Raw genomic sequence first — 113,809 nt, 5'->3', positions numbered from 1 at the left:
CTCGGCACCCGCGATGGCGCCGAGCAGCGACAGCTCGTTCATGTCGCCGACGTGACCGATGCGGAACACCTTGCCGGCGAGCTTGTTCAGGCCGGCGCCGAGCGCGAGGTTGTAGCGGACATAGGCGTGCTTGATGATCACCGCGCCGTCGATCCCCTCGGGCACCACGATGGTGGTGACCGTGTCGGAGTTCCACTTGGGCTCCTTGGCGCAGGTCTTGAGACCCCAGGCCGCCACGGCCTGGCGGGTCGCCTCGCCGAGCACGTGGTGGCGATGGAAGACGTTCTCGAGACCTTCCTCGTTGAGGCAGGCGAGCGCCTCGCGCAGGCCGTAGAGCAGCGGCAGCGACGGGGTGTAGGGGAAGTAGCCGGCCGGGTTCTGCTTCTGGTGGTCGGCCCAGTCGAAGTAGACGTGCGCGAGGCGGTCGTTCTTGCCCGCGGAGGCTTCCGCCGCCTTGAGGGCCTTGTCGCTGACGCAGATCACGCCGAGGCCGGCGGGCAGCATCAGGCCCTTCTGGGAACCGGCGATGGCGCAGTCGACGCCCCACTCGTCCATCTTGTAGGGCAGCGAGCCGACCGACGACACGCCGTCGACGAACAGCAGGGCCGGGTGGCCGGCCGCGTCGATGGCCTTGCGCACGGCGCCGATATCCGAGGTCACGCCGGTGGCGGTCTCGTTGTGGACGACCATGACGGCCTTGATCTCGTGGTTCTTGTCGGCCCGCAGGGCCTCACCGATCCGCTCGGGATTGGCGCCAGTGCCCCACTCCTCGTCCTGCACGATGACGTCGAGGCCGAGGCGCTCGGCCATGTCGACCCAGAGCAGGCTGAACTGGCCGAAGCGCGAGGTCAGCACCTTGTCGCCGCGCGCCAGGGTGTTGGAGAGAGCCGATTCCCAGATGCCCGTGCCGGAGGACGGGAACAGGAAGATCGTGCCCTTGGTCGAGCCGAACACCGCCTTGGTGTCCTCGAACAGGGGCTTCGTCAGGGCGGGGAAGTCCACCGAACGATGGTCCTCGGACTGCACCACCATCGCGCGCAGGACGCGATCGGGGATGTTCGTCGGGCCAGGAACGAAGAGGTGGTTACGACCCGGCCGTCTCGTTGCCGCCATGATAATGTCTCCGGTTCTCAGGGTTGAGTGCGCGCGGAAGGTGCGACGCGATGGTTCAGTGGCGGAAGGCCTGCCCGATGGGGCCGCCCTTCCGGGTGGGATCGATGACGAGACGTCGGCCCGGTCGGGCCGCCCTCTCGGGTGGGCAGGCTCCTACGCGGTTGCGGATCGGCCGGATACCCGGCCCGCTCCACTTGCCCTCAGGCAATATGCCCGAAGGAATTCGACGGCTTCGTCCTATGGCGGAAACCCCGATCCCATCGGGAGCGAGGCGCCGAGCTGTCGATGGACTGCAGGGCGTTCGAGACCAACGCCGCGATGCGCGGACGCATCGAAACGCGCGGACAACCGTGGACGGGTCCGACGATCTCAAGCCGTTCTCCAGGCCAGGGCGCGCTCGAAGAACCGCGCCACCCCAGGCCGTGCAGGCGCCATGCTGCCCCGTATGTCGCTGCCCTTCTTCACCTCGCAGGGCTCCGGACGCGCGATTTCCCGCGCGGTCCGGTGGGGCACCTTGGAGGGGACTATGCCTTCCTTCGCGCAGGAAGGAAAACCCGAAAAACTTCGCGAAACGTCAAATAATTTTATAGCTTCGAAAGGATTGCGATGCGGTGCCGCACGGTCGGCTTGGGCCTCTGATGGCCAGTCGGCGTCATCAAAGTGATACGGGAATCCGATTTGGCTCGGTCCGATGCAGCAAGGCTCGGAGACCATCATGGGCGAAGATCCGGAGACGACGATCCGCGTCCGAACCCTGTTCCTGTCGGACATGCACCTCGGCACCAAAGGTTGCCAAGCGGCGTTGCTGCTCGAATTCCTGCGCGATTACGATGCCGACGAGATCTACCTCGTTGGCGACATCGTCGATGGCTGGCAGCTCAAATCGGGGTGGTACTGGCCCCAAAGCCACAACGACGTGGTCCAGAAGCTCCTGCGCAAGGTCCGCAAGGGCTCCAACCTCGTCTACGTGCCGGGCAACCACGACGAGTTCCTGCGCGACTACATCGGGATGACCTTCGGGGGTATCGAGGTGGCCGACCAGCGCGTTCACGTGGCGGCGGACGGCAAGCGCTACCTCGTGATCCACGGCGATCAGTTCGACATGGTCGTGCGCCACGCCCGCTGGCTCGCCTATCTCGGCGACGGCGCCTACACGGCGGCCCTGTTCATCAACACCCACCTCAACACCCTCCGCCGGCGCCTCGGCCTCGCCTACTGGTCGCTCTCGGCCTGGGCCAAGCTCCGGGTGAAGAACGCCGTGAACTTCATCGGCAAGTTCGAGGAACTCCTCGCGGCCGAAGCCAAGCGCGTTGGCGCCGACGGGGTGATCTGCGGCCACATCCATCACGCGGCCAACCGCACCATCGGCGGGCTGACCTACCTGAACACCGGCGACTGGGTGGAAAGCTGCACTGCCATCGTCGAGCACTACGACGGCACCATGGAGGTGCTGCACTATCCCAGCCTCGTGCGCGCCCGGGTGTCCCGTGATGAAGCGCGTTCCGGACAGCGGCCCGACGGCGCCCGGGCCGTCGCGTGAGGCTCCTCATTGCCACGGATGCCTGGCACCCGCAGGTCAACGGCGTCGTGCGCTCACTGGAGCACATGGCGGCCGCCGGTGCGACGCTCGGCGTCGAGACGGTGTTCCTCACCCACGAGGACTTCGCCTCGGTGCCCCTGCCGGGCTACCCCGAGATCCGCCTGTCCTGCGCCACGCGCGGGGCCGTGGCCCGGCGCTGGGAAGGGCTACGTCCCACCCACGTCCACATCGCCACGGAGGGCACCGTCGGCTACGCGACGCGGCGCTACTGCCTGAGCCATCGCCGGCCCTTCACGACGAGCTATCACACGCGGTTTCCCGAATACCTCGCGGCGCGTGCGCCCGTGCCGGAATCCTGGAGCTACGCCTGGCTGCGCCGGTTTCACGGCGCGGCCAACGGCACCATGGTCAGCACGCCGTCCCTGGAACAGGATCTGTCCGCGCGGGGCTTCACCAACCTCATGCGCTGGACGCGCGGGGTCGACACCGACCTGTTCCGGCCCAACGTCAGCGACGCTGATCCGCTCGCCGGGCTACCCCGGCCGATCTTCCTGTTCGTCGGGCGCCTGGCCGTCGAGAAGAACGTCGCCGCCTTCCTCAGCCTCGATCTGCCCGGCTCCAAGGTGGTTGTGGGCGACGGGCCGGACCGGGCGCGTCTTTCGGCGCTCGCCCCCGACGCGCATTTCCTCGGCACCCGCACGGGAGCGGCCCTGGCGGCGGTCTATGCCGCCGCCGACGTGTTCGTGTTCCCGAGCCTCACCGATACGTTCGGTATCGTGCTTCTCGAGGCGCTCGCCTGCGGCGTGCCCGTGGCGGCCTACCCGGTCACCGGCCCCCTCGACGTCATCGGCGGTACGGATGCGGGGGTGCTCGACCACGATCTCCGTCGCGCGGCTCTCGCGGCTCTCAACATCCCGCGCGACCGATGCCGGGCGCAGGCCCTGCGCTACACCTGGGCCGAGAGCGCGCGGCAATTCTACGGGAACATCGCCGAGGCCCACGGCACGCCCGGCCCACGCTCACGCCCCGGCCCACGTGGCAACACGGTGGTTCTGGGCACAGGAACCAACGCCCCGGCGTGGTGACTCGGGCGGGTCGGACTGGCAGGGTCAGGCGCCATTCCCGACACCGCGTTCGCTCCGATGCTCCCCTTCGACGCCGCCTTCGCGAAAGACTATCCGGCCGTGATCGGGTGCGACGAGGTCGGGCGCGGGGCGCTGTGCGGACCCGTGGTCGTGGCGGCGGTGTGGTTCGATCCAACAGCGTTCCCGGGCGAAATCCTGGCGGCGCTCGACGATTCGAAGCGCCTGAAGCGGGCCGAGCGCGAGCGCCTCACGCCCCTCATCCGCGCCCACGCCCGGGTGACGCTCGCCGCCGGGTCGCGGGCCCTCGTCGACCGGATCAACGTGCGCGGCGCCACCCTCGACGCCATGGCGCGCGCCGTCCATCGCCTCGGGCTCGACGCCCCGGTACTGGTCGATGGCCGTGACGCGATCCCGGGCGTCGCCCTCTGCCGTCCGGTCATCGGCGGCGACCGCCTCGTGCCGCAGATCGCCGCCGCCTCCATCGTCGCCAAGACCGTGCGGGACGCGGTGATGCGATCGCTCGCCCGGCGCCACCCGGCCTATGGCTGGGACAGCAATGTCGGCTACGGCACCAAGACCCATCTCGCCGGCCTGGCGGCGCTCGGACGCTCGGCGCATCATCGCTGCAGCTTCACTCGCGCCTACGCGCCCGAGACCCGCGCCGACGCGCCCGACTCCGCCCTCAGAACAGCGACAGCTGCGCCGTCGGCCGGGCGAACAGGTCCGTCCTGAGCTTGAGACGCTCCTCGGGGTAGCCGAGGCGGCGCCGGGCGAGGCGCATGCGGCGCACGATGAGGTCGGCGTAGGGGCCGGCCCCGACCATGCGGTGGCCGTACTCCGCATCGTAGGCACGCCCGCCCCGGGCTTGGCGCACCAGGGACATCACGTGGGCGCGGCGCCCCGGATAGTGCTCGGCGAACCAGTCGTCGACGAGGGCGTCGAGTTCGAGCGGCAGGCGCAGCAGCACGTGGCTCGCCTCCCGTGCGCCACGCTCGCGGGCGGCCGCGAGGATCGCCTCGATCTCGTGGTCGTTGAGCGACGGGATCACCGGGGCGGCGATGACCATGACGGGAATTCCCGCCGCGCTCAGGCGTTCGATGGCCTCCAGGCGCTTCGTCGGATGCGGGGCGCGCGGTTCCAGGCGGCGTGCCAACTCGGGATCGAGGGTGGTGACCGACACGGCGACCTTCACGAGATCGTCGCGGGCGAGGTCGGTCAGAAGATCGAGGTCGCGCACCACGAGGTTCGACTTGGTGACGATTCCCACGGGGTGCCGGAACCGCGCGAGCACTTCGAGGACGCCCCGGGTGAGACGGTGCTCGCGCTCGATGGGCTGGTACGGGTCCGTCGCCGTTCCCAGCGCGATGGTGGCCGCCCGGTAGCCCGGCGCCGACAATTCGGCCGTCAGGAGTTTTGCCGCCTCCGGCTTGCGGAACAGCCGCGTCTCGAAATCGAGGCCGGGCGACAGGCCGACATAGGCGTGATTGGGCCGGGCGAAACAGTAGACGCAACCGTGCTCGCAGCCGCGATAGGGGTTGATTGATCGGTCGAAGGAAATGTCGGGGGAGGTGTTGCGGGTAATGATCGTGCGGGCACGCTCCGCCGTCACCTCCGTGCGCAAACGGACCGGAGCATCCATCTCCCAGCCATCGTCGAAGATCTCGCGCCGCGTCGCCTCGAAACGCCCGTCCGGGTTGGCCGTCGCACCGCGCCCGCGCCGGGTGTCGCTCGGGCGCGTCGTAGCGGAGAGGCGACGCGGGACGTCCGATGCATCTTTGTCCGACGGTTCCCGCTCCATAGCCTTCCTTCGCAACACGTCGCCTTGTCGAACATATCATGAACAGAATGAGAAGGCGCTGCACATAATGCGGGCAAAGCATCGTCTGGGTCTCAGGCTCCGCAATCCGGGCAGGAAACCTGGCGGGTGAACGGCTTCAGTCGGCGCGAAAATACGGTATGCGCGAGCATGATCTCCGCTTTGATCCATGTGGCACGGCCGGCCGATCCCGATGCGGTCGACCGTCTCGCCGATACCCTCGGCGCCCTCGTGGCCGGCGTCGCCGCCGGACTCGTCGGCGACGCGGTCATCATCGCACCGAGCCACAGCGCGGCCATGGACACCGTCGCCGAGGCCACGGGGGCCAAGCTCGTCCTGCGCCCACGTGGTGGTTCGGCGTGGTCCGCGGGTGCCAAGGCGGCGCGGCGCGAATGGGTGCTGTGCCTGGAGGCGGGCGACGTGCCGGCGGAGGGCTGGATCCGCATCCTCGACCGCTTCATCGGCACCGCCCGGCCCGACGTGACCCTGGCTCGCCTGCGCCGCCCGCATACGGGCCTGCCGGCCCGCCTCGCCGCCCGGGGCGAGGGCGTCATCGGCGTCGGTGCGCCCCGTCCCGGCGACCTCGTCCGCCGCGAACGCCTGCTCGCCGGCCCGCGCTTCGTGCGACGGGTGACGGTGCGCAGGCTGACGGCCCGCCTCGAGCGCTCGTGAGCGGTCAGGACTCGGCGGCCGCTTCCATCCGCAGGCGCAGGCGCTCGACGTCGTCGTGGTTGCCGGACAGCAGATCGGTGATGTCGCCATCGAGCAGGGCCGCGACATGGCGGCAGTGCGTGCCGTAGCGCCCGGCCATGCAGGTGCAGCGCAGGCGCAGGCCCGTCGCCCGCTCCTCCAGGGTGACGGCGTAGCGGTCGCCGCGCCGGCCCTTCACGGCGAAGCTGAGCGTCTGTACCGGTCGCAGCCCCAAGCCGGTACGGTCCGCCAGCCCCCCCGGAACGGTGCGCGGCGGCATGGCACGATCCGGTCCCTCCGGAACCGTCGTGACCGGCAGCCGGATGGCGCGGGACAAGCCGAAGACATCGGGCGCCCCCGTCCGGCGCACGGCCGCCAGGGCAATCTCGGCGCAGGCATAGGCATCCTCGCCGGCATCGTGATGCTCGAAGCGGATGCCGAGGCGCGCAGCGACCTTGCCGAGCCCGCAGCCTTCCTCCGCCGGAAACACCCGTCGGGCGATCTGGAGGGTGCAGAGGTAGGAGAAAGCCGGCGGGCGCAAGCCGTAGGCGGAAAGCGACGCGCGCAGGACGCCCATGTCGAACCCGGCATTATGGGCGAGCACCAGACCGCTCGCGAGATCGGGCAGGAACTCGGCCATCACCTCGGGAAAGGTCGGCTGGGTCCGCACATCCGCCGGCACGATGCCGTGGACCCGGATGTTGCCGGGCGAGAACCGCAGCTCCGGCGGCCGGATCAGCCGCGATTCGCGCCGCACCACCGCACCGTCCGCGATCCAGGCGAGACCGACGGCGCAGGCGCTGTCGCGCCGCTCGTTGGCAGTTTCGAAGTCGAGGGCCACGATGTTTTGCATGGATGTCCGCGGGTGGCCCGTCTCCTCTACGCTCAGCGAAAATCCACCTCAAGCGCCGGCCACGAGGGCGAGCCAGGCCTCCTCGCTCACGACCTCGACGCCGTGCTTCTCGGCGTCCTTGAGCTTCGAGCCTGCGCCCGGGCCGGCGACCACGAGGTCGGTCTTGGCCGAGACGGAGCCCGAGACCTTGGCGCCGAGGCGCTCGGCCGTGGCCTTGGCCTCGGAGCGGGTCATGCGCTCCAGGGAGCCGGTGAACACCACGGTCTTGCCGGCGAACGCCGTCGCGGCCATGGGCGCGGCCATGGGCTCCGTGGTGACCGCTTCGAGCAGCGCCCGGACGGCCGCGTCGTTGTGCGGCTCGTTGAAGAACGCGATCAGCGAATCCGTGGCGACCGGTCCGATCTCGCCGTCGTCGGCGAAGTGGCGGTAGGCATCGCCGGGGCGCTGGGACGCCGCCCGCGCGATCCCACCGGCAGCGGCATCGGCATCGCCGTAATGGGCGAGCAGGCTCGCGCGCTGGGGCGCGGTGAGGCGGATGCGGCCGGCCGCCTGAACGGGCTCGGCTGTGGCCTCGTCCTCCTCTACCTCGGAGACCTCGCGCGGGTAACCGACCTCCAGCAGGCGGTCCCGGGTCGTCGGACCGATGCGCGAGAGGGAGGAGAGTTCGATCCAGTCCGGTCCGGCCTGGGCCTCGGCGGCAGCGGCGACCCCGGCCATCAGGGCGGCCATATCGGGAAAGCGCTTCGCCAGGGCTTTCGCCGTCGACTCCCCGATATCGGGAATCCCCAGGGCGAACAGGAAGCGGTTGAGCGGCAGGCGGCGACGGTCCTCGACGGCGGCGAGCAGGTTGTGGATCGCCTTGTCCTCCTCCTCGCCCTTCTTCTTCGTCGGCTTCTTCGGCGCCGGCGCGCCCTCGGCCCGGCGCTCGGCGGACAGGGCCTCGCGGCGCGCGACGATGGCGGATTTCAGCTCCTCGAAATCGAGGCGGAACAGGTCGGCCGGCTGCTTGATCACACGAGCCTCGAACAGCACCTCGATGTAGGTTTGCCCGAAGCCTTCGAGATCGAAGCCGTTGCGCGAGACGAAGTGCTTCAGGCGCTCCACTCCTTGCGCCGGGCAGATCAGTCCGCCTGTGCAGCGGCGCACGGCGTCCGGCTTGCCCGTGCGCGGGTTGATCTCGCGGATCGCGCGGCTGTCGCAGGCGGGGCAGAAGTCGGGGAAGACGAAGGGCTTCGAATCCACCGGGCGCTTGTCGAGGACCACATCCATGACCTTGGGGATCACGTCTCCGGCCCGCTGCACCACCACGGTATCGCCGACGCGGATGTCGCGGCCGTCGCGGATCGGCTCGCCGTCACCGCCGACCCCCTGGACGTAGCCCTCGTTGTGCAGCGTCGCGTTCGACACGACGACGCCGCCCACCGTCACCGGACGGAGCTTGGCCAGGGGATTGAGCGAGCCCGTACGACCGACATTGATCTCGATGTCCTCCAAGACCGTGAGCGCCTTCTGGGCGGCGAACTTGTGGGCCAGCGCCCAGCGCGGCGAGCGCGAGACGAAGCCGAGGCGCCGCTGCAGGGCGAGGCTGTCGACCTTGTAGACGACGCCGTCGATATCGTAGCCGAGGTCCGCCCGCTCGGCCTCGATGCCGCGGTAATGGGCGATCATCGCCGCTGCGTCGGTGCAGCGTTCCGTGCGATCGTTGACGGGCAGGCCCCAGCGCCGGAACGCCTGGATCATCCCGTACTGGGTCTCCTCGGGCACGGCCGACATGTCCCCCCAGGCGTAGGCGAAGAACTTGAGCGGCCGCGAGCGGGTGATCTCGGGATCGAGCTGGCGCAGGGAGCCGGCGGCCGCGTTGCGCGGATTGGCGAACAGGGCCTTGCCGGCGGCCTCCTGGCGCGCGTTGATGGCAGCGAAATCCGCGTGCGAGAGGTAGACCTCGCCGCGCACCTCGCAGATCTCCGGCACGTCGTCGCCGGACAGGGTCTCGGGGATGCTGTCCACCACGCGGGCATTGCGCGTCACGTCCTCGCCCGTCTCGCCGTCGCCCCGGGTCGCGGCGGTGACGAGGCGGCCACCCTCGTAGCGGAGCGACAGGGACAGCCCGTCGATCTTCGGCTCGGCGGTGAAGGCCAGCGGCTCGGCTTCCGGCCAATTCAGGAACCGGCGCACCCGGGCGACGAACTCCTCGACCTCCGCCTCCGCGAAGGCGTTGCCGAGCGACAGCATGGGCACGGCATGCCGGACCTTGGCGAATTTTTCGGACGGCTTGGCGCCCACCGACAGGCTCGCCGCCCCCGTACCGGCGAGATCGGGAAACCGAGCCTCGATCTCCTCCAGGCGACGGCGCAGGGCGTCGTACTCGCCGTCCGAGATCTCGGGGGCGTCCTCCTGATGATAGAGCCGGTCGGCCTCGGCGATCTTTTCGGAGAGGGCCGCGTGTTCGTGCTGGGCGCCCTCGGCCGTGAGGCTGTCGAGGGAGTCGGGGGACGGCTTCGATGCGGACATGCGGGCTGCTTTACGACGGGGACCGGCTTTCCCGCCCGGCATACAGCACGGCGCCGGGCGCCGCATCGCCCTGGGGCAACACCGGATCGCGAACCCCGCGTGTGCGACCGCACGTCGCCCACCGTAACTTCGGCCCGCCCCGGCACGTAGATACGGCAGAGACGGCGTCGACCGATCGCCGCATTCGGACACACCATGCCTGCCCTGCCCGCTTTCTCCGCGCCCTGGCGCGACCGCGCCGGCCGCCTCTCCGGCCTCAAGCTCGGCGTCTTCCTGTTTGCCCTGGCACCGGGCCTCTGGCTCGCCGGCGCCTACGCGGCGGACGCGCTCGGCGCCAAGCCGATCACGGCGCTCCTGCACGGCACAGGCGAATGGGCCGTGCGCTTCCTCCTGTTGTCGCTCGCCGTCACGCCCCTGCGGCGGATCGCGAATTTTCCGAAGCTCATCCTGGTGCGGCGGATGCTGGGGCTGACGGTGCTGGCCTACGCGCTGATCCACCTCGGGCTCTACGTGGTCGATCAGAATTTCGTGCTGACGAAGGTCGTCTCCGAGATCGTTTCACGCATCTACCTCACCATCGGCTTCGTCGCGCTGATCGGTCTCGTGGTTCTCGGCGTGACCTCGACGGACGGGATGATCCGGCGCCTCGGCAAGGCGTGGCCGCGCCTGCACAAGGCGGTCTACACCATCGCGGTGCTCGGCTTGGTCCACTACTTCCTCCAGGCCAAGATCGACGTCTCCGACCCGGTGTTCTGGACCGGCGGCTTCCTGCTCCTCATGGGCTGGCGCGCCCTTCAGCGCTTCCGCTGGCCGACCAATCCCCTGACCCTCCTCGGCCTCGCCGTCGTTGTGGCCTTCGTCACCGCCGGGCTGGAAGCGGCATGGTACGGCGTCGCCAGCGGCATCCCGGCCGACCGTGTGCTTCAGGCCAACCTCGCCTTCCCCGACATGATCCGCCCGGCCTGGTGGGTGCTGGCCCTCGGGCTGACCCTGCCGCTCGTAAACGCCGCGCGCCTCGCCTGGGACCGGTACGGCACGGGCAAAGGTCGGAAGACGGGCGCGAAAGCAACTGCGCCCCACGCGGCGCAGGGCCGGCCCCGGGAGGCTGTCGCCGCCCGCTGAACGCGGCTTGCAGCGGCGCCCGGCCTCGCCCAAGAGGTTTTCGCGATGGCCTTTCGGAGGACGCGATGATCAAGACATTCCTGGCGACGGGCGCCGCCTGCCTCCTCGCCGTCGGCGCGGCCCGGGCCGAATGCCCCCGCGCCGAGGTTCCGCCCGCGACGGCGCGGCCGGTCAAGCCCGCTTCTCCCAACAAGCCGGCCTGCCTCGACGCCAAGGGCGGCTGTCCCGGCTGGGAGGCCTACACCTACAATGACGCCATCAAGGCCTACAACGCCCAGATCGCCGTCTATCGCCCCCTGGCCGAAGCCTACGTGAAAGGCCTGAACGCCTACGTGAAGGCCGCCTCCGATTATGCGCAATGCGAGGTGAAGGCGCTCCAGTAGTCCTCGGTCCTCACGTTGCTTGACCCTTACGGGAGAGGGTGCCACAGCCCGGCCGATCCCCTCCCCCAGCCAGACTGGACGGTTTGATGCCCGATTCCCTCGACCTCCTCGTCCTCGGCAACGCCATCGTCGACCTCATCGCCAGGGCCGACGAGGACTTCCTCGCCGCGCAGGGCGTGCCCAAGGGCGCGATGCAGCTCATCGACGAGGCGCGGGCCGAGGCCCTGTACGATGCCATGGGGCCGGCCACCGTCGTCTCGGGGGGCTCCGGCGCCAACACGGCCGTCGGCGCGGCGCTGCTCGGCGCCAAGACCGGCTTCATCGGCAAGGTCCGCGACGACGAGCTCGGCGGCCTCTACGCCCACGACCTCAAGGCCACGGGCGTGCGCTTCGCCGTCCCCGCCGCCACGGACGGTCCGGCGACGGCGCGCTGCTTCATCCTGGTGACGCCCGACGGCGAGCGCACCATGAACACGTATCTTGGCGCCTGCCAGAACCTATCCCCGGCCGATGTGGACGAGGCCACCGTGCGCAGCGCCCGCGTCACCTACCTCGAAGGCTACCTGTGGGACCCGCCGGCCGCCAAGGACGCGTTCCGCAAGGCGGTCCAGATCGCCCACGCCGCCGGCAACGCCGTGGCGCTGACCCTGTCGGACGCGTTCTGCGTCGGCCGCTATCGCGAGGAGTTCCTGGGCCTCATCCGCGACGGCAGCATCGACATCCTGTTCGCCAATATCGGCGAGCTGAAGAGCTTGTACGAGACCGAAGACGCCGAGGTCGCCCTGCGGGCGCTCCGTGACGAGCGCGATGCGCGCGGCAAGCACCTCCTCGGCCTCGTCACCCGCTCGGCCGACGGCGCCATGGTGGTGAAGGGCGGCGAGATCCGAAGCGTCGAAGCCTCCCCGGTCCACGAACTCGTGGACACCACGGGCGCGGGCGACCTGTTCGCCGCTGGCTTCCTCGCCGGCCACGCGCGCGGCCTCGACCACGCCACGAGCGCCCGCCTCGGAGCGCTGGCTGCGGCGGAGGTGATCCAGCACATCGGCGCCCGGCCCCAGCACGACCTCGTGGCGCTGGCCAAAGGCCTGGGCCTGCTCTGAGGCGGGCCCCGCGGGAAAGGCGCTCACGGCCGCAGGAGCACCTTCCCCACGGCCTCGCGCCGCTTGAGGATGCCGAGCGCCTCGGCATAGTCGGCGAGGGGATAGACCCCGTGGACCTTGGCGGTGAGGCGCCCTTCCGCGACCCAGGCCAGAAGCTGTCGCTGGTTCTCCGCGTGCGCCTCGGGCTCGCGCTCGACGAACACGCCCCAGTGCACGCCCTGGATGTCGATGCCCTTGAGGAGGGCGAGGTTGAGCGGGATGCGTGGGATGTCGCCGGCGGCAAACCCGATGACGAGGTAGCGCCCCTTCCAGCCGAGCGAGCGCAGGGCCGGTTCGGCGTAGTCGCCGCCGATGGGATCGTAGATCACGTCGACACCCCGTCCCTCGGTCAGGGCCCGCAGGGCCTCGCGCAGGTTGTCGGCGGCGTAATCCACCTCCAGCGTCGCCCCGTGGGCGCGGGCCACGGCGAGTTTTTCGGCTGATGAGGCGCAGGCGATGACGTGCGCGCCCATGACGGCGCCGAGTTCCACCGCCGCGATGCCGACACCGCCCGATGCGCCCAGCACCGCCAGGGTCTCGCCGGGCTGGAGATTGGCCCGGTCGCGCAGGGCGTGGAGGGACGTGCCGTACGTGATGGTCAGCCCGGCGGCCTGCTCGTCGGAAACCTCACCGGGGATCGGCGTGAGGTGTCGAGTCGAAACGGCGATGCGCTCTCGGCACGTCCCGAACTTCTGGTGGACGATGACGCGGTCACCCACCGCAAAACCCGTCACGTCCGGTCCGAGGTCTTCGATCACGCCGGAAGCCTCGCCGCCCGGCGAAAACGGCAGGTCCGGCTTCACCTGGTAGCGCCCGGCGATGATGAGGGTGTCGAAGAAGTTCAGGGCCGCCAGCGTGATGCGGACCACGGCCTCGCCAGGTCCCGCCACCGGATCGGCGATGTCCTCGAGGGAGAGGTCGTCGGGGCCGCCGAGGCGGGTGCACAGCAAGGCCTTCATCGAAACGCTCCGTCCCGGTTCTGGAGCGGCCATGCACCGGGTGCGCGGACCGGCGCAACTCCTAAAGACGATTCAGGTCCGGGCGTAGGTGCCGGTCAGGCGGCCCTTGGCGAGCACGTGCCCGCGCATCGCTTCGACCACGGCGCTGCGCCCCGGCGAAACGTCGAGGGCGAGCGGTGCGTCGAGGGCGTAGATCTGGAACAGATATTCGTGCGGCCCGTGACCGTTGGGCGGATCGGGCGGCAGCCACTGGTCTTGCAGGAAGCTGTTCTTGCCGAGATCCTGGGACTGGTGCGCCCCACCGGGGCTCGGCAGCGCCCCCTCGGCCAGGGGGCCGGCCTCCGGCATCAAGTTCCAGGCGATGAGGTGGACGAGGGGACGCGGGGTCGGGCTGCCCGCATCCTCGACGATGAGAACGACCCGGACGGTGCCGGGGGGCAGAGTGTCCCAGGCGAGCGGCGGCGAGGTCTTCTCGCCGTCCTCGGTGAATCGGGCGGGGATCGGCGCGCCCTCGGCGAAGGCCGGGCTTGTCAGCCGCACGGTCGCGGGCGTCTCGGCGAACTCGGCGTAATAGGTTGTGGCCTCAAGGCCGGCCTTGAGACCGGACAGGGCCTCGCCGACGGCGTGGGGAATCTTCTCGAGCATGGCGGCCTCCGGGTTCGCCCGGTCAACGGCGGGAGGCCGTCGCGGGTTCAGGCCCGGCGCGCCGCGATCATGTAATTCACCGCCGTGTCGCGGCTCGCCCGCCAGGAGCCGTCCAGCGGGTTGAACACCACCCCGGTCGTGTCGGTGACCGAGAGGCCGCCGGCTTCCACGGCGCCGATGAGTTCGTGGGGTTTCACGAACTTGTCCCAGTCGTGGGTGCCCTTCGGCAGCCAGCCGAGGACGTACTCGGCGCCGACGATGGCCAGGGCGTAGGAGCGCAGCGTCCGGTTGAGGGTGGCCGAGAACAGAAGGCCGCCGGGCTTCACCGCCCGGCAGGCGGTGGCGACGAAGGCCGGCATGTCGACCACGTGCTCCACCACCTCCATGGCGAGGACGATGTCGAACCGCTCATCCCCCGCGACGACGTCCTCGATGGTGCGTGCCCGGTAATCGACGCTGACCCCGGCGGCATCGGCGTGCGCCTGCGCGACCTTGACGTTGGTGGGCGCCGGATCGAGGCCGGTCACCCGGGCGCCGAGCCGCGCCAGGGGCTCGGACAGGACGCCGCCGCCGCAGCCGACATCGACGAGGGTGAGGCCGGCCAGCGGAAACGGCGCCTTCGGGTCTCGGCCGAAATGCCGGCAGGCGGCGTCGCGGATATAGGCCAGCCGCACGGGGTTGAAGCGGTGCAGCACCCGCATGGGGCCAGCCGGGTCCCACCACGTCGCCGCGATGGCCTCGAAGCGGGCGACCTCGTCGCGGTCGATGGAGGAAGAGGTGGGTCCGGTCATCGGGTCCGTCTGATTGGGCGCAAGAGGCGGGGGACAACAGTCCCGGGGATGGGTCACGGCCCAAAGGCCCCGATTGTTGACACGCTCGGGTTGCCCTTGTACCCGCCGAAGCCCTGTCCGGTACAGCCGCGGAGCGACGCGGGCGACCATCGGCCTGCCCGAACCACGGTCCCTTTCCCCGAGAATCAGCGCGGACGCTGCATGCCCCGTTTGGTGATGAAGTTCGGCGGCACGTCCGTCGCCACGGTCGAGCGCATCCGCAACGTGGCGGCCCACGTCGCCCGCGAGGTCGCGGCCGGCTACGAGGTCGCCGTGGTGGTCTCGGCCATGTCGGGCAAGACCAACGAGCTCGTCGCCTGGGTCAAGGACGCGAACGCGATCTACGACGAGGCCGAGTACGACGCCGTGGTGGCGTCGGGCGAACTCGTCACCGCCGGACTGCTGGCCATCGCGCTCCGCAAGGCCGGCATCGCCGCCCGCTCGTGGCAGGGCTGGCAGATCCCGATCCTCACCTCCGACGCCCACGGCTCGGCCCGTATCGAGGGCATCGACGGCGCACGCCTCGATGCCGGGTTCAAGCGCGGCGAGGTTGCGGTCATCGCCGGTTTCCAGGGCATGCACGAGGCAACGGGCCGGGTCACGACCCTCGGCCGGGGCGGCTCCGACACCAGCGCGGTGGCCATCGCGGCCGCCATCGGGGCAGAGCGCTGCGACATCTACACGGACGTTGACGGCGTCTACACCACCGACCCGCGGGTGGTGCAGAAGGCCAAGCGGATGGAGCGCGTGACCTTCGAGGAGATGCTGGAGATGGCCTCGCTGGGCGCCAAGGTGCTCCAGGTCCGCTCCGTCGAGCTCGCCATGGTGCACCGGGTGCCGACCACGGTGCGATCGAGCTTCGACCCGCCGGACAACGCACGCCCCGGAACCCTCATCTGCGACGAGGACGAGACCATGGAACAGCAGATCATCACCGGGATCGCCTTCTCGAAGGATGAGGCGCAGATCACCCTGCGCCAGGTCAAGGACAGCCCCGGCATCGCCGCAGCCATCTTCGGCCCCCTGGCGGACGCCAACATCAACGTCGACATGATCATCCAGACCGTGTCGGGCGATCAGTCCACGACGGACATGACCTTCACGGTCCCGTCGGCCGACTACGACCGTGCCAGAAAAATCCTCGATGCGCAGAGCGGGCTCATCGAGTTCGCCCAGATCGAGGGCGCCACGGACGTGGTCAAGGTGTCGGCCATCGGTGTGGGCATGCGCAGCCACGCGGGCGTCGCCGCCAAGGCGTTCCGGGCGCTCGCCGAGAAGGGCATCAACATTCGGGCGATCACCACGTCCGAGATCAAGTTCTCCGTGTTGATCGACTCCGCCTATACGGAGCTTGCCGTGCGCACGCTCCACTCGCTATACGGCCTCGACCAGGCCTGAACAGGCGCGCTCGCCACGCGCACGAATCTTGCGCGTGATGCCGCGTTAGCCGAAGCCGGATCGAGGAGACCATGCCCGCTGCGCCCGGAGGCCCGCGCCTGCTGCTGCGCCGCCTCCGCGAAGCGATGGCGGAGCCGGTCAGTCCACAGGCACGTCTCGACCGGATCGTTACTCTGATCGCGGCCAACGTCATCGCGGAGGTCTGCTCGGTCTATGTGCTGAGCGACGACAACACCCTTGAACTGTTCGCCACCGAAGGGCTGAACCGCGAGGCGGTTCACCTGACGCGGATGCGTTCGGACGAAGGTCTCGTGGGCCTCATCGCCAAGACCGCGGAGCCGCTCTCGCTCTCCGACGCCCAGTCGCATCCGTCGTTCTCCTATCGGCCGGAGACGGGCGAGGAGGCCTACCACGCGTTCCTCGGCGTGCCGCTGCTCCGCGCGGGCAACACCCTCGGCGTGCTCGTGGTCCAGAACAAGACCTACCGGGTCTATTCCGAGGAGGAGATCGAGGCGCTCCAGACCACCGCCATGGTGCTGGCCGAAATGATCGCGTCGGGCGAACTCCAGGCGCTCGCACCCGGCACCGGGCCCGTGGCGCGGCGCGCCGTGAGCCAGCGCGGCGTGGCGCTGGCCGACGGCATCGGCCTCGGGCACGTGGTGCTGCACGAGCCGCGCATCGTCGTGAAGCAGCTCATCGCCGAGAACGTCGATCGCGAGGTCGAGCGCCTCGAACTCGCCATCGGCGAGGTCCGCTCGGCCATCGACGATCTCGTGGAGCGCGGCGACAGCATCGGCACGGGCGAATCGCGCGAGGTCCTCGAGACCGTACGGATGTTCGCCCACGACAAGGGCTGGCTGCGCCGGATGCGCGAGGCCGTGATTTCGGGCCTGACGGCGGAGGCCGCCGTCGAGCGCGTCCAGTCGGACAACCGCGCCCGGATGATGCGCCAGAGCGACCCGTACCTCCGCGACCGCCTGCACGACCTCGACGACCTCGCCAACCGGCTCCTGCGTACCCTCATCGGCGCCGAGGGCAACGGCAGCCCGCGCGTGCTGCCCGAGAACGCGATCCTCGTCGCCCGCTCCATGGGGCCGGCGGCCTTGCTCGACTACGACCGGACGGCCCTGCGCGGGGTCGTGCTGGAGGAAGGCGGTCCCACCAGTCACATCGCCATCGTGGCCCGGGCGCTCGGTATTCCGGCGGTGGGCGAGATCGCCAACGCCACGGCGCTCTGCGACGCGGGCGACGCCATCATCGTCGACGGCGCCACGGGCGAGATCCAGGTCCGACCCGGCCCGGAGATCGAGGCGGCCTACGGCGAAATGGTGCGTGTGCGCGCCAAGCGGCAGGAGCAGTACCGCGCCCTGCGCGACCTTCCCGCGGTGACCCGCGACGGGGTCGCCATCGGCCTGCAGCTCAATGCCGGACTTCTCATCGACCTCACCCATCTCGCCGAGACGGGGGCCGACGGCATCGGGCTGTTCCGGACCGAGCTGCAGTTCATGGTCGCCCAGCGCATGCCGTCGGCGGCCGAGCAGCAGACGTTGTACGAGGCGGTGTTCGCCGCCACCGGCGACCTGCCGGTGACGATCCGCACCCTCGACATCGGTGGCGACAAGATCCTGCCGTACATGCCGGCGCTGGAGGAAGAGAACCCGGCACTCGGCTGGCGGGCGATCCGCATCGGTCTCGACCGGCCGGCGCTGCTGCGGGTGCAGCTGCGTGCGCTCCTACGAGCCGCAGGCGGGCGGCCCCTCAAGATCATGTTCCCCATGGTGGCGACGGTGGACGAGTTCACCCGCGCCAAGGCCATCGTCGAGCGCGAGAAGGCGCATCTGCGCCGCCACGGGCACCCGCTGCCGAGCGATTGCCGTCTCGGCGTGATGGTCGAGGTGCCCTCGCTCCTGTTCCAGATCGACGAGATCGCGCGGGCCGCCGACTTCCTGTCGGTGGGCTCCAACGACCTGATGCAGTTCCTCTTCGCCGTGGACCGCGAAAATCGCCGGGTCGCCGGCCGCTTCGACACCCTGAGCGTGCCGGCCCTGCGCGCCTTCCGGCTCATCGCCGAACGCGCGGCCGCGGCCGGCTGCCCGGCCACCGTCTGCGGCGAGATCGGCGGTAAGCCCCTGGAGGCCATGGCTCTCATCGGACTCGGCTTCCGGCACCTGTCCATGTCGCCGGCCGCCATCGGCCCGGTGAAGGCCATGGTGCTGGGGCTCGACGTCGCCGCGATCGCCGCCGTCATCGATGCCGAGATGGCTCGCGCCGGAGACGGTGCCACCCTGCGGCCGGCGCTGAGCGCCTTCGCCAAGGCGCACGGCGTTCCTATCTAGCGGGCCTGCACCCGCTGGAACGACCAAGACGCCAACCCGAATCACTGCTGAGAGTACCCCACGGGCGATGACCCCCATTCCCTCCGACCGTCTCGACGCCATCCTGACGCGCCACGACATCGTCACTGCGACCCTCAGCGCTGGCTCGGCCGATTCCGAGACCTTCGTTCAGCTGTCCCGCGAATTGTCGGAGCTGGAGGGCGTCGTCGCGGCGATCCACGCCTACCGGGCCGCCGCCTCCAACCTCGCCGACATCCAGGCGCTCATGGACGAGCCGGGCAGCGATTCCGAGATGCGGGCGCTCGCCGCCGACGAGAAGCCCGAGGCGGAAGCCGGATTGGAGGCGGCGCACCGAGCCCTGCAGCTCATTCTGCTGCCGAAGGACTCGGCCGACGAGAAATCCGCCATCCTCGAAATCCGCGCGGGCACCGGCGGCGACGAGGCGGCCCTGTTCGCCGGCGACCTGTTCCGGATGTACGGCCGCTACGCCGACGCCAAGGGCTGGAAGGTCGAGGTGATCTCCGAGAGCGAGGGCACCGTGGGTGGCTACCGCGAGGTCATCGCCGAAGTGAAGGGCAAGGGCGTGTTCGCCCGCCTCAAGTTCGAGAGCGGCGCCCACCGGGTGCAGCGCGTGCCCGACACGGAGACGCAAGGCCGGATCCACACCTCCGCCGCCACCGTGGCGGTGCTGCCGGAGGCCGAGGAAGTCGATATCGTCATCAACGATGCCGACCTGAAGATCGACACCATGCGGTCCCAGGGCGCCGGCGGCCAGCACGTCAACAAGACGGAATCGGCCATCCGCATCACCCACTTGCCGTCCGGTATCGTGATCTTCGTCCAGGAGGAGCGCTCGCAGCACAAGAACCGCGCGCGGGCGATGTCGCTGCTCCGGTCGAAGCTCTACGATGCCGAGCGTACGGCGAAGGATGCCGTGCGCGCCGCCGACCGCAAGTCTCAGGTCGGCTCGGGCGACCGCTCCGAACGCATCCGCACCTACAACTTCCCGCAGGCGCGGGTGACCGACCACCGCATCAACCTCACCCTCTACAAGCTCGAGGAGGTGTTGGCAGGCGTGGCCCTCGACGAGTTGATCGACGCCCTCGTGACCGAGCATCAGGCCGAACTCCTGGCGGCCGAGGGGATGGCCTGAGCCGGCGATGGCGCTCATCGCTGCCACGCCCCGCGCGGAAGCCCTGCGGCACGTCACCCGGTGCCTCGCGGAAGGCGGAATCGGTGACAACGACGCGCGTTTCCTCGTCCTCGACATCCTCCGCCTCACGGGTACGGAACTCATCCTGGGTGGCTCCGAACCCATCGGCCCCTCCGGCGCGGCCAGCCTTTCCGAGGCTCTCAACCGACGCCTCGCCGGTGAGCCCGTGGCGCGAATCGTCGGCGCCTGGGAGTTCTGGGGTCTGTCCTTCGGGCTGGCTCCCGACACCCTGGTGCCCCGCGCCGACACGGAGACGCTGGTGGAGGCGGCGCTCGCCCGCCATCCCGACCGATCCAGTCCCTTGCGCATCCTCGACCTCGGCACCGGCTCGGGCTGCATCCTCGTGGCTCTCCTGTCCGAGCGGCCCCGCGCCTACGGCATCGGCCTCGACCGTTCGGCGGGGGCCCTGGTCCAGGCGCGCAGGAATGCCAAGGCCAACGGGGTCGGCGATCGGGCCGCCTTCGTCCGCGCCGACTGGAGCGCGGGCCTCACGGGCGCGTTCGATCTCATCGTTTCCAACCCGCCCTACATCCCCGCTGCCATCATCGCGACGCTCGCCGACGAGGTCCGGCTCCACGATCCGGCGGCGGCGCTGGACGGCGGTGCCGACGGCCTCGACGCCTACCGGCGCATCCTGGCCGAGGTGGCGGAGGGGCCGGTGCGGCTGGCAGCCGGTGGAAGCCTCGTGTTCGAGGTCGGCCACGACCAGGCGGCCGCCGTGCGCGCTCTGGGCCGTGAGGTCGGCCTCGCGGAGGGCGGCACCACCCACGATCTCGCCGGGCACGCCCGCGTGGTCGCCTTCATAGAGGCCTGATCACGACTCCTTGCGCAGAATCGGGGTGAACAACCGGGGGTGGCGCGAAAAAATGCTTGTTGCCGCCCCTACGACCGGCTAGGCTCTCAGTCAGATCGAAAAAACGATCCGTCGGGACGGGTCGTGGTAGGAATGGTGCCGACTTCCGGTCCGCGACGTTCCTCGTCGATCTCCCCGCGATCAAGCTGGCGTGCAACGAAACGACGCGCTGGAGCTTGGTCACTTCGAGCCTGAAAACCGAAGAGCGCCTGAACGCGAGCGCGAGCCTCGGTGGACCGGGACAGACGGCAAGCACGGCGTATTCCGATTCCGATCGCGGACCTGACTCACTGGACCACGCGGCACCCTTCACCGGGTCACCATGGCCGAGCCGGACTTCGGCTCAGGACCGCCGGGTCCCGGACCGCCTCACCAGACGCTCCTGTACCAACGAGGGTCAATCGAGACCGATGAGACCAAACCAGAACAGACGGGTGCGCGGTCGCAACCGCCCCAAAGGTCCCAATCCGCTGACGCGCTCCTACGAATCGAACGGTCCCGACGTCAAGATTCGCGGCACGGCCCAGCATATCGCCGACAAGTACGCTCAACTGGCGCGCGACGCCCAGGCGAGCGGCGATCCCGTTGCGGCGGAGAATTATTTCCAGCACGGCGAGCATTATTTCCGCATCATATCCGGCGCGCAGGAGCAGAACCGGCAGCAGGCCGGCGGCTATGCCCGCAACGGGTTCGACGATGACGGCGACGAGGATGGCGGCGACGATCAGGGTGCACCACTCGGCTACGCCGCCCAATCCTACAACGACGATTACAGCGATCCGGGTCAGCAGCCCCAGCCCGCCTACCAGCCGCCGGCCTACGAGGGGCGTCAGGACGGCCAGCGCCATGAGAACACGCGTCAGGATGGCGGGGCCGACAACCGCCAGAACCGCAACGACCGCAACGATCGGCGCGACCGCTTCAACAATCGCAACGAGCGGCCCCAGCGCTTCGACAATCAGCGCCAGGACGGTCCCCGGCAGGATGGCCAACGTCAGGATTACAATCGTCAGGACGCTTCGCGGCAGGATACTCCTCGGCAAGATCCTTCGCGTCAGGACTACCAGCGGCCGGACTACAGCCGTCAGGACCAGCCGCGCCAGGATCGGGATCGCCAGGAACAGCCGCGCCAGGAACAGTCCCGCCAAGAACAACCCCGGCAGGAATACGGACGGCGCAACAACGGGCCGCGGTTCGAGAACAATCGCGGGGGTGAGGCTTCGCAGGAAGTCGCGCGCGACGAGGCTCCGCGTCATGAGCCCGTCAGGCAAGAGACCCATCGGCAGGACGTCAACCGCCAGGAACCGGTTCGCCAGGAGGTATCGCGCCAGGACTTCCAGCCTTCGGAAGCCCGTCGCCCGGCCGACGCGCCGCCGCGGCGGAGCCGGCGCCGCGAGGAGATCGAGCGCGCGCCGGTCGAGGATGTCGCCGGTCTGCCGGCCTTCCTGATGACGCCGCCCCGGCCCGCTCTCGTCGAGCGCCCCGTCGAGGCTCGGGTCACCGAGGAGACCACGCCGCAGGCTCCGGTCCAAACCGGGACCGACGAGGCTTCGGCCGCGCCCAAGCCACGCCGCCGCCGCCGCGCCCGCTTCGAGGGGACGGACGGCGCCGAACCCGGTGTCATGGGCGCCGACGACTCCGCACCCGTCACCGAGTAAGCCGCGCCGCTCTGAGAGCCGCCCCCTCCCCGGGGCGGCTTCTCGCGTTCAGGAGCTGTTGCCGGCCTCCACGGCGGCGTGCCAATCGGCATAGCCGTGAACGCGGTGAACGAGGCGGCGATGGCGTGCGGTCTCGCCGAAGGGCGCGAGGTCCCAGACCCAGGCTCGGTCCGGGGCAGGCAGGGCCACCTCATGGAGGAGGTCGAAGCGGTCGGTCACGCGGCCGTCGCGGTCCTCCTCGATCTGCTCGATGTCCGTGATGAGGCAGACGCGGGCACGGAGACGCGTCAGGTCGTCGATATGCGCCCGGACGATCTGCCGTCCAAGGCTCGATTCCGTCGCCCCGGCTCCGTCGAGGGGCAGAATCGGCAGTTGTGACAGCAGGTTGGCCGAGATCACGAGATCGACCTCGGGGCCGGCGCCGTGGACGAGGACTGCGCCCGGCTCCGTGAGGTCGGCCGTCACCAGGGTGACATTGGGTTTGGTGCGCACAGCCCATCGGGTCGGCCAGGGATGGACGGCGTCGACGAGGCGGACCTCGGCGAAGTACGCCGCCAGGTGATCGAGGGGCACGTCGTCGAGGAGGCCCGAGCCGAGGACGACGACGGTACGGCGCCGCGCCAGTCCCTCGCATGCCCGAGCGATCACGGCGCGCGCCTGTACGAGGTGCGGCGCCCAGGCCACCCGGCACCGACGCGAGCGGGAGAGAAGGAGTATGCTCTCGCGCAGGTAGCCGCGCCGCCGATGTGTCCACGGCACCGGCGTCGTCAGGAAGTGGAACAGGTCGAGCAGCACGTCACCCTCCGGACCCGGCAGGGGGTGAGGCCGGTACGCCGGACCGTCAAGCCACCTTGGCGTTGCCCTGAGCCGCGTTGAAGCGAACGGCGCGTCGTGCCGTGGCGACCGACAGGGCCTGGAAGGCCTCGAAGGCGCCGCGCATCTCCTCGGGCGGCATGCGCCGGCCGGGCCGCGACTGGATCAGGTGCTTGAGGGTCCCCCAGCCGAAATCGACGCTGCGCACGAGGAAGAGCAGCGGGTCGTTGTCGCTGCGTTGGTAGGCCTGAAGTGCTACGGGGGGCGGCACGTGGGCGATGTGGGCGATGGCCAGGAGCGCGTCGTCCACCCGCCCCTGTGCGATGAGAGCGACGACAGCCTTCTCGTCGAGATCGACGTCGCCCGTCGCCCCCGGCTTCGCCGATGGACCGCTAACCCGATGCGATTCCGGCACGGAACGGCGCAGGTCGAGGATCGCACGCAGGACGGCGTCTTTCTGGGCGATCGCCAGCAAGGCGGCGAACCCGGTCTCCGACAGATGCGCGCTCTCGTTTCCGGCGATGCGGCGGAGGGCGGCGGCGGTGGCACGCGTCACCATAATTTCGGTGATCCGCTGGCTCAGGGTCCGCCGGCGTGCGACCGCGTCGAGATGCAGGGGGCCGGCCTCGCCGGCGATCCGCACGAGATCGTCCTCCGCCAGCCGTTCGGACCGGGTGAGGACAGGACCGGCCACGGCGATCGCCGGATCGAAGGCGAGATCGCGTACCACGCGTCGCGGGGCATTGGCGATCTCGGAAATCTCCTCGGCCAGGACGGCTCGGGCCGCGACCTCGACGTTCTGGGCGAGGTGAAGGAGGATCGCATCGAAGGGCTCGACCTCGGTCTCGCCCAATCGCACCGCATGGTCCAGGAACAGGGCCGTGATCCGGCGCAGCATCGCCGCCCGCTGATCGGGTGTTCCGATGGCGACCGCGTGCTCGACATCGAGAATAAGCATCTGGATCATGGTCCGGGAGTATGCCGCGTCGTCGAGCACCCTCGCAGACAGAGGTTTAAAAACCTCCACCGGGAACCGGGAGACAAGCGGTACAGTTGCCTCTGCGCCCTTCCATGAGCCGCATCACGTCACGGAGACATCGTGTCGAATCTCGTTCGCATCCTGCTTGCCATCTTCCTGCCCCCCCTCGCCGTCCTGATGACGGCGGGCATCGGATTGCAGTTCCTGCTCAACATCCTGTTGACGGTTCTCGGCATCGTCCCGGGCATGATCCACGCCCTCTGGATCGTCATGCGCGACCGGTGACGCCGCCGATCGGGGGAGGCAGAGCGTCGATAATTGTGACGCGAACGAGGTGAGCATGAGCACACGCGGCTTCACCGGACGACGGCCATCGGAGGCGACGCGCGAGCGCCTGCCGCCGGGCCAGTACCTCACGCAGGACTTCCCCGTGCTGCAGATCGGCCCGACGCCGCGGGTTGATCGCGAGACGTGGCGCTTCACCCTGCGCGTCGGGTCGCGTCCCCTCAAGAGCTGGACCTGGCAGGATTTCGCCACCCTGCCCCGAACCCGCTGGACCGGCGACATCCATTGCGTCACGAAGTGGTCGAAGTTCGACACGGCATGGGAGGGCGTCAGCATCGACGACCTCCTGGCCGATGCGGGTGTTTCGGCACCGACGGCATTCGCCCTCGCCGAGGGACATGACGATTACACCACCAATGTGCCGTTGGCCGATCTCACGGGAGGCCGGGCCCTGGTGGCGACCCATTACGATGGGGCGCCGATCGCGCCGGACCATGGCGGTCCGGCACGCCTTCTCGTTCCGCACCTCTACCTCTGGAAGAGTGCGAAATGGCTGAAGGGCCTGCGCTTCACCGAGAAGGACGAGGGCGGATTCTGGGAGATGCGCGGCTATCACATGTACGGCGACCCCTGGCGCGAGCAGCGCTTCACCGGTGATTGAGATAGCCCCACTCCCCTGGCTGAGTGCGACCATCGTCGGCATCACGCCGGTGACAAGTCGGGTAAAGAGCTTCCGGCTCGCCGTCGTGTTCGACCGGCCGGCACTCGCTGGACAGCATGTCGATGTGCGCCTGACGGCTCCGGACGGTTACCAGGCGCAGCGCAGCTACTCCATCGCCTCGGCGCCGAGCACCGACGGCACGATCGAGCTCATGGTCGAGGGGTTGGCGCAGGGAGAGGTGTCCGGCTTCTTCGACGGCGTGGCGGAGGTGGGTGACACGATCGAGGTGCGGGGACCCATCGGCGGCGCGTTCGTCTGGCGCGCCGAGGATGGGGGACCTCTCCTTCTCGTCGGGGGCGGCTCGGGCGTGGTGCCCCTGCTGGCGATGCTGCGCCATCGGGCCGAGGCCGCCCCCATGGTACCGGCCCTTCTGCTCTATTCCGTGCGCGACGGGACGGAGGCCATTGCCCGCGACGAGCTGATCCGGCGCGCGCGCGACGAGCCCGGCTTCGACCTCATGCTGAACCTCACCCGGGAGGGCGGCCGGCGCATCGATGCCACGCTCACGGACGAGGCCCTGGCGCGCCTCGGGCGTCCGCGCCACGCCTATCTCTGCGGCGCCAACCCGTTCGTATCGACGGCGTCCGAGCTTCTCGTGGAGGCCGGCCTTTCCCCCGGCACGATCCGGACGGAGCGCTTCGGCGGATGAACGGTCCCTACGGAAACAGTCGATCGGCGACCTCTTCGGCCAGCGACAGGCTCGATGTGAGACCGGGGCTTTCGATGCCGAAGAGATGAACGAGGCCGGCTAGACCGTGCTCCGCCGGTCCGTCGATGACGAAATCCAACGCGGGCTCACCGGGTCCCGTGAGCTTGGGTCGGATGCCGGCATAATCCGGCGTCAGAACCCCATCGGGCAGGCCGGGCCAATAGCGACGGATCGCCCGGGCGAAGGCTTCCGTTCGGCCGGAATCGACCGCGTAATCCTCCGTCTCGACCCATTCGACATCGGGGCCGAAGCGCATGCGCCCGGCGAGATCGAGGGTGAGATGAATTCCGAGGCCGCCCTCGACGGGCGCGGGATAGATCAACCGCGAGAAAGCCGGACGGCCGAGGCAGCCGAAATAGCTGCCCTTGGCCAGGACCCTTCGCGGGATGCGCTCGATGGGATAGCCGGCGACGCGTGCCGCGATGCCTTGGGCGCCGAGGCCGGCGGCATTCACGACGGCGTCGAAGGGAAGTTCGTCTTCGTTCACGATCGCGATCCAGGCGCCGTCGGCTCTGCCAAGGCCGGCCACGGCGCTGTGAAACGCGATGGCCCCGCCGCGATCCTCGAGGTCGCCCTGGAGGGCGAGCATCAGGGCATGGCTGTCGACGATGCCGGTGCCGGGCGCGTGCAGGGCGGCCACGCAGGCGAGATTGGGCTCGAGGGCGCGGGCCTGCGTTCCGTCGATGAGAATGAGGCCTTCGACGCCGTTGGCGGCACCACGCGCATGGATTTTCGCGATGGCCGCACGTTCGGTCTCGTCGGTGGCGACGATGAGCTTGCCACAGGCCCGGTGCGGCACCCCGTGGCTCGCGCAGAACGCGTACAGCATCGCGGCACCGGCGACGCAGTGGCGCGCACGAAGCGATCCCTCTGGATAGTACATCCCGACATGGATCACCTCGGAACTGCGCGCGGAGACGCCTGTACCGATACCGCCCTCGGCCTCCGCCACCACGACGGCATGGCCGCGCCGGGCGAGAGCACGGGCGACGGCAAGGCCGACGACACCGGCTCCAATCACGAGAACGTCGCTCATATCGTGGCTCTCGGGGCTCGCCGAATCACGGGCTGAAGATCAGCACGAGGTAGACGAAGAACACCACGAGATGCACCGCCCCTTCGAGCACGGTGGTGCGCAGCCCCGAGAAGGTCAGGGTGCTGAGGATGAGGGTGACGACGAGCAGCGTCATCTCCGTCGGCGCGAGGCCGAGGACCACGGTCTGGCCCGTGAGGAGGCCGACCGCCAGGACCGCCGGCACCGTGAGGCCGACGGTGGAGGTCGCCGCCCCGAGGCAGAGGTTGATCGCCCGCTGGAGCTCGTTGCGCGCCACCGCCTTGAGGGCACTGATGCCCTCCGGCGTGAACACGATGGCGGCGATGAGCACACCACCCAGTGCCGAAGGAGCTCCTAGCGCCTCGATCCCGTGATCGAGGATGGCGGCCAAGCTCTTCGACAGGAGCACGATGGGCAGGATGTTGGCGATGAGGAGCGCCACGTGCTTCAGGATCGCACCCGTCTCGATCCCGGCCGTCGCCGTATCGGGCTCGGGCGCGACGGTCCCGGGGTTCGACTTCGCCACGCGGCCGCCGTCGTGGATGAAGAAGCTGCTGTGCCGCCCGGTCTGGATCAGCAGAAAGATGCCGTAGAGCGACACGGTGAAGACCGAGAACGAGATCGCCTGCACGGGGGTGAGGGTGCCGCCCATGGTGGAGGTGGTGAAGTTCGGGATGATGAGCGCGATGGTGGTGAGCGGGATGATCACCGACAGGAAGGCCGAGGTACCCTGCAGATTGTAGGATTGCTGGTGGTGGCGCAGGCCGCCGATGAGCAGGCCAAGGCCGACGATGCCGTTGAGCACGATCATCAGCACGGCGAACATCGTGTCGCGTCCGAGCGTCGGTACCGCCTTGGAGGACAGCATCACGGCCGAGACCAGCACCACCTCGATGACGACGATGGAGAGCGTCAGCACCAGGGTGCCGTAGGGCTCGCCGAGGCGGTGGGCGAGTTTCTCGGCCTCGTGGACCACCCCGAACGCCGCCCACAGGATCACGAGGAACAGCCACAGGAACAGGCCGGTGGCCCAGAGCGGCGAACCGAGACCGCCGAGCCAGGCCGGCCCGAACACGAAGAACGCGGCGACGCTCGCCCAAGCCCCCACCAGACGCAACACAGCCGCCATCCTTCATCCTTGTGCCGTCGAGAACCGCGGCGCCGAAAACCGCGCCGCGACGGCACGAGGAGCCGCCGCAACCCGCCTTAAGTGGCACACGGGGACTGAGGACACAGCCGGAAAACGAGACTTAACTGTGCGGGACACCCCCCATGCGTGCGCAGACGTGGCGCACGGACGCGGTTCCGGCTACAACGCCACGTATCCGTAACCGATCGAGGCCGGAGTCACGCATCGAGGGAATCGATTCGCGCCCAGCGCGACCATCCCTCGGCGGATTCTTGCCTGTTTGCCTGCAAGGCTCCTCAGTGCCCTTTCCGACCCTGCCGGCCCCGCTCTCCCGAGCTCTGGCCGCGCGTGACTACGAAGACCCCACACCCGTCCAGAATGCGGTGATCGAAGCGGCTGCACAGGGGCGCGACCTCCTCGTCTCGGCCCAGACCGGCTCCGGCAAGACCGTGGCCTACGGCCTCGCCTTCGCCGAGACGCTGCTCGACGGCGCAGAGCGGTTCGGCCCCGCCGGCGCGCCGCTCGCCCTCGTCATCGCGCCCACCCGTGAACTCGCCCTTCAGGTCGAGCGCGAATTGTCGTGGCTCTACGCCGAGACCGGCGCGCGGGTGATCTCCTGCGTTGGCGGCATGGACCCGCGTCGCGAGCGCAGCCAGCTCCACGACGGCGCTCACATCGTCGTCGGCACGCCTGGCCGGCTGCGCGATCACCTCGAGCGCCGCAACCTCGCGACCCAGGATCTGCGCGCCGTCGTCCTCGACGAGGCTGACGAGATGCTCGACCTCGGCTTCCGGGACGACCTCGAATTTATCCTGTCGGTGACCCCGAAGGACCGGCGCACGCTGCTGTTCTCGGCGACCCTGCCGAAAGCCATCGCGACTCTGGCCGAGCGCTACCAGAACGATGCCCTGCGCATCGCCGTGAAGGGTCAGGAGCGCGGCCACGAGGACATCACCTACCGTGCCGTCCGCGTGGTGCCGCGCGAGCTGGAGCACGTGGTGGTCAACACCCTCCGCTTCACCGATGCGCCGACGGCCATCGTGTTCTGCAACACCCGCAACGCCGTTCGCCACCTCCAGGCCGTGTTGACCGAGCGCGGCTTCCTGGCCGTGGCGTTGTCGGGCGAACTCGGCCAGGGCGAGCGCAATGCCGCCCTCCAGGCGCTTCGCGACGGCCGCGCCAAGGTGTGCGTCGCCACCGATGTCGCCGCCCGCGGCATCGACCTGCCTACCGTCAGTCTGGTGATCCACGCCGACCTGCCGCACGACGCCGAGGTACTGCAACACCGCTCCGGCCGCACGGGCCGCGCCGGCCGCAAGGGCACTTCCGTCCTGCTGATCCCGGCCTCCAAGCGTCGGCGCGCCGAGCAGATGCTGATGATCGCCAAGGTCAACGCCGAGTGGGCAGGGCCGCCCACCGCTGACGAGATCCGCGCCCTCGACGGCGAGCGGATGTGGCAGGACCCGCTGTTCACCGAGGCCCCGGCCGAGGAGGATGTCGCCATGGGCGAGACCCTGCTCGCCCGCCGCACGCCTCAGGAGCTCGCCGCGGCGCTAGCGCGCATCTACCGGGCGCGCCTGCCCGAGCCGGAGGACGTGACCGACCCGGGTGCTGGCCCTGAGCGCAAGGCCCGGCCGGTCTACGATCCCGCCGATACCGCCCGTATCGACGCCGAGGGCCCCTCGGTGTGGTTCCGGCTCAACCTCGGCCGGCGCGACAACGCCGACCCACGCCGCCTGCTGCCGATGCTGACCCGCCGCGGCAATATCGGCCGCCAGGAGATCGGCGCCATCCGGATCTTCGATCGGGAAACCAAGTTCGAAGTGCGCGGCGGCGCGGCCTCGCGCTTCGCCCAGACCTTCGCCAAGAACGGCTCGCCCGAAATTCAGGTGGAAGCGCTCCTCGACGGCGCCGGCAGCGACCAGGAGGCCAGCGGCCCCAAGGGCTTCAAGAGTCCGCGCGGCGCTCGCCACGAACGCGAGATCGGCAAGAAGCCGCGCAGCAGGGCGAAGTCGTAGGAAAGCCCCGGCGAGATCTAAGATCTCGTTGATCGAGCGGAGGTTTCCCCTCCCCTTCACGGGGAGGAGAGGCCGCTGCCCCTATCCCGATCGTGAGCGCGCAGCCGGATGGGGGCGGGATCGCCCTCAGAACTGCTCGGGGAAGCGCTTGACCGCGTTGCCGAAGGCCTCGACGCCCTCGACGAGCTTGCGGCCGACGGGGGCCAGGGACGGCACCTTCATCCCGAACATCTCGGTCTCCTCGACCTCCGGCTCGGAAGCCTGCGCCGGTTGCGCGGCGGCGACCTTCTCGGCGGTGGCGGGCGCCGGCTTGGCGGCAGGCTTCGTCCGCGCCACGACGGGAGCGGCCTTCGGTTTGGGCGCGGCTTCCGAGAGGGCGGGCGCCGGCGGAAGGGCCGCGAAGGTCCCGCCGGTTGTGGTGCGGGCCCGGGTGGTCTCGATGGGCGTCGGGGCGACGAGGGGGGCGGTGCGAGCCTTCTCCACGAGGGCTACGGCAGGGGCGGCCGGCACCGTCGCGGCGTTCTCGATGACGGGCAAACGCGCGGGCTTGGCGGCCGGCGCGACGCTGGCGACTTGAGCCGGCTTCGCCTCCACCGGCGCCGATACGGCCTTGAGCGGCGCGGGATCAGGCACGGCAGCCTCGATCGCGGCAGGCACCGGTACCGGACTGGATGGGCGATGGGACGGCGCCAACGCGGGCACGCCGTCACGCAGATCGGGCCAATCGGCCGAGACCCGACCCATGCGGACCTTGGAGGGAGGCGGCCCGGCGAGGCCCGAGAGCATCGAATAGGCCCCGGCCGACAGGCCGACGAGGCCGACACCGCCCAGAACCGTCATCAGGGCGAGGCGGCCGACGCGCGACGGCGCCTTGGGTGTGCCGGGCGCGCGGCCTTCGACGGGGGCGCGCATCTCGGACGGATCGAGGGCAATCGACATCAGCGTGGAGTCATCCCGAACGCACCCGGCGACCGTTTCCGGCCGCTGACGCGGTGCCGTGTTCGTGAACTGATCCCGACAATGGGGCATGAAGATGTCCGGCAACGTATCGACAGTCGAAGCCCGAGTTTACCCGGTTGATATCTGGAGTAAGCCGCACGCTTTAAGGAGTGGTGTCGCGGATCGTCTTTTCTCCGTCCCGGTACGATGCAAGCACCATCTTGCCCGCCATCTGGCCAATGCCGGGTTCGGGGCCGGCTTCAGCCCGGCACGCGACCTGTGCCGCCACGACCCGGGCGACGGTGCGCGCTGCGCGGTCGGCGCCGCGGGGCATGGCCTCGCCCGCCGCGAGCCGCAATTTGAGGGCGAAGAGGCGGGGGTCTCCCCAACGCGCCAGCACGGCTTGAAAGGCGGCGTGAGCACCCGCATCGAACGGACTCGGCCGTCCCTCCGCGTCGCGGCAGGGATGGGGCGGATGGAGATTGGCGCAAGGGATCAGGCCGGGCGGGATCGGCGCCGTGGCCGCATGGGTCCGGCGGGCTCGCAACACCTGCGGGGCGACGAAGGCGCGCGGCCCGCCCGGGACGGGCACATGGGGGCCGCCGAACACCTCGATCCGCCCGAGCGGCGTTCCCATCACCACATCCGTCCGACGTTCGGCGAGGAGCCGGGGCACCGGACTGTCGGGCGCGAAGGCCGATGTCCCGCAGGCCGCCGACAGGCGGGCGACGAGGTCCGGATCGCGGGTCCGCAATCCGGCCCAACCCTGCGGAATCCCAACGCCGAGGTCGAACAGGAGGGCGTCGCTGTCTTCACGACGGGCGGCGCCGGCGTCCGGTCCCCTCTGTGTGACGACCTCCGGACCCGGCACCAGGGCGCTGGCCGCGGGAAGGCACAGGGCGACGCAATGGCTCCAGCCACCAGCGAACCCGGTCTCGTAGGCGACCATCACGAGTTCGTCGGTGGGGTCGAGGATCAGGGCGCCGCGCGGTGTCAGTCGCCCGAAACGTCCGAGGCGCCCGACCGGCTCACCGACGGCATGGCCGAACGCGGCCACGGCGCCGAACCCGCCGAGGTTCCAATGCGATGTCGGATCGTCGAGGGCCCGCGCGAGATGATCGCGGATCGTTTCACCCGCATCATTCACCGTTCGGGATTCCACCGTGCCCACGGGAGAACCGCGCGCGGCGCGTTCCATCCCGTCGCGACTGAGCTACAAGCGACCGACGTCCTGCCCCGTTTCCCGGCACACCGACCATGATGACGGCCCCCGCCTCGAATCCCCCTGGTTGGGCCACCGCCCCCACGTTGTGGGCGCGTCTGCCGACGCGGACGCGGATGATTCTCCTGGTGCTGGCCATCGATCTCCTGGCGGCACTGCTCTCGTGCGGGGTCATCGTGCTCAACGCGCGTTCGGCCGTCGAGGTCGAGATGAAGGCCGCCCTGGCCAATGTCGAGCTCCTCGTCTCCGATACCATCGATCTCGCGCAATCGGCCTCACCCGAGACCCTGCTCCAGACCTTGCGCCTGCGCGTCCAGGGCCTGCGCCACGTCCGCGTCACCGTCCTCGATGCGTCGGGCGCCGTGGTGCCGGCGCCCTCCCCGCGCCTGCGCCGGGATCAGCACGACCCCCCGCGCTGGTTCGTCGCCTTGATCGCGCCCGCAACACGACAGCACGAGTTGCCGATCGTGGTCCAGGGACGGAGCATTGGCACGGCGCGGATCACCACCCAGCCCCGCGACGAGATCGACGAAGTTTGGGGCTACGCCGTCTCCCTGTCGCTCGCGAGCCTGCTCGTCAGCCTCGGGCTGCTCGCCGCCCTCTACGTGGCGTTCGGCCGGGTCCTGGCACCCCTGACGCAGGTCGCCGACGGCCTGACCCAGCTCGAGCGGCAGGACTACACGGCCCGCCTCGCTCCTCCGGCGTCCCGCGAACTCGCCATCATCGCCGCGCGCTTCAACAGCGTGGCGCAGGCCCTGTCGGAGACCCGAGCGGCCAACGGGCGGCTCAACCGTCAGCTCCTCTCCGCACAGGACGACGAGCGTCGGGCCACGGCACTGGAGCTCCACGACGAATTCGGCCCGTGCCTGTTCGCCCTGGAGGCCAACGCCGCCTCGGTGATCCGCATGGCCGGCGCCGTGGCCGCGCCGGACCGGGCCAAGCTCACCCAGCGCGCCGAGGAGATCAGCACCATCGTCGGCCAAGTGCAGACCCTGAACCGAGATCTCCTCAACCGTCTGCGACCGCACGCCCTGGGGCAGGTTCCCCTGCCCGATTGCCTCGTCTTGCTGTTGCGGGATTTCACCCGACGGCATTCGGGAACGGATTTCGCCGGCGCATTCGACGGACTTGGTTCCGGCTACGGCGACGTCACCGACCTGACGGTGTTCCGTTGTATCCAGGAAAGCATGACCAACGCCGTCCGACATGGGCGGGCGGGGAGAGTCACCGTGGAGGCCCATGAGGAAGCGCATGCACGCCTCGTCATCACCGTGCGCGACGACGGCGGCGGAATCGCCCCCGATCACCGGGTCGGACTCGGTTTGTCGGGGATGCGCGAGCGCGTCGGGGCCCTGGGTGGCACTTTGGTGCTTGACAACGGGTGGCCTGGGACGGTTGTCCGGATCATGATTCCGTTCGGTTCCGAACGGTCCGAGGACACGAGCGCGATCCCCGACGCATGAATGCGATCCCCACCACCCTCACGCGAGCTCCCGTTCTCGTCATCGACGATCACCCGATCGTGCTCCAGGGCTGCCGCCGGGTGCTGGAGGATGCCGGTGTCGAGCGCATCGCCGAGGCGACCACCGTGGTCGCGGCCTACCGCGCCTTCCATCGCCTCAAGCCGTCCATGGTGATCTGCGACCTGACCTTCCAGGGCAGTGGCCTCGCGGGCCTCGCCCTGATCAGGCGGATGCGCGGCGTCGATCCGCAGGTGCGCATCCTCGTGTTCAGCATGCACAACGATCCGGTCATCGTCGCCCGTGCCCTGGAGGCGGGGGCGCTCGGCTACGTTCTCAAGGACCACGCCTCAGGCGAGTTGTTCGAGGCGTTCGACAGGGTGCGCGCCGGACAGGTCTACCTCGACCGGCGCCTGGCTACGGAGGTCGCCATGCTGCGCACCGACCCGCGCCGCACCCCCGAGGCCCAGCTGACTCCGCGCGAGCAGCAGATCCTGGCGCGTCTGGCCCAGGGCAAATCCTACGGCGCCATCGCGAGCGACCTGTCGGTGAGCTACAAGACCGTCACCAATGCCTGCTCGCAGATGCGCCAGAAGCTCGGCGTCCGCACCCTGGCCGAACTCATCCACGTGGCGGTGACGCAGGCCCAGCGGCAGGGGTGAAGCAGGGCTCAGGCGAGCCCGCCCATCGCCCGCACGATCGCCCATTCCTCGTCCGTCACCGGCTGCACGGACAGGCGGGAATTGTTGGCGAGCACCATGGCGGCGAGGCGCGGATCGGCCTTGATCGCCTCCAGTGTGACGGACTGGGGCAAAGCTTCCACGGCGCGCAGGTCCACCATGCCGAAGCGGCCCGTGGGGTCGGACTCGTCCGGGTAATACGGCCGGATCACCTCGACGATCCCGACCACGGCCTTGCCCTCGTTGGAATGGTAGAAGAACCCGAGCTCGCCGACCTCCATGGCCTGGAGGTTCTTCTTGGCGACGTGATTTCGCACGCCGTTCCAGTGGGTGCCGGTTGCCCCGGCCGCGACCTGCTGATCCCACGACCACGTCGCGGGTTCGGACTTGTAGAGCCAATGGGCCATGCGGATCTCCGGGAAACGGCGCGTGGCTTATCATCGAAGAAGCGCGGCCGTCAGTCCCCCGCGAGCGCGCTCGCCCAGTAGCGCAGGCTGCTGGAGTTGATCGGCGCGCCGGCCTCGGCGTTGCGGGCCAGCACGAAGGCGTGGAAGGTGCGGGCCTCCTCCGGCCCCAGGAGATCGCGCAGGGCGTGCAGGATACGGGTGATGCGCAGGTGGTTGTGATCGTGCGTGCGCAGCCAGCCGTCCGTTTCGCGATAGAACCGCATCATGCGGTCGCGCCCCGCGCGCAGGCCCGCGAGGGCCGCTCGGTCGGCCCGAATGGCATCGGCTTCGGCGCGGGTCAGGACGGGGGCGCCCGGTACGGCGAGGCTCGCTTCGTGGAGCGGGAAGCACCATTGGATGAAGTCATGCACGCCCTCGATCCGGGCATTGCCGAACGCCAGGACGTCGGTCAGCCCGCGCCCGGTGTCGTCCTTGCCATCACCGGCGAGGAATGCGTGGAGCGGTCCCGGTTTCATTCGGCTTCGCCCTTCAGCGGGCGCGCCAGGAGGGCGGCGATGACGGTCTCGACGCTGGCCTCCCCCGACACGATGGCGGCAACGGCCTCGGCTACGGGCATCTCGACGGCGCGCGCGCGGGCCAGGGCCACGAGGGCGGCGGCGGTGTAGGCACCCTCGGCGAGCTTGCCGCCGGCGGCATCCTCGGGCGAGGCGCCGGCGCCGAGCGCCAGGCCGAAGGCGAAGTTGCGCGATTGCGGCGAGGAGGCGGTCAGCACGAGGTCGCCGAGGCCCGACAGGCCCATGAGGGTCTCCGGCCGTCCGCCGTAGGCGCGGGCGAAGCGCATGAGCTCGGCGAAGGCCCGGGCGATGAGGGCGGCCCGCGCCGATTCACCCAAGCCGCGTCCGGCGACGATGCCGGATGCGATGGCGAGGACGTTCTTACCCGCGCCGCCGACCTCGACGCCGCGGACGTCGTCCGTATGGTAGACCCGCAGGTTCGGCCCCGACAGGGCGGTGGCGAGGCGCGCGGCGAGGCCCGCATCGGCGGCCGCCAGGGTGACGGCCGTGGGCAGGCCACGGGCGACGTCCGCCGCGAAGCTCGGACCCGACAGGACCGCCACGGGGGCGCCGGGGCCGACGATGTCGGCGGCCACCGCGCTCATGAAAGCGTCGCTGCCGCGCTCGATCCCCTTGGCACAGAGCACGATGTCAGTTCCCGCCTCCCAGGACGGGGCGAGGTTGGCAAGGACCGCGCGCAGGGTCTGGGCCGGGGTGACCATCAGGACCGTGGCGGCCTCGCGCAGGGCGCCCGCATCGGCGGTGGCGCGGATGGCGGCGTGGAGAGGCACGCCGGGAAGGTAGCGCGCGTTCTCGCGGGTCGCTTCCAGGCGGACGGCCGCTCCGGCGTCGCGCAGCCACAGGATCACGGGATGGCCGGCGACGGCCGCCGCGTTGGCGAGCGCCGTCCCCCAGGCGCCGCCGCCGACCACGGCGATAGGTCTGCTCATGGGCGAGCTCTCATGGCTTGCTCCGGTCAGGCGGCGGCGACGGGCTCGGCGAACGGCCAGCGGGCTCGGGCCGGGGCGGTGAGGTCGTCGACGAGGCCGAGGCGCAGGCGTTCGATCCCGGCCCAGGCGATCATCGCGCCGTTGTCGCCGCAGAGCGCCAAGGGCGGCGCCACGAAGGCGAGGCCCGCCTCCCCGGCCTGCGTGGTGAGTGCCCGCCGGATGGCGCCGTTGGCTGCGACGCCACCGGCGGCGACGAGGGCGGTGGGATGCCCGGCCACGTCGGTGAAATCACGCATGGCCACCCGCAGGCGATCGACGATCACATCGACGACGGCCGCCTGGAAGCCGGCGCAGAGGTCGGCGACATCGACGCTCGAGAGAGGCGCGATTTTCTCGGCCTCGATCCGCAGGGCGGTCTTCAGGCCGGACAGGGAGAAATTGGCTTCGCGCCGGCCGAGCATGGGGCGCGGCAGGGCGAAGCGCTCGGGGTCGCCGGACTCGGCCATGCGTTCCACCTCGGGGCCGCCCGGATAACCGAGGCCCAACAGCTTCGCGACCTTGTCGAAGGCCTCGCCGATGGCGTCGTCGATGGTGGTGCCGAGGCGCACGTAGTCGCCGACGCCCTTGACCGCCACGAGTTGGGTGTGGCCGCCCGACGCGAGCAGAAGGAGGTAGGGAAAGCCGATCCCGTCCGTGAGCCGCGCCGTGAGGGCATGGGCCTCGAGATGATTGACGGCGATGAGGGGCTTGCGCGCGACCAACGACAGGGTCTTGGCCGTCACGAGCCCGATGAGCACGCCGCCGATGAGTCCGGGGCCGGCCGCCACCGCGATGCCATCGACATCGGAAAGGCGCAGGCCGGCGCCATCGAGGGCGCGGACGATGAGCCGGTCCAGGACCTCGACATGGGCGCGGGCCGCGATTTCCGGCACCACGCCACCATAGGCCGCGTGCTCGGCGATCTGGCTCAGGACCTCGTTGGAGAGGATGCGCCCGCGCCCCCCCTCGCCCGGGCACACCACGGCGGCGGCGGTCTCGTCGCAGGTCGTTTCGATGCCGAGGACGTTCATGTGGGCAGCACGTTCATGCGGGGCGGGTGATCCGGAATCGCGGGGGACGAAGGCTGCGCACGCCGCGTGACGACAACGCGAAGGAATCACGCGAAGGAACCACCGGCTCCGTCGGCGTGTGGTTTTGACCGGTGCATCCTAGCCGGCCCGGCGGTATCAGGGCAACGACCGGACGAGGTTTGAGTGGAATGCGGATTTGGGTGGCGCGGCCCGAGCCGGGGGCGACGCGGACGGGACGACGCCTCGTGACGCTCGGCCATGCGCCCCTCGTCGCGCCGGTCCTGACGATCCGGCCGACCGGCGCGGCCCTGCCCGCAGGCATCTTCGCCGGCCTGCTGCTCACGAGCGCCAACGGCGTCGTAGCCCTGACGGCGGCCGACCGAGTGCGGTTCGCGGGGATACCGGTCTTCGCCGTGGGGGCCCGGACGTCGGCTCTCGCGCGCCGGGCTGGGCTCGAAGCGGTTTGGGATGCCGGGGGCGACGCCGCTCAACTCTCCGCCCTCGTCCGCGCCGTCCTGCCAGCCGGCAGCCCCCTCGTCCACGTGGCCGGTGCCGAGGGAAAGGCCGAGCCGGCCGCCTCACTACGGTCAGCGGGATATCCGGTCACCACCGTGATCGCCTACGCGGCGGTGCCGGAGCTGGGACTACCGCCGGCCGTCGCGGCGGCCCTGGCGGCCCGTCCGGCGGCCCTCGACGCGGTGCTGCACTACTCACGCCGCAGTGCCGAGACCGCGCAGCTTCTGGCATTGCGAGCCGGCCGAAGCGGAGCCTTCGGCGCGCTCAAGCATTACTGCTTGTCGAGTGACGTGGCCGCCCCGCTGCTGGCTGCCGGAATCGACGCGTGTTTCGTGGCCGAGCGGCCGGACGAGGAGAGCCTTCTCGCGGGTTTGGTGGCGGGAACCTGACGGAAGGGCCTCGCTCAGGCGCGGGCCGTGGTGCTAGGACGAATCGAACAAGCTGGGCTGCGATCGCCGAACCGGTGGGGCACCGAGCCGGTGCAGGCGACGACGGCAGCGTCGGGAAGGGAGCAACGAGCCGTGAAACCACCCAACAGCGACGCCAACCGCCCGGGCCATGTCCCCGGTCCGCGCCCGCCCGAGGCCGGCAAGCCGGATGCGCCGGCCACGACGCCGACTGCCCCCGGTGCCAAGCCGGATGCCACGACTGCCAAACCGGATATCTTCGGTGTGAAACCAGAGGTCGCCAAATCCGCCACTCCGTCGGACGCTACGACGAAGTCCTCCGGAGCGACGACGGCACGACCGGGCGAGCCGAAACCGTCTGAAGCCGCCACGAACCCCGGGGCGTCCAAACTTGCCGAAAGCCCCAAGTCCGAGGGTTCCAAGTCCGAGGGTCCCAAGCCCGAAGGCCCCAAGGCCGTCGAGATCAGTAAGGCTGCGGATGCCAAGCCCGCGGACAGTAAGCTGAACGAGGTAAAGGCCGCCCCCGTGACCTCGACAGACGGCAAGGCTTCCGCGCCGCCGAAGGGGGCCGACCTTTCCAAGGATGCGACGGCAGAGCCCACGAAGATCGATCCGATCAAGGCAGAGGCGGGCAAGAGCGATTTGAACAGAAACGAGTCCTCGAAGCCGGACGCGACCAAGGATACCCCGAAGACGGCGACCTTCCCGAGCGGCGCACCGGGCGCTGCGCGGCCGGCCGGACCGGCGGCGGATGGTCCGATCATCGATCTCAAGGCCAAGCGCCTCCCCGACCCGGCGCCGGCGCAGAAGACGTCCGCCACGGGCGCCGGCATCATGCCGGGTGTCGCGACCAAGCCGGCGGATGCCGGGGTCGGGGAGTCCGCAAAGCCCGTGGACACGAAGTCTGCGGATACCAAGCCGGGCGATCCGAAGACGCCCTCCGGCGGATCGGCGGACAACGCGGCGAGGCCCGCCAATGGAGCCGGCACTACGACGCCGAAGATCACCCCGGTGGCGCCGTCCGCGCGTGGCCCCGGCTTCGGTTCCGTCGCCACCGCCGGTCTCCTCGGCGGCGTCATCGGTGCTGGCCTGCTGTTCGCCGTCGAGCGCGCGGGCGTGCTGCCGCAGGCCGATGACGGACGTCTCGCCGCCCTCGACCAGCGCATCGCGGCGCTCGCGCCGAAGGACGAGGTCGCGCGCCTGTCCCAGCGCGTCGCGTCCAACGAAACTGCGCTCAAGGCGGTGCCGGAGGCCGTGTCGACGGCTCGCGAAGCCCTCCAGAAGGCCAGCGCCGCGCCGGCTCCGAGCGCCGACGGCGCCGCGCCGCAGACGGCTCCCGCTCTGCCGCCGGATCTGGCCGCGCGCCTCGACAGCCTCGACCAGCGCGTCTCCGCACTTCAGGAAGAGCCCGGCCAGCAGGGCGGCGAGGCCCGTATGGCGGTGACACCCGCCAACGGAGACGCCGCACAGGTGGCGGCGCTCGCCGAGCGCCTCAAGGCGGTGGAGACCCAGGTCGCCGCCGCACCCAAGCCTTCCGAGCAGCCAGACCTCACCCCGAAGCTCGCGGCTCTTCAGACCGCGCTCGATGATCGCGCGAAAGCCAATGCCGAGGCGACACAGACCCTCGGCCAAAAGCTGACCGAGGTTCAGCAGGCCCTGGACGCCAAGGTCCAGGCCGCGACCCAGGCGAGCCAGCAGGCGGCGGAGTCCGGCAAGACCCAGGCGGCGGAAGCCGCGAAGGGCATCGAGCGTCAGGTCCAGACCCAGCTTCAGGCGCAGAGCGACAAGATCGCCGGCCTCGACAAGGCGCTCTCCGAGCGCGCCGAGGTCGCCACAGTGCAGGCGGCCCTGCGGGTGGTGTCGGCCGACCGGATCGTCACCGCCCTCAACACCGGGACGCCCTACGCGGACGCGCTCGCGGCCCTGCGCACCTACGAGCCCGGCGATCCGGCCCGGCTCACCGCCGTGGCGGTGTTCGCCGATCGCGGCGCACCGACGGCCCGTACCCTCGCGGCCGAATTTCGCACCGTGGCGGAGAAGATCGCGGCGGGTCGCCGGGCCGCTCAGGTCCGTTCGGTCGCCGAAACCGGTGACTTCGGCCAGAAACTGATGAGCATGGCCGAATCCATCGTGCAGGTCCGCAAGGTCGAGACACCCGCTCCGTCAGCGCAGGGCGCAGCGCCCGCCACCGATCCATTGCCGAAGGTGCAGGATGCCCTCGACCGGGGGGCCATCGCCGAAGCCGCTCAGGTTTTCATCGCCCTGCCGGAGGACATCCGCGTCCAGGCTGGCGAGTTCGGCACGAAACTGAAGTCCCGCGCGGCGGCCGGCGAAGCGGCCCAGGCCCTGCTCTCGGACGCCTTCAAGGGCCTTCCCGTCACGGCCGCTTCGCGGTGAGCGGCGAATGCGTCGCGGCGGAGTTCCCGCCCGAGACTCGCCAACGACTGAATCAATGGGAGCGCCGGCCGCTCCCGTTTCCGGATTACGGCGCCGCCGGTTCGACCGGCGCCACGCCCAGGAGTTTCTGATCCCATGTGGCGCGCTCTCGCCTTCCTGGCCCTCCTCGCCGTCGCCGCCTACGGGGCGACCTGGGTCGCCGACCATCCCGGCTCCGTCACCATTGTGTGGAACGGCTACGAGGTCGCCACCAGTCTCGCCATCGCGCTCATTGGCGTTCTCGTCGCCGCCATCGTGGTCGGCTTCATCTGGGCCATCGTACGGGGTCTCGTCACCCTGCCCGAAGCCCTTGTGCGCGGCTCGCGCGACCGGCGCCGGGCCAAGGGCTATTCCGCGCTCTCGCGCGGCATGGTCGCGGTCGGCTCGGGTGATCCCATGGCCGCGCGGCGCCACGCCAACGATGCCGAACGGCTTCTCGGCGCCGAACCGCTCGCCCTCCTGTTGAAGGCCCAGGCGGCTCAGATCTCCGGCGACCGCGAGGCCGCCGAATCCGCGTTCCAGCGCATGGTCGACGATCCCGAGACGCGGGTGCTCGGCCTGCGCGGCCTGTTCGTCGAGGCGCGTCGCCGCGAGGACGACGTCTCGGCCCGCGCCTATGCGGCCGAGGCCGCGCGCCTGGCCCCGAGCGTCACCTGGGCCAACGAGGCTGTCCTCGAAGCGCAATGCGCCGATGGCGACTGGAGCGGGGCGACGGAGACCGTCGAGCGCCGGGCGTCCCTCGGACTCATCGAGAAGGGGCTTGCCCGGCGCCAGCGTGCCGTGCTCCTCACCGCCGCGGCGCAGGAGCGCGAGGCCGGCGAGCCGGAAGCCGCCACCGAGCGCGTGCTCAGGGCCGTGAAGCTCGCTCCCGACCTCGTGCCGGCGGCGGCCCTGGCCGGACGCCTCCTCGCGCGCCGCGGCGACCTGCGCAAGGCCGCCAAGATCGTCGAGGCTGCGTGGCGCGCCGGGCCGCACCCGGATCTCGCCAAGACCTACATGACCCTGCGCACGGGCGATTCCGTCCGCGACCGTCTCGCCCGCGCCGAGACCCTGGCGCGCCTGTCGTCCTGGCACCCGGAAGCCCGCCTCGCCACGGCGCAGGCGGCCTACGAGGCCCGCGAATTCGCCCAGGCCCGCGAGGCCCTGGCACCGCTGCTGGCCGAGCGCCCGTCCGTGCGAGCCTGCCTCGCCATGGCGCGGCTGGAGGAAGCCGAGCACGGCGCCGGTTCCGGCCGTTCGCGCGAGTGGCTCTCCCGTGCGGCGCATGCCCCGCGCGATCCCCTATGGATCGCCGACGGCGTCGCCTCCGAGCGCTGGGCCCCCGTCTCCCCCATCACCGGGCGCCTCGACGCCTTCGTGTGGAAGACGCCGACGGAGGTCCTGGCAGGGCCGTCCGAGACCCGGCCCGGCGATCCGGAGGCACCGGAAGATGCGGTTCTGCCCACCGCGTCGGCCAAGCTGACGGAGGCTGCCAAACCGACGGAAGCCGCCAAGCCCGCCGAACCTCCGGCCACCATCGCGCTGAACGGCGCGACGCCGGTCGCGACCGCTCCGAGCGCCCCCACGTCCAACCCGATGCCGGCCGGGACCGCGACGCCCGTGGTTCTGCCGATGCCCAAGGCCGTGGACAAGGCGGCCGACAGCGCGGACGGCAAGGCGCGCCGCGCGGTCTGAGGACAGGGCATTCGAGACGGCGGATCACCGGTCGATGCAGGGCCTGTGATCTGCGGGGATGGCGCAGGACGACACGCTTCGGTGCCAGGGGGGCTTAAAGGCTGATTCACGCAAACCCGCTAAGTCCTGGGACAGCGAGTTCTGCGTAATCGAAGTGCCATGCACCCTTCTCTCGACGATGCGCCGGACCTCTCCGGCCTGATCGAACTGTCGCGCCTCGACACGCTCGATCTGAAACCCGTGATCCTGCGGGTGCAGACGGACCTGTTCCTGTCGGCACCGTTCCGCGACCGGAAGATCCTGGAGGCCTTCGAGGCCCTGGCCGGCGGGCTCATCCCCATCGTCGATGACGAGACCGCCGAGATCGTGGCGCGCAAGCTCGCCGCTTTCCCGGAGACGCCGCCCGGCATTCTGGCGATCCTGGCGGCGCGCGGGGGTGCCGTGCGCGATGCCGTAGTGGCCGAAGCCCCCACCCTGACACCTTCGGTGATCGAGGCCGCCCTGTCCGACGGCGCCGACCTCGGCGCCGCCATCGCGGCGCGACCGGATCTCGACCGGAATACCGCCAACGCCCTGTCCGCCCGCGCCGTCGCCGAGGTCGATACGGCGCTCGCGCGCAACACCCACATCGTCCTCGGGGCCGAAGCCCTGGCGCGTCTCGTCGGGCGCGGACGCCGCTCGGCCGATCTCGCCAAGGCGCTCCTCGCCCGCACGGACATGGCGGCGGCAGACCTGTCGCCCCTGTTCCTGTTCGCCGACGAAGCCCGGCGCGACGCCATCGGCGAGGGCATCGCAGCGACGGTCGCCCTGCGGCCTTGCCCGCCGCCGCCACGCGAAGCCGGCGCGATCCTCACCGGCTTCTCGGGGCGTGGCGACATCGCCGGCTTCATCGGGGCGCTCGCCGAGATGCTCGGCCTGCGCCGGGATTTCCTGGCCGCGACGCCGGACCCGCACCTGCGCTACGACCTCCTCACCCTGGCCCTTCGCGCCGCTGGCCTGCACGAGGAGGAGGCGGTCTACGTGTTTCTGACCCTGAACGAGACCGTGGCGCGTTCTGTCGATCGGGTGTTCGATCTGGTCAAGCTGTTCCGCAAGGTCCAGCGGCCCGCCGCGCGCAGCCTGCTCTCCGCCATCCTCGACACCGCCCTGCCGGAGCGCGCGGGCGATGCGCGGGCGCACCAGCCTTACAACGCCCCCGACGCCGCGCGTCCCCGCGTCTCCCCCGCGGCCGCCGAGCGCGCGCCCTCGCGTCCCGCCCTTCCGGGTCGGCTGCGCCAGACTTCCTGAAGACCCTTCACTCGGCCAAATCCAGGAGATGGCGGCCGGCACGGTCGTCGATCTCGATGATCCAGAGGTCGCCGTCGAAGCGTACTTCCTTGCTGATGCGGATTTCGACATCGGCGGGCTCGGCTTCGGGCATCAGCGCGACGAAACGCCGATCCGTATCGCCCTCCGAATCGACGAGGGATTGGGGTGCCGGTCCGTAGAGATCGGCCCGGCCGTCGAGGCGATCGACCTTGACGAAGATCGCCCCCGCTTCCGCCGCGCCGCGCCGCCGCTGGACGGCGGCGATGCCCTCGATGCCGAGACGGCGCAGATGGGCCGAGACCCAGAAATCCGAACGCAGGCGTGCCATGTCCCGCCTATACCCGGATTCTTTCGACAAGAGGATCAGCCCGGCGCCGCGGCGGCGCGGGCGGCGAGTTCGCGCAAGGTGCGGCCGGCGGGCTGGCCCTTCACCGGGAGCTTACGATCGCGCTCGAACCGCTCGATGGCTGCGCGAGTGCCGGTCCCCAGGAGTCCATCCGCCTTGAGGGGACCGTAGCCGAGCTTGACCAGGGCGCGCTGCGCCTTGGCCACGGCGGGATCTGCCTTGGGCGTCACCGAAGCGGTCGTTTCACCCTCGCGGATGATCTCACCGATGGTGTCGCGGGAGACGGGACGCGGTGCCGGCTCGGAGCGGATCAGGGCGACCCGGGGCGCCTCGGCCCGGAAAGCTTCCGGTTTGAGGGCATCCGATTTGAGGGCTTCGGATCGGGGCGCCTCCGCTTTCGGCGACGCGGCCTTACTCGTCTCCCCGGTCCCGGCCTCGGCTTTCGCGGCCTCGATCCGGCGGGCGGGCAGTTTTTCCGCGGTCTGACGCGGCGCGACCTTCGGGAAGATCGGCGCCGGATGGCGACCCATCTGGTAGCCCAGCGCATTCAGGGAAATGAAGGCCGCCGCTCCCACGACCACGACGAAACCGAGCACGTCGCCGGGCCGGTTCACGCACAGGCGGCCGGCCCAGCGCCCGACGGCGGCGAGATCGGCCCGCCATCCCCCCGGCCGCGCTCCGGCGCCGGCGCGCTGGCGCCGGGTCGCGGCATCCGCCCGCGGTCCGCGCGGCTGGGGCGGGACGATGATCTCGCGCTGATCGCGCATGGCGACTCCTTAGAACGCGACCGCCCCATCCACGCACGGGACGCGGATGAGACGGTCAGGAGAAGCGGCCTGGGGCCGCTCGGAGTATTGGCGGGCCGGTCTCATCCGGCGCGTCGCAGGGGCGAACCCCCTTCGGGCACGTAGCTCTCGCGCACGGGCTCCGCGGTCGCATCGAACAGCCCGATGGGCCGGCGGATCGGCGGCACGGGCAGGCGTACCGCATCGGGACCGGCTCCGGGTGCCCGCGAGGCGGTGCGGATCGGGGCCGGCCCGGCGAGATTGGGTTCCGCCCGGCAGGTGACCGGAAGGGTGACGGTGACGCGTGTGCCCTGGCCCTGGACACTTTCGATGGCGATGGCGCCGCCGTGGAGGCCGACGAGTCCCTGGACGACGGAGAGCCCGAGGCCCGTGCCCTCGTGCGAGCGCCGCGTGTCGCTCTGGGCCTGGAAGAACGGATCGCCCACGCGCGGCAGATCGTCGGCACTGATACCGATGCCGGTATCGGTCACGATGAGATCGAGGTGGTTGCCGGCCCGACGGACGGAGACCTCGACCTGTCCGCCGGCGGGCGTGAACTTCACGGCGTTCGACAGCAGGTTGATCATCATCTGCCGACAGGCGCGCAGGTCGGCCGTGCAGGGGATCGCAGCAGCCTCCTCGGGACGAACGAGGACGACACCGGCCTTCACGGCCCTGAGCTGCATCAGGTCGCAGCAGGTCCGTACGAGGGCGTTGAGATCGAAGGTCTCCGGAGCGTAATCGAAATGGCCGCTCTGGATGCGGGACATGTCGAGGAGCGTGTTGACCACGTCGAGGAGGTGCTTCCCCGAATCGCCGATGATCACGGCATATTCCCGGCTGCGCTCCGGGCCGATGGTCATGGCGCCCTCGCCCGCCAGGACCTCGGAGAAGCCGATGATGGCGTTGAGCGGCGTGCGCAGTTCGTGGCTGACCGTGGCGAGGAAGCGGCTCTTGACCTCGTCGGCACGCTCGGCCTCGGCGCGGGCGCGCTCCAGTTCCTCCGCGTGGCGGCGGTGCTCGGTGACGTCGCGGGTCACGGCCACGACGCTCCATCCGGGCGTCTCGGTGCCGGTTACCTGGGCGCCGGACAGGCCCGCGCGGGTTCCGTCGATGCGGTGAGCCCGCATTTCGGCGAAGATGGTGCGCGGCGCGCCTTCGGCCCGTACGGCGGCGGCGTCGAGTTGCAGGCGGAACTGCACCGTGGCGGGGTTCCCGTGGGCGGCGACATCGCTGAGGGTCTGTAGCAGGGCCGGCCGGTCGCCGACATGGACGCGCTCCAGCAGGCCATGGCCGCGCAGGCGGCTCGCCTCGGCCCCGACGAAGCGGGCCGACGACGCGCTGGCCTCGATGACCCGACCGTTGCAATCGTGCCAGGTCACGAGATCGTCGATGGCCGACAGCAGCGTGCGGTCGCGCAGCTCGTTGTCGCGGAGCTTGGCGAGCCAGCGGCCTTCGTGGCGAAAATGCTCGATGGCCTGGGCGGCGATATGGCCGATGGCCGTGATGGCGAAGACCGGCATCGCCAGGGTCCGTGACCATTCCATCAGCACCCCGTTCACGCCGACCGGCGGCAGGAACGCGACGGCGAGTGCCCCGAGGGCCGCGATGATGGCGGCGGCCAGGGTCGCCCGGCGCGAGCCCGAGACCACGGCCTCGAGCGGGATCGCCACGAGCCAGATGGCGGCGGCGGAGTTCGCCCCGCCCGTCATCATGGCGAGGCACACCACGAGGCCGGTGAGCCCGGCCGACGAGATGGCGTGAGCGACCCAGAGAATGCCCGTCCGCGACAGGAGGACGGCGGCGAAGACCGGGAGCATGAGGCTGGCGATGGCAAGGGCTTCGATTCCGCTCGGCACCCCGCGAAGAAGCAGGAAGGGCGGCAGGCCCAGCATCATCAGGAGACCGGTTGCGAGGCGCGAGACGAGGAAGCGTTCGTGACGAAACCGCACGGCGGCATCGTCGATCACCGACTCATGGACGAGACCCGCCAAACGGGTATCGATGAGGGACGCCAGGGCACTGTAGATACGCAATACCGACACGCACAGCGCGGATGGAGGCCACACGGCCCGTCCGACGCCCCTTGGCTCGACTTGAACTCGACTGACCGAACCGTCGCAGAGGCGACTTAAGCGAGTCTTGCGGGGGAGCCCCCGCACGTCTCGGCATGCTTTCCGGAAGGTAACCGGATCATCGGAGACGGGACTTCCTTCGAGCCTTGGTTGAACGATCGCTTCGAAGACGGCCCCAGGCGCGATCCCGGCTTTCGACCGACTCCGACGTCGAGGGTCGCCGTGAAATCGACGCGAATAAAGCACCGTTCACCATCGCGCCCGATCGCGCCGCCGGGCTCATGTCTGCTTTACCGGTGATGTGTGTTGCTGACGTTCACGCTGTTCGGCGCCCCGATACGCACCCTGGACCGATCCATGCTGTTTCTCGTTCGCGCCGCCGTGGTGATCGGGGGCCTCTCCTACCTGGCGATGCACCGAGACCTGGATTCCGTTCCATCCCTGCCAAAAGTGCCAGTCCAAGCACTTGTCAGCCAAACCATGGCCGCGCCGGTTCGGCCAGTCCAAGCGCTCGCCGCCGCCTGGGACGCGATGCCGGCGGACGCGCGCGAACGGATGGTGCGCGACGGAACGGACGCCCTCGTTCGGCACCTCGGCACAACCCGGCCGGTTTCCGCCGATACCTTGGCCGACGCCGACCGGCGCCCGCCCTGGCGGGGCGTCGCGTCGCGATAGAACGATCTCCGCCGATGCATGGTGGACGGCCGGTGGCTTTGCCCCGAGCGTGCCGCTACACCTGGGGGTGCGGCGGCGAGGGCATGATCGGATGTTCGGGTTCGGCATGGAATACGAGGGGCCCGCCTTCTGGCTGCCCCTGATCTGGTCGGCGCTCCTGGCGCTCGCGGTCGCGATGTACGTGGTCATCGACGGATTCGATCTCGGCGTCGGAATCCTGTTCACGGCCGCGCGCAAGGGCAACTGGCGCGACCGGATGATGCTGTCCGTGGCGCCGATCTGGGACGGCAACGAGACTTGGCTCGTGCTCGGCGGCGGCGGCCTGTTCGCGGTGTTCAGCGTCGCCTACGCGATCTTGCTGCCGGCCCTCTACCTGCCGCTGATCCTGATGCTCATCGCCCTGATCTTCCGGGGCGTCGCCTTCGAGTTCCGGTTCAAGGCCGAGCGCTCCCAGCCCCTCTGGGACTACGCCTTCCATTACGGGTCCCTGGTGGCGACCTTCGCGCAGGGGCTGGTGCTGGGCGCCTTCGTGCAGGGCTTCCACGTCGAGGGGCGGGGATTTGCCGGCGGCACCCTCGATTGGCTGACCCCGTTCAGCGTGATGACGGGCATCGGCCTCGTCTGCGGCTACGGCCTGCTCGGCGCCACCTGGTGCGTGATGAAGACCTCGGGTGAACTCGAAATCTGGGCACGGCGCAAGAGCGGGCAGTTCCTCATCGCCACCATCGCCTGCATGGCCGTCGTCAGCGCCTGGGTGCCGTTCCTCGGTCTCGACATCCAGTGGCGCTGGATCTCGTGGCCCAACATCCTCTACGTCACGCCCGTGCCCGCCGTGACGGCACTCGTGGCCTGGAACATCCACCGCACCCTCGCCAACGGCCGCCACGTCGCGCCGTTCCTGCTCACCATCGCGTTGTTCCTGCTCGGATTTCTCGGCCTCGCCATCAGCCTGTTCCCCTACATCGTGCCGCCGCGCCTGACGATCTGGCAGGCCGCCAATGCGGTGAGCGCCCTGCAATTCGCCCTCGTGGGCTACGCCGTCGTCATGCCGCTGACGCTCGCCTACACCGCCTACGCCTACTGGGTGTTCCGGGGGAAGGTGGCCGAGGACATGCAGTCCGGGGGGTATGGCCATTGAGCGACACCACCGGGAAAAGCCGGCGCCTGCTGTGGTTCGTGGCGTTCTATGCCGTGAGCCTCCTGGCTTTCACGGCCCTGGTGTACGTCCTGCGATTCGTCGTACGGGGTTAATCCCGATCACTGGACCCGTTCCGTGATCCACATCGGACCCGGCACGACGATGATGGAACGTCCGGTGGGGATCGCTCAAGCGAGATACGAGCATTTCGTCCGTTTTCTGCGCCTACCGTCTTAAGAAATGCTGCCCCAAAGTATGCCGATCCTAGGGGATCGCGCTTCGTCGGCCGATCGACTGTGACCAAAGAACAGTCCGACGGGTACGAAATCATCGATTCATCTTCTGTCGGTATCGTCAGATCAAGAAGAATCGAGGCGGGAGTTGGTTTGTGTGGGCGCGGCAACGCTTTTCGTTCGCCATCCGTTCGGCTCGGACCTGGATCGCGCTCGGCATCCTGGCACCGTTCGGTATGCTCCTCGTGTCCGCAATCATGCTGCTCGACCTGCGGCGCGATGCCTGGAGCAAGGCCGAACAGACATCGCGGAACCTGCTCCAGGTTCTCGATCGCGACATCGCCCGCAACATCGAGATCATCGACCTCTCCCTCCAGGGTGTCCTCGACAACCTGAAGGCACCGGATGTCATGACCGCCACGCCCGAGCTCAGGCAGCGCATCCTGTTCGATCGCGCCGCGACGGCCCGGGACATGGGCGTGATGCTCGTGCTCGATGAGCATGGGAACAGCATCATCGACGCCGGCGCTCTGCCCGCCCGCAAGGTGAACAACTCCGGGCGCGCGTATTTCAAGGCGCATCGCCAGCGGTCGGACCTTGGACTGCACATCAGTGAGCCGCTCGTCTCGCACCTCATGGGGACCCGCGTCCTCGTGCTGAGTCGGCGCATCGACAAGCCGGACGGGTCCTTCGACGGAGTCGTGTTCGGAACACTCAAGCTGACGTATTTCAGCCGGCTGTTCGAGGATATCGGACTCGGACGCCTGGGCGCGATCAATCTCTACCTGCGCGATGGCACGCGGATCATGCGCTATCCGGCCGATGAGGCAACCATCGGCGTCAGCTTCGCCAAGACTCCGAATTTCAAGCGGTTCCTCGCCGAGGGACGGGGCAGTTTCGTCGGCCGCACTTCAAGCGATGGGATCGAGCGCCACTACACGTTCATGGGTGTCGGCGAGTTTCCGTTGATCCTCACCGTGGCCCTGTCCATCGACGAGGTCGAGGCGGAGTGGCGCGAGAAAGCCCTCGTCATCAGCCTCGTCGTGCTGGTGCTGTGCGGCCTGACCATCGGATTGTCGCTGCTGTTCGGACGGGAGTTGCACCGGCGCGCCGCCACGCAAGCGGAGCTGGCGCTGATGTCCCAGACGGACGTTCTCACCGGATTGTCGAACCGGCGCCACTTCGAGGAGGTGTTCGGTAGATCCTGGGAGCACGCCGCGCGCATCGGCACGCCGCTCTCCCTCCTCGTGGTCGATGCCGATCACTTCAAGCGGTACAACGACCGCTACGGCCATGCGGTCGGCGACGAGGTGCTGGTGGGGCTTGCGAGAAGTCTTGCGGCGAGCGTGCCCCGTCCCGAGGATCTCGTCTGCCGCGTGGGCGGCGAGGAGTTCGTCCTGCTCTTGCCTCACACGAACGCGGCGGGCGCCCTGCGCATCGCCGCGCGGGTACATTTGGAGGTGACCAAGCTCGCAATCGGCCGTGCGGGCATCGGGGCGGGTTCCATCACCGTGAGCATCGGCGTCGCGACTGCCACGCCCGACGCGACCCAAGCGTCGGCCGACCTCTACAGGCGCGCCGATGCGGCACTCTACGAGGCCAAGGCACGCGGGCGAAACCAGACCTGCTGCGCCGCCCAGGATTCTCCGAACCCCCACCAGAAGGCGGCCTACCGGCTGGTCGGCGTCTCCTGATGATCGCGAGCGCGAGGCCGTTGCCGCGCCGACGCCTCAGGCAGATCGAGACGGCGAACACGAGGTCCCGTCGAACGGTCGACGAAGCCCCTACCCCCACAAGTCCGGCGTCGGCGGATGGATCAGGCTACCCTCGAACACCAGGGCGGGATTGCGGTCCCGCGCCAGCAACAGGGGGCCGTCGAGATCGACGTAGTCGGCGTGGTGCGCCAGCAGCATGGCGGGCGCCATGGCCAGCGACGTGCCGACCATGCAGCCGATCATCAGGGAAAAGCCGCGCGCCCGCGCTTCGTGGGCCAGCATCACCGCCTCCGTGAGGCCACCGGCCTTGTCGAGCTTGATGTTGATGGCGTCGTAGCGCCGACTCAGGGCGTCGAGGCCGGCGCGGTCGTGCAGGCTCTCGTCGGCGCAGATCGGGATCGGCCGGACAATGGCGGCGAGGAGTTCGTCCTCCCCCGCCGGCAGGGGCTGCTCGATGAGCTCGACGCCTGCCGCTACGCAGGCCGCGAGGTTGGCCTCGAGGGTCTCGGCCCGCCACGCCTCGTTGGCATCGACGATGAGCCGCGAATCGGGCGCGCCCCGGCGCACGGCGGCGATGCGCTCCGGATCACCCGCCCCGCCAAGCTTCACCTTGAGGAGGGGACGCGCGGACGCCGCGCGGGCGGCGGCCTCCATGCTCTCCGGATCGCCGAGGCTGAGGGTGTAGGCCGTGGTGGCGGTCTGGGGAGCGGTCAGCCCGGCGATTTCCCAGGCGGGGCGGCCGAGCTGCTTGGCCTCGAGATCGAACAGGGCGCAGTCGAGGGCGTTGCGGGCAGCGCCCGGCTTCATGACGGTCAGAAGATCGGTCCGCGAAGCCCCGGCCGCGACGGCATCCGCCTGCGCCAGGATGAGGTCGCGTACGCTCTCCACGGTCTCGCCGTAGCGGGCATAGGGCACGCACTCGCCGCGTCCGACGCGGCCCTCCGCATCCGTTACGGTGGCGAGCACCACCACCGCCTCGGTGCGACTGCCGCGCGCGATGGTGAACGCCCCCGCGATGGGGAAGCGCTCGATGGCCGCCTCGAGCACCCGGTTCATGCGGCGGCTCCAGCCGGAAACTCCGCGACGATCCGGTCGACGATCTCCTCGACGCCAAAGCGCACGGGATCGGTGGCCGACAGACCGTGCTCCCTGGTCAGATCGGCCAGAAGTGTCCGGGCGACGCCCTCCTCCAGGCTCTGGGTATTCACCGCGATCCCCACGGGCCGGATGTCCGGGTTGGTGAGGCGCCCGAGCTGCACCGTAAGGTCGATGACTTGCTGGATCGTCGGCAGAGGATGCTGAACACCGCGCATGGTGGTGCGGCTTGGCTCGTGACAGACGATGAACGCGTCGGCCTGCGCCCCGTGCAGCAGCCCGAGGCTGACGCCGGCGAACGACGGGTGGAACAGGGAGCCCTGCCCTTCGAGGAGGTCCCAATGATCGGGTTCGGCGGCGGGCGCGATCCACTCGACGGCCCCGGAGATGAAGTCGGCCACCACGGCGTCGATGGCGACACCCCGCCCGGAGATGAACACGCCGGTCTGGCCCGTGGCGCGGAAGTCCGCGTCGAGGCCGCGATCCCGCATACCGCGCTCGAGGGCGAGCACCGTGTACTTCTTGCCCACCGAGCAGTCGGTGCCGACGGTGAGCAGCCGCTTGCCGGGGCGCTTCGTGCCCTTGCCGGTGGCGAAGGTCTCGGAGGTGTGGCGCACGTCGTGGAGCTGGCGCCCGTTGGCTTCCGCCGCCTGCGCGATCTCCGGCACGGCGCCGAGGCGCGCGTGGAGCCCGCTGGCGATGTCGAGGCCGGCATTGAGCGCCGCCACGATCTCGGCGACCCAGTGCGCCGGCAATACGCCGCCCGCGTTGGCGACGCCGATCACCATCGTGCGACAGCCCTTCGCCACGGCCTCCGCGAGGGTGAGGTCGGGAATGCCGAGATCGGCGGCGCAGCCGGGCAGCCGCATCTGGCCGACGCACCATTCGGGGCGCCAGTCCTTGATGCCGTAAGCGGTCTTGGCCGCGAGGGTATCGGGCACGTCCCCGAGGAACATCAGGTAGGGCGTCTCGATCTGCATGCTCGTTCATCCCTCGGGCCGCGCCCGGATTTCTCGCCGTGCTCTTCGCTATGCGCGAGGAATCCGGCCCTGCCAAATTCGCTTGCGGCAAAGCAGCATCACCGCCACGGCATCGCTTTCGCGACAGGGTCGGCCCAAGGGGGCGCCAAGGGGACTTGCGATACGGGCCGATGTCGGGTGTGGTCGTTCTTCGACACGGAGAGATGACGCGCGTGAAGATGTACGGCAACTGGCGCTCGGCCGCCGCCTTCCGGGTGCGGATCGCCCTCAACCTCAAGGGTATCCCTTGCGAAGAGACGTTCATTGACCTCGATGCGGGCGACCAGTTCAAGCCCGACTTCCTGGCGATCAACCCGCAGGGCGCGGTCCCGGCTCTCTTCGACGGGGACGGGCCGCCGCTGACCCAGTCGCTCGCCATCCTCGACTATCTCGAGGACGTGCATCCGGCGGTGCCGCTGCTGCCGGCCGATCCGCGCGAACGCGCCCGCGCCCGCTCGCTCGCCCAAGTTGTCGCCTGCGACACCCATCCGCTCTACGTGCCGCGCGTGCGCAACTACCTCATGCAGGCCTACGACATTCCCAAGGACCGGATGATGGGCTTCGTGCGCCACTGGTTCGAGACCGGCCTGAAGACCCTGGAGACCCGCCTCACCCGGGAACCCGGTACCGGGCGCTACGCGCAAGGAGACGCGGTCAGCCACGCCGACCTCTGCCTCGTGAGCCTGTGGGTCGGCACAGGCATCTTCGGCGTCGAGACCGTGTCCTACCCGACGGTCCGGCGCATCGCGGAGGATTGCCTGGCGCAGGACGCCTTCGCGCGGGCCCACCCCCTGCGCCAGCCCGGCGCCCCGGCCTGAGCCGGCGCGGATAATTTTCTTTGGCCTGGCCGGGTCCACCACAAAATAAAAACGTTCTAGGGTGAAGCAGGGCCTTTCGGGTCCCGCCGGGCTTTGGCCGCCACGGCAGCCGCCCCCCGCCAAAACGAGATGCAGGACGACAAGCGCATGGTACCGGGCGAATCCGTGGAAAACCTGCACCGCATCGTGGTCGTCGGCGGCGGCGCCGCGGGCCTTCAGCTGGCGACGAAGCTCGGCGACTCGCTGGGCAAGTCGGGCAAGGCCCACGTCACCCTCGTCGATCGGGCACGCACCCACATCTGGAAGCCGCTGCTCCACGAGGTCGCCGCCGGCAGCCTCGATGTCGGGCACCACGCGGTGGATTATCTCCATCACGCCCACCGCCACCATTTCCGCTACCGCATCGGCCAGATGACCGGCCTCGACCGGGCCGCACGCACGATCCAGCTCGCGGCGAGCCACGATGCGGAAGGGCGCGAGGTCACGCCCGTGCGGGCCATCGGCTACGACACCCTGGTGCTGGCGGTGGGCTCCACCACTAACGATTTCGGCACGCCGGGGGTGAAGGAGAACGCCATCGCCCTCGACACGCAGGACCAGGCGGTGCGGTTCCACCAGCGCCTCGTCAACGGGATGCTGCGCGCCCACACCCAAGTTGGGCCCGTGCGCCCGGGCCAGCTCCACGTCACGGTGATCGGCGCCGGCGCCACGGGCACGGAACTCGCGGCCGAGCTCCACCGCACCACCCGCGACGTCGCCTCCACGGGCCTCGACAAGATCGACCCGGACAAGGATCTCAAGATCACCCTGGTGGAGGCGGCCTCGCGCATCCTGCCGGCGGTGCCCGAGCGCCTGTCGCAGGACGTGGTCCGCCTCCTCGACAAGATCGGCGTCGAGGTCCGTATCAACGCCCGGGTCACGGAGGTCCGGCCCGACGGCGTGCAACTCGCCGATGGCGGCTTCATCCCCTCCGAGCTCGTGGTCTGGGCCGCCGGGGTGAAGGCACCCCCGTTCCTGCACGACATCGGCGGCCTCGAGACCACGCGCAACAACCAGCTGGTGGTGACACCGACCCTTCAGACGACGCGCGACCCGGACATCTTCGCCATCGGCGACTGCGCCTACCTCGTCGAGCAGGGCTCGGCGACGCCGATCCCGCCGCGCGCCCAGGCCGCGCACCAGCAGGCGAGCCACCTCATCAAGCTCATCCCCGCCAAGATGGCCGGCAAGCCGCTCAAGGCCTTCAAGTACCGCGATTTCGGCTCGTTGGTGTCACTGGGCGAGTATTCCACCGTGGGCAGCCTGATGGGCTTCGTGCGCGGCAAGAACATGTTCATTGCCGGGCTGTTCGCCCGGATGATGTACCGCTCGCTGTACAAGATGCACGAGCAGGCCCTGCACGGCACGGTGAAGACCACCCTCGACGCCGTCGCCCGGGCCCTGACCCGCCGTACGGAATCGCGGGTAAAGCTGCACTGATCGGAGCGTTCGCCGAGGCCCTTCCATCTCTCGCTCTTGCGGAGAGGAAGGGTTGCCATCCCGAGGCCGTGCCCCGATCCACCGATTCCGAGACACGCCATGATCGACATCATCCAGGCCCTGCAGCAGCGCAATCCGGCGCTCGGCCCCTACGTGCTGGTGCTGCGCTCCGATTCCCGCGCCCGCGACGCGGCCGATCCCGCCCGCCTCACTCCGGAGGCCGAGACGTGGCTCGCCGAGCAGGCGCCGGGCGCCAAGTTCTCGCAGGAAACCGTGCTGCTGGCGCCCTATCCGGGCGCGATGCCGGCCGATCGCGTGGTCGCCGTGATGGCGTTCGCCGATGCGCGCCAGCTCGCCGCCTTCGCCACCCATTGGACCGCCGATCCGGAGCCGCCCGAGGACGACGAGGCCGTCTGAGCCGCCGCGTCAGAAGTGGCTGAAGGACGCCGCCGCGAAGGTTTTTCGCGCACCGTCCGCCGCTTCGAAGACCGGGGGACCGTCACCGGTGGTCACCGTGCCGATGGGTTTGAGCGGAACCCCGGTGGCCTCTGCCGCGAGGAGGCAGGCATCGAGGCGCGCCGGCGGGATGGCGCACAGGAGCTCGTAATCGTCGCCGCCGGTCAGGACCGTATCCATGAGGGTCGGCGCCTGCGCCACGGCGCGGACGGCGGCCGGGGAGAGCGGCACGTCGGCCACGCGGATGAGGGCGGAGCGCCCCTCCCCCTTCAGCATCTTGGCGAGATCGCCGGCGAGCCCGTCCGAGATGTCCATGGCGGCGCGCGCATGCCGGCGCAGGATCGGCGCGAGGCCGAGGCGGGGACGGGGGTGCCAGTAGCGGTCCACCAGGGCGGCGCAGGTCTCCGGGCCGATGGCGTCGCCCCAATCGGGCAAGGGTGAGCGACGCAGGGGTAGCCCGAGGGCGGCATCGCCGATCGTACCGCTGACGCAGAGCACGTCACCGATCTCGGCCGTCATCCGCCGGACCATGGTGCCGGTGGGCACCTCACCGAGAGCAGTGACGCCGATCGACAAGGGTCCTGCGGCCCGGACGGTGTCTCCGCCGAGAAGCGCGCCCCCGAACGCCGTCAGGGCGTCGCCGAGCCCGACGGCGAAGGCGGCGAGCCAGGCTTCCGTCCAGTCGTCGGGCAGCGCCAGGGTGAGGAGGATACCGCGCGCGGCCGCGCCCTTGGCGGCCAGATCCGAGAAATTCACCCCGACGGCCTTGCGGGCGATGGAGGCCGGCGGATCGTCCGAGAAGAAGTGGACGCCCGCCACGATGGCGTCGGCCGTCAGGACGAGGTCGCAGCCGGGCGTCGGCGTCAGGGTCGCGGCGTCGTCGCGCATCCCGTCCGCGCCGGGGCCGGCCAGCGGCGCGAAGAAGCGCGCGATCAGCCCGTCCTCGGTGGGACGGTCGCCGCTCACGCCCGGCCGGAGCCGGGCAGGCCAGAACCCGGGAGCCCCGCGAATTCCTGGCCCCGGACCTCGCGCGCCACCTTGTCGAGGACGGCATTGACCATTCCGGGCTCGTCGCCACCGTAGAAACTGTGGGCGACATCGACGTATTCGGAGATGGCGGCGCGGGCCGGCACGTCGCGGCGGTGCATGAGCTCGTAGGCCCCGGCACGGAGAATCGCACGCAACACCATCTCGATGCGCTTCAGGGGCCAGCCCTGTGACAAAGCGTTGTCCAGCATCGGGTCGATGGCGCGTTGCTCCTCCACGACACCGCGCAGGAGATCGCGGAAGAAGGCGATCTCGGCGGGGGGATGTTCGACGCCGTCGACGGTCTGGCCGATCCAGAAGGTTTCGAACTCGGCCACCGCCTCGATGACGCCCTTGCCGGAGATCTCCATCTCGTAGAGCGCCTGCACCACGGACAGGCGCGCGCCGCTGCGCTCGATGACTTTGGCCATGGTGCTCAATCCTCTCCGACGGGCGCGGCCGCGGCGGCCCGCTTGAGGGCCAGCACCGCGAGCGCCGCCTCGGCGGCACCGCCGCCCTTGTTCATCTCGGACACGCGGGCGCGGGCGAAGGCCTGCGCTTCCGTCTCCACCGTCAGGATGCCGTTGCCGAGCGGCAGCAACCGGGCGACGGACAGGTCCATCAGGGCGCGGGCGCTCTCGCCGGCGACGATATCGTAATGCCCGGTCTCTCCCCGGATGACGCAGCCCAGGGCCACGGCGGCGTCGTAGGGCTGGCCGGCACGGGCGGCGGCCTCGATGAGGATGGCGATGGCGGCGGGAATCTCGAGGGCGCCCGGCACGGTGACCACGGTGGCCTCGGCCTCGGCGGCGTCCAGCGCCGCCTGCGCTCCGGCGAGCAGTTCGTCGGCGAGTTCGTCGTAGTAGCGCGCCTCGACCACGAGGACGCGTGCACCCCTCACGATGGCGGGCGACGGACGGGATGCGGGTGGGGTCGAAACCATCGAGGGGCCTTATCGAATGCGCGGCGCTTGGGTAGGCTTTTCGTGCTTTTTGGAAGTTGCCGCCCTGGATCGGCCGGGTTGCCCCGGCTCGCGCGCCGAGCGGATGCCGTAGCTGACCCGATCGGAAGGGCCGAGCGATAGACCGAAGGCGCCCGACGGACAAGCCGCGCGACACCTCCGGCCGTTTCAACCGGCGAGCGCCGCCTGGGCTTCCGTGAGGCGCGCGGCGTAGCGGGCGATGAGATCGACCTCGAGGTTGAGGGAATCGCCCTCGCGGCACTGCCCCCAGGTCGTCACCGCCAGGGTGTGGGGGATGAGGAGCACGGAGAAGAGATCGCCCGCCACGGTGTTGACCGTGAGCGAGGTGCCGTCGAGGCAGACCGAGCCCTTCCGGGCGATGAAGCGTGACAGGCCGGGCGGCGCCCGCAGGGTGAAGCGGTCGCTCGGCGCCCATTGCGGATCGCCGCTGCCCCCGGTGACGGATTCGCGGGTGACGATCTCGACGCGGCCGTCGACGTGGCCGGTCACGAGATGGCCGCCGAGTTCGTCACCGATCTTCAACGAGCGTTCGAGGTTGACCCGCGTGCCCGCGACCCAGGTGCCGACGGTGGTCAGCGCCAAGGTCTCGGCGGCGGCGTCGACACTGAACTCGCAGCCACCCGCCACGGAGTTCACCGCCACGGCGGTGAGGCAGGGGCCGGAGCAGGCGATGGAGGCGCCGAGTGCGATGGTGGCCGGATCGTAGGCGGAGCGGATGCGGATACGGCGCAGGCGGTCGTCGCCCGATACGCCAAGGACCACTCCCACATCGGTGACGAGACCGGTGAACATCTATTGACTCCGCTCATACGTGACGGCGCGGTCGGGACCGAAATCACGCGTCTCGACGGGCTTCAGATGGCCCCGCGACAGGCTGGATTCGAGGTGCGGCCCGATGGCCGGAAGACCGGCCGTCCCGAGGGCGGCGGGGCCGGTGATCAAAGTGCAGACATCGACGAGGTCGGCCCGCGCCAGGGCATCGGCGAGGTGGGGGCCGCCCTCGCAGCAGAGCCGGGTCAGGCCGCGTGCGGCCAGGGCCTGCAGGGCGGCGGGAAGGTCGATCCGGCCGGCCGCATCGGCGGCGACGCAGAGAACCTCGACGCCGAAGGACGCGAGCATGCGCTTGGGGTGAGCCGGTGCGTTGCGGGTGGTGATGACGAGGGTGGGAATGTCGCGCGCGCCCCGCACGAGGTGGGTCGAGGGCTGGAGCCGCAGGGTCGAATCGAGGACGACGCGCAGGGGCGAGCGCCCGGACAGGCCGGGCAGGCGCACGGTGAGCGAAGGATCGTCGGCCCGGGCCGTGCCGATGCCGACGAGGATCGCGTCGGCATGGGCCCGCCACAGGTGGACGGCGCCGTCGGCGATGGGGCCGGTGATGCGCAGGCGCTGGTCCGGCGCCCCGGCGGCGAAGCCGTCCCGGGTCCGGGCGAGTTTGAGGTGCAGGCTCGGGCGCCCCTGTGTCGCCCGCGTGACGTGGCCGATGTGATCGCGGGCGGCGATCTCCCGCAGGAGGCCCGTCTCCACGGCGATCCCGGCCTCCCGGAGCAGGGCATGGCCGCGCCCGGCGACGCGGGCATCGGGGTCTTCCAGCGCGGTGACGACGCGGGCGATTCCCGACGCGACGATGGCGTCGGTGCAGGGCGGCGTGCGACCGTGATGCGAACACGGCTCCAGGGTGACGTAGAGGGTAGCGCCGCGCGCGGCCTCCCCCGCCATGGCGAGGGCCTGCGGCTCGGCATGGGGTCGCCCGCCCGCCTGCGTCACACCCTGGCCGACGATGCGGCCGTCGGCCACAACGATGGCGCCGACGGAGGGATTGGGCCAGGTCCGTCCGAGGTTGCGATGACCCAGCGCCAGGGCGAGCCGCATGAAGCGGATGTCGGCCATGCTCATGATCGCGGCCGGGGCTTGGTGCGCAGGGGCGTGACGGTGGATTCGTCGGTGGTCGCAAGCCCGGACGGCGCATCGCTTAAGGTGCCGAGCAGCGCCTTGAAATCGCTGGCCTCTCGGAAATTCTTGTAGACGGAGGCGAAGCGCACATAGGCGACGTCATCGAGGCCCTTCAGACCTTCCATCACCAGTTCGCCGATGGATTCGGTCGTGATTTCGCCCTCTCCGCCGCTCTCGAGCTGGCGGGTGATGCCGCTGACGAGGCGCTCGACCCGCTCGGGGTCGACGGCGCGCTTGCGCAGGGCCACGCCGATGGAGCGCTGGAGCTTGTCGCGGTCGAACGGCACGCGCTTGCCCGAGCGCTTCAGCACCGTGAGTTCGCGCAGCTGTACCCGCTCGAAGGTGGTGAAACGCCCGCCGCAATCCGGGCAGACCCGCCGCCGCCGGATGGCGTCGTCGGTGGGGCGCGAATCCTTCACCTGGGTGTCGGGGCCGCTGCAATAGGGACAGCGCATCGGGCGGACACCTGTGCGGATACGGGAAACGAGGAACGGCCGCGGATCGGGTGATCCACGGCCGTTCTCCTTAGCGTGTTGCGGTGCACGCGTTAAGCGCGAACACCGTTGTGAGCCTTATGCGTAGATCGGGAACCGGTCGGTCAGGGCGTGAACCTTCTGCTTCACGGCCGCCTCGATCTCGGCGTCGCCGGCTTCGCCCTTGGCGACCAGCCCATCGAGCACCGCGACGATGAAGCCGCCGATCTGCTTGAATTCGGCGACGCCGAAGCCGCGTGAGGTGCCGGCCGGGGTGCCAAGGCGAATGCCCGACGTGATGGTCGGCTTGGCCGGATCGAACGGCACACCGTTCTTGTTGCAGGTGATGTCGGCGCGGCTGAGTGCGGCTTCCGCCGCCTTGCCGGTCAGGCCCTTCTTCTGCAGGTCGACGAGCATGAGGTGGTTGTCGGTACCGCCGGACGTGATGTCGTAGCCGCCCGACATCAGGGTGTCGGCGAGCGCCTTGGCGTTCTCGATCACCTGTCGAGCGTAGATCTTGAACTCGGGCTTCAGGGCTTCGCCGAAGGCAACCGCCTTGCCGGCGATGACGTGCATGAGCGGACCGCCCTGGAGGCCGGGGAAGATCGCCGAGTTGAACTTCTTGGCCAGAGCTTCGTCGTTCGTCAGGATCATGCCGCCGCGCGGGCCGCGCAGGGTCTTGTGGGTGGTGGTGGTGGCGACGTGCGCGTGCGGGAATGGCGACGGGTGCACACCGGCGGCGACGAGGCCGGCGAAGTGGGCCATGTCGACGAAGAAGTAGGCGCCGACGGCATCGGCGATCTCACGGAACTTGGCGAAGTCCCAGTGGCGCGGATAGCCGGAGCCGCCCGCGATGATCACCTTCGGCTTGTGCTCGTGGGCGAGCGCCTCGACCTGCTCCATGTCGATGCGCTGATCGTCGCGGCGCACGGTGTAGGAGACCGGCTTGAACCACTTGCCCGAGACGTTCGGGGGCGCGCCATGGGTGAGGTGGCCGCCGGCCGCGAGGTCGAGGCCGAGGAAGGTGTCGCCCGGCTGCATGAGCGCCATGAACACGCCCTGGTTCGCCTGGGAGCCGGAGTTCGGCTGCACGTTGGCGAAGCCGCAATCGAACAGGCGCTTGGCGCGCTCGATGGCGAGGTTCTCGGCGATGTCGACGAACTGACAGCCACCGTAATAGCGACGGCCCGGATAGCCCTCGGCGTACTTGTTGGTGAGGACCGACCCCTGCGCTTCCAGAACCGCTTTGGAGACGATGTTCTCGGAGGCGATCAGCTCGATCTCGTGCTGCTGGCGGCCGAGTTCCTGACCGACGGCGGCGGCCACTTCCGGATCGGCGTCGGCGAGCGACGCATTGAAGAACGAATTCGAGAAGTGCTTGTCGGCAACGGTACCGGCGCTCATGGAAGGCCTCGATTGTTGAACGGGCGAAGGCGTCCGTTATCCGCTGGCGTAAGGCGGGCGGACGCTCGATGGGCATTTTATTACACGGGCGGCGGGATTGGGCCAAGCGCAGCTAATTTGCGGTGTCGTTGGAAAAAATTTGAGTTCTGATCATCCAGGCGCCCGCAGGACGGACAGGCACACTTGCGCGTGCTCACGAATCCCCTCCGGAACGCTCTTGACAGGGCTGGAACATATCATGAACTTACCCAGGGTTGCACGGAGATCCGAGTCACACGCGGCGCATCCGTCCCAGCCCTGTATCCCTGGGGTCCAGTGTCGCGGCCACGCACGTCACTGAGACCAGACGTTCATCGGAGGGTGAGGCTCATGTCCCTGTCGGCTTATGTTCTCAGCACACGCTCCCTCGAAACGATCGGCGAATGGCAGGCCGCCGTCGATGCGCTCGGATTCAAGCTCACCTTCGAAGGCCAGGCCGATGAGCGTATCGAGGACTTGTTCGGCCACCTGCCTGTCGTTTGGCAGGGGCATGAGGCGGGATTCGAGTGCCTGCCCGGTGATGAGGACGCGGCCCAAGACTTCGTTGAAGACGAGGAAGCGGCCCGCCTCGGCGGTCCCTGGACGCAGATTCTGGAGATTTCTTACGTCGGGCTTGCCAATATCGCCGGCGTCGCGATCGCGGGTGCGGTCTATGCCCATGCCACGGGTGGGATTTTCTGGGAGGGTGAGGAGGGCGTGCGGGTCAGTGCCGAGGAAGCAGTGGCGTATGCGCGGAGGATCGAAACGGACATTCTCGCGGCACTGGCGAACGAGAACGCCGAGCAACCCTCTGCCTGAGTGACGCCATGCGGAGCGGAGAATCGGAAACGGCGGGCGCTGAGGCGCCCGCCGTCGATGATCTCCAGTTCCCCAAGCGATTGACTTCGAAGTGTGAGTCTCAGTTCTCCTCGTCGCCAGGCTCGAAGCTCGGCACCTGCTCGGCGCTGGCCACGGGAGTCGGGGCTGAGAGGGTGGACGGCACATTCACGCCGTCGCGCTTGTAGATGTCGTCGCGGAACTGCACCGAGCCGTCGGGGGTCGCCCAGGCGGTGATGTAGGTCCAGTAGACCGGCACGGGGGTGCTGAGGGTGGCATCGACGCGCTTGCCGCTCTCGATGGCCTGCTCGACCTGATCGCGGCCCCAGCCGGGCGTGTCCTTGAGGAGCCAGGTGATGTACTCGCGCACGTTCTGCACGCGCACGCAGCCCGAAGAGATGAAGCGGAAATCGTCGCCGTAGACGCCCTTCGAGTTGGTGTCGTGCATGAACACGCCGTGCGGGTTCGGAATGTTGATCCGCACGATGCCCATGGAATTGAAGTCGGCGCCCGAATCCTGGCGGTAGCGGTAGCGCGTGCCTTCGTCCGAGTTCCAGTTCACCGAGGCCGGCGAGATCTCGGTCTCGCCGGTGAAGATGCGGATCTTGTTCTCGGTGAGGTAGTTCGGGTCCTTCTGCATCTTGGGGATGAGGTCCTTCTTCACGATGGAAGCCGGGACCGTCCAGAACGGGTTGAAATTGATCTGCGTCGCCTTGGTGTTCATGATCGGCGACTGGCGGTCGATCTTGCCGACGCCGGCGGCGTGCAGGGTCACGACCTGGCCGTTCTCCACCGTCTGCACCAGGGCGGCGGGGATGTTGGTGATGACGAAGCGGTTGCCGAGGTTGCCCGCGTAGGAGCGCAGGCGCTGCACGTTGATCTCGAGCTGATGCAGACGGATGTCCGCCGGCACGTTCATGGCCTGCTGCGTCGCCATGCTCATGGCGCCGGTCTGGCTCAGGCCATGCCGGGCCTGGAAGCGCTTCACGCCGGCCGAGACGTAGGAATCGTAGACGCCCGAGCCGCCTGACGCCGAATCGAGATCGCCGGAAATGATCAGACGCTGGCGCACGGCGCTCACCGCCGGACCCTTGGCGCCGATGCGCAGGCGGTCGGCACCCGAGACCGGCTTCCAGCCGCCCCGGTTCACGATGTCCCGGTAGCGCTCGATGGTCTGCTCCGTGGCCGCGATGGTCTGGGGCGACAGGATCGGCGTCGAGGAACGCCGGACCTGCATGGTGGTCGGCGCGGCGTAGTCCTGCGCCCATTCGGCCTGGGCGAAGCTGCCCTGCTCGCGCGCAGACGCCGCGTGACCGACGAGGGCGACGGACGCGGCGAGGGCGAGGCCGAATGACCGGGGATGGAGAGCCTGTTTCAGCATCGGGCGAACTCTGATCTGACGTAGGGTGCGGCGTAGGGCCCCCGGTCTCCGACGCCGAGCGTCGGGTCCGGTCCGCCCCTTGCCGCGAACGTGTCGGGGTGCGGTTAAGAACTCATGGCGTCCGGGCCAGAATATGGCGCCCCCGGATTTTGCTATGACTTCCGCGCGATTGTACCGCCCGGGCCACAGGACGGCGTGGACGTCTGGACCGGGTTCGCGAACGCGACCAGGGCGGGCGATGCTTCTGGGCCACACGGAGGAGACGAGAGGCCTCTTTCTGCGAGGTGTCCTCGCAAAACACTGATGGATCATCGTTTTTTCGGAGGAAGGGGTGCCTGCCGCCCCACCTTGTGATGGCGGCAGGCCGGACGAACTGCGTTCCTTCGGCCTGTTTCCCCACAGACGGGACAGGCGATACGACGCGCCGAAGCGCAGTTCGTCCATGGCGGGGACTTCACGCGGCCTTGCGGCGGCGTGCCCTTGCGCACGCTCGAAATCTGCCCATGGTCGTCGCGCGTCGGGCGCTCCAAATCAGATGCGATCCGCCACCCCACCACCACGGACCCGATCCGATGAACCGCCGCCACCGCACGCTTCTTCGCCTCGCCCTGTCGGCCATGGCCGCCATCGGCTTTGCCGCCCATGCCTGCGCCGGCGAGCCCATCACCGCCGGAAGCCTGCGCATCGAGACGCCGTGGATGCGGGCGACGCCCGGCGGTGCAAAAGTCGCCGGCGGCTACGTCCGCATCACGAACACGGGCACGCAGGCAGACCGGCTCACGGGTGCCGCCATCGCCATCGCGGGCCGGGGCACGATCCATTCCATGACCATGGCGGGCAGCGTCATGAAGATGGCGCCGGTGCCGGAGGGGCTGCCCATCGGGCCGGGCGAGACCATCGAACTGAAGCCGGGCGGACTTCACCTCATGTTCGAGGATCTCAACGCCGCTCCGAAAGTCCACGAACCTGTCTCCGGGACCCTGACCTTCGAGCGGACCGGCGCCGTGCCGGTCACCTTCGCGGTCGCCCCCATCGGCGCGATGAGCCCGGATACGACTGCCCCCGCCGTCCAGGCCCCGCACCATCACCATTGAGGTCATGGCGGAAGAGGGTGCGCCCACCATTGCCTGAGTCTAGACAGCGGGCATGAGCCTCACAGCCGCCGTCGCGCCGCACGCATCGAGCCATCCCGATGTCCATATCGGGCGCGACGGCTGGCTGTTCCTCACGGGGGGCAGCAACGATGTCGAGGCCCAGTACGGCGTGCCGGGCTTTCCACGGGCCAAGCTGTGGCGTTGGCGGCGCATCCTGGAGGAACGGACCCGGCGTTGCGCTCGGCTCGGCATCCGCTACGCCCATGTGGTCGCGCCCGAGAAACTCGCGATCCACAATCACGCGTTCGACGGTCTGACCGTCGATCCCACCCGCGCGCCGGCCCTGCGCCTGGAGCACTGGCTGCGCTTGTCGCCGGCCCATCGCTCCCTCGTCGATCTCGTGCGACCATTCCGGGCGCGCGCCCGCGAGACGGCGCTTTACCGCCGTACGGATACGCACTGGACCTTCGACGGCGGCTGGCTCGCCTACGCGGAGATTTGCCGGCATCTCGGCGTACGCCCGCGCTACGACATCGCCGCGCGCCGCATCGGCATCCCCCGGGTCTATGGCGGCGACCTCGGCGCGAAGTTCGATCCGGTCCGGTGCGAGATCGCCGAGCCGTGCCTGTTCGAGAGCACGGCGCGGCGCGTCTCCGCCAATGCCCTGATCACCGCGTTCGAGGCGGAGGGACGCGGCCGGGACGCGCATATCGGCGCCCACGCGGTCTTCCGCAACGACTCATCCGAGGCCGATCCGCGCCGCCTCGTGCTGTTCGGCGATTCCTACGCCCACCACACGGCCAACGACGCCACCGGCACCCTGACCCCGCTTTTTGCCGATACATTCCGGGAGGTGCACGTCCTCTGGTCCACGAGCATCGACTGGAATACCATCGACCGTGTGCGGCCTGACTTCGTCGTCTCGCAGATCGCGGAGCGCTTCATGATGGAAGTGCCGCAGGCCGGCTTCGATATCGACAAGCTCGCGGCCCTGGCCCTCGCGCGCAAGGGGCTCTGAGATACCAGAACGGCCGGGACAGGGCCCGGCCGCTTCGCGACCGTCGACGATCAGTAGAGGCCGCCGGCCTGAGCTGCGCGGTCGGCGTCGGGTGGAACCGCCGCCGGGGCAGCGTTGCCGGCGGGCGCCGCCACGTAGGCGTCCGGGGGCGCGGTGCCGGGCTTGAAGGCCTCGAGAAGGGTGCCGGCGCCCTCGCCCGAGCCGGCCCGCATGCCCGACGAGGCCGAGACGCGGATGAGCTTGATGCCGGGCGGTACGCGGAACGGCGTCGGCGGCTTGTCCTTCAGGGCTTGCTTCAGGAAGTCGAGGGCGATGGGCGCCGAGAGGCCGCCGCCCGTGGCGCGATCACCGAGCGAGCGCGGCTTGTCGAAGCCGAGATAAACGCCGACGGCAAGATCCGGCGAGAAGCCGACGAACCAAGCGTCCTTGGCGTCGTTGGTGGTGCCGGTCTTGCCGGCCAGCGGCTTGCCGACCTGCTTCAGGATGGTTGCGGTACCGCGCTGGACCACGCCCTCCATGATCGAGACCATTTGGTAGGCCGTGAGCGGGTCGAGGACCTGCTCGGAATCGTCCACGAGCTTGGGCTCGTCCTGGCCGGACCACTTCTCCGCGTCGCAGCCGAGGCACTTGCGGGCATCGTGCTTGTAGATGGTCTCGCCGACCCGGTCCTGGATGCGGTCGATGAGGGTCGGGCGGATGCGCCGGCCGCCATTGGCGAGCATCGAGTAGGCCGTGACCATGCGCATGACCGTGGTCTCGCCGGCCCCGAGCGACATCGGCAGCACCGGCAGCATGTCGTCGTAGACGCCGAAGCGGCGGGCGTACTCGGCGATGAGCGGCATACCCACATCCTTGGCGAGCCGGACCGTCATCAGGTTCTTCGAATGCTCGATGCCGTAGCGAAGCGTGTGCGGGCCGCCGGACTTGCCGTCGTAGTTCGAGGGCGTCCACGCCTCCTGGCCGGGGCCGGCCTCGATGGTGATGGGCGAATCCTGCACGATGGAGGACGGGGTATAGCCGTTGTCCAGCGCCGCCGAATAGACGATGGGCTTGAACGACGAGCCCGGCTGGCGCATCGCCTGCGTCGCCCGGTTGAACTGACTCTCGTCGTACGAGAACCCGCCGACCATGGCGTGGACGCGGCCGGTGTAGGGGTCCATCGCCACGATGGCGCCGGAGACCTCCGGACGCTGGCGCAGGCGATAGGTGCCGCGTCCGCCATCCATGGCCTCGACGTAGACCACGTCGCCGGCGCTGAGAGCGGCGGCCGGCGAGCGGCCGGTCCAGCGCGTACCCTCCGCCGCGATGGTGCCGGTCTCGCGGTCCTTCGAGACCTGGCCTGAGGCCTCACGCCGGGGCTGCAGGCCGATCTGCGCGGCGCCGCCGGTGGTGCTCAGCACCACGGCGAGGCGCCAGGGCTGCACGTCGCCGAGACCCGGCACTTCGGCCACGGCCAGACCCCAGTCGCGGCCGACGAGGTCGACCTTGGCCTGTGCCCCGCGCCAGCCATGGGACTGGTCGTAGCGGATCAGGCCATCGACGAGGGACTTGCGGGCCCAGGCCTGCATCTTCGGGTCGAGGGTCGCGCGCACGGAGAGGCCGCCCTCGTAGAGCTTCTTCTCGCCGTAGCGCTCGGCGATCTCGCGGCGGACCTCTTCGGTGAAATAGTTGGCGTTGGCGGCATTGGCGAAGGCGACGCGCGGGTTGACGCCGAGCGGCATCTTGCGGGCGGCGTCCCCCTCCTCCTTGGTGATGTACCCGTTCTGGGCCATCAGACCGATGATCTCGTTGCGGCGGTCGAGCGCCTTCTGGGTCTGGCGATAAGGGTGGTAGTTGTTCGGCCCCTTCGGCAGGGCGGCGAGGTAGGCCGCCTCGTTGATGGTCAGTTCGTGGACGGACTTGCCGAAATAATCCAGCGCCGCGGCGGCGACGCCGTGCAGGTTGCGCCCGGGCACGATGGTGCCGAGGAAGATCTCGTTGAGGTAGAGTTCGAGGATCTTGTCCTTCGAGTACGCCGCCTCGATCCGGAAGGCGATGAGCGCCTCCTTGGCCTTCCGCTCGAACGTCTGCTCCGGTGACAGAAGGAAGTTCTTGGCGACCTGCTGGGTGATGGTCGAGGCGCCCTGCTTTTTGCCGCTCTTGAAGTTGGTCAGCGCGGCGCGGACCAGGCCCTCGGGATCGACGCCGCCGTGCTTGTAGAAGTTCTTGTCCTCGGCCGAGAGGAAGGCCGCGACGACGATCTTCGGCATGGCCTGGATCGGTAGGTAGAGCCGGCGCTCGGTGGCGTATTCGGCGAGCAGCGAGCCGTCTGCGGCGTGGACGCGGCTCATCACCGGCGGCTCGTAATTGGCGAGGGCCGCGTGGTCCGGCAGGTCCTGGCTGTACTTCCAATAGAAGAACGCCCCGGCGGCCGAGGCGACCACGAACAGCATCGCGCCGATGCTGAACAGGAAGCCGAAGAAACGAAGGACGATGCGCATCCGGGTCCCGTTCGTCGCTGGATCTGCCGCCGTCCGGCACGTCGGCCGAGACCGCTCGCCGCCCCAGGGGGGCGACAGGCATGGAGAAGGGCGGCGTTCGCTTGGGGCTTCCCGCGCGGCCGTTCCCGTCGAACTCGCGACGTCGGTTGGACCGGGGCGCCGTGAGCCCCGGTTTCACTCTCATTCTATGGTGAAACTGGGGCGATTGCCGCCGAACGCCGGGGCGGATTCGGTCGCATCAGCGAGGTCCGGTTGCCGAAGAACGCGTCGATGGCCTTCGCCATCCCGCCCGTGACGTCGGCGCGCCAGGCGTCCGACTGCAGGAGGTCGAGGTCGCGCTTGCTCGACAGGTAGCCGAGTTCGACGAGCACCGAGGGCACGTCGGGCGAGCGCAGGACCATGAACCCGGCCTCGCGGTGGGGTTTCGGGCTCATCTCCATCACCGGGCCGAGCTGGGCCATGAGCCCCTTGGCGAAGCCCGACGAGAAGGTTCGGGTCTCGCGTAAGGTCAGTTCCTGGAGGATGTCGGCGACGTGCCCCGGCCCTTCGTTCGATTCCGTGCCGGCGGCGGCGTCGGCCCGGTTCTCGCGCTCGGCCAGACGCGCCGATTCGGCGTCGGTCGCCTTCTCCGAGCCGGTGTAGATGGTCGCGCCGCGCACCTGCGGGGCGGACTGGATCGAATCGGCGTGGATCGAGACGAACAGGTCGGCCTTGGCCTCGCGGGCGACGCGGACCCGTTCGGACAGGGGCACGAACACGTCGCGGTCGCGGGTCATCCGCACCCGGTAGCGCCCGCCCGATTCGAGGCGCGCGACCAGCGCCTGGGCGAAGCCGAACACGATGTCCTTCTCGAACACGCCGGTGGCCGCGATGGCGCCCGGATCGGTGCCGCCGTGGCCCGCATCGACCATGATGAGGGGGCGGGCATCCGTCGCTTCGGCCTGGGCCGAGGCCTTGCGGGCCTGGGGCGCCGGATCGCTTGCCACGGCGGCGCGACGGAAGCCGTCGCGGTCGCTGCGCTGGAACTCGACGCTGAGGAGCACGGCGCCGTCGCGGGGCCGCGTCACCGTCTCGATCTTGCCCACGGTGGCGGGCTGCGCTAGGTCGACGACGATGCGCGAACGGCCCGGCGCGAACAGGCCGTAGCGAAACGACGACACCACCCCTTCGCGCTTGCGCCCGGTCTCGGCGCCGAGCTGGAAGTTGACCTCGGCCAGATCGATGACGGCACGGTCGGGCCGTTCCATGACGAAGGCGCGGGCGTCGATGGCCTTCGACAGGGTCAGGGTGAGTTTCGTGATGCCGCCGCCGCTGGACAGTTCCGCCGCGATGGCAACGGCGGCCTGCGCACGGACAATCTTGTCTCCATCCTGCGCGCGCACGTCCGGGCCGGCCGCGGAGACGAGGCTCGCCGCAAGGGCAATCGACCGGAGCAGGCGGGAGGATGCGAGCATGAGTCCGGCGTTCCGGTTCCTGTAGGCGTCCGGTTAAGCGATACGGCCGGGATGGTTAACTGTTCCTTGTGCCGCGTCGGCGGTTGGCGCGGGGTTGTGGCCGGAGCGCGACACCCGCGTGGCTCGTGGCGGCGATGCGTTATCGCGGGACGCCCCGCGTTTCCATCTTGCCAAATCCCTGCGACGATCTGTAATGAGCCTGTACCCTTCCCGGTGCCGTGCGGTATGCTCCGCGGCCCGCGGGCGTTTCGAGATCTCACTCGGGCGTCTTCGCCGTCGGTTCCCGCGCCATCCTCGCCGGCGTTTCATGAGCCGGGCAGGTGACGGTTCAGGTTGCGGCCTCTTGGCCCGCGGCATGTCTAGAGAAATCCGTGGCCGGCGGTATCCGGCTCAAAGAGTCTTCGCGAGGTCAGGGAGAGGATGGGAGGACACACAGCATCGGTTGCCGTTGCTCGTGTTCGACGCATGCGCGTTTCGCGTGGCGCCGCAGTCCCGTCGGTCCTGGCCAGGATCAACCCCACGCGCGCCGATCACCGGCGCCCAAAGGCGGTTGACGGCAATCCCTTCCCCACAGCTCTGGCGATCCGCGTTTTCGGATTGTCGCGCGCGTTGACCGTCCGGCCCGATGGGCCGGGACGGGGCGGCACGCCATCGGAGCCGCTCGGTTCGAGGAGAACGACGTCGGCCGCCCTGTCGAAAGTTCGTCATGGCCAACAACAACAAGATGCTCATCGATGCGATGCACCCGGAGGAGACCCGGGTCGTCACGGTCCACGGCTCTAGGGTCGAGGAATTCGACTTCGAGGCCGCCAACCGGCGCCAGCTGCGCGGCAACATCTACCTCGCCAAGGTGACGCGGGTGGAGCCCTCGCTCCAGGCGGCCTTCATCGAGTACGGCGGCAACCGCCACGGCTTCCTCGCCTTCAGCGAGATCCACCCCGACTATTACCAGATCCCGCTCGCCGATCGGCAGGCCCTTCTCGAGGACGAGGCGCGCGACGCCGAGGAGCACCGCGAGCGCGAGGAGCGCAAGCCCCGCCGCCGCTCTCGCGGCCGCCGCGCCGAGGCCGCCTCCGCCAAGACCTCCGAGAGCGTGAGCGTCGAGGATTCGTCCACCGAATCCACTTCGCCGGACGCTCATGCGGAAGCCTCCGCCGTGAGCGCCGGCGAGCAGACTGCGTCCGAAACCAACGAGACCGAAGCCCACGCGGCGCATCCGGCCGAGACGGGCAGCGACGCGTCCGCCGAACTGGCGCAGGCCGAGCACGCCACGGAATCCACCGAGGAGGCCGCCGCCCAGGCGAACGCCACGGAAAGCCCCGCGACCGAGGCCGTTCCAGAGCCGTCCGAGACCGCCGCAGCGCACGTCACGGCCGAGCCCCAAGTCGAGGCCGAGGCCCGCGTCGAGCCGGCCGCCGAGATCGCCCTCGAAGCCGCGCCCATGGGAGGCTCCGCCGAGCCCGTCGCCGCTGCCGTCGCGACGCCCGCCGAGACCGCCGAAGACGAGTCCGACGAGGATGAGTCGGATGAGGACGACGAGGACGAGGACGACGATTCGGACGAAGACGACGACGAGTCCGATGAGGACGACGACGAGGATCACGAGGGCGAGGACGGCGAGCGCGAGCCCAAGATCGCCCAGGTCGGCGGCAACGGCGACGCCCTGGCCGAGATTCCCGAGCGTCCGCGCACCTATCGTCGGCACTACAAGATCCAGGAGGTGATCAAGCGCCGCCAGATCATCCTGGTGCAGGTCGTCAAGGAAGAGCGCGGCACCAAGGGTGCGGCTCTCACCACCTACCTGTCGCTCGCCGGCCGCTACTCCGTGCTGATGCCGAATACGGGTCGGGGCGGCGGCATCTCGCGCAAGATCACCAGCGCCGCCGACCGCAAGCGCCTCAAGGAGGTCGCGCAGGATCTGGAGGTGCCCGAAGGCATGGGTGTCATCCTTCGTACGGCGGGTGCCTCGCGCACCAAGCCGGAGATCAAGCGCGACTTCGAGTACCTCATGCGCCTGTGGGAGAGCGTGCGGGAGCTCACGCTGTCATCGTCCGCCCCAGCGCTCGTCTACGAGGAAGGCTCGCTCATCAAGCGCGCCATCCGCGACCTCTACAACAAGGACATCGACGATATCCTCGTGGCGGGCGACGCGGCCTACCGCGAGGCTCGGGACTTCATGCGCATGCTGATGCCCGGCCAGTCCAAGGTGGTACAGCCCTACCGCGACCCGACGCCGATCTTCGCGCGCCACGGGGTCGAGCAGCAGCTCGACGCCATGTTCTCCACCCACGTCACGCTGAAGTCCGGCGGCTACCTCGTCATCAACCCGACGGAGGCGCTGGTCTCCATCGACGTGAACTCGGGCCGCTCCACCCGCGAGCACGACATCGAGGACACCGCCCTTCGCACCAACATGGAGGCGGCCGAGGAGGTCGCCCGCCAGCTACGCCTGCGCGATCTCGCCGGCCTCGTCGTCATCGACTTCATCGACATGGAGGAGAAGCGCAACAACCGGGCCGTCGAGAAGAAGCTCAACGAGTGCCTGAAGAACGACCGCGCCCGCATCCAGGTCGGCCGGATCTCGCCCTTCGGCCTTCTCGAAATGAGCCGCCAGCGTATCCGCACCGGCATGCTCGAGAGCTCGTCGCTCCCTTGCGTCCATTGCGGCGGCTCGGGCTTCGTGCGCGCCACCGCGTCGGTGGCCCTGCAGATCCTGCGCGCCATCGAGGAATCGCTCCTCAAGAGCGCCTCGCACAACCTCGTCCTGCGCACCCGCACGGAAGCGGCCCTCTATATCCTCAACCAGAAGCGCGGCCACCTGCATGAGTTGGAGGTGCGCTTCGGCGTCACCGTGACCATCGCGGCTGACGAGCGTCTCGCCACCACGGCGGCGTTCCAGCTCGATCGCGGCGAGCCGGCCGTGCGCGCCGAAGGGGCCATCACTGGGGTACGTGCCGTCGCCATCAACCCAGCGATGGAGACCGAGGACGACGAGGAGTTCGAGGACGAGGCTGTCGAGACCGGAGAAGTTGAAGCGGAAGCCGAATCGCAGGGGGCCGAGGTCGAGGAGGCCCGCGAAGGAACGAGCGAAGGCGGGGAAGGCCGCGGCGGACGGCGCCGGCGCCGGCGCCGGCGTGGCGGACGCCAGGAGAACGGCACTCAGGCCGGTGGCGAGGACGAGGGCCGGTCCGATTCCGATGAGGACGAGTCCGACGAGTCCGGATCGACGGCGGCGGGCGAAGAGACGGGTTCCGAGGTCGAGGGCCAGCCCGAAACCGTCGCCGGTGGCGAGGATGACGGCTCCGGCCGTCGCCGTCGCCGGGGGCGCCGCGGTGGTCGCGGTCGCGATCGGGACAATCGCTCGCGCGAGACATCGGGCGAAGCGACCGACAACGAACTCGACGGGACCGAGCCCGAGACGATGGCCGATGCCCCGACGGCCTTCGCCGGCGGCGAAGAGCCGGTGAGCGCCGAGGCCGTGATCGAGGCGACCCGGACGCGGGCCGACCCCGTCGCCGAGGATCTGCCGGTCGCTCCGACGCCCGAGCCGGCGGTGGCACCCGTGTTCGAGCAGACCTCCGGGGCGGCCACCTCGTCGCGCGAGGCCGAGCCGGCGCCCGAGGCGCAGCCCGTGGCTGCTTCGGTTCCGGCGCCCGAGCCCGTCTCCGTGGTGCTGACGCCGTTCGATCCCGACCGGCCCAAGCGCGCCGGCTGGTGGTCCCGCACCAAGGCTGCCCTTTCGGGCGAGTAAGACGGGTCGATCGATACCGCGAAACGAAGAAAGGCCGGATCGGGACATCCCGATCCGGCCTTTCACATTCTGACGACGCTCGAAGACGTCGGGCTTACTTGGCGCCCAGAAGCTCGACGTCGAAGATCAGGGTGGCGTTGGGTGGAATCAGACCGCCGGCGCCGCGCGAGCCGTAGCCCTGGTCGGGCGGGATGATCAGGGTGCGCTTGCCCCCGGTCTTCATGGTGGCGACGCCTGCATCCCAGCCGGCGATGACCTGGCCGGCGCCGAGGGTGAAGCTGAACGGCGTGCCGCGGTCGCGCGAGGAGTCGAATTTCTTCCCGGGCTTGCCGTTGTCGTCGAGCCAGCCGGTGTAATGCACGTTGACCTTCTGGCCGGCCTTCGGCTCGGGTCCGGTGCCGACGACCTCGTCGCGGTACTGGAGCCCGGAAGGCAGGGTGACGGTCTCGGCGGCGGAAGACGCTGTGGTCATGGCGAGAAACAAGGCTCCTGTAAGGGCGAGGGTCGGGCGAAACATACGGCGCTTCCTGTCTGGCGAACCGATCTGAGCCAGTCGCGAGGCACGATGTGGGGCGTCAGCGCCGGCCCATCAACCTCTGCGCCATCGCGCTGTCGGCCAAGCGCCGCTTCGCCTCGACCCTGGCCGCGTGCTCGAACCGGGCGAGGCGCACCCGCCGATCCATCGACACGAGCCCACGGCCGCCCTCGGGAACGGCGATGATCTCCGCTATGGTCTCGCGCTCGGGGTAGAGACTTTCGAGGGCTGATCCGGTGAGGGTCGCCGAGTCGAGGCGTTCGGCGAAGGCACTCTCATGCAGCGCGCGCACGATCTCGGCTTCGAGCACGAGGCCCGGCGCCCCGGCTCGCTCGGCCTCGTCGTAGGTGGTCTTGAGGAGGCACGCGGTGCCCCCGGCCACGAGGGCGAGGCTGACGGCGAGCGGGCGCCCGTCGCGCGCCAGGATATCGGTGCGCGCACTCACCGGGCCGCCCCCTTCCGCGAACACGGCCCGCGCGAAGGCGGCGTGCGTCGCCCGACATGCCATGGCCGTGCCGGCCGCTCCCTTCCAGCCGACCTTCTCCAGGGCGAGGAAGGTCTCGACGGCGGCGGGTAGGGCGTCGCCCGCCGTGGCGGTCTCCAGAGTGAGGAGACCGCCCTCGGACAGGCGGCGCTGGCGCCGGCGGAGATCCTTCAGGCGGGCGCGATGGGGATGGTCGGTGACGAAGGCATCGTGGGATTCGCGCCGGGCGAGAATCGGGCGCGCGAAGGCTTCGACCTCGCCAATCGCCCAGCCATCGGCCTCCATGGCTTCGCACAGGGCCTGTCCGAGGGATGTCTCGGTGGCCAGCAGTGGCCAGCGCCAGGGCCGCCCGCCCGAGGCGGCGCGCAGGCCTGCCACGAGGGCGGCGAGGGTCGCGGACCGATCGGGTCCGTCCGCGACGAGGGGAAGGGTGGCGGTGACGAAGGGCGACAGGAACGGCCTGGCAATGGGGCGACCGAGGTTGCACAGGTCGTAGCCGAGGCGGAACGGCAGAACCGCGCCGAGGCGCGCGCCGGAGCGCACCACCACGATCCGGAGATCGTCGGATGCGAGGCCGGCGGCGCGGTGGGCGGCGAGGACGTGACGGCTGTAGTGCGGATGCGGATCGATGGCCCGGCCGACGAGATCGTCCCAGGCCGCCGCGTCCCGGCCGAGGGCGGCCAGATCGAGCATCGCGAAGGTCGGGGTGGACGAAGGGGCGGGCAGGCGACGCGGAACGGTCATGGCACGGTCCTCCGGAAGGAGCCGAATCGAACCGGCGTGACGAGGCCATGGATCGCGCGGACGGCCAGTGCCATGGCGAGCCCCCGCATGGCGGCGGCGACCGCCATGGCGAGGGCGGCGCCGATCACGCCGTAGGCCGGGATGAGGGTCCAGCAGAGCCCGGCGGCGAGGCCGAGGGTCGCGAGGGTGATGGCCGCGCAGACACCCTCGCCGCCGAGCATGGTCAGGAGATCCTCACCCGGCCCGAACACGCTCGCGGCGATGCTGCCGGCGACGAGGACGGCGAGGATCGGCAGGCTGTCGCGGAAATCGGGGCCGAACAGGCCGAGGAGCAGGGGAGCGGCCACGAGGACGCCGGCCCCGATGACGATGGTGGCCGCCAGGGTCAGGTTGGCCTGCATGCGGACGAGGTCGGTGAGGCCGGCCCGGTCGCCCGCCGCATGGATGGCGGTGAAGCGCTGCGCCGTGGCGGCCGAGGCGGCGAAATGCACGAAGACGACGAATTGCTGGATCCGGGTCGCGGCGAAGTACAACCCCACGGTGGCCGGCGGCATCAACGCGCTGAGGATCACCACATCGACGACGTTGAAGCCCGCGCCGGCCAGATCCGTGAGCGCGATGGGCAGGCAGGCCCGCAGCCAACGGCGCCACCGGTAGGTGCGCGGGCCGGCCGGGCAGACGGTCCGCAGGCGAAGGATCAGCCAACCGGCCTGGAGCCCCACCGCAACGGCGGTCGCGAGGAGGGTGCAGGCCACGGCGACCCAGGCTTCGGCCGGAGCGCCGAACCAGACCGCTGCCACCATCGCCACCATGATCAAACCCTGGCGCAGGAGGTAGGGCGGTGCGATGGCGAGGATCGCCCAATTCTGGCTGCGGGCGACGCCCTCGCAGAAATCCTGAAGGGCGAACAGGGGCAGGATGGCGGCGGCCAGGAGGATCGGCGCGCCGTAGGGCCCGGCGAGCAGGGCGCCCTCCGCCCGCAGGATCAGGAGGCCGGCGGCCGCCAGCAGCAGGGCACCCAGGATCGCGGCGACGGCACCGCCGATGAGAAACCCGCGAACGGCGTCATTCCGGCCCTGGGCCTGTTCGGCCGGCAGGAAGCGGCAGGCCCCCTGCGACAGGCCGAGGGTGGCCGAGTGCCCGAGGATTCCGATCCACACCCAGACGGCGGCGAAGATGCCGTACTCGGTTCCGCCCAGGAGGCGAGCCATCAGAACCTGGGCGATGTAGGCGAACCCCGCCGAGGCGATGCGGATGGCGAACACCTGGAGGGCAGCCCGGGCGGGTCCGGTACGGATAGCGCGCAGACGCCCGACGAGGGGGCCGAGGCTCAACGCACCGATGCGATCCGTCGCCATGCCCATTGTGCTTCCCCGGCTCGACGAAACCGGGTCTAGCGCGTGGGGTCTTGCGGGGCGGTTAAGCGGGGCGGTCAATCACCGGGGGCGATGAGGACCGGCGGCGGCGGCGAGGCCGCCTTCACCGCGGCGTCGCGGGGCGGAACGATCACCGCCGCGGGCGGCTTCGCCGTGCCGGTCACGGCGGGATCGGCCTGCAGCAGCGACAGGGTGATGGCGCGGGTGACGTGCTCGGCCATGCAGCGCAGGCCGAGGTCGTTGAGGCGGAACTGGGAGCCCAGGAGGTGCCCTTCCCCCTTCTGCCCCTGGCTGGAGAGATAGCGCATCGCCTCGTAGCGTTGCACCAGGGGCACGCCCTCACGCAGGGCGACCTCCTGAACCTTGCGCACGAGGGTGTTGTAATACTCGTCGGAGGCGAGGCTTGCGGTGTAGACCGGGGTGACCAGTACGACGTCGATCTCGTGACCCTTGATCCACTGCACGGTCTCGTCGAGGGCGCTGGCGAAGGCCTCCGCGTCCACGCGTGCGAGGGCGTCGTGGGTGCCGACTTGCCAGATCACGAGGTCGGGCTCGACCTCGGCGACCATGTTCCGCAGGCGCTCGGCCGCACCGGACGCGATCTCGCCCTGCATGCCGCGGCTCTCCACCACCACGTCGACGTCGGGCAGGGAGCGTTCCAGGGCGGTCTCCAACTTGACCGGATAGGTCGCCGATGCCCCGAGTCCGGCCGAGGACGAACCGATGGTGAGCACCCGAACCGGCCGTTTCTCCTTCAGGGCGAGCTTGACCGCACCAAGGCGCGCCAGGGTGTAGAGCTTCGAGCCCGGTACCCGGCATTCGGGCGACAGGCTGACGTCGAGGGCCTCGGCTCCGTCGTTGCCAGGCCCGGGCTTCGGGGGCGAGACCACGGTGACCGGGCCCGCCGGAGCGGCCGGATCGGCCGAGGCCGCCAAGCTCGATACGGCGAGTATCAGGCTGGCGGCGAGGAGGGCCGCGGCTTGCGGGAGCGCCATTCGACGAACCATGCGGTGAAACCCAGTGCGATCAGGCCCGACCCTACGACGGAAACATCAACGAAAACACCGCCCCCCGTCCAGAAGCGGACCAGTTGCGCGGCGAGGCTGAGGAGCGATCCGATGGAGAAGACGGCGAGCGAATTGCGGCCGAGGCCGGCGAGGTAGCCGGTCACCGGGCCGAGGCGCGGTGCCAGCACGGCGTAGAGGGTCTGGAAGGCCAGGAGCATCCCGAGGAAGTGGATGAGCCGGGCGGGGGTCAGGTAGGTCTTGTCGAAGGTGAAGAGCAGGCGCGGCTCGGGCACGAGGAGCGGGTCGGGCCGGATTTCGAGGACCGCCAACACGATGCCCGTGACGACGATGGCGATGCCGAGGGGCACGAGGCGCACGGACCACGTCCGCAGCCAGGGCGAGCGCCGGTTCCAGTCCTCGGCGACGAAGCCGAGGACGAGGAGCAGTTGCCAGCATAGGGGATCGAAGAACCAGTCGCCCTCCCCCGGCCAGGATGGCAGGTTCCATGCGAAGACGAGGCTCGCCCCGTACAGGCCGAACGACAGGGCCAGGGCCGCGACGCGGTTCGCCCGGGCGAGCAGGACGAAGACCGGCGCGATCCCAAGCAGCACCACGTAGAGCGGCAGGATGTTGAAGAAGCCGAGTTGGTGCGTCAGCAGCACGAAGCCGACCATGGTCTGGATCGGGTCGGCGAAGAACCCGCCGGCATTGTGCCATTCGAGCAGCAACGGGTTGTCGAGGGCGAGGGCCGTCCCGGCGATCATTCCGAGCGCGAGGGCCATGGTGGTGATCTGCGCCCGGTAGACCTCGATGGTGCGCGACAGCAGCCGCAGCACGGTCTTGAGGCGCGGTTCGGGAGATCCGTCCCGACCCCGCGTGGCGATGCCGATGGACCAGCCGGCGAGAAACACGAACAGCTCGGCGGCATCCGAGATGCCGTACTGCGAGTAGGTGTAGCGCTCGAAGGTGTTGCCCGGAATGTGGTTGACGAAGATCGTGACGAGGGCGAGCCCGCGCCAGAAGTCGATCGCGTTCGGTTCGCGCATCGGAAGATCCGGGCTCCGTCGGCTCGAAGGGGCTTCGCGGGTGGATCGACCCGGACGGACCGCCTCGCGCGGCCAAGGCCGGCCGTGATACGGCGCGCTCGGCCGTCTGCAAAGGCTCGATTGCGCGATGGGGCATATGCTCGCCGTGCGCGGCCGCACCGTACGGGTCCGCAGGTCCGGCCCCGGTCATTCACGATTTCCGGCCCCGGCCATTCACGACACGATGGGCACGACACGATGGGAACGGCTTCGCGGCGCGCCTGTTGCGTTAGGCCAGGGACGACGCTCGACTTTCCATTCCGATCACCTCTCACGCAATCGACCGAGACCCTTTATGCCCGTCGCCATCGATGCCGAGCCGATCCCCACGGGCGTACCGGGACTCGATCACATCCTCAACGGTGGCTTCGCGAGCCAGCGGGCGCATCTCATCGAGGGGTGCCCAGGCGCCGGAAAGACGACGCTCGGCCTCCAGTTCCTCATGGAGGGGGTGAGGTCGGGCGAACGGGCACTCTACATCACCCTGTCGGAAAGCCGACGCGAGCTTTTCTCGGTGGCCGAGCGCCATGGCTGGAGCCTCGACGGCATCGATATCTACGAGCTGGTGCCGCCCGAACTCAGCCTCGACCCGGAATTGCAGCAGAGCCTCGTTCATTCCTCGGATCTCGAACTCGGTGAGACCGTCCGGATGGCGCTGGCCGAGATCGAGCGGGTCAATCCGTCCCGTGTGGTGTTCGACAGCTTGTCAGAGATCCGGCTGCTGTCCCAGGACTCCCTACGCTACCGGCGTCAGGTGCTGGCTCTCAAGAGCTACTTTCTTCTGAACGACGCCACCGTGCTCATGCTCGACGACCTCAGCGCCGAGGCGGACGACCTCAATCTGCACTCCATCAGCCACGCGGTGATCCGCCTGGAGCAGGTGACGCCGGATTACGGCGCCGCCCGGCGCCGCATGCACGTCATCAAGATGCGCGGCACGAAGTACCAGGGTGGCTACCACGACTTCGCCATCCGGAAGGGGGGCCTGCGCGTCTATCCGCGACTCGTGGCGGCCGGGCACCACGCCGCCTTCGCCAGCGAGACCGTCCCCAGCAACGTGGCGGAACTCGACCATATCCTCGGAGGCGGCCTCGACCGAGGCACCACGACCCTGGTGATCGGCCCTTCGGGTGTCGGCAAATCGACGCTGGCGCTCAGCTTCCTCGTCGCGGCCCTCGACCGGGACGAACACGCCCTCCTCCTCTCCTTCGACGAGACCATCGGCATCCTGCTCCGGCGCGCCGCCGGCGTCGGCATGGACCTCGCCGGCCACGTCGAGGACAGGCGCCTGCAGATCGAGCAGATCGACCCCGCCGACGTATCACCGGGGGATTTCGCCGGACGCATTCGCGACGCGGTTGAGGAGAACGGCGCCCGGATCGTCGTCATCGACAGCCTCACGGGCTACATGAGTGCGATGACGGGCGAGCCGGCCCTCGTGCTCCAGATGCACGAACTGGTGACCTACCTGAATCAGCAGGGCGTGGTGACGGTCCTGATCCTCGCGCAGCACGGCATGGTCGGGCGGATGGACTCGCCCGTCGATCTCACCTACGTCAGCGACACCGTGGTGATGCTGCGGTTCTTCGAGGCCGCGGGCCGGGTGCGGCGCGCCCTCTCTGTCCTGAAGAAGCGCACCGGTCCGCACGAAGATACGATCCGAGAATTCCGGATCGACCATGGAGGCTTGCGCGTCGGCGATGCATTGAAGGGGTTCCGCGGGGTGCTGACGGGCGTGCCGACCTTCGACGGCGACCGTCGCGATCTCCTCGACGACCGGACGACCGCCGCATCTGAGTCCCCCGAATCCGGCATTCGAAACCCCGATACGCATGCCGGGCGCTGAATCCATCGTCCTGATCCTGGCGCCCGTCGGGCGCGATGGAAAGGTCGCCGCCGCGATCCTGCGCGAGGTCGGCATCGCGTCGCGGATCGAGACGCGCCTCGCTGATCTCGTCTCCGGTCTCGACGAGGCGGCCTGCGCGGTGATCACCGAGGAGGCGCTCCTGAAATCTGACCGTCGGTCCATTGCCGAATGGGTCGAGCACCAACCGCCGTGGTCGGACTTTCCTTTCGTGCTGCTCAACCTTCGCGGCGCGAGGCCCGACGAGCGCCTGACCGGGCTTCTCGGCAACGTCACCACGCTGGAACGGCCGTTCCACCCCGCGGTCCTCGTCAACGCCGTCCGGTCGGCCCTGCGGGCACGGCGCCGGCAACGGGAGGTGGAGGCCCACCTCGAAGAACGCCAGAAGACACACGAGCGCCAGGCGTTGCTCATCCGGGAGCTGCACCATCGGGTCAAGAACACCCTTGCGACGGTGCAGGGTCTGCTCGGAGCCACGGCGCGCAGCACGAACACCATCGAGACGTTCTACACCTCGTTCTCGGACCGCATCGTCTCGCTCGGCAAGACGCACACGCTGCTCACGGAGGATTACTGGCAGACCGCCCCCCTGCATGAACTCCTGCAGAATGAACTCGGCCCCTACAACGCGGCGGACGGACAGCGCATCGCCCTCGACGGACCAGCCATCGAGCTTGCCGCCGATCTCGCCGTGCCAGCCGGAATGGCGTTTCACGAATTGACGACCAACGCCGCCAAGCACGGGGCCCTGTCGCGCCCGGAGGGCCGGATCACCGTACGGTGGTCGGTGGCGCAGACGGAGGACGGCCGCACGCTCAACCTCGACTGGACGGAGTCGGGGGGGCCGAAGGTCGCCATCCCCGAGCGAAGGGGCTTCGGTTCGACCCTGCTCCAGCGGGTGCTGGCCCAACAATGCAACGCCATCGTCGCCATCGAGTACGACCCGGCGGGCCTGCGCTTCCATCTGGAAGCACCGATGCCGGAGGAGCGGCTGGTGCCGAGCTATTGAGGCGGCACGCCTACTTCACGATTCGATCGAGGCGGTTGTTGATGAAGAAGTACAGCTCCTTCGCGCCGGGCTCCGTGTAGAGCACCTGGACCTCGCGGCCCGAGCGGCCTTCGCCGACCAGAACGTCCGTCGGCGCCTTGCCCTTGAGACGCACCAGATCGCATTCACCGATGCCGGGCTCGATGGTGGACGCGGTCGTGGGTACCGGGCCGGTACAGGTACCGTCGCTGGTCAGAACCGGCCCGGCGAAGGTCGGTGCCGGTGCGGGCCTCGGTGCGGGCGCCGCCACGGGTACCGGCTCGGGCGCGCGCGTCTCCACGCTGGTGCAGGCGGACAGGCCCCATGCGAGGACGACGAGCGCGCCGAGACGCGGCAACGGGCAAGGGGGACGTGGGATCACGGCGTATCCTTGGATCGAGACCGGCCCGCATCGCCGTCCGGTGCCCGCCGCGCTTCCAGCGCCTTCGCGAACAGGCTGGCGGCGTCCCTGTGGAAGGCGGCGCGGGAATCCGGGCGGGAATAGAACATGTGCCCGCCTGGGTACACGGCGAGATCGAGGCGCCCGCCGCCGAAGGCCGGCATCTGATCGATGAGAAGCTTCGAGGCGAAGTACGGCGTCACGAGATCGGTGAAGCCGTGGGCGACGAGCACCCGCAGGTTGCCGTCGAGGGCCAGGACGCCGCGGAGTGCCCCCACCGCCTCCGGCGCCATGCGCCCGCTGCCCCAGGTCCAGCCCCGGTTGACCGCGTTGTTGAGGAGTTCGTAGCGCAGGTCCGGCACCTTCCAGTTCAGGCGTTCCGTGTAGAGGGCGATCATCGCGCTCGTGAGCGGCGCCTGGATGGCCGTGAGCAACGGGTCCTCGAAGCCGGACGACAGCGCCGCCGGATCGGGATCCCAGCCGGTCACACCGGTGTCGTACGCGCTGGCGACGCGGCCGGTGTCGCGGCCGATCTCGCGCTGGACGCCGCTCGCCGAGAGCCGCCCGGCCTGGCGCCGGACGAAAGCGGGATCGAGGCCCGCCAGTGCCCCGACGCGGTCGGCGAGGCGCGCCACGGCGGCGGTGTCGGACGGCCCTTTCAGGAGATCGGCGAGGTAGGGGCCGGTGGCGTAGGCCTCGGCCTCGGCCAGGGTCGCGCGGGTCGGCGTCCCGCCCGACCGCTCGATGGCGGCGGCGGCGAAGGACGGCAGCTTCAGCACGTGGCCCCACGGCGTCGTGCGCGGGGTCTGGAGCCAGGCGAAATCGAGGACCGGCGAGAGCAGGACGAGGCCCGACAGGCCGATTCCGATCTCCTCCTGGAGTTTGCTGGCGATGAGCGGCCCCCGGAACCCGCCATAGCTCTCGCCGACGAAGAATTTCGGCGATGCCATGCGCTCGTTGGTGCGCAGCCAGCGGGCGATGGCCGAGGACAGGACCGAAGCGTCGGCCTCGACGCTCCAGTACTTCTTGCCGTCCCCGTCCGCCGCGCGGCTGTAGCCGCTGCCGACGGGATCGAGGAAGACGAGGTCGGTGAAATCGAGCCAGGTGCCGTCGTTCGGCACCAATCCGATGGGCGCGGACGGGCTGATGCTCGCCCCCTCCACCGGCAGCCGCCACGGGCCAATGGCGCCGATGTTGAGGTAGGCCGAGGCCGCCCCCGGGCCGCCGTTGAGGGCGAAGGTGACGGGGCGCGGTGCCCCCTCCTTGCCCGGCATCGCATAGGCAATGAAGGCGATCTCGGCCTGGAGCTTGCCGGCCTCGTCCACGAGGGGAAGGCTGCCGGCGCGCGCGGTGAACGCCAGTACCCTCCCGTCCGGCAGGGTAACGCTGTGCTCGGTCACGGCGTCGGCGGGGAGCTTGCGCCCTTCCGGCCCCCGTGCCTCGGGGGGCTTTCGGGTCTCCTGCGCCGGGCGCTCGCCGTGGGGCGAGGGCTGGGCGACGAGGGGAGTCGCTGCGAGCAGAACGGCCGCGAGGCCGAGGGCGAAGCGTTGCATGGCGTGTCCTCTGGAGACGGGCATCAGGCCTTCTTCTGCCAGCGGCCGTCCTCGTCCTGCTGCCAGTAGGCGATGGCGTGGCCGGCAGCCTTGGCCTCCTTCCACTGCTCGCGGGCACGCAGGAGCGCGTCCTGATCGGTGCCGTCGAACAGCACGCAGATGCGGGCATACTCGGCGGTGTCCTCCGGCAGGGGCGCCCCCTCGACGAGGAAGCGGATGGCGGCGCCGTTGGGATTGGTGTCCCTGAGGGTCAGGACCACGGGCTGGCCCGCATGGTCCGGGTCGCGGTCGGTGCCGTGGGGCAGGAAGCTGTCGTCGGTGTAGGTCCAGAGCCCATCGTCCAGCGCCTGGAGCCGCTCCTCGCTCGCCGCCTGGATCGCCGCCCGCCAGTCCCGCGCCAGGGAGCGCTCGACGAGGCTCGGCAGGACGCGCTCCAGGGGCTGGTGCTGCAGGTGGTAGAACAGGATCTCGGTCACACGGGAATCCATCAGGGTCGCGGCGAGACCGGATGGCCGGGACCGGATACCACGCCCGGAACACATAGGCCGTCGCCGGGCTTTTGAAAGCCGGCCCGTTTCGTTTCACCCGGCCTCAATGAAATGCGGGACGAACAGGGCCGTGTCGGTGGTGACGGCGCCCGCCCCCTCGCGCACGCAGAGACCGGCCGGCGCATCCCCGATGATCCACGACCCGACGAGGGGGCGCCGCCCTTCGAAATCGGGCAACTCCGCCAGCGCCTGGCGGATGAACCCCTCCGCGCCGTAGGGGCCGCCCGCGTTCGACAGGATTTGGCCGTCCCGCAGGATCAGCACGTTGGCGCCCTCCCGCGAGTACAGGGGTTTTCGCGCGAAGGAATGCGCCAATCGCGCCGTCTCGGGATCGGTCTCGAAATAGGCCGGCAGGAGATTGGGATGCCCCGGCTCGCGGGCATGGAGATGGGCGAGGAGGCCCTTGTTGGACAGGATCGCCTTCCAGGGCGGCTCGAGGAACTGCGTCGGCGTGGCGTGGAGCGCCCTCCCGAACCGATCCGCGAAGGCCCATTCCCAGGGGTAGAGCTTGAACAGGAGCGGGATCGGGTCGCGCCGATCGACGAAGCCGCCATCCGGCCCCAGGCCAATGTCGGCGAGATCGAGGAAGCGGGTGCCAAGCCCGGCCTGGCGCGCGCAATCCTCCAGATACGCCACGGTGCCGCGATCCTCAGGCGCGTCGGCATAGGCGGTGAAGGCCACGTCCCGCCCTGCGCCGATCTGGCGAAACCGCGCGATCAGCCGCTCGTGGACGGTGTTGAACTGGTCGGAGCCCGGCGGCAGGCGCCCCGAGGCCAGCGCCTCCTCGAGCCAGAGCCACTGGAACACGCCGGTCTCGTAGAGGGCGGTGGGGGTATCGGCGTTGTATTCGAGGAGCTTGGCCGGGCCGGTGCCGCCATAGGCGAAGTCGAGGCGGCCGTAGAGGGACGGATCGCCCCGGCGCCAGCTCGCCCGCACCGCGTCCCAGGCGTGTTCGGGGATCGCCAGGGAGGCGAGGATGCGCTCATCCTCCACCGCATCGGCGACGAAGGCGAGGCAGAGAGCGTGAAGTTCGGCGCTCGGCTCTTCGATATCGCGTTCGATCTCCGCGAGGGTGAAGCCGTAGGCGCGGCTCTCATCCCAATAATCCGCGCCGTCGGCCCCGTGGAAGGTGAACCCGTTGGCGCGCGCCGTCGCGCGCCAGTCGGGCCGGGAGCCGAGGGGAACGCGGCGCATCAGCCGCCGCTGCCATGGCTCGACCCACCGCCATGGGCCGAGAAGCCGCGCCCGGTGCTGCCGAACCCGCCGAAGCTGGCGCGCCGCACGGCGGACGAGGCGACGCGGGCACTCGACGACGTGCCACCGGCACTCGTGACGACGCGCCCGCCCCAGCCCGTGCAATACCCGCCGCCCCCACCATGAAATCCCTGCGCCGCCTCGTCGGGGCGGTGGTCGTAGACCGGCTGGGGGGCGAGGTCCTGTTCAGACCGCCGCCCGAGGAGGAAAGCCGCCATGATCGGAACGAATTGGCCCGTGGCGCTGGCGGTGACGATGGCGCCGGTCACGCAATGGTTCGCACCGTGATGGGCCTCGCACGCCGTGAGATTCGGGTAGCGCGGCGCGGATTCCGGGTAGGTGGCCCGTGCCGTGGCGTAGTCGCGCCGGCAATCCGCCTCCGTGCGGACACGACCGGCGGCACAGGCCTCGGGGTTCGGATAGACGAGGACGTCCTCCTCGCGCTGGGATGGATCGACCTGCGTCAGGACGAGGGCGGTGGCGCCGGCGCCCGCCAGCAACACGAGGGTGACGGTCTGCGAGCGTTTCGAACGCTGTGGCGCTGGTTCGGTCTTCGTTGCCATCCCCGATGCGGCGCGACGCGCGCGGTCCTCTCCCGCGCGACCCGATGCCGCGCCACACCGAAGCTAAGCATCGGCCGAGGCCATGAGAAGCGCACCGCTGGGGAAAATCCGCCGGGACGCCCGGCGCGGCATCAGTAGGTCATCGCCGCCGCAGCGACGAGGCCGCCGGCCAGGGAGAACGCGGCGATCAAGAGGGCGGCCGAGATCTCGCCGGCCTCGATCCGCCGCGACAGGTCGGGCAGGATCAACCGCACGGCGAAGTAGATCAGGATCTGCACCACGAGGGCGACGAGGCCCCAGATCACGCAGTCGAGGATCGTCTGCGCGTTGGTGATCGCGGCGGCCAACGGCAGGGTGTAGCCGATGAGGCTCCCGCCGAGCGCCAGGGCGGCGGCGGCGTTGCCGGCGCGGATCAGCGCGATCTCGCGATGCGCCGTCGCCGACAGGTAGACCACGAGGTAGAGCGCGACGAGCCCGGAGGCCGCGGCCATATAGGCGAGAAAGGCGGGCAGCCCCGAGATCGAGACCATCGCCCGCCCCTCAGACCAGCCGGCTCTGGACGATGGCGGCACCCACGAAGCTCTGGAACAGCGGGTGCGGCTCGAACGGACGCGACTTCAGCTCCGGGTGGAACTGCACCCCAATGAACCACGGGTGCCCGACATGCTCGACGGTCTCCGGAAGGAGCCCGTCCGGCGACAGGCCGGAGAAGCGAAGACCTTTGGCCTCGAGCCGCTCGCGATAGGCCATGTTCACCTCGTAGCGGTGGCGGTGGCGCTCGGAAATGGCCGTCGTGCCGTAGATCGCGGCGATCTTGGTGTCGGCGTGCAGGGTGGCGTCGTAGGCACCGAGCCGCATGGTGCCGCCGAGGTCGCCGGCAGCCGCACGCTGCTCCAGTTCGTTGCCGCGTAGCCACTCGGTGAGAAGGCCGACCACGGGCTGCGTGGTCTCGCCGAACTCCGTCGAGTTCGCGTCCGGCACGCCGGCCAGTGACCGCGCCGCCTCGATCACCGCCATCTGCATGCCGAAGCAGATGCCGAAATACGGGATCTTGCGCTCGCGGGCGTAGCGGGCCGCGCGGATCTTCCCTTCCGCGCCGCGCTGGCCGAAGCCGCCGGGCACGAGGATACCGTTGATGCCCTCGAGGAACGGAGCCGGGTCCTCGCGCTCGAACACCTCGGCCTCGATCCATTCGAGGTTGACCTTCACCCGGTGGGCGATGCCGCCATGGGTGAGAGCTTCCGTGAGCGACTTGTAGGCGTCCTTCAGGCCCGTGTACTTGCCGACGATGGCGATGGAGACCTCACCCTCGGGGTTGCGCACGCGCTCCGAGATGGTGTGCCAGCGCGACAGGTCCGGTTCGCCCTTCGGCTCGATTCCGAAATGCGCCAGGACCTCGCGGTCGAGGCCGGCCTCGCGGTAGGACAGGGGCACGTCGTAGATCGAGGCGACATCGCGCGCCTCGATGACGGCGGTCTCGCGCACGTTGCAGAACAGGGCGAGCTTGCGCCGCTCGTCCACCGGAATCGGACGGTCGCAGCGGCACAGCAGCATGTCGGGCTGGATGCCGATGGAGCGCAGCTCCTTGACCGAGTGCTGCGTCGGTTTGGTCTTCAGTTCGCCCGCCGACGGGATGTAGGGCAGCAGGGTGAGATGCACGAACGCGGTGGCGCCGCGCGGCAGTTCCTGACCGAGTTGACGGATCGCCTCGAAGAACGGCAGCCCCTCGATGTCGCCCACCGTGCCGCCGATCTCGACGAGGACGAAATCGAACGCCTCGTTGCCCTCGAGCACGAACGCCTTGATGGCGTTGGTGACGTGCGGGATCACCTGGATGGTGGCGCCGAGGTAATCGCCGCGCCGCTCCTTGGTGATGATGTCGAGGTAGATCCGGCCCGTGGTGATGTTGTCGGCGCGCGTCGCGGCGAGGCCGGTGAAGCGCTCGTAATGGCCGAGATCGAGGTCGGTCTCGGCGCCGTCGTCGGTGACGAAGACCTCGCCGTGCTGCGTCGGGCTCATCGTGCCCGGATCGACGTTGAGATAGGGGTCGAGCTTGCGCAGGCGGACCGTGTGGCCGCGCGCCTGGAGCAGGGCCGCGAGGGCCGCCGATGCGAGACCCTTGCCGAGCGAGGAGACCACGCCGCCGGTGATGAAAACGTACCGCGTCATGGGCCTCGGTCCATAAACAAGGGTGGACGATTCGCCAAACCACAAAAACGCTTATCCCCCGCGCTGCGAGGGCATACGCGGAGTGTCGGCGTACCGGGGGCGTCGATGGTCTCGGGCCCAAGCGTGATCGGGCCGGTAAAGTCCCGGCGACGGACGGCCGAGCGAGTGACGAGCGAGGGCGGTGGTTCGCCGCGATCAGCGCGACTGCGGCGCCTCGGGGGTCGCTGGCGCGGCGGGAGCGGTGGGCGCCGCCGGGGTTGCGGGCGCGGCACCGCCCTGGTTCTGCCGAAGGGTGTCGAGCAGGTTACCCGCATTCGGTTGACCCGCGGGCTGCGAGGTCCCGGCACCGTCCAGGATCGAGCGCGGGGCAGCGCTGCGATGCGACATCACACCGAGGGTCATGCTGGTGGCGAAGAACAGGGCCGCCAGGATCGCGGTGGCCCGGGTCAGGGCGTTGGCCTGTCCGCGCCCGGTCATGAAGCCGGACACGCCGCCGCTGCCGCCACCGCCGAGACCGAGGCCACCCTCGGAGCGCTGGAGCAGCACCACGGCGATGAGGCCGAGGACGACGATGAGGTGAATCGAGATCAGGACGGTCTGCATTGTTTATCCAGGGGCGGCACAATCAAGGCGCACGCGGGAGGGATCGGGCGCGACGCACGCAACCACGTCGGCCGCTTATTTGGCCGGCTGTTACACCAGAAAGCGCGGAAACGCCAATCGACGGTGGGGTCAGCGGGCGTAGGCGTTGACGATCCCCAGGAAGTCGTCGGCGACGAGGCTTGCGCCACCGACGAGGGCGCCGTCGACGTTCTCAACCGCCATGAGTTCGCGGGCGTTTCCGGGCTTGACCGAACCGCCGTAGAGGATGCGGACCTTCGCGGCTTCCGGGCCGATGAGCTGGCCGAGCATCTCGCGCAGGGACGCGTGGACCTCGGCGATGTCGGCCGGCGTCGGGGTCAGGCCGGTGCCGATGGCCCAGACCGGCTCGTAGGCGATGACCGTATCGGCCCCCGTGGCGCCCTTCGGCACGCCGATGGCGAGCTGCGCCCGCACGATGTCGAGGGTGCGGCCCTCCTCGCGCTCGTCCTGAGTCTCCCCGACGCAGATGATGCCGCACAGACCGGCGCGCCGAGCGCCGAGCGCCTTGGCGTGGACGCCGTCGTCGGTCTCGTGGTGGTAGGCCCGTCGCTCGGAATGGCCGACGATGACGTAGGACGCGCCGAGATCGGCCAGCATCTCGGCCGAGATGCTGCCGGTGAAGGCGCCATTGCGCTTGGCGTGGAGATTCTGGCCGCCGATGGCGACGGGCGATCCGTAGACCGCCGCGACGCAGGACGAGATCAGGGTCGAGGGCGGACAGATCAGGACATCGACGTCACAGAGCAGGTCCGGGCTGAGACCGTTGCGCACCGCCTCCACCACGGAGACCGAGCTGCGCAGGCCGTTCATCTTCCAATTGCCCGCGACCAGTGGCCTGCGTCCCGCCTTCGTCATGGATCTCCGCTCCGCCTGTCGTCCCGTCCAGCTTCGCGCCGGCCCTACCAGATCAGCCGGGCGGGGCGCAAACCGACGAGGCCCCGGGCCGGCGGTCTTTGCGATGGCGTGCGGATGGTCTATCGCGGGCGACCTTCAGAGTGGAGCCGGCCCGTCCGCGCGCCATTTTCAAAGACAAGAACCCGGACCTTTCGATGCTGACGAACATGCGCAAGGCGAGCCAGCACTGGCTCGGCAAGATCATCCTCTCCGTGGTGTTCGTCTTCCTCATCGCCGGTGTCGCGATCTTCGGCGTCGAGGAATTCTTTCGCGCAGGGTCGACCAGCACCGTCGCCACCGTCGGCAAGACGCCGATCTCGGCCGAGGCCGTGCGCAGCGCCTATCAGAACCAGCTCCAGCGCTACCAGAGCCAGACCCGCCGCACCCTGACGCCGGATCAGGCCCGGGCGCTCGGCCTCGACCGCCAGGTCCTGGCTCAGCTCGTGAGCGAGGCGTCTCTCGACCAGCAGACCGCGTCCCTCGGCCTCAGCATCCCGGACGCCTCCGTCCTGCGCGCCATCCGCGAGGAGAAGAGCTTCCAGGGCGCCGACGGCAAGTTCGACCCGGCGCTGTTCTTCCAGACCCTGCAGCGCGCCGGCCTGAACGAGGCGACCTTCGTGCGCGAGCAGCGCTCCGTCGCCGCCCGCCTCCAGCTCGCCGAAGCCGTGGCCGCCGACCTTCACGTGCCGGCGGCGCTCCGCGAGGCGGTGCATCGCTACACCACCGAGCGGCGTGCCGTGACGCTCATGATGCTGCCGCCCTCCCTCGTCGGCGAGATCGCGGCTCCCACGGACGAGGCGCTCAAGGCGTATTATGAGGAGAACAAGTACGCGTTTCGGGCGTCCGAGACCCGCGCGGTGAACCTTCTGGTGCTCGATCCGCAGGCCATGGCCAAGCCCGATGCGGTGACTCCGGAGGACATCGCCAAGCGCTACGAGGCCGACCGCGCCAAGTATGGGACGCCGGAGCGCCGCACGATCCAGCAGATCGTGTTTCCCGATGAAGCGTCCGCCGAGGCCGCCCGTAAGAAGCTCGACGCCAACCAGGCGCCCTTCGAGGCCGTCGCCGCCGAGAGCGGCGCGGACGCCAAGAACCTGACGCTGGGCACCCTCACCAAGGCCGAGCTGTTCGACAAGCCCGTGGCCGACGCCGCCTTCGCGCTCGCCAAGGACACCGTCAGCGCCCCCGTGAAGGGCCGGTTCGGCACCGTACTCCTGCGCGTCACCGCCATCGAGCCCGAGACCCTGAAGCCCCTGGCCGACGTCCGGGCCGACATCGCAAAGTCCATTGCGTTGGAGCGCGCGACGAGCGGCATCGAGGCCGCCCACGACGCCATCGAGGACGCCCGCGCCAACACCAAGCCCCTGGCCGAGATCGCCAAGGATCGCGGCCTCACCCTCGTGGCGGTGCCGGCCCTGAACGCCCAGGGCCTCGACGCGGATGGCAATCCCGTGGCGGGAATCCCCGACCGCGAGACCACCGTCGCGGCCCTGTTCCGTTCCGAGGTCGGCGGCGACAACGAGCCCCTGCGTACGAAGTCGGGTGGCTACGTCTGGTACGACATCACCAACATCGACCGCGCTCACGACAAGCCCCTGGAGGCCGTCCGCGACGAGGTCGTGGCCCGCTGGCGCGCCGCCGAGAGCGCACGTCTGCTGACCGCCAAGGCCAAGGAACTGTCCGACCGCCTCGACAAGGGCGAGAGCATGGAGGCCGTGGCGCAGTCCGCAGGCCTCAACGTCGAGACTGTATCCGACATCGCCCGCAATCAGCCCCAGGGCGACCTCACCGCCGACGTGGTCAACCGCATCTTCGCCACCGCCATCGACAAGTCGGCCTCGGCGGAGGCCGGCGAGCGCCGCGCCCTGTTCAAGGTCACGGCCGCCACCATGCCGGCCTACGTGCCCGGCGCGCCGGCCGACGAGGCCATCGCCAAGCGCTTCCAGTCGACGCTGGCCGACGACGTGCTCGGCGAGTACATCGCCGAGGTCCAGAAATCGGTCGGCATCACCGTCAACCAGGCGGCCTTCCGCCGGGCCGTCGGTGGCGGCGAGTATTGATCTGCCGATGACGCACACCCACGACGACGCAGCCTTCACGGAAGCCTACGAGGCGGGGCGCCCGACCCTCCTCAACCTCACCTTGCTGGCCGACCTCGAGACCCCCGTCGCCGCGTTCCTGAAGCTGCGCGCGCGCCATGCCGGGCCGGCCTTCCTGCTCGAATCCGTCGAGGGCGGGGTCGTGCGCGGCCGCTACTCGATGATCGGCCTCGACCCGGATCTCGCGTGGCGCTGCCGCGACGGGCGGCCGGAGATCGCCCGCGACCCCGGCCTCACCGCCTTCGTCGCGGACGATTCGGCCCCGCTCGCGAGCCTGCGCGCCCTCATCGCCGAGAGCGCCATCGGCGTCGAGACCGAGGCCGAGCCCCTGCCGCCCATGGCGGCGGGCCTGTTCGGCTACCTCGGCTACGACATGGTCCGGGCCATGGAGAATCTCGGGGTGCCGAACCCCGATCCCCTCGGCGTGCCCGACGCGATCCTCGTTCGCCCCCGCGTGATGGTGGTGTTCGATTCCGTGCGCGACGTGATCACCGTGGTCGGTCCCGTGCGGCCGGAGCCCGGAATCTCCGCGCGCGCCGCCTACGAGGCCGTCCTCGCTCGCCTCGAACGGGTGGCCGAGGCCCTCGAAGGTCCCCTCCCCGTTGATGCCCGCATCGACCCGCGCGCCATCGCGCCGCCCGAGCCCGTCTCGAACACCACGCCGGCCGAGTATCTCGGCATGGTGGCGCGGGCGAAGGAGTACATCGTCGCCGGGGACGTGTTCCAGGTGGTGCTGTCGCAGCGCTTCGAGGCGCCGTTCACCCTGCCGGCCATCGCGCTCTATCGCTCCCTGCGGCGGACGAATCCGGCCCCGTTCCTGTGCTACCTCGATTTCGAGGCGTTTCAGGTGGTGTGCTCGTCACCCGAGATCCTCGTGCGGGTGCGCGACGCGCGCGTCACCATCCGGCCCATCGCCGGCACGCGGCGGCGCGGTGCGACGCCCGCCGAGGACAAGGCCCTGGCGCAGGAGTTGCTCGCCGACCCGAAGGAGCGCTCCGAACACCTCATGCTGCTCGACCTCGGCCGCAACGATGTCGGCCGCGTCGCCAGGATCGGCTCCGTGACGGTCACGGGTTCGTTCTTCCTCGAATACTACAGTCATGTGATGCACATCGTCTCCAACGTCGAAGGCGACCTCGATCCGCGCCATGACACCCTCGACGCCCTCGCCGCCGGGTTTCCCGCCGGCACGGTCTCGGGCGCGCCCAAGGTCAGGGCCATGGAGATCATCGACGAACTGGAGCGCGAGAAGCGCGGTCCCTACGGCGGTTGCGTCGGCTATTTCGGCGCGCGGGGCGAGATGGACACCTGCATCGTGCTGCGCACGGCCATCGTGAAGGACGGCCGCATGCACGTGCAGGCAGGCGCCGGTATCGTCTACGATTCCGACCCGGCCTCCGAGCAGCAGGAATGCGTCAACAAGGCCAAGGCGCTATTCCGCGCCGCCGAGGATGCGGTGATGTATGCGAGCCGGGCGCGACGGGGGCAGTAGGCGGCGTGGTTGACCGCGCTGCCTCGTGCGGTCAAACCGCCGATCATGGCCAGTGAGCGACCGATGTCCAACGTCCTCGTCATCGACAATTATGACTCGTTCACGTGGAACCTCGTCCACCTGATCGGCCCGCTCTGCGGGTCCATCGAGGTGGTGCGCAACGATTGCATCACCATCGCGGAGATCCGCGAGCGGTCGCCCGATGCCGTGGTGCTGTCGCCGGGGCCGTGCTCGCCCAACGAGGCCGGCATCTGCCTCGACGTGGTGCGCGATCTCTCGGGCGAGATCCCGATCTTCGGCGTCTGCCTCGGGCTCCAGGCCATCGGGCAGGCCTTCGGCGGCGACGTGGTGCGCGCGCCCAGTCCCATGCACGGCAAGGTCTCGTCCATCGAGCACCGGGCTTCGGGGATCTTTCGCGGGCTCAACGGCCCGTTCGACGCGACCCGCTACCATTCCCTCGTGGTCGAGCGCACGAACTGCCCGGAGACGCTGGCCGTCACGGCGGAGGCCGATGGGCTCATCATGGGGTTGCAGCACACAACGCTGCCCGTACACGGGGTGCAGTTCCACCCCGAAAGCATCTTGTCCCATCACGGGTCGCAGATCCTGCGGAATTTCCTCGACATCGCGGCAGCCTGGAACGGATCGCGTGACAAGGGCCGGCCCGGCGTGCATTGAGCGATCGATCAAAGCTGATTGATCTCATTCCAACCGGCCCGTGGATTCGTTCAGGTGGATTCGTTCAAGCCGCTCCTCGCGAAAGTCGCCGCCGGCACGAGCCTCGACCGCGCCGAGGCCCGCCGCGCCTTCGACGATCTGCTCTCGGGTGAGGTGACGCCCGTCCAGGCCAGCGCCTTCCTCATCGCCCTCAAGGTGCGCGGCGAGACGCCCGACGAGATCGTCGGCGCCGTCGAGGCCATGCGGGCGCGGATGCTGCCCGTGGCCGCCGTGCCGGGCGCCATCGATGTCGTCGGCACCGGGGGGGATCACTCGGGCAGCTACAACGTCTCGACCCTGGCGGCGATCGTCACGGCTTCCTGCGGCGTGCCCGTGGCCAAGCACGGCAACCGTGCCGCGACCTCGCGCTCGGGCGCCGCCGACGTCCTGTCGGCGCTCGGCGTCCGCATCGGCCTCGACCCGGCCGGCCTCGCGCGCTGCCTCGCCGAGACCGGCCTGTGCTTCATGTTCGCTCAGACCCATCACGGCGCCATGCGCCACGTGGCGCCCGTGCGGGCCGAACTCCCCACCCGTACGATCTTCAACCTCCTCGGCCCCCTCGCCAATCCTGCCGGGGTCAAGTTCCAGCTCTTCGGCGTCTCGGCCCCCGCCTGGGCCGAGCCCCTGACCCGGGTGCTCGCTGAACTCGGGAGCGAGCGCGTCTGGACCGTGCACGGCTCGGACGGCCTCGACGAGATCACCGTCACCGGCCCCACCGCCGTCGTCGCGTTGGACGGGGGCCACCTGTCCCACCTCACCCTCGATCCGCGCGAGGTGGGCTTGCGCCTCCACACCCTCGACGCCCTGCGCGGCGGCGACCCCGAGCACAACGCCGCCGCCCTGCACGGGGTGCTGGAGGGGGCCCGCAACGCCTATCGCGACATCGGCGTGATCAATGCCGGCGCCGCCCTCGTGGTGGCGGGCGCCGCCGCGACCCTCCGTGAGGGCGTCGTGCGGGCGGAAGACGCCCTCGATTCCGGCGCGGCCCGCGCGACGCTGGCCGCCCTCGTCCACGTTTCGAACGCCTGAAGGCCGTCTCATGTCCGATCCCGCGACCGATGACACGGCCTCCACCGCGCGCACCGACGTGCTCGCCCGAATCGAGGCCTACAAGCGCCGCGAGATCGCGGAGGCCAAGCTGCGGGTGCCGCAGACCAAGCTCGAGAAGCGTGTCGCCGTCATGAGTCCGGCCCGGGGCTTCGCCGACGCCCTCGCGACCCATATCGCGCAAGGTCGCCCGGCCCTCATCGCCGAAGTGAAGAAGGCCTCGCCCTCGAAGGGTTTGATCCGCGCCGATTTCGATTCCGCCACCATCGCGAAAGCCTACGAGACGGGCGGCGCCACCTGTCTCTCGGTGCTCACCGACACGCCCTCGTTTCAGGGCAAGCCGGAGTATCTCACCCAGGCCCGCGATGCCTGCTCATTGCCGGTCCTGCGCAAGGATTTCCTGTTCGAACCCTACCAGGTGTTCGAGGCCCGCGCCTGGGGGGCCGACTGCATCCTCGCCATCATGGCCTGCCTCGACGACGACGAGGCGGAAGCCCTGGTCGAAACCGCGAACGACCTCGGCATGGACGTGCTGGTGGAAGTCCACGACGATGCCGAGCTCGCCCGGGCGATTCCCCTCGGCACGAAGCTCATCGGTATCAACAACCGCAACCTCAAGACCTTCGAGGTCTCGTTCGAGACGGCGATCCGCCTCGGCCACGGCGTGCCGCAGGACCGCATCGCCGTGGCCGAGAGCGGGATCTCGGGCCATGCCGACGTGGTGCGGCTCGGCGAGAACGGCCTGCGCACGGTCCTCGTCGGCGAGAGTCTGATGCGCCAGGACGATGTGGCGGAAGCGACCCGGCACCTGCTCTTCGGCGACGCATGAGGACGGACCCTTGGCCGAACTGACTCATCTCGACGCGGCGGGTGCCGCCAACATGGTCGATGTCTCGGACAAGGCCGCCACCACCCGCACGGCCCGCGCCGTCGGCACCGTGGTGATGCGGCCCGAGACCCTGGCGCTGATCCGCGAGGGCGACGCCAAGAAAGGCGACGTCATCGGCACGGCGCGCCTCGCCGGCATCATGGCGGCCAAGCGCACCCACGAGCTCATTCCGCTCTGCCACCCGCTGCTGATCGCCAAGGTTCGGGTCGATTGTGACGTGGACGAGGCCCTACCGGGTCTTCGGGTCACGGCCGAGGTCAAGGTGCTCGGGCCGACCGGCGTCGAGATGGAAGCGCTCACCGCCGTCTCGGTGGCGTGCCTGACCATCTACGACATGGTGAAGGCCGCCGACCGGGGCATGCGCATCGAGGGCATCCGGCTTCTGGCCAAGGATGGCGGCCGCTCCGGCGCCTATCTGGCGGAGGATGCCGTTTGAGCGGGCCGATCGCCGTCGCGGAAGCCCTGCGCCGGATTCTCGCCGGCATCCCCGACCCCGTCTCGGCCGAATCCGTCGCCATCGCGGAGGCCGCAGGCCGCACGTTGGCCGAGGATGTCCGCGCCACCCGCACCCAGCCCCCCTTCCCCGCCTCGGCCATGGACGGCTACGCCGTGCGCGCCGAGGACATCGCCACGTGTCCGGCCGCGTTGCGCGTCATCGGCACGAGTGCCGCCGGTCATGGCTTCACCGAGACCGTCGGACCGGGCGAGGCCGTGCGTATCTTCACCGGGGCGCCCGTACCCGAGGGCGCAGACGCCATCCTGATCCAGGAAAACGCCGACGCCGCGGACGGCCAAGTCGTCGCCCGCGAGCCCGTGGCGGCCGGCCGCTTCGTGCGCCCGAGCGGCCTCGATTTCCTGGCGGGCGACGTGCTCCTGCGCGCCGGCGACACCCTGGATGCACGCCGCACGGCCCTCGCCGCCGCCGCCGGCCATGCCCGGCTCGAACTGCGCCGGCGCCCGCGTGTGGCGATCCTCGCCACCGGCGACGAGCTCGTGGCGCCCGGCGCGCCGGCGCGCTGGGACCAGATCGTCGCCTCCAACGCCCTCGCGGTCGGTGCCCTCGCCCGCGAGGCCGGGGCGGAAACCGTCGATCTCGGCATTGCCGGCGACACCCTGGACGCCCTCGAAGCGGCCCTCGCGCAGGCCGTTGCGGCCCGTGCCGATATCCTCGTCACCCTCGGCGGCGCGTCGGTGGGTGACCACGACCTCGTGCAATCGGCGCTGACCCGCCAGGGATTGGAGCTCGGGTTCTGGCGCGTCGCGCTCCGCCCCGGCAAGCCGTTGATGCACGGGCGTCTCGGCCCCACCACGGTGATCGGCCTGCCCGGCAATCCGGTCTCGTCCATTGTCTGCGGCCTGCTGTTCGTGGTGCCGGCGATCCGCGCGCTCCTCGGCGACCCACGGGCGGGCGAGGACCGCAGCGAGCCGGCCACACTCGGCCATGCCATGCCGGCAAACGATGGGCGCCAGGACTATATGCGTGCCCGCCTCGACTCGGCACCCGACCGCCTGCCCGTGGTCCACCCGGAGAACCGACAGGATTCTTCCATGCTCTCCGTCCTCGGCCAAGCCGAGGCCCTGTTGATCCGACCGCCCCACGCCGACCCCGCCAGGGCCGGCGATCTCTGCCGCATCCTGCGACTGGACCGGCGCATCCTGTAGACCCGCCCAACTTCGTCGGTCGAACCCGTGCGGGCAATCCCGTTCGGCACGCGAGGGCGCCTCACGAACGCACCCGGACAAACACACCCGGATAGGTGAGCCCGCTTTTGACGGCACAGGCCCACCGTGCTCCGAAATCAGCATGCCCATCCCGGGCGGAACCGATTGAAGTCCAGGGGCTGGCACACGCCCCTTCATGCCGATCAATACGCACGAGAGTGCAACTTTCGGCAGAACCCTTGCGGAACACTCCCGGAACGTCTAGCGTGTTCGCGATTTGTTTCTGCAGCGGTTGCTGCATTCCTCTACCGCGGGGACGGGTGTCGGCATGTTGACGCGCAAGCAGCTGGATCTGCTTCAATTCATTCAGAAGAAAATGAACGAGGGTGGCGTGCCGCCCTCGTTCGACGAGATGAAGGATGCCCTCGACCTGAAGTCGAAATCGGGCATCCATCGCTTGATCACAGCCCTGGAAGAGCGCGGGTTTCTGCGTCGCCTGCCGAACCGCGCGCGGGCGATCGAGGTGATCCGCATGCCGGAGAGCCTGGGTGGGCAGAGCGGTGCCGTGAGAGCGGCGGCGCCCCCGGAGGCGCGCCGCTTCACCCCGAGCGTCGTCGAAGGCGGCAAGGGCAAGGAAGCCGTCGAGCGGATGCCGGCGGCACGCCTGACCACGACGCGGGCGACGGACGGCGAAGGCCGGTCTATCACCATCCCGGTCATGGGCCGCATCGCAGCCGGCACGCCCATCTCGGCGATCCAGGAACAGAGCCATTCCGTCACCCTGTCGCCGGACTTCCTCTCGGGGGGCGAGCACTACGCCCTGGAAGTCCGTGGCGATTCGATGGTGGATGCCGGCATCCTCGACGGCGACCTCGTGGTGATCCGCAAGCAGGACACGGCCAACACCGGCGATATCATCGTTGCCCTCATCGACGACGAGGAGGCGACCCTGAAGCGGCTACGCAGGCGCGGCTCTTCCATCGCCTTGGAAGCGGCCAACCCCGCCTATGAAACCCGTGTTCTCGGTCCGGACCGCGTTCAGATTCAGGGCCGCCTCGTCAGTCTGGTGCGACGCTACTGAAGGTTCTCACCCGAATCTTCGGATGTCGGCCCCGGCTCGTCGACCTCCGGGACCGGGGATGATCTGGGAGCGACGGAGGACGGAACGGTCACCGGCGGCACTGAACGGACCGGACGCCAGGGCACGAGCTCGCCGGGGCGCCGCGCCGTCGTCACGACGGGATCCCCAGTCGCCGGGAGATGAATCACCGCGGCCCCGTGCCCAGCGAGGAACGACCGGTCGAGGATGTGTTTCGCCGCGCAGCCCGGCGGTGCGTCGCGACGGGTGACGAGGATGTCGGCTCGAGCGCAATCCTCACCGAGCGCGCGCTTATCGGTCACGAGGGCCAAGACGCGCCCGTCCGGCAGTCGCGCCGCGCAGCCGAGACGGTCGCAACGGGCCGTCGTCAGGGCCGTGACGGTGCCGGCCCGGCGCCCATCGCCGTCGGCCTTCAGCCACTGTTCCAGCACGAAGGCGGGCGGTCGCCCGAGGGTCGCCAAACGGCCGTCGGCGGCACGGACCGCGATGCCAGCCCCCTCCCGGTCGATGTAGATGTCCGGCCGCGTGGGCGTGGCCGCCAGGGCCACGCCGAGCCCCATGGGCAGGAGACCGAGCCAGCGCAGGCGCGACACCGGCAGGGTGATCAGGACGAAGCCTGCCGCCATCGCCGTGAGGGCACCCGGTCCGAAGGCCGGCACCACGTAGGTCGCGCGATCGAAGCCGGCGATCCAGGTGGAAATGGTGAGCATCCCGCGCACCGCGAGGCCCATGAGCCACCACACCGGCTGATCGAGGGCGAAGGGGTAGGCCAGGATGCCGAGCACCGCCGCCGGCATCACCGCCAGGGACACCAGCGGCAAGGTCAGGGCGTTGCCGACGAGGCCGAAGGGTTGGACCGTTTGGAAATGATAGGTGGCGAACGGCGCCGTGGCGAACTGCGCCACGAGTGTCGTCGCCAGGGTCCCGATGATGGCGGTAGCAACCCAGATGGCAGCGCGACCGAGGCGCCCTGCGCCCTGCCCATGCAGGCCCATGGACCCGATGAGGGGTGCGCAGGCGATGAGGCCCGCAACGGCCCCGAACGACATCTGGAAGCTCGGGCCGAGGAGCCCATCCGGTTCGCGCGCCAGGGCGATGAGGGCCGCGAGCGCGAGGTTGCGCATGCTGAGGGCCGGCCTGTCCACGAGGATCGCGCCGAGCATCACCAGGGTCATGATCAGCGCCCGCTCGGCGGCGATGTCCCAGCCGGAAAACACGCAATAGGCCGTCACGCCCGCCATGGCGCAGGCGGCGGCGATCTTCTTGATCGGCCAGCGCAGGGCCAGGGCCGGGACCAGCGCGAGGAGCGCCCGTACGAGCCAGAACACGACGCCGGCGGCGAGCACCATGTGGAGCCCGGATATTGAAACGACGTGGTAGATTCCGGCGGCGCGCAGGATGTCATTGGTCTCCGCGTTGATGAGCCCGCGCTTGCCCGTGACGAGGGCGGCGGCCACCGCCCCGGCCTGCCCGCCATTGGCATCGGTGATGCGGCGCGTGAGAGCATTGCGGGCGTCGTCGACGGCCGCGGCGAGGCGCAGGAATCGGGGAAGGTCGCCGGCCGGAGGCCGCACCTGGATCGTGCCGACGAGGGAGCCCACCGCCCCGATTCCACGAAAATAGGCATCGCGCGCGAAATCGTAGCCGCCCGGCCGCGCCGCCTCCGGTGGCGGAAGCAGGCGCGCCGTCGCGGCGATGCGGTCGCCGGGCTTCAAAGGCGGCGCCTTCTTGAACGAGACCCGCACCCGGCGCGGACGCTGCTCCGGCGCCAGGGTGCCGAAGCTCTCGACCCGGACGATGAGGCGGGCCCCTTCCTCGCGTTCATCGAGGGCCTCGATGAGGCCGACGAGCGGCGCGATGGTGGTGCGCGCCAGAACCGGGCTCGCCACCTGCGCGACCCGGAACGCGGCGGCGGCGAAGCCGAGGAGGGCGGCGACGAGCCCGAGGACGAGGGCCAGCGCAAGGGGGCGGGCGGCCAGGAGGGGCATCAACGCCGTCAGGAGCGCCGCCGCCAAGAGGGGAGCGGGCAGGATCGGCGGCCCGGATGTCGCGGTCAGGCAGAAGAGGATGCCGAGGCCGAACGCCACGGCGAGCCAGGGAAACAGCCGGCGCTGCGCAACCTCGCGCGCGAACTCGGCAGCGAGACCATCGCGCAGTGCGCCGAGCCACAGGGACGGCGCGGACAGGCGGCCGGCGGCACGCGTCCACACCCCTCCGGCGGCCCGTGCGCCCCCTTGCGCCATCCTGCGACGTCTCCGAGCGTCGACGCCGTGCGGCCCATGAGCGCCGTCGACGCCCGGGGCGACGATTTCTTAACGCCTGCCTTCCCGCATGCTACACGCGCATCCCCGGGCCGGTCGATCCGCCACCGGCCCGCTCCACTTCGGAAGTTCAAGCCAATATCGATGTCGTCAGCCGTCGTCACGCGCTTCGCGCCCTCGCCCACGGGCTATCTCCATATCGGCGGCGCGCGCACCGCCCTGTTCAACTGGCTCTATGCCCGCCGCTTCGGCGGCCGCATGCTCCTGCGCATTGAGGATACGGACCGCGAACGCTCGACGCAGGGGGCCATCGACGCGATCCTCGACGGCATGCGCTGGCTCGGCCTCGATTGGGACGGCGACGTCATCTACCAGTACGCCCGGGCCGATCGGCATCGAGAGGCCGCCGAAAGCCTGCTCGCCTCCGGCCACGCCTATCGTTGCTACGCGACGCCGGACGAACTGACCGCCATGCGCGAGGCGGCGCGGGCGGAGGGCCGGCCCCTGCGCTACGACGGCCGCTGGCGCGACCGTGATCCCGCCGAGGCACCCGCCGGCGTGAAGCCGGTGATCCGCCTGCGCGCGCCCGTCGCGGGCGAGACCGTGATCGAGGACGGCGTGCAGGGCCGCGTCGTCTGGCAGAACAAGGATCTCGACGACCTCGTGCTCCTGCGCTCCGACGGCAACCCGACCTACATGCTCGCCGTGGTGGTCGACGACCACGACATGGGCGTGACCCAGGTGATTCGGGGCGACGATCATCTCACCAACGCGGCGCGCCAGCGCCAGATCTCCGATGCCCTCGGCTGGACGGCACCGGCCATGGCGCACATCCCCCTGATTCACGGGGCGGACGGGGCCAAGCTGTCGAAGCGCCACGGCGCACTCGGCGTCGATGCCTATCGCGACCTCGGCTACCTGCCGGCGGCGCTGCGCAACTACCTCGTGCGTCTCGGCTGGAGCCACGGCGACCAGGAGGTATTCTCCACCGACGAGATGGTGGCGGCCTTCGACCTCGGCGCCATCGGGCGATCACCGGCCCGGTTCGACTTCGCGAAGCTGGAGAATCTCAACGGGCTCTACATCCGGGGCGCGGACGACGCCGACCTCGTCACCGCCATCGAGGGCGTGCTGCCCGCTCTCGGACCGTCGCGCGGCATCGCGACACCCATGGCGTCGGAACTCCGCGAGAAGCTGACGGCGGCGATGCCAGGCCTGAAGGAACGCGCCAAGACCCTCGTCGATCTCCTCGACAGCGCCTACTACCTCACGGCGGCTCGGCCACTGGTCCTCGACGAGAAGGCGACCGGGCTCCTCGGTCCCGATGCGCGGGGGCGCCTCGCCGCAATCCTGCCCACCCTGGAGGCGCTTCCCGAGTGGAGCGTCGCTGGGACGGAAGGGGCCGTGCGCGCCTTCGCCGAGTCGGCGGCGATCAAGCTCGGCCAGATCGCCCAGCCCCTTCGGGCGGCGCTTACGGGGCGAACGACTTCCCCGCCGGTCTTCGATGTGATGGCTGTGCTCGGCCGCGAGGAGTGCCTCGGCCGCCTGCACGATCAGGCATCCGCCGCCTGACGCGCATGGGGCTGCTTTCACCCGAGAAGAACCGATGGGCCGAATGACAATCCGGCCCGGTTCTCGCTTCCGGGCCTCCGTGAGGCGAGCGCTCTGTTGAAGGCGGTCGACCGATCCGCTAACTCGGTGCTCGTGTGAGCAAGTGCAGCATTCGCCGCTCTTGCGCCCCGGAGCCGGGTTGGCGAACCATAGCCACGCGGGCCGGCGCCGCCCCGCTGCCACGAAAGGGTCCAGGTCTCCATGAGCGCCATCAGCACCATCACTGTGGGCGACGCGCAGGTCGAGCTGCCGATCAAGACCGGCACCATCGGCCCCGACGTCATCGATATCGGCAAGCTCTACGCCAAGACCGGCAAGTTCACCTTCGACCCGGGCTTCACCTCCACGGCCTCGTGCGAATCGAAGATCACCTACATCGACGGCGATGCCGGCGTACTGCTCTATCGCGGCTACCCCATCGACCAGATCGCCGAGAGCGGCGACTTCCTCGAAACCTGCTACCTCATGCTGTTCGGCGAATTGCCGACGCCGGCCCAGAAGGCCGATTTCGACTACCGGGTCACGCGCCACACCATGGTGCACGACCAGATGAACCGCTTCTTCCAGGGGTTCCGCCGCGACGCCCACCCCATGGCGATCATGGTTGCCTGCGTCGGCGCCCTGTCGGCGTTCTATCACGACTCGACGGACATCTCGGACGACAAGCAGCGGATGATCGCGAGCTTGCGCATGATTGCCAAGATGCCGACGTTGGCGGCGATGGCCTACAAGTACTCCATCGGCCAGCCGTTCGTGTATCCAAAGAACGACCTCGATTATACGTCAAACTTCCTGCGGATGTGCTTTGCGGTTCCGTGCGAGGACTTCAAGGTCAATCCGATCTTCGCTCGGGCGCTGGATCGGATCTTCATCCTTCACGCCGACCACGAGCAAAATGCCTCGACCTCCACCGTGCGCCTCGCCGGCTCATCGGGGGCCAACCCGTTCGCCTGCGTCGCCGCCGGCATCGCCTGCCTGTGGGGACCGGCGCATGGCGGCGCCAACGAGGCGGCTCTGAAGATGCTCGAAGAGATCGGTCACCCCGAGAACGTGGCCAAGTACGTCGCCAAAGCCAAGGACAAGAACGACCCGTTCCGCCTCATGGGCTTCGGCCACCGCGTGTACAAGAACTACGATCCGCGCGCGCGCATCATGCAGAAGACCACCCACGAGGTGCTCGGCCAGCTCGGGATCAAGGACGATCCACTTCTGGAGGTCGCCGTCCAGCTCGAGAAGATCGCCCTGGAAGACGAGTACTTCATCGAGAAAAAGCTCTACCCGAACATCGATTTCTACTCGGGCATCACCCTCAAGGCGATGGGCTTCCCGACCTCGATGTTCACGGTGCTGTTCGCGCTTGCCCGCACCACGGGTTGGATCGCCCAGTGGGCCGAGATGATCGAGGACCCGTCGCAGAAGATCGGCCGTCCGCGCCAGCTCTACATCGGCCCGGCCCAGCGCGAGTACGTCCCCATCGACCAGCGCGGCTAAAGACACGGAGCCCCGTCCGGATCACCGGGCGGGGCTTTCGAATCGCGGTTGGGCGGGACACATCCCGTCGCCTGAGGTGCCCAGTGACTCTTCCGAACGGGCTTTCCGCGTTCCCGATCACGCCGGCCGATGCGGACGGTCGCGTCGATGCCGGCGCGTTGCGCCGCCTCCTCGCTCCTCTCTGCGCGGCAGGTGTCGATTCCATCGGGCTCCTCGGCAGCACCGGCTCATACCCGTACCTGTCCAGGCCCGAGCGACGGCGCGCCCTGGAGACGGCCATCGACGTGGTGGGTGGACGGGTGCCGATCCTCGTCGGTGTCGGAGCGCTCCGCACCGACGCGGCCGTGGCGCTCGCGCGGGATGCCCGGGCCATCGGCGCGACGGCCGGCCTGCTGGCCCCGGTCTCCTATACGCCGCTGACGGAGGACGAGGTGTTCGAGCACTTCGCCACCGTCGCCCGGGAGAGCGGTCTGCCGCTTTGCATCTACGACAACCCCGGCACCACCCACTTCACCTTCACGCCCGCCCTCGTCGGTCGCCTCAGCCGTGAAACCGGGATCATTGCGCTCAAGAGCCCGGCCCCGGAGCGGCCTGAGATCGCCGCGCATCTGATGAAGCTGCGCGAGACAGTGCCGGCCGGCTTCTCACTCGGCTACAGCGGTGATTGGAACGCCGTCGAGGCCCTGCTGGCGGGCGGTGACGCTTGGTACAGCGTCATGGGCGGTCTGTTTCCGCACGCCGCCATGGCTATCGTCCGGGCCGTGCGGGACGGAGATGCCGATGCGGCGAGGGCGTTGGACGCGCGGCTGCAAACGCTCTGGAGTCTGTTCAGGGAATTCTCGAGTCTGCGCGTGATGTATACGTGCGCCGAGGAACTCGGCCTCTGCAACACCCGACCGCCACGCCCTGTCCTGCCCCTGGCGGGAGCCGCACGGGACAAGGTCGTTCAGACGCTTCGACGTCTGGATCTCCACTGAGGTCTACGGCCCGGCCGCACGCACAGGCGGCCGGATGAGACGGGGGCGCCAGATGGCGAGGGCGACGTTGGCGGTCGCGACCGCGAGGAGCACCCACAGGGTACCTCCCTCGCCCTCCAGGGCTTGGCCGAGCATCGCCGGATTGCCGTCACCGGCCAGCGCAGCGGCGCTGAGGTCGGCCTCCTGCCGCATCGGTCCTTGCACGTAGACCAACCCACCCTCGAACATCAGGACGCCGGTCGCGAGCTTCACCCAGGCCCAGCCCGCATTGTGAAAGGCGCGCTGCGCAATGGCCAGGAGGCCGGCGAGCAGCGTGAGCGCGAGGGACGGGAGAAAGATCCACGATGCCACTGCGCCCATGACACCGCGCATCAGCGCATAGCCCGATAGGGAGGTTGGCGAGGGCGTGAAACTCAGCATGACGACGAGGCACGCCATCGCACCCATGAGCCCGATGGCCCCCATCGTGTGGAGAAATTTCAGCGTGCGTCGCACCGTATCAGGACCGCGCCCCGGTTGGCCTGCCGGAAAGCTATCGCAAGCCTTGGCTTTCGTCGATCAGGCCGCCCGCGTCGCGCCGAGGACGATCCGTGCCGCGCTTCGGCTCGGCTCGTCGCCACCGGGAAGTTGCATCAGGCCATCGATCCGCGCCAGGGCCTCGACCTGGGCGTCGCGGGCCGGTCCGCCGGTGAGGAGAGGCGCCAGGGCGTCGACGAGGCGCGTAGCCGTGCACTCCGCCTGGATGAATTCCGGCATGGCGTTGCGGGCCAGGATCAGGTTCGGCAGAACGATGGTCGGCACCTGGATCAGGCGCCGGGCCACGGCCTCCTCGATGCGCGACACCTTGTAGGCCACCACCATGGGCACGCCGGCGAGCGCGAGTTCCAGGGTGACGGTGCCGGACGCGGCGAGCGCCGCTCGGGCGCGCCGGAAGGCGGCATGCTTTCCCGCCTCGCCGTGGACGACGCGCACGGGGGCGTCCCAAACCAGCGCCATCCGCTCGATGAGCGCGCGGTGGCGGCTCACGGCCGGCAGCACCGCCTCGATGGGACCGAAGCGCTCCGTGAGGCGCCCCAGGGTTGCGCCGAAGACCGGCATCAGCCGCTCGATCTCCGAGCGGCGCGACCCCGGCAGGATCACCAGGGTCGGTGGCGAGGCTTCCCGCGCTTCCACTTCCCGGGGGTCGGGGCGCAGTTCCGACAGGCGCTCGATAAGCGGATGACCGACATAGGTGCAGGCCGGCCCGCCGAGGCGTCGATGCGCCTCCGGCTCGAACGGCAGCAGGGCCAGCACATGGTCGATGAACGGCCGCATCCGGGCCGCCCGCCACGGGCGCCACGCCCATACGCTCGGCGATACGTAATCGACGATGGGCAGGTGCGGCATTCGCTTCCGCACGCGCGAGGCCACCGCATGGGTGAAGCCAGGACTGTCGATGATGACGAGAACATCGGGCCGGGCCTCGATCACGTCGCGCACAGTCTGACGGATCCGGCGCAGCAGGGTACGTAGGCGGGCCGCCACGGGCAGGTAGCCCATGACGGCGACATCATCGATGGGAAACAGCGACTGGAAGCCTTGAGCCGCCATCGCCTCGCCGCCGACGCCGCCGAACCGGATAGGCCGCTCGGACAGGGCGACGAGGGCGGGCATCAGCTTGGCCCCCAGTTGGTCACCGGAATCCTCGCCCGCCACCAGCCAGATTTTTCTCGGGACGAGGCTGCCGCTCATGCGTCGATCCTCAGCCCAATGAGGAACAGGCCCGCACGGTCGGCGGCGGCGACCGTCGCGGGCCGGTCGATGATGAGGGTGAACCCGGCCTGGATCGCGAGGCCGGCGCAGCCGGCGCCGGCCGCCGCCGCGATGGTGCGTGGGCCGATGGCCGGCAGATCGACGCGCAGGTCCTGCCCGACCTTGGCGACCTTGACGAGGACGGTGCCGGGCTGCGCCGCCCCGAGACCGAAGGGTTTGCGCCCCAGGGCCCGGGCGCGGGCGAGCATCCGGTCGGTGCCCTCGGGACCTTCCACGGCGACGGCGCGCTGGGCCACCACCACGGCGGCCTGCCCGACATCGTAGGGCGCGAGGGCGCCGAGGAGCGCGTGGCCCGTGGCGATGGATTCGAGGGCGGCGGCGTCCGGCGCATGCCGGCCCATGATGCCCTCGGGACTCAGGAGATCGGGCGCAACTTCGTGGACGCCGACGACGCCGTGGCCGTTCTCCTCCAGAAGGGCGAGCGCCCCACGCAGGAGGCGGTCGTCCCCGCCGCCCGCGATGGCCTTGAGGGCATCGCGGTTGCGTAAGGCCGCGGCGGCGTTGAGGATGGCGGCCGGGTTCGGCCGCGAGACGCCGCCGGCCGGCACCACGCTCACCGGCCCCCAGGCCTTGAGGATGGCCAGCACCCCGGCGATGTCGAGGAGATCGACGGAGGCTTCGGCGCGGGCGCGCATGGCACGCTCGGCGAAGCCCCGGATCGCCAGGATCCGGAACGGGCGCCCGGCGCGATCGAGGGACTCGGCCACGAGTTCGGGAAGGCGTCCCGCCCCGGCGACGAGGACGAGGGGAGCCGGCGACGCCCTCAAGGCGCGCCCGGATTCTCGCGCGGGGTGCAGATCGAGCGCTTGCCGCCGGCGCGGATGAACGTGACGATCTCGGCGACGCCGCGGTGGGTGTCGAACTCCGCCGCCACGTCCTCCACGCGCTCCATCAGGGTACCCTCAGGAGCGAAGAGCAGGCGATACGCTCGACGCAGGGCATGGATGTCCTCGCGGGCGAAACCCCGGCGCTGCAGTCCGATGATGTTGAGGCCCGACAGGTAGGCCCGGTTGCCGAGTGCCATGCCGTAGGGAATGCAGTCGTTCTCCAGACCCGACAGGCCGCCGACGAAGGCGTGCGCCCCGACGCGGGCGAACTGAATCACCGCTGCGCCGCCACCGAGGATGGCGAAATCACCCACGCTGCAATGGCCGGCGAGCATGACGTTGTTGGAGAACACCACCCCGTTCCCCACGCGGCAATCGTGCCCGACATGGGAGTTGGCGAGGAAGGTACAATTGTCACCGACCGTGGTCTCGAGGCCGCCACCGGCGGTGCCGGGATTCATCGTGACGCCTTCGCGGATGAGGCAATCGGCACCGATGGTGAGGGTCGAGACCTCGCCGCGGAATTTCAGGTCCTGAGGCGGGTGCCCGATGGAAGCGAAGGGGTAGAGGCGCGTACGCGGGCCGATGGCGGTGCGCCCGGCCACGACCACGTGGCTCACGAGCTCACAGCCGTCGCCGAGCTTGACGTCCGGCCCGACATGGCAGAACGGGCCGATCCGCACGTCGGCCCCGAGGGTCGCGCCGTCCTCGATCACCGCGCTCGGATGTATCCCCACCAGACCCCTCATTCCGTCACCAGCATGGCACCGATCTCGGCCTCCGCCACCAGGATGTCACCGACCCTGGCCTGGCCTCGGAACCACCACATGGTGCGGCGCTGGTTCATCTTGGTCATGTGATAGCGCACGGTATCGCCGGGCACGACGGGCTTGCGGAACTTGCACTTGTCGATGGTCATGAAGAACACCTGCTTGGCGCGCAACTCGTCGGTCATGATGTGCTGGCAGCAGATGGCACCCGCGGTCTGGGCCATGCCCTCGATGAGGAGCACACCGGGGAACACCGGCAGGCCGGGAAAGTGACCGGTGAATTGCGGCTCGTTGATCGTGACGTTCTTGATGCCGACACAGGACCGGTCACCGTCGATGTCGACGATCCGGTCGATCATCAGGAAGGGATAGCGGTGCGGCAGGAGTTCCAGGACCTTCTGGATATCGGCCGAGCCGAGCTCGCGCGGCGTCTCGTTCATGGATCGGATCATCTCCCTGACGCGCGGCGACGCACCCGGCGCTTCGCCCCGCTCGTTCTTTCGCCCGCCATCCTGGTGGAAACGAAGTCTTTCCGCAGAAACACCGCCGGATGCAAGCCCCGGTCGTCGAAACTCATGCCCCCCTCGATCATGGTGAAGTAGCGAGATTTTGAGGAGGGCCGTGGGTCGTCCGCGTTGACCGACGCACGCTTCGGTGCGCAATCGTACGGTCGATCGGCGGATGGCACGTCTGGAACGTCTGTCGCCAGAATTTGGGTTCGATGTTCCTCAATCCCCCGGGTTGCTGCCCCGGCACGGAGTTTCGCCAATTGCGATCCCTTCGGCATCCCGGCTCGATGCCTGCCACTTGCGGGAGCCCGCGAACCGCTGGTGGCGAGGCCAGCCCGATGCGGCAGCCCGCCGGCTTCGTGAAATCCGGGGCGGCCGGTGACAATGCTCAGGCACGAGCCATGACGAGGCCCAAGGCGAACCCATTTCGACGCAAACTCGAAAGCCTCGTACCGCTCTCAGCCGCGGCGGGTGATCATCTCGAGGAGATCACCACGATATACGACAGCCATCCCACCCGTGCGAACCTAGTCCCGCGAGAGGATATGCGAGGCGGCCGTCTCGTCCTGATGGAGGGTTTCGCCTGCCACTACCGAACCGTAGCGGGCGGTCGTCGACAGATTATCGCCTATCTCGTGCCCGGCGACAGCTACGATCTCGATACGGCCCTCCAAAATCGGCCGGACCACGTGATGATGGCGCTGACACCCGTTCGCATCGTGCGCTTGGCACGCGCCGCCGTCGCCGACGCAACGCAGGATCATCCGGCCATCGCCGAAGGCCTACGGGTGGCGGGTCAGGTGGAGGAGGCGACCGTGCGCGAATGGCTCGTCGACATCGGTGGTCGCCCGGCCCTGGAGCGGATCGCACATCTGTTCTGCGAACTCGAACTGCGCTTGCGGGCCGTCGGTCTGGCGGAAGCCGACCGGTTCGATATGCCGATCACGCAGTGCGATCTCGCCGACACCGTTGGTTTGTCGAGCGTCCACGTCAACCGGACCCTACAGGAACTGCGTCGTCAGAGGCTGATCACCCTATCGGGTCGGACGTTGACGATCCTGAACCGCTCCACATTCCAGGCCATGGCGGGCTTCCGACCGGATTACCTGCGCCTGCGCGAAACGATCTGATCACGTCTCAGGCCTTCGGTTCCTCGCCATCGCGGGCCGAGCGTTCGGCGAGGCGGGCGAGCGTCGTCAGCTCGCGGAACCACGCGCGGACGGGCTTGGCCGGCGTGCCGCCCCATCGGCTGCCCGCAGGCACGTCTCGGTTGACGTTGGAGGAGCCCGCGATCTGCGCCCCCATGCCGATGCGCAGGTGGCCGACGACGCCGACCTGTCCACCCAAGACGACGTAATCCTCCAAGGTGGTCGAACCGGAGATGCCAACGCCCGAGACGATGACGCAGTGTCGTCCGATGACGACGTTGTGGGCGATCTGGACGAGATTATCGATCTTCGTCCCCTCCCCGATCACCGTATCCCGGCTTGCGCCGCGATCGACGGTGGTGTTGGCACCGATCTCGACATCGTCCTGCACGATGACCCGGCCGATCTGCGGAACCTTGAGATGGCCGCCCGGCCCCATGGCGAAACCGAAACCGTCCTGGCCGAGGCGCGCGCCGGGATGGACGATGACGCGGTTGCCGAGCAACGCATGGGTGAGAGTAGCCCCGGCACCGATGGCGCAGTCGCGCCCAATCCGCACGTTGGGCCCGAGAACCGCGCCGGGTCCGATCACGGTACCGGCCCCGATCTCGGCGCCCGGTCCGATCACCGCGCCGGGATCGACCCGCACGCCCGCCTCCAGGCGAGCGTCGGGATGGACGTGGGCGCCGGGCGCGATTCCCTTCGAGCCGAAAAGGGAACCCGGACTCATGGCATCAGGATGGAAGCGGGCGAGGAGCCCCGCATAGATGCGATAGGGATCGCGGATCACCATGGCGAGGGTACCGGCCGGCACCCGGGCGGCGAACCGCGGCGCGACGAGGCAAGCTCCGGCCCGAGTCCGCGTCAAGGCATCGCCGTAGCGGGCATTGTCCATGTAGGCGAGATCGCTCGCCGTGGCGGTCTCCAGGGACGCGGCCCCGGTAAGCACGGCCTGCGGATCGGCCCCGGGAGGCAGCGAAACGCCAGCAGCCTCGGCGAGGGCACCGAGACTGAGCGTCGTATCGGCAGAGAAAAAGATCGGATCCATAACCGGCAACGCGCCGCCCCTCGAAAAGGGCGGCGCTTTTCTTCGATCAGAAGCGCGAGCCGCCGGAGAACCGGAAGGCCTGGAGCTGATCCTTGCCGATCCGGAAGTTGGTCCCCGGAACCTTCACGCCTTCATCCTTGGTGAGGGCGTAGGCGTAGTCGAAGCGGATCGGGCCGAGCGGCGAATTCCACAGGATCGAGGCGCCGATGGATGACCGGATGACCGCCTTGTCGTGGACGTTCACACATTCCGGCTCGACACCGATAGTGGCCGAGTTGAAGTTGCAGACGCCGCCGGGGGCGATGCCGTTGATGAAGGCGTCGCCGTTCACGTTGAACTGCGTGCGGCCGTTGTAGCCGAACAGGGTACCGGCATCGGCGAAGACCGCGCCCTTCAGACCGAGATCCTTGGGAATGCCCCAGATCGGGAACTGGACCTCGACGGTACCGCCGACATAGGTGCTGCCGCCGATGGCATTGGAACGGCTGTCGGCGATGCCGACGTCGCGCGGACCGATACCGTTGGGGGCGAAACCGCGGACCAGCGACGGGCCGAGGAAGAACTGGTCTGTGATGCGCAGGGGTTCGTCGTTGAGCGCGGAGATGTGACCGCCCTGAAGCCGGACGAAGCCGACCACGTCCTCGTAGAACTCCTTGTAGTACCGGGCGTCGCCGGTCACGCGGAAGAACTTCGAGTCGCCGCCGAGACCAGCGATGTCGGGCTTCAGCTCGGCATAGAGGCCGTTGCGCGGCAGGCCGATATTATCGAGGGTCGAGTAGGCGAGCGTGAGGCCGGCGAGCGACGTGAGCGTGTTGCCCTGTGAGCCCTTGAGGGCGATCGAAGCTTCGCCGTCGAAGGCGCAATTCGGATAGGCCGCCAGGCCCGACACGTTCTGGCCGTTGGCCGTGAACGTGTTGTTCGGATAGACCGCCGTGTAGCCCGGGATCGGGTTCGAGCAATCGTTGTAGGGCCGGCGGATCGAATTCGGAACGCGCAACTCGGTGTTGTAGAGCGAGTAGCGAAGGGTGATGCCGAACTCCTCCGTGATCGGCAGGCCGACGCGGAGCTGACCGCCATAGACGGTGGTCTCGTAGCGCGAGTAGCGGGTCTGGTCGCTGTACTTGTAGAAGGCGTCGAAGCCGGCGGCCAAGCGGTAGCCGAGGAAGTACGGCTCGGTGAACGAGAAGTCGACGCCGCGGGCGTACTGACCGGCGGTACCGGCGACGCGGACGTACTGGCCGCGACCGAGGAAGTTCGACTCGGAGACCGAGACTTCGCCGATGATGCCGTCCTGGGTCGAGTAGCCACCGGCGACCGAGAACGAACCCGTGGGCTGATCCTCGACATCGATGTTGATGATCACGCGGTCGGCGGCCGAGCCCGGCTCGTTGGAGAAGCGGACCTTCTTGAAGAAGCCGAGGCCGTTCAGGCGACGCTCGGCGCGATCCGTGAGGACGCGATTGTAGGCATCACCCTCGGTGATATCGAGTTCGCGACGGATGACGTAGTCGCGGGTGCGGGTGTTGCCGCGGATGTTGATGCGCTCGACGTAGACGCGCGGGCCATCCTCGACCACGAAGCCGAGAGCCACCGTGCCAGTGGCCGGATCGCGCTGGCCGGTGGGACGCACCTGGGCGAAGGGATAGCCCTGGCGGGCGACCTGGTTCGTGACGCCGCTGAGGGTCCTCTCGACGTCTTCGGCATTGTAGACGTCACCGACCTGGGCGCGGACCTCGCCGTCGAGGCCCTTCGTGTCGAGGCCCGGCAAGCGCGAATCGATGGCGACGGCACCGACCTTGTACTGCTGGCCTTCCTCGACCACCACGTCGATGACCCAGCCAGCATCGGTTTCGGCCTCGACGTAGCGGGCATCGGCCTTGACGACGCGGAAGTCGGCGTAGCCGTTCTTGAGATAGAAGCGCCGCACGAGATCGAGGTCGTTGGTGATCCGGTCGGGATCGTAGACGTCGGAGGTCTTGATGAACGACAGGAAATTCATCTCCGAGGAGGACATCAGCTCCTTGATCTTCGACTCGGAGTATTCCTTGTTGCCCGAGATATTGATCGCCTTGATGCCGGTCTTGTCGCCCTCTTCGATGACGTAGATCACGTCCAGGCGGCCGTTGGGCAGATCGACGGTACGGAAACTGACCTTGGCGCTGCCGCGTCCCGAGCGACGGTAGATCTCGCGGATGCGCTGCATGTCGGCGGTGATGATGCCCTGATTGTAGGGACCGCGCGCCTTGGCCTCGATCTCACCCTCGAGGGTGGCTTTCTCGACCTTCTTGTTTCCTTCGAACACCACCCGGTTGATGATGTTGTTCTCGCGCACGCTCACCACGGTGCTGCCGCCGCTGCGCGACACCTTCACGTCGGAGAACATGCCGCTCGCCAGGAGGTTGCGGCGGGCTTCCTCGGGCGAGCCGGAGGCGGTGCCGGTCACGTAGGACCGAATCGTATCGGAATCGACGCGCTTGTTACCCTGGACGACGATCTGCTCGGCCTGCGCCACGCCGCCGAGAACCAGCCCTGCGGCCGTGGCGGCGACTAGGACGATGGTCTGCTCCGCCGACTTGCGTCGGCGCTTCCCCGTCATCGACATCATGTAATCGCCCGTCTCTTTTATTATCAGTACGGGTTCGCACCCGCGGACAGGCGCCGGTTTGCCCGGTCGTCCCGTCGTCTGGTCCCAGGCTCAGCTTCTACCGAGTTTCCCGGTCGAAGCAAACGCCGGGGGCACCCGCTCGCTGGGGATTTTGGGGACACGTGGCCTTCCGGTCACTTAACGATGAAACGCGATCGCCGAACACGGTGAACGAAATCACAACGGCTTTCGGCCGCGCGGCGGAGACGCCTGCGCGGCCATCGCTTTAGCCTCATTCCGGCCCGGCCTGGGGCGTTGAGGGAACGTCGATCAGGTCCCCCGCGCCCCCCAGGACGCACCCAGGTTGAGCACGTCGTTCCAGGCGGCGAACAGCATGAGGAACAGCACGAGAGCGAGGCCGATACGGAAGCCGATCTCCTGCGT

The 113,809-nt window shown here is 69.5% G+C and carries 101 protein-coding genes (2 of these 101 only partly in view); 46 read left to right on the top strand and 55 right to left on the bottom strand.

Annotation, left to right across the window (positions count from 1 at the left end):
* On the bottom strand, positions 1–1,113 hold the 5' portion of the coding sequence (locus MKK49_RS17710) for an aminotransferase class V-fold PLP-dependent enzyme (RefSeq protein ID WP_244030884.1). 96 nt of this gene lie to the left of the window's left edge; 1,113 of the gene's 1,209 nt are visible here — the first part of the coding sequence; it begins with the start codon at positions 1,111–1,113; its stop codon lies off the left edge, out of view.
* 715 nt (positions 1,114–1,828) lie between these two features.
* Between MKK49_RS17710 and MKK49_RS17705 the strand changes: the two genes are divergently transcribed.
* Genes MKK49_RS17705 through MKK49_RS17695 form a run of 3 tightly spaced genes read left to right on the top strand, consistent with a single transcriptional unit; the run spans position 1,829 to position 4,470 of the window.
* The gene (locus MKK49_RS17705) at positions 1,829–2,653 is read left to right on the top strand and encodes a UDP-2,3-diacylglucosamine diphosphatase (RefSeq protein ID WP_244030883.1); all 825 of its coding nucleotides are present in this window, start codon (positions 1,829–1,831) and stop codon (positions 2,651–2,653) included.
* Entirely contained in the window at positions 2,650–3,738 is a 1,089-nt protein-coding gene (locus MKK49_RS17700) for a glycosyltransferase family 4 protein (protein ID WP_244030882.1), read from the top strand. The genes MKK49_RS17705 and MKK49_RS17700 overlap by 4 nt, the downstream gene beginning before the upstream one ends.
* 57 nt (positions 3,739–3,795) lie before the next feature.
* Positions 3,796–4,470, top strand: coding sequence for a ribonuclease HII (locus MKK49_RS17695; RefSeq protein ID WP_244030881.1), 675 nt, complete (start codon positions 3,796–3,798; stop codon positions 4,468–4,470).
* Here MKK49_RS17695 and MKK49_RS17690 read toward each other — a convergent pair.
* Positions 4,421–5,536 carry a PA0069 family radical SAM protein gene (locus tag MKK49_RS17690; protein ID WP_244030875.1) on the bottom strand — a complete coding sequence of 372 codons (1,116 nt, stop codon included), beginning with the start codon at positions 5,534–5,536 and terminating at the stop codon, positions 4,421–4,423. The two genes, MKK49_RS17695 and MKK49_RS17690, sit on opposite strands and share 50 nt — an antisense overlap.
* A 168-nt stretch (positions 5,537–5,704) precedes the next feature.
* Here MKK49_RS17690 and MKK49_RS17685 point away from each other — a divergent pair, with 168 nt between their 5' ends.
* Entirely contained in the window at positions 5,705–6,226 is a 522-nt protein-coding gene (locus MKK49_RS17685) for a hypothetical protein (RefSeq protein WP_244030871.1), read from the top strand.
* 4 nt (positions 6,227–6,230) lie between these two features.
* On the opposite strand, the gene MKK49_RS17680 is transcribed toward MKK49_RS17685, so the two are convergent.
* Entirely contained in the window at positions 6,231–7,097 is an 867-nt protein-coding gene (locus MKK49_RS17680) for a 3'-5' exonuclease (RefSeq protein ID WP_244030869.1), read from the bottom strand.
* 48 nt (positions 7,098–7,145) lie between these two features.
* The gene (gene ligA, locus MKK49_RS17675; protein ID WP_244030868.1) at positions 7,146–9,608 is read right to left on the bottom strand and encodes an NAD-dependent DNA ligase LigA; all 2,463 of its coding nucleotides are present in this window, start codon (positions 9,606–9,608) and stop codon (positions 7,146–7,148) included.
* A 195-nt stretch (positions 9,609–9,803) separates the two neighbouring features.
* Here ligA and MKK49_RS17670 point away from each other — a divergent pair, with 195 nt between their 5' ends.
* The 3 genes from MKK49_RS17670 (at position 9,804) to MKK49_RS17660 (ending at position 12,213) form a co-directional block, all read left to right on the top strand.
* Entirely contained in the window at positions 9,804–10,730 is a 927-nt protein-coding gene (locus tag MKK49_RS17670; protein ID WP_244030864.1) for a sulfite oxidase heme-binding subunit YedZ, read from the top strand.
* A 65-nt stretch (positions 10,731–10,795) separates the two neighbouring features.
* Entirely contained in the window at positions 10,796–11,113 is a 318-nt protein-coding gene (locus tag MKK49_RS17665) for a hypothetical protein (RefSeq protein WP_244030862.1), read from the top strand.
* Between the two features lie 86 nt (positions 11,114–11,199).
* Positions 11,200–12,213: an adenosine kinase gene (locus tag MKK49_RS17660; RefSeq protein WP_244030857.1), complete on the top strand. Its 1,014-nt coding sequence runs from the start codon at positions 11,200–11,202 to the stop codon at positions 12,211–12,213.
* Positions 12,214–12,236: 23 nt separating this feature from the next.
* Here the strand turns inward: MKK49_RS17660 and MKK49_RS17655 are convergent, their stop codons facing one another.
* The 3 genes from MKK49_RS17655 to ubiG all read right to left on the bottom strand — a co-directional run bounded on the left by MKK49_RS17655 (position 12,237) and on the right by ubiG (position 14,647).
* Positions 12,237–13,211 (bottom strand): NADPH:quinone oxidoreductase family protein, encoded by a 975-nt coding sequence (locus MKK49_RS17655; protein ID WP_244030856.1) that lies wholly within the window; start codon positions 13,209–13,211, stop codon positions 12,237–12,239.
* Between the two features lie 72 nt (positions 13,212–13,283).
* Positions 13,284–13,856 carry a YbhB/YbcL family Raf kinase inhibitor-like protein gene (locus MKK49_RS17650; protein WP_244030854.1) on the bottom strand — a complete coding sequence of 191 codons (573 nt, stop codon included), beginning with the start codon at positions 13,854–13,856 and terminating at the stop codon, positions 13,284–13,286.
* Positions 13,857–13,903: 47 nt separating this feature from the next.
* A complete protein-coding gene (ubiG, locus tag MKK49_RS17645) occupies positions 13,904–14,647 on the bottom strand; it encodes a bifunctional 2-polyprenyl-6-hydroxyphenol methylase/3-demethylubiquinol 3-O-methyltransferase UbiG (RefSeq protein WP_244030852.1) in 744 nt (247 codons plus the stop codon).
* Between the two features lie 201 nt (positions 14,648–14,848).
* Between ubiG and MKK49_RS17640 the strand changes: the two genes are divergently transcribed.
* The 5 genes from MKK49_RS17640 to MKK49_RS17620 all read left to right on the top strand — a co-directional run bounded on the left by MKK49_RS17640 (position 14,849) and on the right by MKK49_RS17620 (position 22,144).
* A complete protein-coding gene (locus tag MKK49_RS17640) occupies positions 14,849–16,084 on the top strand; it encodes an aspartate kinase (RefSeq protein ID WP_244030846.1) in 1,236 nt (411 codons plus the stop codon).
* Positions 16,085–16,155: 71 nt separating this feature from the next.
* Positions 16,156–18,420 (top strand): phosphoenolpyruvate--protein phosphotransferase, encoded by a 2,265-nt coding sequence (gene ptsP / locus MKK49_RS17635; RefSeq protein ID WP_244030844.1) that lies wholly within the window; start codon positions 16,156–16,158, stop codon positions 18,418–18,420.
* Positions 18,421–18,487: 67 nt separating this feature from the next.
* The gene (gene prfA, locus MKK49_RS17630; protein ID WP_244030843.1) at positions 18,488–19,573 is read left to right on the top strand and encodes a peptide chain release factor 1; all 1,086 of its coding nucleotides are present in this window, start codon (positions 18,488–18,490) and stop codon (positions 19,571–19,573) included.
* Positions 19,574–19,580: 7 nt separating this feature from the next.
* On the top strand, positions 19,581–20,447 hold the full coding sequence (gene prmC / locus MKK49_RS17625) for a peptide chain release factor N(5)-glutamine methyltransferase (RefSeq protein WP_244030841.1): 867 nt from the start codon (positions 19,581–19,583) through the stop codon (positions 20,445–20,447).
* 473 nt (positions 20,448–20,920) lie between these two features.
* A complete protein-coding gene (locus MKK49_RS17620; protein WP_244031272.1) occupies positions 20,921–22,144 on the top strand; it encodes a DUF4167 domain-containing protein in 1,224 nt (407 codons plus the stop codon).
* A 48-nt stretch (positions 22,145–22,192) separates the two neighbouring features.
* Here the strand turns inward: MKK49_RS17620 and MKK49_RS17615 are convergent, their stop codons facing one another.
* Positions 22,193–22,939, bottom strand: coding sequence for a hypothetical protein (locus tag MKK49_RS17615; protein WP_244030838.1), 747 nt, complete (start codon positions 22,937–22,939; stop codon positions 22,193–22,195).
* 46 nt (positions 22,940–22,985) lie between these two features.
* On the bottom strand, positions 22,986–23,915 hold the full coding sequence (locus MKK49_RS17610; protein ID WP_244030837.1) for a DUF2336 domain-containing protein: 930 nt from the start codon (positions 23,913–23,915) through the stop codon (positions 22,986–22,988).
* 141 nt (positions 23,916–24,056) lie between these two features.
* Here MKK49_RS17610 and MKK49_RS17605 point away from each other — a divergent pair, with 141 nt between their 5' ends.
* Genes MKK49_RS17605 through MKK49_RS17595 form a run of 3 tightly spaced genes read left to right on the top strand, consistent with a single transcriptional unit; the run spans position 24,057 to position 25,591 of the window.
* A complete protein-coding gene (locus MKK49_RS17605) occupies positions 24,057–24,221 on the top strand; it encodes a YqaE/Pmp3 family membrane protein (RefSeq protein ID WP_244030834.1) in 165 nt (54 codons plus the stop codon).
* A gap of 55 nt (positions 24,222–24,276) precedes the next feature.
* Positions 24,277–24,882, top strand: coding sequence for a sulfite oxidase-like oxidoreductase (locus tag MKK49_RS17600; RefSeq protein WP_244030832.1), 606 nt, complete (start codon positions 24,277–24,279; stop codon positions 24,880–24,882).
* Positions 24,875–25,591, top strand: coding sequence for an FAD-binding oxidoreductase (locus MKK49_RS17595; RefSeq protein WP_313899183.1), 717 nt, complete (start codon positions 24,875–24,877; stop codon positions 25,589–25,591). The genes MKK49_RS17600 and MKK49_RS17595 overlap by 8 nt, the downstream gene beginning before the upstream one ends.
* A gap of 7 nt (positions 25,592–25,598) precedes the next feature.
* Here MKK49_RS17595 and MKK49_RS17590 read toward each other — a convergent pair whose 3' ends face one another.
* Both MKK49_RS17590 and MKK49_RS17585 read right to left on the bottom strand, forming a co-directional pair.
* Entirely contained in the window at positions 25,599–26,687 is a 1,089-nt protein-coding gene (locus tag MKK49_RS17590) for an NAD(P)/FAD-dependent oxidoreductase (RefSeq protein ID WP_244030827.1), read from the bottom strand.
* A gap of 25 nt (positions 26,688–26,712) precedes the next feature.
* Positions 26,713–27,834 (bottom strand): calcium:proton antiporter, encoded by a 1,122-nt coding sequence (locus MKK49_RS17585; protein WP_244030825.1) that lies wholly within the window; start codon positions 27,832–27,834, stop codon positions 26,713–26,715.
* A 299-nt stretch (positions 27,835–28,133) separates the two neighbouring features.
* On the opposite strand from MKK49_RS17585, the gene MKK49_RS17580 reads away from it, so the two are divergent.
* Positions 28,134–29,852 (top strand): DEAD/DEAH box helicase, encoded by a 1,719-nt coding sequence (locus MKK49_RS17580; protein WP_244030823.1) that lies wholly within the window; start codon positions 28,134–28,136, stop codon positions 29,850–29,852.
* A gap of 126 nt (positions 29,853–29,978) precedes the next feature.
* On the opposite strand, the gene MKK49_RS17575 is transcribed toward MKK49_RS17580, so the two are convergent.
* On the bottom strand, positions 29,979–30,791 hold the full coding sequence (locus MKK49_RS17575; RefSeq protein WP_244030821.1) for a hypothetical protein: 813 nt from the start codon (positions 30,789–30,791) through the stop codon (positions 29,979–29,981).
* Positions 30,792–30,954: 163 nt separating this feature from the next.
* Positions 30,955–31,938: a DUF6925 family protein gene (locus MKK49_RS17570; RefSeq protein ID WP_244030819.1), complete on the bottom strand. Its 984-nt coding sequence runs from the start codon at positions 31,936–31,938 to the stop codon at positions 30,955–30,957.
* A 110-nt stretch (positions 31,939–32,048) separates the two neighbouring features.
* Between MKK49_RS17570 and MKK49_RS17565 the strand changes: the two genes are divergently transcribed.
* Positions 32,049–33,476, top strand: coding sequence for an ATP-binding protein (locus MKK49_RS17565; RefSeq protein WP_244030817.1), 1,428 nt, complete (start codon positions 32,049–32,051; stop codon positions 33,474–33,476).
* Positions 33,473–34,135, top strand: a complete 663-nt coding sequence (locus MKK49_RS17560) for a response regulator (protein ID WP_244030814.1) — start codon at positions 33,473–33,475, stop codon at positions 34,133–34,135. The genes MKK49_RS17565 and MKK49_RS17560 overlap by 4 nt, the downstream gene beginning before the upstream one ends.
* An 8-nt stretch (positions 34,136–34,143) precedes the next feature.
* On the opposite strand, the gene MKK49_RS17555 is transcribed toward MKK49_RS17560, so the two are convergent.
* The 4 genes from MKK49_RS17555 to tsaD are packed head-to-tail and all read right to left on the bottom strand — an operon-like array spanning position 34,144 to position 37,134.
* Positions 34,144–34,560, bottom strand: a complete 417-nt coding sequence (locus MKK49_RS17555; RefSeq protein WP_244030812.1) for an EVE domain-containing protein — start codon at positions 34,558–34,560, stop codon at positions 34,144–34,146.
* A gap of 50 nt (positions 34,561–34,610) precedes the next feature.
* Positions 34,611–35,075 (bottom strand): opioid growth factor receptor-related protein, encoded by a 465-nt coding sequence (locus MKK49_RS17550; RefSeq protein ID WP_244030810.1) that lies wholly within the window; start codon positions 35,073–35,075, stop codon positions 34,611–34,613.
* Positions 35,072–36,064, bottom strand: a complete 993-nt coding sequence (locus tag MKK49_RS17545) for an NAD(P)H-dependent glycerol-3-phosphate dehydrogenase (protein ID WP_244030808.1) — start codon at positions 36,062–36,064, stop codon at positions 35,072–35,074. The genes MKK49_RS17550 and MKK49_RS17545 overlap by 4 nt, the downstream gene beginning before the upstream one ends.
* A gap of 26 nt (positions 36,065–36,090) precedes the next feature.
* The gene (tsaD, locus tag MKK49_RS17540) at positions 36,091–37,134 is read right to left on the bottom strand and encodes a tRNA (adenosine(37)-N6)-threonylcarbamoyltransferase complex transferase subunit TsaD (protein WP_244030807.1); all 1,044 of its coding nucleotides are present in this window, start codon (positions 37,132–37,134) and stop codon (positions 36,091–36,093) included.
* Positions 37,135–37,322: 188 nt separating this feature from the next.
* On the opposite strand from tsaD, the gene MKK49_RS17535 reads away from it, so the two are divergent.
* From MKK49_RS17535 to MKK49_RS17520, 4 genes are all read left to right on the top strand, one after another.
* On the top strand, positions 37,323–38,039 hold the full coding sequence (locus tag MKK49_RS17535; RefSeq protein WP_244030805.1) for a uroporphyrinogen-III synthase: 717 nt from the start codon (positions 37,323–37,325) through the stop codon (positions 38,037–38,039).
* A gap of 543 nt (positions 38,040–38,582) precedes the next feature.
* Positions 38,583–40,454 (top strand): COG4223 family protein, encoded by a 1,872-nt coding sequence (locus tag MKK49_RS17530; RefSeq protein ID WP_244030802.1) that lies wholly within the window; start codon positions 38,583–38,585, stop codon positions 40,452–40,454.
* A 135-nt stretch (positions 40,455–40,589) separates the two neighbouring features.
* Entirely contained in the window at positions 40,590–42,167 is a 1,578-nt protein-coding gene (locus tag MKK49_RS17525; protein WP_244030800.1) for a heme biosynthesis protein HemY, read from the top strand.
* A 159-nt stretch (positions 42,168–42,326) separates the two neighbouring features.
* The gene (locus tag MKK49_RS17520; RefSeq protein WP_244030798.1) at positions 42,327–43,454 is read left to right on the top strand and encodes a DUF2336 domain-containing protein; all 1,128 of its coding nucleotides are present in this window, start codon (positions 42,327–42,329) and stop codon (positions 43,452–43,454) included.
* 7 nt (positions 43,455–43,461) lie between these two features.
* Here the strand turns inward: MKK49_RS17520 and MKK49_RS17515 are convergent, their stop codons facing one another.
* The 3 genes from MKK49_RS17515 to MKK49_RS17505 form a co-directional block, all read right to left on the bottom strand.
* Positions 43,462–43,803 carry a DUF1491 family protein gene (locus tag MKK49_RS17515; protein WP_244030794.1) on the bottom strand — a complete coding sequence of 114 codons (342 nt, stop codon included), beginning with the start codon at positions 43,801–43,803 and terminating at the stop codon, positions 43,462–43,464.
* 35 nt (positions 43,804–43,838) lie between these two features.
* Entirely contained in the window at positions 43,839–44,588 is a 750-nt protein-coding gene (locus MKK49_RS17510) for a peptidoglycan-binding domain-containing protein (RefSeq protein ID WP_244030793.1), read from the bottom strand.
* A 101-nt stretch (positions 44,589–44,689) separates the two neighbouring features.
* Positions 44,690–46,651: a PAS domain-containing sensor histidine kinase gene (locus MKK49_RS17505; RefSeq protein WP_244030792.1), complete on the bottom strand. Its 1,962-nt coding sequence runs from the start codon at positions 46,649–46,651 to the stop codon at positions 44,690–44,692.
* A 336-nt stretch (positions 46,652–46,987) separates the two neighbouring features.
* Here MKK49_RS17505 and MKK49_RS17500 point away from each other — a divergent pair, with 336 nt between their 5' ends.
* The 3 genes from MKK49_RS17500 (at position 46,988) to MKK49_RS17490 (ending at position 50,421) form a co-directional block, all read left to right on the top strand.
* Complete coding sequence (locus tag MKK49_RS17500; protein WP_244030791.1) at positions 46,988–47,356, top strand: hypothetical protein; 369 nt, start codon at positions 46,988–46,990, stop codon at positions 47,354–47,356.
* A gap of 91 nt (positions 47,357–47,447) precedes the next feature.
* Positions 47,448–48,494 carry a cytochrome d ubiquinol oxidase subunit II gene (gene cydB, locus MKK49_RS17495; RefSeq protein ID WP_244030790.1) on the top strand — a complete coding sequence of 349 codons (1,047 nt, stop codon included), beginning with the start codon at positions 47,448–47,450 and terminating at the stop codon, positions 48,492–48,494.
* A 388-nt stretch (positions 48,495–48,882) separates the two neighbouring features.
* On the top strand, positions 48,883–50,421 hold the full coding sequence (locus MKK49_RS17490) for a sensor domain-containing diguanylate cyclase (RefSeq protein ID WP_244030788.1): 1,539 nt from the start codon (positions 48,883–48,885) through the stop codon (positions 50,419–50,421).
* A 90-nt stretch (positions 50,422–50,511) separates the two neighbouring features.
* Here the strand turns inward: MKK49_RS17490 and dgcA are convergent, their stop codons facing one another.
* Positions 50,512–51,498: an N-acetyl-D-Glu racemase DgcA gene (gene dgcA, locus MKK49_RS17485; RefSeq protein ID WP_244030787.1), complete on the bottom strand. Its 987-nt coding sequence runs from the start codon at positions 51,496–51,498 to the stop codon at positions 50,512–50,514.
* On the bottom strand, positions 51,495–52,517 hold the full coding sequence (dgcN, locus tag MKK49_RS17480) for an N-acetyltransferase DgcN (protein WP_244030786.1): 1,023 nt from the start codon (positions 52,515–52,517) through the stop codon (positions 51,495–51,497). Before dgcN ends, dgcA begins: the two co-directional genes overlap by 4 nt.
* Positions 52,518–52,729: 212 nt before the next feature.
* Here dgcN and maiA point away from each other — a divergent pair, with 212 nt between their 5' ends.
* From maiA to MKK49_RS17465, 3 genes are all read left to right on the top strand, one after another.
* Positions 52,730–53,374 (top strand): maleylacetoacetate isomerase, encoded by a 645-nt coding sequence (maiA, locus tag MKK49_RS17475; protein WP_244031271.1) that lies wholly within the window; start codon positions 52,730–52,732, stop codon positions 53,372–53,374.
* Between the two features lie 147 nt (positions 53,375–53,521).
* Complete coding sequence (locus MKK49_RS17470; RefSeq protein ID WP_244031269.1) at positions 53,522–54,853, top strand: NAD(P)/FAD-dependent oxidoreductase; 1,332 nt, start codon at positions 53,522–53,524, stop codon at positions 54,851–54,853.
* 99 nt (positions 54,854–54,952) lie between these two features.
* Positions 54,953–55,270 carry a hypothetical protein gene (locus MKK49_RS17465; protein WP_244030785.1) on the top strand — a complete coding sequence of 106 codons (318 nt, stop codon included), beginning with the start codon at positions 54,953–54,955 and terminating at the stop codon, positions 55,268–55,270.
* Between the two features lie 9 nt (positions 55,271–55,279).
* Here the strand turns inward: MKK49_RS17465 and thiL are convergent, their stop codons facing one another.
* From thiL to glyA, 7 genes are all read right to left on the bottom strand, one after another.
* Positions 55,280–56,275 carry a thiamine-phosphate kinase gene (gene thiL, locus MKK49_RS17460; protein ID WP_244030784.1) on the bottom strand — a complete coding sequence of 332 codons (996 nt, stop codon included), beginning with the start codon at positions 56,273–56,275 and terminating at the stop codon, positions 55,280–55,282.
* Positions 56,272–56,766, bottom strand: a complete 495-nt coding sequence (nusB, locus tag MKK49_RS17455) for a transcription antitermination factor NusB (RefSeq protein WP_244030783.1) — start codon at positions 56,764–56,766, stop codon at positions 56,272–56,274. Before nusB ends, thiL begins: the two co-directional genes overlap by 4 nt.
* Positions 56,767–56,771: 5 nt before the next feature.
* Positions 56,772–57,278: a 6,7-dimethyl-8-ribityllumazine synthase gene (ribH, locus tag MKK49_RS17450; RefSeq protein WP_244030781.1), complete on the bottom strand. Its 507-nt coding sequence runs from the start codon at positions 57,276–57,278 to the stop codon at positions 56,772–56,774.
* A gap of 186 nt (positions 57,279–57,464) precedes the next feature.
* A complete protein-coding gene (locus MKK49_RS17445; protein WP_244030777.1) occupies positions 57,465–58,109 on the bottom strand; it encodes a riboflavin synthase in 645 nt (214 codons plus the stop codon).
* On the bottom strand, positions 58,110–59,204 hold the full coding sequence (ribD, locus tag MKK49_RS17440) for a bifunctional diaminohydroxyphosphoribosylaminopyrimidine deaminase/5-amino-6-(5-phosphoribosylamino)uracil reductase RibD (RefSeq protein ID WP_244030775.1): 1,095 nt from the start codon (positions 59,202–59,204) through the stop codon (positions 58,110–58,112).
* Between the two features lie 2 nt (positions 59,205–59,206).
* Complete coding sequence (nrdR, locus tag MKK49_RS17435; RefSeq protein WP_244030774.1) at positions 59,207–59,722, bottom strand: transcriptional regulator NrdR; 516 nt, start codon at positions 59,720–59,722, stop codon at positions 59,207–59,209.
* 117 nt (positions 59,723–59,839) lie between these two features.
* A complete protein-coding gene (gene glyA, locus MKK49_RS17430; protein WP_244030769.1) occupies positions 59,840–61,144 on the bottom strand; it encodes a serine hydroxymethyltransferase in 1,305 nt (434 codons plus the stop codon).
* Positions 61,145–61,513: 369 nt separating this feature from the next.
* Here glyA and MKK49_RS17425 point away from each other — a divergent pair, with 369 nt between their 5' ends.
* The gene (locus tag MKK49_RS17425) at positions 61,514–61,981 is read left to right on the top strand and encodes a hypothetical protein (RefSeq protein ID WP_244030767.1); all 468 of its coding nucleotides are present in this window, start codon (positions 61,514–61,516) and stop codon (positions 61,979–61,981) included.
* A gap of 100 nt (positions 61,982–62,081) precedes the next feature.
* Here MKK49_RS17425 and MKK49_RS17420 read toward each other — a convergent pair whose 3' ends face one another.
* Positions 62,082–63,380, bottom strand: a complete 1,299-nt coding sequence (locus MKK49_RS17420) for a murein L,D-transpeptidase (protein ID WP_244030765.1) — start codon at positions 63,378–63,380, stop codon at positions 62,082–62,084.
* Positions 63,381–63,952: 572 nt separating this feature from the next.
* Between MKK49_RS17420 and MKK49_RS17415 the strand changes: the two genes are divergently transcribed.
* Complete coding sequence (locus MKK49_RS17415; protein WP_409565093.1) at positions 63,953–64,474, top strand: copper chaperone PCu(A)C; 522 nt, start codon at positions 63,953–63,955, stop codon at positions 64,472–64,474.
* Positions 64,475–64,526: 52 nt separating this feature from the next.
* Positions 64,527–65,492, top strand: a complete 966-nt coding sequence (locus MKK49_RS17410) for an alginate O-acetyltransferase AlgX-related protein (RefSeq protein ID WP_244030763.1) — start codon at positions 64,527–64,529, stop codon at positions 65,490–65,492.
* A gap of 50 nt (positions 65,493–65,542) precedes the next feature.
* Here MKK49_RS17410 and MKK49_RS17405 read toward each other — a convergent pair whose 3' ends face one another.
* Together MKK49_RS17405 and MKK49_RS17400 are read right to left on the bottom strand one after the other, a co-directional pair.
* The gene (locus tag MKK49_RS17405; RefSeq protein ID WP_244030762.1) at positions 65,543–67,972 is read right to left on the bottom strand and encodes a penicillin-binding protein 1A; all 2,430 of its coding nucleotides are present in this window, start codon (positions 67,970–67,972) and stop codon (positions 65,543–65,545) included.
* Positions 67,973–68,157: 185 nt separating this feature from the next.
* Positions 68,158–69,426 (bottom strand): N-acetylmuramoyl-L-alanine amidase, encoded by a 1,269-nt coding sequence (locus tag MKK49_RS17400; RefSeq protein ID WP_244030760.1) that lies wholly within the window; start codon positions 69,424–69,426, stop codon positions 68,158–68,160.
* Positions 69,427–70,132: 706 nt separating this feature from the next.
* Here MKK49_RS17400 and MKK49_RS17395 point away from each other — a divergent pair.
* A complete protein-coding gene (locus MKK49_RS17395) occupies positions 70,133–73,177 on the top strand; it encodes a ribonuclease E/G (protein WP_244030758.1) in 3,045 nt (1,014 codons plus the stop codon).
* A gap of 94 nt (positions 73,178–73,271) precedes the next feature.
* Here MKK49_RS17395 and MKK49_RS17390 read toward each other — a convergent pair whose 3' ends face one another.
* The 5 genes from MKK49_RS17390 to MKK49_RS17370 form a co-directional block, all read right to left on the bottom strand.
* A complete protein-coding gene (locus MKK49_RS17390) occupies positions 73,272–73,694 on the bottom strand; it encodes an FKBP-type peptidyl-prolyl cis-trans isomerase (protein WP_244030754.1) in 423 nt (140 codons plus the stop codon).
* A 58-nt stretch (positions 73,695–73,752) separates the two neighbouring features.
* On the bottom strand, positions 73,753–74,940 hold the full coding sequence (locus tag MKK49_RS17385; protein WP_244030752.1) for a GNAT family N-acetyltransferase: 1,188 nt from the start codon (positions 74,938–74,940) through the stop codon (positions 73,753–73,755).
* Complete coding sequence (locus tag MKK49_RS17380) at positions 74,937–76,298, bottom strand: lipopolysaccharide biosynthesis protein (RefSeq protein ID WP_244030749.1); 1,362 nt, start codon at positions 76,296–76,298, stop codon at positions 74,937–74,939. The genes MKK49_RS17385 and MKK49_RS17380 overlap by 4 nt, the downstream gene beginning before the upstream one ends.
* A gap of 74 nt (positions 76,299–76,372) precedes the next feature.
* Positions 76,373–77,311: an SGNH/GDSL hydrolase family protein gene (locus MKK49_RS17375; RefSeq protein ID WP_244030747.1), complete on the bottom strand. Its 939-nt coding sequence runs from the start codon at positions 77,309–77,311 to the stop codon at positions 76,373–76,375.
* Positions 77,269–78,369 (bottom strand): OpgC family protein, encoded by a 1,101-nt coding sequence (locus MKK49_RS17370; protein ID WP_244030746.1) that lies wholly within the window; start codon positions 78,367–78,369, stop codon positions 77,269–77,271. The genes MKK49_RS17375 and MKK49_RS17370 overlap by 43 nt, the downstream gene beginning before the upstream one ends.
* A 334-nt stretch (positions 78,370–78,703) precedes the next feature.
* Between MKK49_RS17370 and MKK49_RS17365 the strand changes: the two genes are divergently transcribed.
* Together MKK49_RS17365 and MKK49_RS17360 are read left to right on the top strand one after the other, a co-directional pair.
* Positions 78,704–80,254, top strand: coding sequence for an ATPase domain-containing protein (locus tag MKK49_RS17365; RefSeq protein WP_244030745.1), 1,551 nt, complete (start codon positions 78,704–78,706; stop codon positions 80,252–80,254).
* Positions 80,241–81,281 (top strand): sensor histidine kinase, encoded by a 1,041-nt coding sequence (locus tag MKK49_RS17360; protein WP_244030743.1) that lies wholly within the window; start codon positions 80,241–80,243, stop codon positions 81,279–81,281. The genes MKK49_RS17365 and MKK49_RS17360 overlap by 14 nt, the downstream gene beginning before the upstream one ends.
* Before the next feature lie 10 nt (positions 81,282–81,291).
* Here the strand turns inward: MKK49_RS17360 and MKK49_RS17355 are convergent, their stop codons facing one another.
* From MKK49_RS17355 to tpiA, 9 genes are all read right to left on the bottom strand, one after another.
* Positions 81,292–81,678 carry a hypothetical protein gene (locus MKK49_RS17355; protein ID WP_244031267.1) on the bottom strand — a complete coding sequence of 129 codons (387 nt, stop codon included), beginning with the start codon at positions 81,676–81,678 and terminating at the stop codon, positions 81,292–81,294.
* Positions 81,678–83,252, bottom strand: coding sequence for a S10 family peptidase (locus tag MKK49_RS17350; RefSeq protein WP_244030742.1), 1,575 nt, complete (start codon positions 83,250–83,252; stop codon positions 81,678–81,680). The genes MKK49_RS17355 and MKK49_RS17350 overlap by 1 nt, the downstream gene beginning before the upstream one ends.
* Before the next feature lie 23 nt (positions 83,253–83,275).
* Positions 83,276–83,728, bottom strand: coding sequence for a DNA polymerase III subunit chi (locus tag MKK49_RS17345; RefSeq protein ID WP_244031265.1), 453 nt, complete (start codon positions 83,726–83,728; stop codon positions 83,276–83,278).
* 105 nt (positions 83,729–83,833) lie between these two features.
* Positions 83,834–84,994 (bottom strand): glutathionylspermidine synthase family protein, encoded by a 1,161-nt coding sequence (locus MKK49_RS17340; protein ID WP_244030740.1) that lies wholly within the window; start codon positions 84,992–84,994, stop codon positions 83,834–83,836.
* Positions 84,994–85,617 carry a DUF1190 domain-containing protein gene (locus tag MKK49_RS17335; RefSeq protein WP_244030738.1) on the bottom strand — a complete coding sequence of 208 codons (624 nt, stop codon included), beginning with the start codon at positions 85,615–85,617 and terminating at the stop codon, positions 84,994–84,996. The genes MKK49_RS17340 and MKK49_RS17335 overlap by 1 nt, the downstream gene beginning before the upstream one ends.
* 131 nt (positions 85,618–85,748) lie before the next feature.
* Complete coding sequence (locus MKK49_RS17330; RefSeq protein ID WP_244030735.1) at positions 85,749–86,147, bottom strand: DUF350 domain-containing protein; 399 nt, start codon at positions 86,145–86,147, stop codon at positions 85,749–85,751.
* Positions 86,148–86,157: 10 nt separating this feature from the next.
* A complete protein-coding gene (locus MKK49_RS17325; protein WP_244030733.1) occupies positions 86,158–87,786 on the bottom strand; it encodes a CTP synthase in 1,629 nt (542 codons plus the stop codon).
* Positions 87,787–87,981: 195 nt separating this feature from the next.
* Positions 87,982–88,389: a preprotein translocase subunit SecG gene (gene secG, locus MKK49_RS17320; RefSeq protein WP_244030724.1), complete on the bottom strand. Its 408-nt coding sequence runs from the start codon at positions 88,387–88,389 to the stop codon at positions 87,982–87,984.
* A 129-nt stretch (positions 88,390–88,518) separates the two neighbouring features.
* Entirely contained in the window at positions 88,519–89,283 is a 765-nt protein-coding gene (gene tpiA / locus MKK49_RS17315) for a triose-phosphate isomerase (RefSeq protein WP_244030718.1), read from the bottom strand.
* Positions 89,284–89,477: 194 nt separating this feature from the next.
* Here tpiA and MKK49_RS17310 point away from each other — a divergent pair, with 194 nt between their 5' ends.
* The 8 genes from MKK49_RS17310 to lexA all read left to right on the top strand — a co-directional run bounded on the left by MKK49_RS17310 (position 89,478) and on the right by lexA (position 98,309).
* The gene (locus MKK49_RS17310; protein WP_244030716.1) at positions 89,478–91,382 is read left to right on the top strand and encodes a SurA N-terminal domain-containing protein; all 1,905 of its coding nucleotides are present in this window, start codon (positions 89,478–89,480) and stop codon (positions 91,380–91,382) included.
* Between the two features lie 7 nt (positions 91,383–91,389).
* Complete coding sequence (gene trpE, locus MKK49_RS17305; protein WP_244030715.1) at positions 91,390–92,913, top strand: anthranilate synthase component I; 1,524 nt, start codon at positions 91,390–91,392, stop codon at positions 92,911–92,913.
* Between the two features lie 63 nt (positions 92,914–92,976).
* Positions 92,977–93,591 (top strand): anthranilate synthase component II, encoded by a 615-nt coding sequence (locus MKK49_RS17300; RefSeq protein ID WP_244030713.1) that lies wholly within the window; start codon positions 92,977–92,979, stop codon positions 93,589–93,591.
* A gap of 54 nt (positions 93,592–93,645) precedes the next feature.
* On the top strand, positions 93,646–94,659 hold the full coding sequence (gene trpD / locus MKK49_RS17295; RefSeq protein WP_244030711.1) for an anthranilate phosphoribosyltransferase: 1,014 nt from the start codon (positions 93,646–93,648) through the stop codon (positions 94,657–94,659).
* 10 nt (positions 94,660–94,669) lie between these two features.
* Positions 94,670–95,506 carry an indole-3-glycerol phosphate synthase TrpC gene (gene trpC / locus MKK49_RS17290; RefSeq protein ID WP_244030709.1) on the top strand — a complete coding sequence of 279 codons (837 nt, stop codon included), beginning with the start codon at positions 94,670–94,672 and terminating at the stop codon, positions 95,504–95,506.
* Between the two features lie 10 nt (positions 95,507–95,516).
* Positions 95,517–96,002: a cyclic pyranopterin monophosphate synthase MoaC gene (gene moaC, locus MKK49_RS17285; RefSeq protein ID WP_244030707.1), complete on the top strand. Its 486-nt coding sequence runs from the start codon at positions 95,517–95,519 to the stop codon at positions 96,000–96,002.
* Positions 95,999–97,228, top strand: a complete 1,230-nt coding sequence (gene glp, locus MKK49_RS17280; protein ID WP_244030705.1) for a gephyrin-like molybdotransferase Glp — start codon at positions 95,999–96,001, stop codon at positions 97,226–97,228. The genes moaC and glp overlap by 4 nt, the downstream gene beginning before the upstream one ends.
* Before the next feature lie 328 nt (positions 97,229–97,556).
* On the top strand, positions 97,557–98,309 hold the full coding sequence (gene lexA / locus MKK49_RS17275) for a transcriptional repressor LexA (protein ID WP_244030703.1): 753 nt from the start codon (positions 97,557–97,559) through the stop codon (positions 98,307–98,309).
* On the opposite strand, the gene MKK49_RS17270 is transcribed toward lexA, so the two are convergent.
* Positions 98,303–100,570, bottom strand: a complete 2,268-nt coding sequence (locus tag MKK49_RS17270) for a ComEC/Rec2 family competence protein (RefSeq protein ID WP_244030701.1) — start codon at positions 100,568–100,570, stop codon at positions 98,303–98,305. The genes lexA and MKK49_RS17270 overlap by 7 nt on opposite strands.
* 162 nt (positions 100,571–100,732) lie before the next feature.
* On the opposite strand from MKK49_RS17270, the gene gltX reads away from it, so the two are divergent.
* The 3 genes from gltX (at position 100,733) to MKK49_RS17255 (ending at position 104,667) form a co-directional block, all read left to right on the top strand.
* Positions 100,733–102,160 carry a glutamate--tRNA ligase gene (gene gltX / locus MKK49_RS17265; protein WP_244030700.1) on the top strand — a complete coding sequence of 476 codons (1,428 nt, stop codon included), beginning with the start codon at positions 100,733–100,735 and terminating at the stop codon, positions 102,158–102,160.
* Positions 102,161–102,400: 240 nt separating this feature from the next.
* A complete protein-coding gene (gene gltA, locus MKK49_RS17260) occupies positions 102,401–103,690 on the top strand; it encodes a citrate synthase (protein ID WP_244030693.1) in 1,290 nt (429 codons plus the stop codon).
* An 83-nt stretch (positions 103,691–103,773) separates the two neighbouring features.
* Positions 103,774–104,667, top strand: a complete 894-nt coding sequence (locus tag MKK49_RS17255) for a dihydrodipicolinate synthase family protein (protein ID WP_244030691.1) — start codon at positions 103,774–103,776, stop codon at positions 104,665–104,667.
* 3 nt (positions 104,668–104,670) lie between these two features.
* Here MKK49_RS17255 and MKK49_RS17250 read toward each other — a convergent pair whose 3' ends face one another.
* The 5 genes from MKK49_RS17250 to fabZ form a co-directional block, all read right to left on the bottom strand.
* Positions 104,671–105,162, bottom strand: a complete 492-nt coding sequence (locus tag MKK49_RS17250; RefSeq protein ID WP_244030689.1) for a hypothetical protein — start codon at positions 105,160–105,162, stop codon at positions 104,671–104,673.
* A gap of 63 nt (positions 105,163–105,225) precedes the next feature.
* A complete protein-coding gene (gene lpxB / locus MKK49_RS17245) occupies positions 105,226–106,398 on the bottom strand; it encodes a lipid-A-disaccharide synthase (protein WP_244030688.1) in 1,173 nt (390 codons plus the stop codon).
* Positions 106,395–107,246, bottom strand: a complete 852-nt coding sequence (locus tag MKK49_RS17240) for an LpxI family protein (protein ID WP_244030679.1) — start codon at positions 107,244–107,246, stop codon at positions 106,395–106,397. Before MKK49_RS17240 ends, lpxB begins: the two co-directional genes overlap by 4 nt.
* On the bottom strand, positions 107,243–108,055 hold the full coding sequence (gene lpxA / locus MKK49_RS17235) for an acyl-ACP--UDP-N-acetylglucosamine O-acyltransferase (protein ID WP_244030676.1): 813 nt from the start codon (positions 108,053–108,055) through the stop codon (positions 107,243–107,245). Before lpxA ends, MKK49_RS17240 begins: the two co-directional genes overlap by 4 nt.
* A complete protein-coding gene (gene fabZ / locus MKK49_RS17230) occupies positions 108,052–108,516 on the bottom strand; it encodes a 3-hydroxyacyl-ACP dehydratase FabZ (protein ID WP_244030673.1) in 465 nt (154 codons plus the stop codon). Before fabZ ends, lpxA begins: the two co-directional genes overlap by 4 nt.
* A gap of 407 nt (positions 108,517–108,923) precedes the next feature.
* Between fabZ and MKK49_RS17225 the strand changes: the two genes are divergently transcribed.
* The gene (locus MKK49_RS17225) at positions 108,924–109,715 is read left to right on the top strand and encodes a Crp/Fnr family transcriptional regulator (RefSeq protein ID WP_244030667.1); all 792 of its coding nucleotides are present in this window, start codon (positions 108,924–108,926) and stop codon (positions 109,713–109,715) included.
* Positions 109,716–109,722: 7 nt separating this feature from the next.
* On the opposite strand, the gene lpxD is transcribed toward MKK49_RS17225, so the two are convergent.
* From lpxD to rseP, 3 genes are all read right to left on the bottom strand, one after another.
* Positions 109,723–110,781, bottom strand: a complete 1,059-nt coding sequence (gene lpxD / locus MKK49_RS17220) for a UDP-3-O-(3-hydroxymyristoyl)glucosamine N-acyltransferase (protein ID WP_244030665.1) — start codon at positions 110,779–110,781, stop codon at positions 109,723–109,725.
* Positions 110,782–110,827: 46 nt separating this feature from the next.
* Positions 110,828–113,386: an outer membrane protein assembly factor BamA gene (gene bamA, locus MKK49_RS17215; RefSeq protein ID WP_244030661.1), complete on the bottom strand. Its 2,559-nt coding sequence runs from the start codon at positions 113,384–113,386 to the stop codon at positions 110,828–110,830.
* Between the two features lie 309 nt (positions 113,387–113,695).
* Positions 113,696–113,809 carry the final stretch of an RIP metalloprotease RseP gene (gene rseP / locus MKK49_RS17210; RefSeq protein ID WP_244030657.1) on the bottom strand. The gene runs 1,047 nt beyond the window's last position, so 114 of the gene's 1,161 nt are visible here — the last part of the coding sequence; its start codon lies off the right edge, out of view — the gene reads right to left on this strand; it ends in the stop codon at positions 113,696–113,698.

Origin of the sequence: Methylobacterium sp. J-090 (genome assembly GCF_022829345.1) — a bacterium.
Classification (GTDB): Bacteria; Pseudomonadota; Alphaproteobacteria; order Rhizobiales; family Beijerinckiaceae; genus Methylobacterium.
Note: the sequence above shows the minus strand (reverse complement) of the source record. Positions and strands in the feature narration are given on the sequence as shown.

Excerpts from the sequence above, each read along its gene's own strand:
- MKK49_RS17705 (WP_244030883.1), top strand. The coding sequence starts at position 1,829 with ATGGGCGAAGATCCGGAGACGACGATCCGCGTCCGAACCCTGTTCCTG.
- MKK49_RS17695 (WP_244030881.1), top strand. The coding sequence starts at position 3,796 with ATGCTCCCCTTCGACGCCGCCTTCGCGAAAGACTATCCGGCCGTGATC.
- MKK49_RS17690 (WP_244030875.1), bottom strand. The coding sequence starts at position 5,536 with ATGGAGCGGGAACCGTCGGACAAAGATGCATCGGACGTCCCGCGTCGC.
- MKK49_RS17685 (WP_244030871.1), top strand. The coding sequence starts at position 5,705 with ATGATCTCCGCTTTGATCCATGTGGCACGGCCGGCCGATCCCGATGCG.
- MKK49_RS17680 (WP_244030869.1), bottom strand. The coding sequence starts at position 7,097 with ATGCAAAACATCGTGGCCCTCGACTTCGAAACTGCCAACGAGCGGCGC.
- ligA (WP_244030868.1), bottom strand. The coding sequence starts at position 9,608 with ATGTCCGCATCGAAGCCGTCCCCCGACTCCCTCGACAGCCTCACGGCC.
- MKK49_RS17670 (WP_244030864.1), top strand. The coding sequence starts at position 9,804 with ATGCCTGCCCTGCCCGCTTTCTCCGCGCCCTGGCGCGACCGCGCCGGC.
- MKK49_RS17665 (WP_244030862.1), top strand. The coding sequence starts at position 10,796 with ATGATCAAGACATTCCTGGCGACGGGCGCCGCCTGCCTCCTCGCCGTC.
- MKK49_RS17660 (WP_244030857.1), top strand. The coding sequence starts at position 11,200 with ATGCCCGATTCCCTCGACCTCCTCGTCCTCGGCAACGCCATCGTCGAC.
- MKK49_RS17655 (WP_244030856.1), bottom strand. The coding sequence starts at position 13,211 with ATGAAGGCCTTGCTGTGCACCCGCCTCGGCGGCCCCGACGACCTCTCC.
- MKK49_RS17650 (WP_244030854.1), bottom strand. The coding sequence starts at position 13,856 with ATGCTCGAGAAGATTCCCCACGCCGTCGGCGAGGCCCTGTCCGGTCTC.
- ubiG (WP_244030852.1), bottom strand. The coding sequence starts at position 14,647 with ATGACCGGACCCACCTCTTCCTCCATCGACCGCGACGAGGTCGCCCGC.
- MKK49_RS17640 (WP_244030846.1), top strand. The coding sequence starts at position 14,849 with ATGCCCCGTTTGGTGATGAAGTTCGGCGGCACGTCCGTCGCCACGGTC.
- ptsP (WP_244030844.1), top strand. The coding sequence starts at position 16,156 with ATGCCCGCTGCGCCCGGAGGCCCGCGCCTGCTGCTGCGCCGCCTCCGC.
- prfA (WP_244030843.1), top strand. The coding sequence starts at position 18,488 with ATGACCCCCATTCCCTCCGACCGTCTCGACGCCATCCTGACGCGCCAC.
- prmC (WP_244030841.1), top strand. The coding sequence starts at position 19,581 with ATGGCGCTCATCGCTGCCACGCCCCGCGCGGAAGCCCTGCGGCACGTC.
- MKK49_RS17610 (WP_244030837.1), bottom strand. The coding sequence starts at position 23,915 with ATGCTTATTCTCGATGTCGAGCACGCGGTCGCCATCGGAACACCCGAT.
- MKK49_RS17600 (WP_244030832.1), top strand. The coding sequence starts at position 24,277 with ATGAGCACACGCGGCTTCACCGGACGACGGCCATCGGAGGCGACGCGC.
- MKK49_RS17590 (WP_244030827.1), bottom strand. The coding sequence starts at position 26,687 with ATGAGCGACGTTCTCGTGATTGGAGCCGGTGTCGTCGGCCTTGCCGTC.
- MKK49_RS17585 (WP_244030825.1), bottom strand. The coding sequence starts at position 27,834 with ATGGCGGCTGTGTTGCGTCTGGTGGGGGCTTGGGCGAGCGTCGCCGCG.
- MKK49_RS17575 (WP_244030821.1), bottom strand. The coding sequence starts at position 30,791 with ATGTCGATTGCCCTCGATCCGTCCGAGATGCGCGCCCCCGTCGAAGGC.
- MKK49_RS17565 (WP_244030817.1), top strand. The coding sequence starts at position 32,049 with ATGATGACGGCCCCCGCCTCGAATCCCCCTGGTTGGGCCACCGCCCCC.
- MKK49_RS17560 (WP_244030814.1), top strand. The coding sequence starts at position 33,473 with ATGAATGCGATCCCCACCACCCTCACGCGAGCTCCCGTTCTCGTCATC.
- MKK49_RS17555 (WP_244030812.1), bottom strand. The coding sequence starts at position 34,560 with ATGGCCCATTGGCTCTACAAGTCCGAACCCGCGACGTGGTCGTGGGAT.
- MKK49_RS17550 (WP_244030810.1), bottom strand. The coding sequence starts at position 35,075 with ATGAAACCGGGACCGCTCCACGCATTCCTCGCCGGTGATGGCAAGGAC.
- MKK49_RS17545 (WP_244030808.1), bottom strand. The coding sequence starts at position 36,064 with ATGAGCAGACCTATCGCCGTGGTCGGCGGCGGCGCCTGGGGGACGGCG.
- tsaD (WP_244030807.1), bottom strand. The coding sequence starts at position 37,134 with ATGAACGTCCTCGGCATCGAAACGACCTGCGACGAGACCGCCGCCGCC.
- MKK49_RS17535 (WP_244030805.1), top strand. The coding sequence starts at position 37,323 with ATGCGGATTTGGGTGGCGCGGCCCGAGCCGGGGGCGACGCGGACGGGA.
- MKK49_RS17525 (WP_244030800.1), top strand. The coding sequence starts at position 40,590 with ATGTGGCGCGCTCTCGCCTTCCTGGCCCTCCTCGCCGTCGCCGCCTAC.
- MKK49_RS17520 (WP_244030798.1), top strand. The coding sequence starts at position 42,327 with ATGCACCCTTCTCTCGACGATGCGCCGGACCTCTCCGGCCTGATCGAA.
- MKK49_RS17515 (WP_244030794.1), bottom strand. The coding sequence starts at position 43,803 with ATGGCACGCCTGCGTTCGGATTTCTGGGTCTCGGCCCATCTGCGCCGT.
- MKK49_RS17510 (WP_244030793.1), bottom strand. The coding sequence starts at position 44,588 with ATGCGCGATCAGCGCGAGATCATCGTCCCGCCCCAGCCGCGCGGACCG.
- cydB (WP_244030790.1), top strand. The coding sequence starts at position 47,448 with ATGTTCGGGTTCGGCATGGAATACGAGGGGCCCGCCTTCTGGCTGCCC.
- dgcA (WP_244030787.1), bottom strand. The coding sequence starts at position 51,498 with ATGAACCGGGTGCTCGAGGCGGCCATCGAGCGCTTCCCCATCGCGGGG.
- dgcN (WP_244030786.1), bottom strand. The coding sequence starts at position 52,517 with ATGCAGATCGAGACGCCCTACCTGATGTTCCTCGGGGACGTGCCCGAT.
- MKK49_RS17470 (WP_244031269.1), top strand. The coding sequence starts at position 53,522 with ATGGTACCGGGCGAATCCGTGGAAAACCTGCACCGCATCGTGGTCGTC.
- MKK49_RS17465 (WP_244030785.1), top strand. The coding sequence starts at position 54,953 with ATGATCGACATCATCCAGGCCCTGCAGCAGCGCAATCCGGCGCTCGGC.
- nusB (WP_244030783.1), bottom strand. The coding sequence starts at position 56,766 with ATGGCCAAAGTCATCGAGCGCAGCGGCGCGCGCCTGTCCGTGGTGCAG.
- ribH (WP_244030781.1), bottom strand. The coding sequence starts at position 57,278 with ATGGTTTCGACCCCACCCGCATCCCGTCCGTCGCCCGCCATCGTGAGG.
- MKK49_RS17445 (WP_244030777.1), bottom strand. The coding sequence starts at position 58,109 with ATGTTCACCGGTCTCGTCACCGATGTGGGAGTGGTCCTTGGCGTATCG.
- ribD (WP_244030775.1), bottom strand. The coding sequence starts at position 59,204 with ATGGCCGACATCCGCTTCATGCGGCTCGCCCTGGCGCTGGGTCATCGC.
- nrdR (WP_244030774.1), bottom strand. The coding sequence starts at position 59,722 with ATGCGCTGTCCCTATTGCAGCGGCCCCGACACCCAGGTGAAGGATTCG.
- glyA (WP_244030769.1), bottom strand. The coding sequence starts at position 61,144 with ATGAGCGCCGGTACCGTTGCCGACAAGCACTTCTCGAATTCGTTCTTC.
- MKK49_RS17425 (WP_244030767.1), top strand. The coding sequence starts at position 61,514 with ATGTCCCTGTCGGCTTATGTTCTCAGCACACGCTCCCTCGAAACGATC.
- MKK49_RS17420 (WP_244030765.1), bottom strand. The coding sequence starts at position 63,380 with ATGCTGAAACAGGCTCTCCATCCCCGGTCATTCGGCCTCGCCCTCGCC.
- MKK49_RS17415 (WP_409565093.1), top strand. The coding sequence starts at position 63,953 with ATGAACCGCCGCCACCGCACGCTTCTTCGCCTCGCCCTGTCGGCCATG.
- MKK49_RS17410 (WP_244030763.1), top strand. The coding sequence starts at position 64,527 with ATGAGCCTCACAGCCGCCGTCGCGCCGCACGCATCGAGCCATCCCGAT.
- MKK49_RS17405 (WP_244030762.1), bottom strand. The coding sequence starts at position 67,972 with ATGCGCATCGTCCTTCGTTTCTTCGGCTTCCTGTTCAGCATCGGCGCG.
- MKK49_RS17400 (WP_244030760.1), bottom strand. The coding sequence starts at position 69,426 with ATGCTCGCATCCTCCCGCCTGCTCCGGTCGATTGCCCTTGCGGCGAGC.
- MKK49_RS17395 (WP_244030758.1), top strand. The coding sequence starts at position 70,133 with ATGGCCAACAACAACAAGATGCTCATCGATGCGATGCACCCGGAGGAG.
- MKK49_RS17390 (WP_244030754.1), bottom strand. The coding sequence starts at position 73,694 with ATGTTTCGCCCGACCCTCGCCCTTACAGGAGCCTTGTTTCTCGCCATG.
- MKK49_RS17385 (WP_244030752.1), bottom strand. The coding sequence starts at position 74,940 with ATGACCGTTCCGCGTCGCCTGCCCGCCCCTTCGTCCACCCCGACCTTC.
- MKK49_RS17380 (WP_244030749.1), bottom strand. The coding sequence starts at position 76,298 with ATGGCGACGGATCGCATCGGTGCGTTGAGCCTCGGCCCCCTCGTCGGG.
- MKK49_RS17375 (WP_244030747.1), bottom strand. The coding sequence starts at position 77,311 with ATGGCGCTCCCGCAAGCCGCGGCCCTCCTCGCCGCCAGCCTGATACTC.
- MKK49_RS17370 (WP_244030746.1), bottom strand. The coding sequence starts at position 78,369 with ATGCGCGAACCGAACGCGATCGACTTCTGGCGCGGGCTCGCCCTCGTC.
- MKK49_RS17365 (WP_244030745.1), top strand. The coding sequence starts at position 78,704 with ATGCCCGTCGCCATCGATGCCGAGCCGATCCCCACGGGCGTACCGGGA.
- MKK49_RS17360 (WP_244030743.1), top strand. The coding sequence starts at position 80,241 with ATGCCGGGCGCTGAATCCATCGTCCTGATCCTGGCGCCCGTCGGGCGC.
- MKK49_RS17350 (WP_244030742.1), bottom strand. The coding sequence starts at position 83,252 with ATGCAACGCTTCGCCCTCGGCCTCGCGGCCGTTCTGCTCGCAGCGACT.
- MKK49_RS17340 (WP_244030740.1), bottom strand. The coding sequence starts at position 84,994 with ATGCGCCGCGTTCCCCTCGGCTCCCGGCCCGACTGGCGCGCGACGGCG.
- MKK49_RS17335 (WP_244030738.1), bottom strand. The coding sequence starts at position 85,617 with ATGGCAACGAAGACCGAACCAGCGCCACAGCGTTCGAAACGCTCGCAG.
- MKK49_RS17330 (WP_244030735.1), bottom strand. The coding sequence starts at position 86,147 with ATGGTCTCGATCTCGGGGCTGCCCGCCTTTCTCGCCTATATGGCCGCG.
- MKK49_RS17325 (WP_244030733.1), bottom strand. The coding sequence starts at position 87,786 with ATGACGCGGTACGTTTTCATCACCGGCGGCGTGGTCTCCTCGCTCGGC.
- secG (WP_244030724.1), bottom strand. The coding sequence starts at position 88,389 with ATGCAGACCGTCCTGATCTCGATTCACCTCATCGTCGTCCTCGGCCTC.
- tpiA (WP_244030718.1), bottom strand. The coding sequence starts at position 89,283 with ATGACGAAGGCGGGACGCAGGCCACTGGTCGCGGGCAATTGGAAGATG.
- MKK49_RS17310 (WP_244030716.1), top strand. The coding sequence starts at position 89,478 with ATGCTGACGAACATGCGCAAGGCGAGCCAGCACTGGCTCGGCAAGATC.
- trpE (WP_244030715.1), top strand. The coding sequence starts at position 91,390 with ATGACGCACACCCACGACGACGCAGCCTTCACGGAAGCCTACGAGGCG.
- MKK49_RS17300 (WP_244030713.1), top strand. The coding sequence starts at position 92,977 with ATGTCCAACGTCCTCGTCATCGACAATTATGACTCGTTCACGTGGAAC.
- trpC (WP_244030709.1), top strand. The coding sequence starts at position 94,670 with ATGTCCGATCCCGCGACCGATGACACGGCCTCCACCGCGCGCACCGAC.
- lexA (WP_244030703.1), top strand. The coding sequence starts at position 97,557 with ATGTTGACGCGCAAGCAGCTGGATCTGCTTCAATTCATTCAGAAGAAA.
- MKK49_RS17270 (WP_244030701.1), bottom strand. The coding sequence starts at position 100,570 with ATGGCGCAAGGGGGCGCACGGGCCGCCGGAGGGGTGTGGACGCGTGCC.
- gltX (WP_244030700.1), top strand. The coding sequence starts at position 100,733 with ATGTCGTCAGCCGTCGTCACGCGCTTCGCGCCCTCGCCCACGGGCTAT.
- gltA (WP_244030693.1), top strand. The coding sequence starts at position 102,401 with ATGAGCGCCATCAGCACCATCACTGTGGGCGACGCGCAGGTCGAGCTG.
- lpxB (WP_244030688.1), bottom strand. The coding sequence starts at position 106,398 with ATGAGCGGCAGCCTCGTCCCGAGAAAAATCTGGCTGGTGGCGGGCGAG.
- lpxA (WP_244030676.1), bottom strand. The coding sequence starts at position 108,055 with ATGAGGGGTCTGGTGGGGATACATCCGAGCGCGGTGATCGAGGACGGC.
- fabZ (WP_244030673.1), bottom strand. The coding sequence starts at position 108,516 with ATGAACGAGACGCCGCGCGAGCTCGGCTCGGCCGATATCCAGAAGGTC.
- MKK49_RS17225 (WP_244030667.1), top strand. The coding sequence starts at position 108,924 with ATGCGGCAGCCCGCCGGCTTCGTGAAATCCGGGGCGGCCGGTGACAAT.
- lpxD (WP_244030665.1), bottom strand. The coding sequence starts at position 110,781 with ATGGATCCGATCTTTTTCTCTGCCGATACGACGCTCAGTCTCGGTGCC.
- bamA (WP_244030661.1), bottom strand. The coding sequence starts at position 113,386 with ATGATGTCGATGACGGGGAAGCGCCGACGCAAGTCGGCGGAGCAGACC.